The sequence below is a fragment of the Pedococcus sp. P2_D7 genome (assembly GCF_056404295.1).
In genome coordinates this window covers 112799-226275 of the sequence record NZ_JBFUEH010000006.1, presented here as the reverse complement: position 1 = coordinate 226275, position 113477 = coordinate 112799, and the positions used below count along the sequence as shown (strand labels likewise).

Annotated in this window: 104 protein-coding genes (1 of these 104 cut by a window edge); 51 read left to right on the top strand and 53 right to left on the bottom strand. The window is 71.3% G+C overall.

Going from position 1 to position 113477, the window contains the following annotated elements; genetic code table 11:
* The first annotated feature begins 24 nt into the window (after positions 1-24).
* The 5 genes from AC1DWJ_RS16080 to AC1DWJ_RS16060 are packed head-to-tail and all read left to right on the top strand — an operon-like array spanning position 25 to position 5106.
* Complete coding sequence (locus tag AC1DWJ_RS16080) at positions 25-957, top strand: oxamate carbamoyltransferase subunit AllH family protein (protein ID WP_477621323.1); 933 nt, start codon at positions 25-27, stop codon at positions 955-957.
* Positions 954-2501 carry an FdrA family protein gene (locus AC1DWJ_RS16075; protein ID WP_457252634.1) on the top strand — a complete coding sequence of 516 codons (1548 nt, stop codon included), beginning with the start codon at positions 954-956 and terminating at the stop codon, positions 2499-2501. Before AC1DWJ_RS16080 ends, AC1DWJ_RS16075 begins: the two co-directional genes overlap by 4 nt.
* A complete protein-coding gene (locus AC1DWJ_RS16070; protein ID WP_477621322.1) occupies positions 2498-3910 on the top strand; it encodes a YlbE family protein in 1413 nt (470 codons plus the stop codon). Before AC1DWJ_RS16075 ends, AC1DWJ_RS16070 begins: the two co-directional genes overlap by 4 nt.
* Before the next feature lie 49 nt (positions 3911-3959).
* Positions 3960-4832 (top strand): bifunctional methylenetetrahydrofolate dehydrogenase/methenyltetrahydrofolate cyclohydrolase, encoded by an 873-nt coding sequence (locus AC1DWJ_RS16065; protein ID WP_457252632.1) that lies wholly within the window; start codon positions 3960-3962, stop codon positions 4830-4832.
* Positions 4833-4836: 4 nt separating this feature from the next.
* Positions 4837-5106, top strand: coding sequence for a DUF3017 domain-containing protein (locus tag AC1DWJ_RS16060; RefSeq protein ID WP_457252631.1), 270 nt, complete (start codon positions 4837-4839; stop codon positions 5104-5106).
* Positions 5107-5175: 69 nt separating this feature from the next.
* Here the strand turns inward: AC1DWJ_RS16060 and AC1DWJ_RS16055 are convergent, their stop codons facing one another.
* Entirely contained in the window at positions 5176-6168 is a 993-nt protein-coding gene (locus AC1DWJ_RS16055; RefSeq protein ID WP_477621321.1) for a malate dehydrogenase, read from the bottom strand.
* A 142-nt stretch (positions 6169-6310) separates the two neighbouring features.
* On the opposite strand from AC1DWJ_RS16055, the gene AC1DWJ_RS16050 reads away from it, so the two are divergent.
* Positions 6311-7366, top strand: a complete 1056-nt coding sequence (locus AC1DWJ_RS16050; protein ID WP_477621320.1) for a GNAT family N-acetyltransferase — start codon at positions 6311-6313, stop codon at positions 7364-7366.
* Between the two features lie 24 nt (positions 7367-7390).
* Here the strand turns inward: AC1DWJ_RS16050 and AC1DWJ_RS16045 are convergent, their stop codons facing one another.
* From AC1DWJ_RS16045 to AC1DWJ_RS16030, 4 genes are all read right to left on the bottom strand, one after another.
* On the bottom strand, positions 7391-7801 hold the full coding sequence (locus tag AC1DWJ_RS16045) for a nitroreductase family deazaflavin-dependent oxidoreductase (RefSeq protein WP_477621319.1): 411 nt from the start codon (positions 7799-7801) through the stop codon (positions 7391-7393).
* Between the two features lie 113 nt (positions 7802-7914).
* Positions 7915-10128, bottom strand: coding sequence for an NADP-dependent isocitrate dehydrogenase (locus AC1DWJ_RS16040; protein ID WP_477621318.1), 2214 nt, complete (start codon positions 10126-10128; stop codon positions 7915-7917).
* Between the two features lie 330 nt (positions 10129-10458).
* Positions 10459-11250 (bottom strand): aquaporin Z, encoded by a 792-nt coding sequence (aqpZ, locus tag AC1DWJ_RS16035; protein WP_477621317.1) that lies wholly within the window; start codon positions 11248-11250, stop codon positions 10459-10461.
* A gap of 450 nt (positions 11251-11700) precedes the next feature.
* A complete protein-coding gene (locus tag AC1DWJ_RS16030; RefSeq protein WP_477621316.1) occupies positions 11701-13257 on the bottom strand; it encodes a S10 family peptidase in 1557 nt (518 codons plus the stop codon).
* Between the two features lie 50 nt (positions 13258-13307).
* Between AC1DWJ_RS16030 and AC1DWJ_RS16025 the strand changes: the two genes are divergently transcribed.
* Positions 13308-14111 (top strand): exodeoxyribonuclease III, encoded by an 804-nt coding sequence (locus AC1DWJ_RS16025; protein ID WP_477621315.1) that lies wholly within the window; start codon positions 13308-13310, stop codon positions 14109-14111.
* 49 nt (positions 14112-14160) lie between these two features.
* Here the strand turns inward: AC1DWJ_RS16025 and galK are convergent, their stop codons facing one another.
* The 4 genes from galK to AC1DWJ_RS16005 are packed head-to-tail and all read right to left on the bottom strand — an operon-like array spanning position 14161 to position 19239.
* On the bottom strand, positions 14161-15324 hold the full coding sequence (gene galK, locus AC1DWJ_RS16020) for a galactokinase (RefSeq protein ID WP_477621314.1): 1164 nt from the start codon (positions 15322-15324) through the stop codon (positions 14161-14163).
* The gene (gene galT, locus AC1DWJ_RS16015; protein WP_477621313.1) at positions 15321-16436 is read right to left on the bottom strand and encodes a galactose-1-phosphate uridylyltransferase; all 1116 of its coding nucleotides are present in this window, start codon (positions 16434-16436) and stop codon (positions 15321-15323) included. The genes galK and galT overlap by 4 nt, the downstream gene beginning before the upstream one ends.
* The gene (locus AC1DWJ_RS16010; protein WP_477621312.1) at positions 16433-17245 is read right to left on the bottom strand and encodes a DeoR/GlpR family DNA-binding transcription regulator; all 813 of its coding nucleotides are present in this window, start codon (positions 17243-17245) and stop codon (positions 16433-16435) included. The genes galT and AC1DWJ_RS16010 overlap by 4 nt, the downstream gene beginning before the upstream one ends.
* Before the next feature lie 5 nt (positions 17246-17250).
* The gene (locus tag AC1DWJ_RS16005; protein ID WP_477621311.1) at positions 17251-19239 is read right to left on the bottom strand and encodes a beta-galactosidase; all 1989 of its coding nucleotides are present in this window, start codon (positions 19237-19239) and stop codon (positions 17251-17253) included.
* 278 nt (positions 19240-19517) lie between these two features.
* Here AC1DWJ_RS16005 and AC1DWJ_RS16000 point away from each other — a divergent pair, with 278 nt between their 5' ends.
* Genes AC1DWJ_RS16000 through AC1DWJ_RS15970 form a run of 7 tightly spaced genes read left to right on the top strand, consistent with a single transcriptional unit; the run spans position 19518 to position 27608 of the window.
* A complete protein-coding gene (locus AC1DWJ_RS16000; RefSeq protein ID WP_477621310.1) occupies positions 19518-20864 on the top strand; it encodes an ABC transporter substrate-binding protein in 1347 nt (448 codons plus the stop codon).
* A 30-nt stretch (positions 20865-20894) separates the two neighbouring features.
* Entirely contained in the window at positions 20895-21836 is a 942-nt protein-coding gene (locus AC1DWJ_RS15995; protein WP_477621309.1) for a carbohydrate ABC transporter permease, read from the top strand.
* Positions 21833-22765 carry a carbohydrate ABC transporter permease gene (locus tag AC1DWJ_RS15990; protein WP_457252617.1) on the top strand — a complete coding sequence of 311 codons (933 nt, stop codon included), beginning with the start codon at positions 21833-21835 and terminating at the stop codon, positions 22763-22765. Before AC1DWJ_RS15995 ends, AC1DWJ_RS15990 begins: the two co-directional genes overlap by 4 nt.
* Entirely contained in the window at positions 22762-24915 is a 2154-nt protein-coding gene (locus AC1DWJ_RS15985; RefSeq protein WP_477621308.1) for an alpha-galactosidase, read from the top strand. Before AC1DWJ_RS15990 ends, AC1DWJ_RS15985 begins: the two co-directional genes overlap by 4 nt.
* Positions 24916-24919: 4 nt before the next feature.
* Positions 24920-25951, top strand: coding sequence for a tryptophan--tRNA ligase (gene trpS / locus AC1DWJ_RS15980; RefSeq protein WP_477621307.1), 1032 nt, complete (start codon positions 24920-24922; stop codon positions 25949-25951).
* 56 nt (positions 25952-26007) lie between these two features.
* Positions 26008-26523 (top strand): 2'-5' RNA ligase family protein, encoded by a 516-nt coding sequence (locus AC1DWJ_RS15975; RefSeq protein WP_457252614.1) that lies wholly within the window; start codon positions 26008-26010, stop codon positions 26521-26523.
* Positions 26524-26525: 2 nt separating this feature from the next.
* Positions 26526-27608: a YihY/virulence factor BrkB family protein gene (locus tag AC1DWJ_RS15970; protein ID WP_477621306.1), complete on the top strand. Its 1083-nt coding sequence runs from the start codon at positions 26526-26528 to the stop codon at positions 27606-27608.
* A gap of 57 nt (positions 27609-27665) precedes the next feature.
* Here the strand turns inward: AC1DWJ_RS15970 and AC1DWJ_RS15965 are convergent, their stop codons facing one another.
* The 6 genes from AC1DWJ_RS15965 to AC1DWJ_RS15940 form a co-directional block, all read right to left on the bottom strand.
* On the bottom strand, positions 27666-28907 hold the full coding sequence (locus AC1DWJ_RS15965) for a D-alanyl-D-alanine carboxypeptidase family protein (RefSeq protein WP_477621305.1): 1242 nt from the start codon (positions 28905-28907) through the stop codon (positions 27666-27668).
* Positions 28908-28918: 11 nt separating this feature from the next.
* Positions 28919-29695: a succinate dehydrogenase iron-sulfur subunit gene (locus AC1DWJ_RS15960; RefSeq protein ID WP_457252611.1), complete on the bottom strand. Its 777-nt coding sequence runs from the start codon at positions 29693-29695 to the stop codon at positions 28919-28921.
* Positions 29695-31470: a succinate dehydrogenase flavoprotein subunit gene (gene sdhA, locus AC1DWJ_RS15955; RefSeq protein ID WP_457252610.1), complete on the bottom strand. Its 1776-nt coding sequence runs from the start codon at positions 31468-31470 to the stop codon at positions 29695-29697. Before sdhA ends, AC1DWJ_RS15960 begins: the two co-directional genes overlap by 1 nt.
* Positions 31471-31538: 68 nt before the next feature.
* The gene (locus AC1DWJ_RS15950; RefSeq protein ID WP_457252609.1) at positions 31539-32009 is read right to left on the bottom strand and encodes a succinate dehydrogenase hydrophobic membrane anchor subunit; all 471 of its coding nucleotides are present in this window, start codon (positions 32007-32009) and stop codon (positions 31539-31541) included.
* 16 nt (positions 32010-32025) lie between these two features.
* Positions 32026-32403: a succinate dehydrogenase, cytochrome b556 subunit gene (gene sdhC, locus AC1DWJ_RS15945; protein ID WP_457252608.1), complete on the bottom strand. Its 378-nt coding sequence runs from the start codon at positions 32401-32403 to the stop codon at positions 32026-32028.
* Positions 32404-32534: 131 nt separating this feature from the next.
* On the bottom strand, positions 32535-33704 hold the full coding sequence (locus AC1DWJ_RS15940) for a glycosyltransferase family 4 protein (protein ID WP_477621304.1): 1170 nt from the start codon (positions 33702-33704) through the stop codon (positions 32535-32537).
* 100 nt (positions 33705-33804) lie between these two features.
* Here AC1DWJ_RS15940 and AC1DWJ_RS15935 point away from each other — a divergent pair, with 100 nt between their 5' ends.
* Positions 33805-34932, top strand: a complete 1128-nt coding sequence (locus AC1DWJ_RS15935) for a mannose-1-phosphate guanylyltransferase (protein ID WP_477621303.1) — start codon at positions 33805-33807, stop codon at positions 34930-34932.
* Between the two features lie 59 nt (positions 34933-34991).
* On the opposite strand, the gene AC1DWJ_RS15930 is transcribed toward AC1DWJ_RS15935, so the two are convergent.
* Entirely contained in the window at positions 34992-36620 is a 1629-nt protein-coding gene (locus AC1DWJ_RS15930) for an ABC transporter permease (RefSeq protein ID WP_477621302.1), read from the bottom strand.
* Positions 36617-37549, bottom strand: a complete 933-nt coding sequence (locus AC1DWJ_RS15925; RefSeq protein ID WP_457252604.1) for an ABC transporter ATP-binding protein — start codon at positions 37547-37549, stop codon at positions 36617-36619. Before AC1DWJ_RS15925 ends, AC1DWJ_RS15930 begins: the two co-directional genes overlap by 4 nt.
* A gap of 53 nt (positions 37550-37602) precedes the next feature.
* Between AC1DWJ_RS15925 and AC1DWJ_RS15920 the strand changes: the two genes are divergently transcribed.
* From AC1DWJ_RS15920 to AC1DWJ_RS15880, 9 genes are all read left to right on the top strand, one after another.
* The gene (locus AC1DWJ_RS15920; RefSeq protein ID WP_477621301.1) at positions 37603-38085 is read left to right on the top strand and encodes a GbsR/MarR family transcriptional regulator; all 483 of its coding nucleotides are present in this window, start codon (positions 37603-37605) and stop codon (positions 38083-38085) included.
* 105 nt (positions 38086-38190) lie between these two features.
* Positions 38191-39870: an acyl-CoA mutase large subunit family protein gene (locus tag AC1DWJ_RS15915; protein ID WP_477621300.1), complete on the top strand. Its 1680-nt coding sequence runs from the start codon at positions 38191-38193 to the stop codon at positions 39868-39870.
* Positions 39871-39964: 94 nt separating this feature from the next.
* Positions 39965-41173, top strand: coding sequence for an amidohydrolase (locus tag AC1DWJ_RS15910; protein ID WP_457252601.1), 1209 nt, complete (start codon positions 39965-39967; stop codon positions 41171-41173).
* 186 nt (positions 41174-41359) lie between these two features.
* Positions 41360-42394 carry a BMP family ABC transporter substrate-binding protein gene (locus AC1DWJ_RS15905; RefSeq protein ID WP_457252600.1) on the top strand — a complete coding sequence of 345 codons (1035 nt, stop codon included), beginning with the start codon at positions 41360-41362 and terminating at the stop codon, positions 42392-42394.
* A gap of 138 nt (positions 42395-42532) precedes the next feature.
* A complete protein-coding gene (locus AC1DWJ_RS15900; RefSeq protein ID WP_457252599.1) occupies positions 42533-43702 on the top strand; it encodes an ABC transporter permease in 1170 nt (389 codons plus the stop codon).
* 28 nt (positions 43703-43730) lie between these two features.
* Positions 43731-44693 (top strand): ABC transporter permease, encoded by a 963-nt coding sequence (locus AC1DWJ_RS15895; protein WP_477621299.1) that lies wholly within the window; start codon positions 43731-43733, stop codon positions 44691-44693.
* On the top strand, positions 44690-46210 hold the full coding sequence (locus AC1DWJ_RS15890) for an ABC transporter ATP-binding protein (RefSeq protein ID WP_477621298.1): 1521 nt from the start codon (positions 44690-44692) through the stop codon (positions 46208-46210). Before AC1DWJ_RS15895 ends, AC1DWJ_RS15890 begins: the two co-directional genes overlap by 4 nt.
* Before the next feature lie 88 nt (positions 46211-46298).
* Positions 46299-46697 (top strand): cytidine deaminase, encoded by a 399-nt coding sequence (locus tag AC1DWJ_RS15885; protein WP_477621398.1) that lies wholly within the window; start codon positions 46299-46301, stop codon positions 46695-46697.
* A gap of 76 nt (positions 46698-46773) precedes the next feature.
* Entirely contained in the window at positions 46774-48063 is a 1290-nt protein-coding gene (locus AC1DWJ_RS15880) for a thymidine phosphorylase (RefSeq protein WP_477621297.1), read from the top strand.
* Here AC1DWJ_RS15880 and AC1DWJ_RS15875 read toward each other — a convergent pair.
* Together AC1DWJ_RS15875 and AC1DWJ_RS15870 are read right to left on the bottom strand one after the other, a co-directional pair.
* Positions 48044-49048: an alpha/beta hydrolase gene (locus AC1DWJ_RS15875; protein ID WP_477621296.1), complete on the bottom strand. Its 1005-nt coding sequence runs from the start codon at positions 49046-49048 to the stop codon at positions 48044-48046. The two genes, AC1DWJ_RS15880 and AC1DWJ_RS15875, sit on opposite strands and share 20 nt — an antisense overlap.
* Positions 49049-49103: 55 nt before the next feature.
* Positions 49104-49703: a TetR/AcrR family transcriptional regulator gene (locus tag AC1DWJ_RS15870; protein ID WP_477621295.1), complete on the bottom strand. Its 600-nt coding sequence runs from the start codon at positions 49701-49703 to the stop codon at positions 49104-49106.
* Positions 49704-49804: 101 nt separating this feature from the next.
* On the opposite strand from AC1DWJ_RS15870, the gene AC1DWJ_RS15865 reads away from it, so the two are divergent.
* Positions 49805-50170, top strand: a complete 366-nt coding sequence (locus tag AC1DWJ_RS15865) for a cupin domain-containing protein (protein ID WP_477621294.1) — start codon at positions 49805-49807, stop codon at positions 50168-50170.
* Positions 50170-51342: an adenosine deaminase gene (locus AC1DWJ_RS15860; RefSeq protein ID WP_477621397.1), complete on the top strand. Its 1173-nt coding sequence runs from the start codon at positions 50170-50172 to the stop codon at positions 51340-51342. Before AC1DWJ_RS15865 ends, AC1DWJ_RS15860 begins: the two co-directional genes overlap by 1 nt.
* A gap of 11 nt (positions 51343-51353) precedes the next feature.
* Here the strand turns inward: AC1DWJ_RS15860 and AC1DWJ_RS15855 are convergent, their stop codons facing one another.
* Positions 51354-52178 carry an RDD family protein gene (locus AC1DWJ_RS15855; protein ID WP_457252592.1) on the bottom strand — a complete coding sequence of 275 codons (825 nt, stop codon included), beginning with the start codon at positions 52176-52178 and terminating at the stop codon, positions 51354-51356.
* 22 nt (positions 52179-52200) lie between these two features.
* Here AC1DWJ_RS15855 and AC1DWJ_RS15850 point away from each other — a divergent pair, with 22 nt between their 5' ends.
* Entirely contained in the window at positions 52201-53196 is a 996-nt protein-coding gene (locus AC1DWJ_RS15850) for a stage II sporulation protein M (protein WP_477621293.1), read from the top strand.
* Positions 53197-53238: 42 nt separating this feature from the next.
* Here the strand turns inward: AC1DWJ_RS15850 and AC1DWJ_RS15845 are convergent, their stop codons facing one another.
* From AC1DWJ_RS15845 to AC1DWJ_RS15800, 10 genes are all read right to left on the bottom strand, one after another.
* A complete protein-coding gene (locus AC1DWJ_RS15845; RefSeq protein WP_477621292.1) occupies positions 53239-54531 on the bottom strand; it encodes a DUF58 domain-containing protein in 1293 nt (430 codons plus the stop codon).
* The gene (locus AC1DWJ_RS15840; RefSeq protein WP_457252589.1) at positions 54531-55607 is read right to left on the bottom strand and encodes an AAA family ATPase; all 1077 of its coding nucleotides are present in this window, start codon (positions 55605-55607) and stop codon (positions 54531-54533) included. Before AC1DWJ_RS15840 ends, AC1DWJ_RS15845 begins: the two co-directional genes overlap by 1 nt.
* Positions 55604-56833: a DUF4350 domain-containing protein gene (locus AC1DWJ_RS15835; protein ID WP_477621291.1), complete on the bottom strand. Its 1230-nt coding sequence runs from the start codon at positions 56831-56833 to the stop codon at positions 55604-55606. The genes AC1DWJ_RS15840 and AC1DWJ_RS15835 overlap by 4 nt, the downstream gene beginning before the upstream one ends.
* A 17-nt stretch (positions 56834-56850) precedes the next feature.
* Entirely contained in the window at positions 56851-57498 is a 648-nt protein-coding gene (locus tag AC1DWJ_RS15830; protein WP_477621290.1) for a DUF4129 domain-containing protein, read from the bottom strand.
* Positions 57495-58646 (bottom strand): DUF7847 domain-containing protein, encoded by a 1152-nt coding sequence (locus AC1DWJ_RS15825; protein ID WP_477621289.1) that lies wholly within the window; start codon positions 58644-58646, stop codon positions 57495-57497. Before AC1DWJ_RS15825 ends, AC1DWJ_RS15830 begins: the two co-directional genes overlap by 4 nt.
* A 141-nt stretch (positions 58647-58787) precedes the next feature.
* On the bottom strand, positions 58788-59414 hold the full coding sequence (locus tag AC1DWJ_RS15820; protein ID WP_457252585.1) for a uridine kinase family protein: 627 nt from the start codon (positions 59412-59414) through the stop codon (positions 58788-58790).
* Positions 59415-59417: 3 nt separating this feature from the next.
* The gene (locus AC1DWJ_RS15815) at positions 59418-60338 is read right to left on the bottom strand and encodes an aldehyde dehydrogenase family protein (RefSeq protein WP_477621288.1); all 921 of its coding nucleotides are present in this window, start codon (positions 60336-60338) and stop codon (positions 59418-59420) included.
* Positions 60335-61783 (bottom strand): aldehyde dehydrogenase family protein, encoded by a 1449-nt coding sequence (locus tag AC1DWJ_RS15810; RefSeq protein ID WP_477621287.1) that lies wholly within the window; start codon positions 61781-61783, stop codon positions 60335-60337. The genes AC1DWJ_RS15815 and AC1DWJ_RS15810 overlap by 4 nt, the downstream gene beginning before the upstream one ends.
* Positions 61784-61846: 63 nt before the next feature.
* A complete protein-coding gene (gene deoC, locus AC1DWJ_RS15805; RefSeq protein ID WP_477621286.1) occupies positions 61847-62863 on the bottom strand; it encodes a deoxyribose-phosphate aldolase in 1017 nt (338 codons plus the stop codon).
* Between the two features lie 117 nt (positions 62864-62980).
* Positions 62981-64240, bottom strand: coding sequence for a S1C family serine protease (locus AC1DWJ_RS15800; protein ID WP_457252581.1), 1260 nt, complete (start codon positions 64238-64240; stop codon positions 62981-62983).
* Positions 64241-64508: 268 nt separating this feature from the next.
* Between AC1DWJ_RS15800 and AC1DWJ_RS15795 the strand changes: the two genes are divergently transcribed.
* On the top strand, positions 64509-65909 hold the full coding sequence (locus tag AC1DWJ_RS15795) for an HNH endonuclease signature motif containing protein (RefSeq protein WP_477621285.1): 1401 nt from the start codon (positions 64509-64511) through the stop codon (positions 65907-65909).
* A 105-nt stretch (positions 65910-66014) separates the two neighbouring features.
* Here AC1DWJ_RS15795 and AC1DWJ_RS15790 read toward each other — a convergent pair whose 3' ends face one another.
* A complete protein-coding gene (locus tag AC1DWJ_RS15790) occupies positions 66015-66392 on the bottom strand; it encodes a response regulator transcription factor (protein ID WP_457252579.1) in 378 nt (125 codons plus the stop codon).
* Between the two features lie 171 nt (positions 66393-66563).
* On the opposite strand from AC1DWJ_RS15790, the gene AC1DWJ_RS15785 reads away from it, so the two are divergent.
* A complete protein-coding gene (locus AC1DWJ_RS15785; RefSeq protein WP_457252578.1) occupies positions 66564-67034 on the top strand; it encodes a hypothetical protein in 471 nt (156 codons plus the stop codon).
* 38 nt (positions 67035-67072) lie between these two features.
* Here AC1DWJ_RS15785 and AC1DWJ_RS15780 read toward each other — a convergent pair whose 3' ends face one another.
* The 6 genes from AC1DWJ_RS15780 to AC1DWJ_RS15755 all read right to left on the bottom strand — a co-directional run bounded on the left by AC1DWJ_RS15780 (position 67073) and on the right by AC1DWJ_RS15755 (position 73727).
* Positions 67073-68791, bottom strand: a complete 1719-nt coding sequence (locus AC1DWJ_RS15780; protein ID WP_477621284.1) for a phospho-sugar mutase — start codon at positions 68789-68791, stop codon at positions 67073-67075.
* A gap of 13 nt (positions 68792-68804) precedes the next feature.
* Positions 68805-69656, bottom strand: coding sequence for a purine-nucleoside phosphorylase (locus AC1DWJ_RS15775; RefSeq protein WP_457252576.1), 852 nt, complete (start codon positions 69654-69656; stop codon positions 68805-68807).
* 100 nt (positions 69657-69756) lie between these two features.
* A complete protein-coding gene (locus AC1DWJ_RS15770) occupies positions 69757-70845 on the bottom strand; it encodes an ABC transporter ATP-binding protein (RefSeq protein ID WP_477621283.1) in 1089 nt (362 codons plus the stop codon).
* Positions 70842-71690, bottom strand: a complete 849-nt coding sequence (locus tag AC1DWJ_RS15765; RefSeq protein WP_477621282.1) for an ABC transporter permease — start codon at positions 71688-71690, stop codon at positions 70842-70844. Before AC1DWJ_RS15765 ends, AC1DWJ_RS15770 begins: the two co-directional genes overlap by 4 nt.
* Positions 71687-72598 (bottom strand): ABC transporter permease, encoded by a 912-nt coding sequence (locus AC1DWJ_RS15760; RefSeq protein WP_477621281.1) that lies wholly within the window; start codon positions 72596-72598, stop codon positions 71687-71689. The genes AC1DWJ_RS15765 and AC1DWJ_RS15760 overlap by 4 nt, the downstream gene beginning before the upstream one ends.
* Positions 72591-73727, bottom strand: a complete 1137-nt coding sequence (locus AC1DWJ_RS15755) for an ABC transporter substrate-binding protein (protein WP_477621280.1) — start codon at positions 73725-73727, stop codon at positions 72591-72593. The genes AC1DWJ_RS15760 and AC1DWJ_RS15755 overlap by 8 nt, the downstream gene beginning before the upstream one ends.
* Before the next feature lie 172 nt (positions 73728-73899).
* On the opposite strand from AC1DWJ_RS15755, the gene AC1DWJ_RS15750 reads away from it, so the two are divergent.
* The 3 genes from AC1DWJ_RS15750 to AC1DWJ_RS15740 all read left to right on the top strand — a co-directional run bounded on the left by AC1DWJ_RS15750 (position 73900) and on the right by AC1DWJ_RS15740 (position 76913).
* Positions 73900-75306 carry an NAD(P)H-quinone dehydrogenase gene (locus AC1DWJ_RS15750; RefSeq protein WP_457252571.1) on the top strand — a complete coding sequence of 469 codons (1407 nt, stop codon included), beginning with the start codon at positions 73900-73902 and terminating at the stop codon, positions 75304-75306.
* A gap of 116 nt (positions 75307-75422) precedes the next feature.
* The gene (locus AC1DWJ_RS15745; RefSeq protein ID WP_477621279.1) at positions 75423-76112 is read left to right on the top strand and encodes an antitoxin; all 690 of its coding nucleotides are present in this window, start codon (positions 75423-75425) and stop codon (positions 76110-76112) included.
* 189 nt (positions 76113-76301) lie between these two features.
* Complete coding sequence (locus AC1DWJ_RS15740; protein WP_477621278.1) at positions 76302-76913, top strand: hypothetical protein; 612 nt, start codon at positions 76302-76304, stop codon at positions 76911-76913.
* Positions 76914-77044: 131 nt separating this feature from the next.
* Here AC1DWJ_RS15740 and AC1DWJ_RS15735 read toward each other — a convergent pair whose 3' ends face one another.
* Positions 77045-78838, bottom strand: coding sequence for an acetyl/propionyl/methylcrotonyl-CoA carboxylase subunit alpha (locus tag AC1DWJ_RS15735; protein WP_477621277.1), 1794 nt, complete (start codon positions 78836-78838; stop codon positions 77045-77047).
* A gap of 146 nt (positions 78839-78984) precedes the next feature.
* Between AC1DWJ_RS15735 and AC1DWJ_RS15730 the strand changes: the two genes are divergently transcribed.
* The 4 genes from AC1DWJ_RS15730 (at position 78985) to AC1DWJ_RS15715 (ending at position 82241) form a co-directional block, all read left to right on the top strand.
* Positions 78985-79821, top strand: coding sequence for an aldo/keto reductase (locus AC1DWJ_RS15730; protein WP_477621276.1), 837 nt, complete (start codon positions 78985-78987; stop codon positions 79819-79821).
* 105 nt (positions 79822-79926) lie between these two features.
* Positions 79927-80781, top strand: coding sequence for a tryptophan 2,3-dioxygenase (gene kynA / locus AC1DWJ_RS15725; protein WP_477621275.1), 855 nt, complete (start codon positions 79927-79929; stop codon positions 80779-80781).
* 147 nt (positions 80782-80928) lie between these two features.
* A complete protein-coding gene (locus tag AC1DWJ_RS15720; protein WP_477621274.1) occupies positions 80929-81456 on the top strand; it encodes a SigE family RNA polymerase sigma factor in 528 nt (175 codons plus the stop codon).
* A complete protein-coding gene (locus tag AC1DWJ_RS15715; protein ID WP_457252564.1) occupies positions 81453-82241 on the top strand; it encodes a hypothetical protein in 789 nt (262 codons plus the stop codon). The genes AC1DWJ_RS15720 and AC1DWJ_RS15715 overlap by 4 nt, the downstream gene beginning before the upstream one ends.
* A gap of 4 nt (positions 82242-82245) precedes the next feature.
* Here AC1DWJ_RS15715 and AC1DWJ_RS15710 read toward each other — a convergent pair whose 3' ends face one another.
* Entirely contained in the window at positions 82246-83625 is a 1380-nt protein-coding gene (locus AC1DWJ_RS15710; protein ID WP_477621273.1) for a glucose-6-phosphate dehydrogenase, read from the bottom strand.
* Positions 83626-83701: 76 nt separating this feature from the next.
* Here AC1DWJ_RS15710 and AC1DWJ_RS15705 point away from each other — a divergent pair, with 76 nt between their 5' ends.
* On the top strand, positions 83702-84691 hold the full coding sequence (locus AC1DWJ_RS15705) for a PfkB family carbohydrate kinase (protein ID WP_477621272.1): 990 nt from the start codon (positions 83702-83704) through the stop codon (positions 84689-84691).
* 10 nt (positions 84692-84701) lie between these two features.
* Here the strand turns inward: AC1DWJ_RS15705 and AC1DWJ_RS15700 are convergent, their stop codons facing one another.
* From AC1DWJ_RS15700 to AC1DWJ_RS15685, 4 genes are all read right to left on the bottom strand, one after another.
* Positions 84702-85427, bottom strand: a complete 726-nt coding sequence (locus tag AC1DWJ_RS15700; protein ID WP_457252561.1) for a M50 family metallopeptidase — start codon at positions 85425-85427, stop codon at positions 84702-84704.
* Positions 85428-85469: 42 nt separating this feature from the next.
* Complete coding sequence (locus tag AC1DWJ_RS15695; protein ID WP_477621271.1) at positions 85470-86459, bottom strand: SDR family oxidoreductase; 990 nt, start codon at positions 86457-86459, stop codon at positions 85470-85472.
* Between the two features lie 226 nt (positions 86460-86685).
* A complete protein-coding gene (locus AC1DWJ_RS15690; protein ID WP_477621270.1) occupies positions 86686-87414 on the bottom strand; it encodes a hypothetical protein in 729 nt (242 codons plus the stop codon).
* Between the two features lies 1 nt (position 87415).
* Positions 87416-87874, bottom strand: a complete 459-nt coding sequence (locus AC1DWJ_RS15685; protein WP_477621269.1) for an SgcJ/EcaC family oxidoreductase — start codon at positions 87872-87874, stop codon at positions 87416-87418.
* Positions 87875-87965: 91 nt separating this feature from the next.
* On the opposite strand from AC1DWJ_RS15685, the gene AC1DWJ_RS15680 reads away from it, so the two are divergent.
* Positions 87966-88583, top strand: a complete 618-nt coding sequence (locus AC1DWJ_RS15680) for a TetR/AcrR family transcriptional regulator (RefSeq protein WP_457252557.1) — start codon at positions 87966-87968, stop codon at positions 88581-88583.
* 16 nt (positions 88584-88599) lie between these two features.
* On the opposite strand, the gene AC1DWJ_RS15675 is transcribed toward AC1DWJ_RS15680, so the two are convergent.
* Positions 88600-89049 (bottom strand): MerR family transcriptional regulator, encoded by a 450-nt coding sequence (locus AC1DWJ_RS15675; protein WP_457252556.1) that lies wholly within the window; start codon positions 89047-89049, stop codon positions 88600-88602.
* 140 nt (positions 89050-89189) lie between these two features.
* On the opposite strand from AC1DWJ_RS15675, the gene AC1DWJ_RS15670 reads away from it, so the two are divergent.
* Both AC1DWJ_RS15670 and AC1DWJ_RS15665 read left to right on the top strand, forming a co-directional pair.
* Positions 89190-90371: an acyl-CoA dehydrogenase family protein gene (locus tag AC1DWJ_RS15670; RefSeq protein WP_457252555.1), complete on the top strand. Its 1182-nt coding sequence runs from the start codon at positions 89190-89192 to the stop codon at positions 90369-90371.
* Between the two features lie 52 nt (positions 90372-90423).
* Complete coding sequence (locus AC1DWJ_RS15665; protein ID WP_477621396.1) at positions 90424-92043, top strand: acyl-CoA carboxylase subunit beta; 1620 nt, start codon at positions 90424-90426, stop codon at positions 92041-92043.
* A gap of 23 nt (positions 92044-92066) precedes the next feature.
* On the opposite strand, the gene AC1DWJ_RS15660 is transcribed toward AC1DWJ_RS15665, so the two are convergent.
* Genes AC1DWJ_RS15660 through AC1DWJ_RS15650 form a run of 3 tightly spaced genes read right to left on the bottom strand, consistent with a single transcriptional unit; the run spans position 92067 to position 96397 of the window.
* Positions 92067-92729 (bottom strand): Maf family protein, encoded by a 663-nt coding sequence (locus AC1DWJ_RS15660; RefSeq protein WP_457252553.1) that lies wholly within the window; start codon positions 92727-92729, stop codon positions 92067-92069.
* Positions 92730-92760: 31 nt separating this feature from the next.
* Positions 92761-94656 (bottom strand): Na+/H+ antiporter, encoded by a 1896-nt coding sequence (locus AC1DWJ_RS15655; protein WP_457252552.1) that lies wholly within the window; start codon positions 94654-94656, stop codon positions 92761-92763.
* Between the two features lie 28 nt (positions 94657-94684).
* Positions 94685-96397 (bottom strand): DUF885 domain-containing protein, encoded by a 1713-nt coding sequence (locus tag AC1DWJ_RS15650; protein WP_477621268.1) that lies wholly within the window; start codon positions 96395-96397, stop codon positions 94685-94687.
* 130 nt (positions 96398-96527) lie between these two features.
* On the opposite strand from AC1DWJ_RS15650, the gene AC1DWJ_RS15645 reads away from it, so the two are divergent.
* Together AC1DWJ_RS15645 and AC1DWJ_RS15640 are read left to right on the top strand one after the other, a co-directional pair.
* A complete protein-coding gene (locus AC1DWJ_RS15645) occupies positions 96528-97211 on the top strand; it encodes an MOSC domain-containing protein (protein WP_457252550.1) in 684 nt (227 codons plus the stop codon).
* Positions 97212-97311: 100 nt separating this feature from the next.
* Entirely contained in the window at positions 97312-98241 is a 930-nt protein-coding gene (locus tag AC1DWJ_RS15640) for a DUF559 domain-containing protein (RefSeq protein WP_457252549.1), read from the top strand.
* 244 nt (positions 98242-98485) lie between these two features.
* On the opposite strand, the gene AC1DWJ_RS15635 is transcribed toward AC1DWJ_RS15640, so the two are convergent.
* Both AC1DWJ_RS15635 and AC1DWJ_RS15630 read right to left on the bottom strand, forming a co-directional pair.
* Positions 98486-98731, bottom strand: coding sequence for an acyl-CoA carboxylase subunit epsilon (locus AC1DWJ_RS15635; RefSeq protein WP_477621267.1), 246 nt, complete (start codon positions 98729-98731; stop codon positions 98486-98488).
* Between the two features lie 55 nt (positions 98732-98786).
* The gene (locus tag AC1DWJ_RS15630) at positions 98787-100463 is read right to left on the bottom strand and encodes an acyl-CoA carboxylase subunit beta (protein ID WP_477621266.1); all 1677 of its coding nucleotides are present in this window, start codon (positions 100461-100463) and stop codon (positions 98787-98789) included.
* A 24-nt stretch (positions 100464-100487) separates the two neighbouring features.
* On the opposite strand from AC1DWJ_RS15630, the gene AC1DWJ_RS15625 reads away from it, so the two are divergent.
* Genes AC1DWJ_RS15625 through AC1DWJ_RS15605 form a run of 5 tightly spaced genes read left to right on the top strand, consistent with a single transcriptional unit; the run spans position 100488 to position 104908 of the window.
* Complete coding sequence (locus AC1DWJ_RS15625) at positions 100488-101279, top strand: biotin--[acetyl-CoA-carboxylase] ligase (RefSeq protein ID WP_477621265.1); 792 nt, start codon at positions 100488-100490, stop codon at positions 101277-101279.
* A 9-nt stretch (positions 101280-101288) separates the two neighbouring features.
* Positions 101289-102380: an adenylate/guanylate cyclase domain-containing protein gene (locus AC1DWJ_RS15620; protein ID WP_457252545.1), complete on the top strand. Its 1092-nt coding sequence runs from the start codon at positions 101289-101291 to the stop codon at positions 102378-102380.
* On the top strand, positions 102377-103168 hold the full coding sequence (locus AC1DWJ_RS15615) for an enoyl-CoA hydratase/isomerase family protein (RefSeq protein WP_477621264.1): 792 nt from the start codon (positions 102377-102379) through the stop codon (positions 103166-103168). The genes AC1DWJ_RS15620 and AC1DWJ_RS15615 overlap by 4 nt, the downstream gene beginning before the upstream one ends.
* A gap of 30 nt (positions 103169-103198) precedes the next feature.
* On the top strand, positions 103199-103876 hold the full coding sequence (locus tag AC1DWJ_RS15610) for a response regulator transcription factor (protein ID WP_056922896.1): 678 nt from the start codon (positions 103199-103201) through the stop codon (positions 103874-103876).
* A gap of 9 nt (positions 103877-103885) precedes the next feature.
* Positions 103886-104908, top strand: coding sequence for a sensor histidine kinase (locus AC1DWJ_RS15605; protein ID WP_457252543.1), 1023 nt, complete (start codon positions 103886-103888; stop codon positions 104906-104908).
* 111 nt (positions 104909-105019) lie between these two features.
* Here the strand turns inward: AC1DWJ_RS15605 and AC1DWJ_RS15600 are convergent, their stop codons facing one another.
* Complete coding sequence (locus tag AC1DWJ_RS15600; RefSeq protein ID WP_457252542.1) at positions 105020-105526, bottom strand: GtrA family protein; 507 nt, start codon at positions 105524-105526, stop codon at positions 105020-105022.
* 166 nt (positions 105527-105692) lie between these two features.
* Here AC1DWJ_RS15600 and AC1DWJ_RS15595 point away from each other — a divergent pair, with 166 nt between their 5' ends.
* Together AC1DWJ_RS15595 and purE are read left to right on the top strand one after the other, a co-directional pair.
* The gene (locus AC1DWJ_RS15595) at positions 105693-106889 is read left to right on the top strand and encodes a 5-(carboxyamino)imidazole ribonucleotide synthase (protein WP_477621263.1); all 1197 of its coding nucleotides are present in this window, start codon (positions 105693-105695) and stop codon (positions 106887-106889) included.
* Entirely contained in the window at positions 106886-107425 is a 540-nt protein-coding gene (gene purE, locus AC1DWJ_RS15590) for a 5-(carboxyamino)imidazole ribonucleotide mutase (protein ID WP_457252540.1), read from the top strand. Before AC1DWJ_RS15595 ends, purE begins: the two co-directional genes overlap by 4 nt.
* A 50-nt stretch (positions 107426-107475) precedes the next feature.
* On the opposite strand, the gene AC1DWJ_RS15585 is transcribed toward purE, so the two are convergent.
* Positions 107476-107931 (bottom strand): CoA-binding protein, encoded by a 456-nt coding sequence (locus tag AC1DWJ_RS15585; RefSeq protein WP_457252539.1) that lies wholly within the window; start codon positions 107929-107931, stop codon positions 107476-107478.
* A gap of 55 nt (positions 107932-107986) precedes the next feature.
* On the opposite strand from AC1DWJ_RS15585, the gene AC1DWJ_RS15580 reads away from it, so the two are divergent.
* Positions 107987-109048, top strand: coding sequence for an LLM class F420-dependent oxidoreductase (locus tag AC1DWJ_RS15580; protein ID WP_457252538.1), 1062 nt, complete (start codon positions 107987-107989; stop codon positions 109046-109048).
* 162 nt (positions 109049-109210) lie between these two features.
* Here the strand turns inward: AC1DWJ_RS15580 and AC1DWJ_RS15575 are convergent, their stop codons facing one another.
* Positions 109211-111397 (bottom strand): FG-GAP repeat domain-containing protein, encoded by a 2187-nt coding sequence (locus AC1DWJ_RS15575; protein WP_477621262.1) that lies wholly within the window; start codon positions 111395-111397, stop codon positions 109211-109213.
* 191 nt (positions 111398-111588) lie between these two features.
* Between AC1DWJ_RS15575 and AC1DWJ_RS15570 the strand changes: the two genes are divergently transcribed.
* Positions 111589-112770, top strand: a complete 1182-nt coding sequence (locus AC1DWJ_RS15570; RefSeq protein ID WP_477621261.1) for an acyl-CoA dehydrogenase family protein — start codon at positions 111589-111591, stop codon at positions 112768-112770.
* Between the two features lie 136 nt (positions 112771-112906).
* Here AC1DWJ_RS15570 and AC1DWJ_RS15565 read toward each other — a convergent pair whose 3' ends face one another.
* Positions 112907-113477: the end of an LCP family protein gene (locus AC1DWJ_RS15565; protein WP_477621260.1), read on the bottom strand. Its footprint extends 707 nt past the window's final position; the window shows 571 of its 1278 coding nt (coding positions 708-1278); the start codon falls outside the window, past its right edge; its stop codon occupies positions 112907-112909.

Below are 113477 nucleotides of genomic sequence, written 5' to 3'. Positions count from 1 at the left end.
CGAGCACGCGGGAGGAGGTCGGCGATGACCGCGTCAGCGACCTGGCCGGCCGCGGTCTCCGAGCGGTCCGCCCAGCTGGTCCACGGAGCACCTCGCCGCGCCACCGTCGTGGCGGCCTTCCCGACGGCTCTCTACCTGCACGTGGGTGGGCACGCCGACGTCCTGCCCGTGGTGACGCGCGACGGATTCCGGCTCCCCACGGCGCTCGCCGTCGCGACCGCCCTCGCGACCGTGGGATGGGGAGCCCAGCCGGGCGACGAGGTGGTGGTCGGTGACGGTGGCGTGCGGCTGCCCGGCGTCATGATCCACGCGGTGCGCACCTGGCGCCCCCAGCTGGTCTCCCGCGCCACCACGCCCGTGGTCGTCGGGCACCTCGCGACGCTGCCCCTGCCGTGGCGTGCGCCTGCTCGCGCCCTCACCGAGCTGCTCCTCGGCGGCGAGCACACGCCATACCCCTTGGCCGACCGGGTGGGCGCGCTCGTGGGGGCGGGGCCGGGACTCACCCCGAGCGGCGACGACGTGCTGTGCGGCGTGCTGCTGGGGCTGCGACTGCACCCGCGCGGCTCGGCCTCGCTCGTCGACGAGCTCTGGCGGGCGGTCGAACCCCGCCTCACCGCGACGACGAGCCTGTCGGCGTCGCTCCTGCGCGAGGCCGCCGACGGGTATGCCGCCGAGCCGGTCACGCAGCTGCTGCAGCGCCTCGCGTCGGCTGGCTCCACCAGCTCGTCCGGCTCCAGTGCGCGGGCCACAGTCACCGACGCCGTGCGCAGGGTGCTCGCGATCGGCCACACCTCGGGCGCCGACCTCCTCGGCGGCCTGGCCGGCTGCCTCGACGCCCTCGCACCAGCCGCCCCCGCACCAGCCGCTCTCGCACCAGCCGCCCTCGCACCAGCCGCCCTCGCGGGGACCGCATCGACCGCGAACTCCCTGTCCGCCACCCCGAGGAGCCTGCCGTGACCGACCACCTCGAGCTGCGCAGTGGCGCCTACCACGACTCGGTGAGCCTCATGCAGGTCTCGCGGCAGGTGGCCGGCGCGAGCGGTGTCTCGGCCGCGCAGGTCGCGATGGCCACCGAGCTCAACCTCGAGGTGATCGCCGCCATGGGGTTCACGGTGCCGCAGGGCGTCCGGCCCAACGAGCTCGTGGTCGCCATCCGGGCCGACGACACCGAGGGGGTCGGCGCCGGGCTGGCCGCCCTGGACGCTGCCCTCGCCGGTCTGCGGTCGGCCGGGTCGGGCGCGGGTGGCTTCGGGGAGGCTCCACCGCCGCGCACCCTCGGTCGTGCGGTCCGCGCCGGTGACGCCACCCTCGCGCTCGTCTCGGTGCCCGGCCAGCACGCCACCGTGGAGGCCTTCGACGCCATCTCCCAAGGAGTCTCGGTGATGGTGTTCTCCGACAACGTCCCCGTCGAGGACGAGGTCCGGCTCAAGGACGCTGCCGCCGCGCGGGATGTCCTCGTCATGGGCCCCGACTGCGGCACGGCCGTGGTGGGCGGGGTCGCGCTCGGCTTCGCCAACGTCGTCGAGCGGGGCCCGGTCGGGATCGTGGCGGCCTCCGGCACGGGTGCGCAGCAGGTGATGGCGCTGCTCGACGCTGCAGGGGTGGGGGTCAGCCACTGCCTCGGCGTCGGTGGTCGCGACCTGTCGTCAGCCGTGGGTGGCCGGTCGACCCGCCAGGCGCTCGCCGCGCTCGCGGCTGACGAGGCGACCGAGTCGATCCTCGTGGTCTCCAAGCCGCCGGCCGCCGAGGTGCTCGCCGAGCTGGAGGGGTATGCCGCGGGGCTCGGCAAGCCGGTCCACTGGGCGACGCTGGGCGCCGGGCGACCCGACCTCACGGCCGCCGTCGAGACGTTCCTCGGCTCGCTCGGCCGCGAGGTCCCATCCTGGCCGTCGTGGGGGCCGCTCCAGGTCGCTTCTTCGGAAGATCCGCAGGGTCAGGACCCGGGCGATCTTCCGAACAACGGGAGGTGGCTGCGGGGCCTGTTCTGCGGCGGCACCCTGGCGGACGAGGCGATGCTGGTCGCCGGCGAGGTGCTCGGCGGCATCCGGTCCAACATCCCGTTGTCGCCCGACCTGGCCCTCGACGCCGAACTGCGGGCCGACACCCACCTGGTCATCGACTTCGGCGACGACGAGCTGACCCGCGGGCGGGCGCACCCCATGATCGACCCGACCTTGCGGCTGGAGCGGATCGCCGCCGAGGGAGCCGACCCGGGCTGCGGTGTGCTGCTGCTCGACCTGGTCCTCGGCCACGGCGCACACCCCGACCCCGCGCCCGAGCTGGCCGATGCGATCCGCGGCGCCCGGGCCGTGGCCATGGCCGCCGGGCGTGAGCTCCCGGTGGTCGTCTCGCTCACGGGCACGCGGGGCGACCCCCAGGGACTCGACCGGAGCGGCGCCCAGCTGTCGGCGGCCGGCGCGGCCGTCCACCTCTCCAACGCCGAGGCGACGAGGCAGGCGCTCGCCCTCCTCGGCGCCGACCAGGACGGAGCGACCCGATGAGCACCCCCCTGCGCGGGCTCCTGCAGACCGACCCGGTGGTCGCCACGGCGGGCGCCTCGATGTTCGCCGATGCGCTGCGTGACCAGGCCGTCGAGGTCACCGAGACCGACTGGCAGCCGCCGCTCGAGGGCACCGCCCCCCACCTCGCCCGTGTCGCCGCAGACCCCCGCCGAGGCGAGGCGAACGAGCTCGCGTGGCACCGGATGACCGCGGCCGGCGCGGACTTCGTCGACGTGCGGCCGGCCAGCGAGGCGCTCGGGCTGGAGCGCGGGACGTTCCTGCACGCGGGCCCACCGATCGAGTGGGAGCGCGCCTCGGGCCCGCTGCGCGGAGCCCTCATCGGCGCGATGCTCTTCGAGGGCATGGCCGACACCGCCGAGGCCGCCGAGACTGCCCTCGCCCGTGGTGACGTCGAGCTCGAGCCGTGCCACCACCGCGACGCGGTCGGCCCGATGGCCGGCGTCGTCTCCCCGTCGATGTGGGTCTACGAGCTCCGTGACGAGGTGCACGACCACACGTCGTGGTGCTCGCTCAACGAGGGACTCGGCAAGGTGCTGCGTTACGGCGCCTACGGCCCCGAGGTCATCGACCGGCTGCACTGGATGAACTCGGTGCTCGGACCGTTGCTGCAGCAGGCGATTCGCGCTGCCGGCCCGATCGACGTCAAGTCGATCATCAGCCAGATGCTCCAGATGGGCGACGAGGGCCACAACCGCAACCGCGCCGGCTCCCTGATGCTGCTGCGAGAGCTGCTGCCCACCCTGATCACCGCCGACGGGTCGTCGAGCGACATCGCCGAGGCGGTGCGCTTCTCCGGCGCGAACGAGCACTTCTTCCTCAACCTCGGGATGCCGGCGTGCAAGCTCTCGACGCTGGCAGCGGAGGGCATCCCCGGGTCGACGGTCGTCACGACGATGGCCCGCAACGGCACCGACTTCGGGATCCGGACCGCGGGCACCGGTGACCAGTGGTTCACCGGGCCGGCCAACACCCCTGAAGGACTGTTCCTCGGCTCCTACGGACCCGACGACGCCAACCCTGACATCGGCGACTCGGCGATCACCGAGACGGCCGGCATCGGTGGCTTCGCGATGGCGGCGGCGCCGGCCATCGTGAAGTTCGTGGGCGGCGACGTCCCGCTGGCGCTGCGGGCCACGCGCACGATGTACGAGATCACGGTCGGCGAGCACACGGCATACCAGGTGCCCATCCTCGAGTTCCGCGGGACGCCGACCGGCATCGACGTCTCCGCGGTGGCGCGGACCGGCATCCTGCCGCAGATCAACACCGGCATGGCCGGACGGGTCGCCGGCACCGGCCAGGTGGGGGCTGGGCTCGTCACGCCGCCTGCCGAGTGCTTCACCCAGGCGATCGCCGCGCTCGCGGCGGCAGTGCCCGGGGACGGGTGACCGCACGCCCGTGCGGACCGGCCCCCGCGGCGTGGCAGGATGGGCGACCGTGACGGCACGCATCCTCGACGGCAAAGCGGTCCTGGCGACCATCAAGGACGAGCTCCGCGGGCGGGTGGACGTGTTGCGCGAGCACGGCGTGGTCCCAGGGCTCGGCACGGTGCTGGTGGGGGAGGACCCCGGAAGCCAGTGGTACGTCAACGCGAAGCACAAGGACTGCGCGGAGATCGGCATCACGAGCATCCGCCGTGACCTCCCGTCGACCGCGACCCAGACCGAGGTCGAGGACGTCATCGACGAGCTCAACGCCGACCCCGAGTGCACTGGGTTCCTCGTGCAGCAGCCGACCGGTCTCGACGAGTTCGCGCTGCTCTCGCGGGTCGACCCGACCAAGGACGTCGACGGCCTGCACCCCACGAACCTCGGCTGGCTGGTGCTCGGCAAGGCGGCACCGCTGCCGTGCACCCCGGCCGGCTGCATCGAGCTGCTCCGCCGCTTCGACGTGCCGATCGCCGGTGCCCGCGTGGCGCTGGTCGGTCGTGGCATCACCGTCGGTCGTCCGCTCGGGCTGATGCTCACCCGGCGCAGCGAGAACGCCACCGTGGTGCTGTGCCACACCGGGACCCGCGACCTCGCCGCCGAGGTGCGGCAGGCCGACATCGTCATCGCCGCCGCGGGCCAGCCCGGCCTCATCACGGCTGACATGGTCAAGCCAGGTGCGGCCGTGCTCGACGTCGGCGTGAGCCGGATCGTCGCCGAGGACGGCACGTCCAAGGTGGCCGGTGACGTCGCCGACGACGTCGCCGAGGTGGCCGGCTGGGTCAGCCCGAACCCGGGCGGCGTCGGCCCGATGACCCGCGCGATGCTGCTGTCCAACATCGTGGCGGCCGCCGAGCGTCAGCTCGCCGAGACCTCGGCCTGACCCGGTGACCGCGCCGCGCCTGGGCTGGTGGTGGTTCGCCGCCCCGGTGCTCGTGGCCGGAGTCGTCCTGTTCCTCTTCGACGAGGTGCGCCCGGCCGGCTACACGATCGCGGCGGGTCTGGGGCTGGCGGCCTTGCTACGCCTGGTGCTCCCGACCGCCCGCAGCGGTGGGCTCGCAGTCCGCTCGCGAGGCGTCGACGTGGCCACCATGGCGGTCCTCGGCGTGGCCCTCGCGTTCATCACCTCCGTCCTCGACCTGACGCCGCGCGGCTGACCCCGCACGCGCGAAAGCGGCCGCCCCCCGGTGGGGGACGGCCGCTTCGAGGTATGCCGTGCGGCTGGGTCAGCCGAGCAGCCCCAGACCGCGGACGGCGTCGCGCTCCTCCTCGAGCTCCTTGACGGAGGCGTCGATGCGGGCGCGGGAGAAGTCGTTGATCTCCAGGCCCTGGACGATCTGCCAGTCGCCGTTGCTCGTGGTGACGGGGAACGACGAGATGAGGCCCTCGGGCACGCCGTAGGAGCCGTCCGAGCGCACCGACATCGAGACCCAGTCGCCCTCGGCCGTGCCGAGCGCCCAGTCGCGGGCGTGGTCGACGGTGGCCGAGGCCGCGGAGGCCGCTGACGAGGCGCCGCGGGCGTCGATGATCGCCGCGCCGCGCTTGGCCACGGTCGGGATGTAGGTGTCTGCCAGCCACGCCTCGTCGTTGACCAGCTCGGCGGCGTTGCGGCCACCGACCTCGGCGTGGAACAGGTCGGGGTACTGGGTGGCGGAGTGGTTGCCCCAGATCGTCATGTGCGTGATCTCGGTGACCGCGGCGCCGGTCTTGGCCGCGAGCTGGCTGATCGCGCGGTTGTGGTCGAGGCGGGTCAGCGCGGAGAAGCGCTCCTGCGGGATGTCGGGGGCGTTGCTCATCGCGATGAGGGCGTTGGTGTTGGCCGGGTTGCCGGTCACTGTCACGCGGATGTCGTCGGCGGCCACGGAGTTCAGCGCCTTGCCCTGGGGGGCGAAGATGCCGCCGTTGGCCTCGAGCAGGTCACCACGCTCCATACCGGGGCCGCGCGGACGCGCGCCGACGAGGAGGGCGTGGTTGACGCCGTCGAACACCCTCTCGGCGTTGTCACCGATCTCGACCTTGGCCAGCGTCGGGAACGCGCAGTCGTCGAGCTCCATGACGACACCCTCGAGCGCCTTGAGGGCCGGGGTGATCTCGAGGAGCCGCAGCTCGACGGGGGTGTCCGGGCCGAAGAGCGAACCGCTCGCGATCCGGAAGAGGAGGCTGTAGCCGATCTGGCCGGCGGCGCCGGTGACGGCGACCTTGACGGGGGTAGTGCTCACGGTGGGCCCTTCGCGTCTTTGAGAGTGATGGCGGGACTGGTGCGACTGGTGGCCAGGGACGCTGGTCTCGATGCTGCGGTCCCTGTGGAACCGACGCTAGCAGGGCTGCGGCGACCGCATCCGAGGTGGTTAGGGTCGGGGCATGCCGACGCCCGACTTCGTCCTGGCCCTGCGTGAACGGCTGGGTCACGACCTGCTGTGGATGGCCGGGGTCACTGCCGTCGTGCGCGACGAACGCGGGCACGTGCTGCTCGGCCGGCGCGCCGACAACGGTCGCTGGGGTCTGGTCAGCGGCATCCTCGAGCCCGGTGAGCAGCCGGCCGACGGGCTCCTGCGTGAGATCGAGGAGGAGACCGGCGTCGTCGCCCGGATCGAGGCGCTCGCCGGGGTCTGGACGCAGCCCGAGCTGACCTACCCCAACGGCGACCGCGCGCAGTACCTCGACCTCTGCTTCCTCGCGCGACACGTCTCCGGGGAGGCGCGCGTCAACGACGACGAGTCGACCGAGGTCGGTTGGTTCCCCGTCGACGCCCTGCCTGAGGGGCTGGCCCCCAACTCCCGGCGCAAGCTCGCCACAGCACTCGCCTTCGACGGCAGGACGCGGTTTGAGGGTGACAGCGTGGGGGGCAGCGAGGGGGACGAGCGAGGGGACGGCCTTGGAGCTGGGTATGCCGCCGTGCCCGACGAGGGCGGGCCGGTGGCCGCGGCTGGGCCGCCGCTGGCAGTGCTGGATCCTGGTGACGTGGTGCTCCGCCGGGCCACGGCGGACGACGTGCGCGCGGTCGTCGGCCTGATCGCCGACGACCAGCTCGGGGCGACCCGCGACGACCCGCGGGACCTCACGGCATACCTGCGGGCCTTTGCGGCGATCGACGCGGACCCGGCGCAGCTCCTCGTGGTGCTCGACGACGGCGGCAGGGTCGTGGGCACGATGCAGCTGAGCTTCCTCCCGGGGCTGTCCCGTGGCGGCGCGACGCGCGGCCAGGTGGAGGCGGTGCGGGTGGCGGCGAGCCACCGCGGCCGGCGCCTCGGTGAGCAGATGGTCCGCTGGGCCGTGGACGAGTCGGCCCGCAGGGGCTGCGCGCTCGTCCAGCTCACCACCGACAAGAGCCGCGCAGATGCCCACCGGTTCTACGAACGGTTGGGGTTCACGGCGTCGCACGAGGGGTTCAAGATGTCCTTGGACGTGGCCCGCTGAGCTCAGGGCGCCGGCAGGTGGGGGTCAGGCGACCTCGCGCAGGCGCAGGACGGGGATGGTCCGGCTGGTCTTCGTCTCGTAGTCACCGAAACCAGGTCGGGCCGCGACGATCTCGGGCCACTTCGCCGCGCGCTCGGCGGGGCTCAGCTCGCTCGCCTCGACGGTGAAGGTCCGGGTGCCGACCTCGACCTCGAATCGCGGATGGGCTCGCAGGTTGTGGTACCAGTCGGGGTTGGTCGGGGCCCCGCCCTTGGAGGCCACGACGAGCATCGAGCCGTCGTCCTGCGGGAAGTAGACCACCGGGTTCACCCGGACCGTTCCGCTCCTGGCGCCGATGTGGTGCAGCAGGATCATCGGCGCGCCCTTGAAGTAGCCGCCGACGCGACCCTCGTTGGCACGAAACTCCGCAATGACTCCGTCGTTCCAGTCGCTCATGCAGGTGGCAACCCCGCCGAAGTGCGTCCCATTCCGGGTGGTTCGTTCCGTCCCACGGACGGGTATGCCGCGCGGTCACCCAGGGTGACGACGCGGCATACCCGCGGGTCGTGTCAGCGCAGGGCGGCCAGGGCCTCGTTGAAGGTCGCGGACGGACGCATCACCGCGGCCGTCTTGTCCTCGTCGGGGCGGTAGTAGCCCCCGATGTCGGCGGGATGCCCCTGCACGGCCAGCAGCTCGTCGGTGATCGTCGCCTCCTGTGCCGCGAGGGTCTCGGCCACCGTGGCGAACGACGCGGCGAGCTCCGCATCCTCGGTCTGGGTCGCGAGCTCGTGGGCCCAGAACAGCGCGAGGTAGAAGTGGCTGCCGCGGTTGTCGATCTGGCCGACCTTGCGGGCCGGGCCCTTGTTCTCGTTGAGCAGCCGCTCGGTCGCGCGGTCGAGGGCCTCCCCGAGCAGCTCGGCACGGGCGTTGTCGGTGGTGGTGGCCATGTGGCGCAGGCTCTCCGCCAGGGCGAGGAACTCGCCGAGGCTGTCCCAGCGCAGGTAGTTCTCCTGCACCAGCTGCTGGACGTGCTTGGGGGCCGAGCCGCCGGCCCCGGTCTCGAACAGCCCGCCGCCGTTCATCAGCGGCACGACGGACAGCATCTTGGCGCTGGTGCCGAGCTCGAGGATCGGGAAGAGGTCGGTGTTGTAGTCGCGCAGCACGTTGCCGGTGACCGAGATGGTGTCCTCACCCTTGCGGATCCGCTCGACCGAGAACGTCGCGGCGTCGACCGGCGACATGACCTGGAGGTCGAGACCCTCGGTGTCGTGCTCCGGGAGGTAGGCGTTGACCTTCTCGATGAGGTTGCGGTCGTGGGCGCGCGACTCGTCGAGCCAGAAGACCGCCGGGGTCCTGGAGGCCCGGGCGCGGGTGACGGCCAGCTTGACCCAGTCCCGGATCGGGGCGTCCTTGGTCTGGCAGGCGCGCCAGATGTCACCGGGCTGGACGTCGTGGGACATCAGGACGTCGCCGGCCGCGTTGACCACCTGGACGGTGCCCGCCTCGGCGATCTCGAAGGTCTTGTCGTGGCTGCCGTACTCCTCGGCCTTCTGGGCCATCAGGCCGACGTTGGGGACCGAGCCCATCGTGGTCGGGTCGTAGGCGCCATGGGTGCGGCAGTCGTCGATGACGGCCTGGTAGATCCCGGCGTAGGAGCTGTCGGGGATGACGGCGAGGGTGTCGGCCTCCGCGCCGTCCGGGCCCCACATGTGGCCGGACGTGCGGATCATGGCCGGCATCGACGCGTCGACGATGACGTCGCTCGGGACGTGCAGGTTGGTGATCCCCTTGTCGGAGTTCACCATCGCGAGCCGCGGCCCGTCGGCGAGGCCCCGGTCGATGGCAGCCTTGATCTCCGCGCCCTTGTCGCCGAGGGCGGCGAGGCCGTCGATGATCGAGCCGAGGCCGTTGTTGGGGGACAGGCCCGCCGCGGCGAGGTCGGCGCCGTACTCGGCGAACACGTCGGGGAGGAAGGCCCGCACGACGTGGCCGAAGATGATCGGGTCGGAGACCTTCATCATCGTGGCCTTGAGGTGCACCGAGAAGAGCACGTCCTCGCTCTTGGCGCGGGCGATCTGCTCGGCCAGGAAGGCGTCGAGCGCAGCGGCCCGCATGACGGTCGCGTCGACGACCTCGCCCTCGAGGACGGTCAGGCCGTCCAGGAGGACGGTCGGGCCGGCGTCGGTCACGAGCTGGATGGTGAGGGTGTCGGCGGAGGGGATCACGACGGACTGCTCGTTGGACCGGAAGTCGTTCTCGCCCATGGTCGCCACGTTGGTCTTCGAGTCGGCGCTCCAGGCGCCCATCGAGTGGGGGTGCTTGCGCGCGTAGTTCTTGACGGCGGCGGGAGCGCGTCGGTCGGAGTTTCCCTCGCGCAGCACGGGGTTCACGGCGCTGCCCTTGACGCGGTCGTACCGGGCCCGCGCGTCGCGCTGCTCGTCGGTGCTCGCCTCGTCGGGGTAGTCGGGCAGGGCGTAGCCCTTGGCCTGCAGCTCCGCGATGGCCGCCTTGAGCTGGGGAAGGGAGGCTGAGACGTTGGGCAGCTTGATGATGTTGGCCTCGGGGGTGGTGGCCAGCTCGCCGAGCTCGGCGAGGGCGTCACCGATCCGCTGGTCCTCGGGCAGCACGTCGTCGAAGGCGGCGATGATCCGGCCCGACAGGGAGATGTCGCGGGTCTCGACGTCGACCCCTGCGGTGCCGGCGAAGGCCTCGATCACCGGGAGGAAGGAGTAGGTCGCCAGCATGGGCGCCTCGTCGGTCAGCGTGTAGATGATCTTGGCCATGGAGGCGACTCTCTCCTGAGGTGGGGTCCGGGGTGTCGGGCGGCGGGGACGGTGTTCAGGCTATCGGCCCGATGGGTCGCCGTCCCGGCGCTGGCACCACAGTATCTTGATATCAAGATACCTGTGCAACCGCCCACCGGCGCGACGGCCAGGGCGGCGCTAACTCGCCTTTTGTATGAGTAAGCGACGGCCTGGGCGGCGCTAACTCGCCTTTTGCATGAGTAAGCGACGGCCAGGGCGGCGCTAACTCGCCTTTTGTATGAGTAGGCGACGGCCAGGGCGGCGCTAACTCGCCTTTTGTATGAGTAAGCGACGGAGAGGAGGGAGGGCTCAGGTGGTGGGCTTGAGGTCCTCGGGGTCGACGACACCGGTGATGTCCTCGTCCCGGCGGTCGACGCCGGTCACGAGGTGGTACGTCGCCCCGGCGATCACGGCACCGATGATCGGCGCGACCCAGAACGCCCACAGCTGGGCCGGTGCGCCGTTGCCGTTGAAGAACGCGACCGCCGTGGAGCGGGCCGGGTTCACCGACGTGTTGCTGATCGGGATCGAGATCAGGTGGACGAGGGTGAGGGCGAGGCCGATCGCAATGGGGGCGAAGCCGGTCGGGGCCCGGTCGTCGGTCGCGCCGAGGATGACGTAGAGGAAGAACGCGGTGAGGATCGCCTCGGCGCAGAGCACTGCGACCAGCGTGTAGCCGCCGGGGGAGTGGTCGCCGTAGCCGTTGGCGGCGAGGTTGCCGGTCGCGTCGAAGCCCGAGACTCCGCGGGCGATGCCCCAGAGCGCGAGGCCGGCGAGGAGGCCACCGAGGACCTGGGCGACGAGGTAGGCCGGGACGTCCTTCCAGGGGAAGCGCTTGGCCACGGCGATCCCGATGGTGACCGCGGGGTTGAAGTGCGCCCCGGAGACGTGCCCCACGGCATACGCCATCGTCAGCACGGTGAGGCCGAAGGCGAGGGCGACACCGAGGAAGCCGATGCCGAGCTGGACCGCCTGCCCGGTCACGACGTTGGGGGCCAGGTACTTCGCCGAGAAGATGGCGCTTCCGCACCCGCCGAAGACGAGCCAGAAGGTGCCGAGCGCCTCAGCGCCCAGTCGTGAGGTCAGTGCAGGTGTGCGCATGCGCAGCTCTCCTTGGGAAAGAAAGGGCCCACCCGGCCCATGCCGTGACCACTCTCCCGCACTCACGCGCTTTGCACACGTCCGACACCCTGAGCGCCCCGGCGCGCCGACCCTCCTCCGAAGGGACGAGGTCGGCCTCGTCGAATCCGTCCGAAGGCGGGCCGCAGACCGGACGCATGCCGCGAAACGGACACCGGGTTCTGGCGATCTGCCGAGGCGCCCGGCGGTGGTCACCTACCTTCAGGGCAAGGGTCACGGCTGGCCGGGTGCAGGGGCGGCCGCCGTGGTCCGAAAAGCCCGATCGGACAGACAGACGCACCGCCCCCACGGAACAACGACGTCGCGGTCTACTTCGGCAGCAGGGATGCCGAAGTCGGCGGCGGTCGCCGGACCCGATCACCCCCACCAGGACCCCGACGGCGTCGACGACGATGCCCTGCAGACTCCTCGTCAGCGGTCACGAGACCTCTCGCCACTGGACCTTTCAACAAACGACGCCAGGTCCTTGGACTGTTGGAGCCGGCTGGGCTCGTGGACGTACATCATGTGGCCGGCCTCGTAGTAGGCGTGCTCGATGTTGCCGCGCAACGACTCCGCGACCTCCAGGTGCGCCACGACGTCCTGCGCCCCGTAGTAGGGCGTCGCCCCGTCGTGGTAGCCGTAGGCGATGTGGACCTTGAGGTGGGGATTGGCGCGCATCGCCCGGGCGAGCTGGGCACTGACGTCGACCGGCTTGCCCTCGAACTCCTTGAACGACCAGTCGGTCGAGGCCAGCTCGGACAGCTGGGTGTAGGGCAGGTCGTTGCGGTAGTCGAGCTCGTCCCGCACGTAGTGGTTCCACGCGGCCGCATAGGGACCGCTGATCGCGTCCATCGACGGGTCGGCGTCCCACGTCTCGGCGTTGCCACGGGCCAGGGGTCCGGTGAAGCGCGAGTCGAGGCGACCGACGGCCAGGCCCTGGTCGCGCAGCAGCTCGGTGAAGAAGCGGACGTGCTCGATCCGCAGGTTCGCCCGGTCCACGTACTCCTCCGACAGGCCGGTCAGGGCCGCGAGGCGGGTCACGTGCTCGGCTCGCTCCGCGGCGGTCAGCCGGGACCCCCGCGACAGCGCCCACGGGTAGTCGCGCGCCGCATACTCCTCCGCCTCGGCGAGCACCGTCTTGAGTGACTTGCGTCCGTGCTTGCCGTGGTAGTGGGCGGTGGCGGCGTAGGTCGGCAGGTAGTCGACGTGGGCGCGGTCGTTGCGGAACTCGAAGTCGACGGTGGCCAGGTCGAGCACCGAGCTGATCAGCATGATGCCGTTGACGTAGAGCCCGTGGCGGGTCTGCAGGTGCTCGGCGAGCGCCGCCGCGCGGATCGTGCCGTAGGACTCACCGGCGATGAACTTCGGTGACAGCCAACGGTTGTGGCGTGTGGTCCAGAGGCGGATGAGCTCGCCCACGCTCTCGATGTCGGCCTTGAAACCGTGGTACTCCTTCGGCTTCCCACCCTCGACTGCGCGGGAGTAGCCGGTCGAGACGGGGTCGATGAAGACGAGGTCCGAGACGGCGAGCAGGGACTCGGTGTTGTCCACCAGGTCGTAGGGCGGGGGCGTGAGCCGGCCGACGTCGCCGGAGTCGACCCGTCGTGGTCCGAGCAGACCCAGGTGGAGCCAGACCGAGCTGGAGCCCGGACCGCCGTTGAACGCGAACGTCACGGGGCGACGGGAGCTCGCCGGCGCGTCGAGGACGTAGGAGGTGACGCTGAGCTCGGCCTTGGCCTTGTGCCCCTTGAAGACGCCGTGGTCGAACACCTCCGACCGCAGGACGATGCGCCCCGCCGTGGCGGTGTAGCGCAGGGTGCGCCGACCGACCTTGAGGGTATGCCGCGTGGTCACCAGGTCGTCCTTCGGCGGCACGGGCGGTGGCTCGGCGTTCGGCTTGGCCCCGGTCGCGCCGCCCGCCTGCAGCGGGGAGGACTCGGCTGGGGTCGTGGGCGCAGGGGAGGTCTGCGGGGTCTCGTCGGCCATGGTCGGCACCCTAGTGCGGGTCGTCGGGCTCCGGCACCGACAATGTGGGGGTGCGCCTGATCTCCGCGAACGTCAACGGCATTCGTGCCGCCACCCGCCGTGGCGGGATGACCTGGCTGGCGGACCAGCGGCCGGACGTGCTGTGCCTGCAGGAGGTGCGGGCCACGGACGACCAGCTCCGCGAGTGCCTGGACGTGGGTGGCTTCGGCACCTGGCACGTCGCCCACACCGAGGCGGAGTCGAGGGGGCGCGCGGGCGTGGCCGTGGTCAGCCGCCAGCCGCAGTCCCGGGTGCAGGTGGCGGTCGGACCTGTCGAGTTCGACGGCGCCGGGCGCTGGGTCGAGGCCGACCTCGAGACCCGCGCCGGGATGGTCACCGTCGCCTCCACGTACGTCCACACGGGAGATGCTGGTACCCCCCGCCAGGAGCAGAAGCTGCGGTTCCTCGATGCCATCGGGTCCCGCCTCGACGCCTGGACCTCCGCCGGGTCGCTGGCGGTCGTCACCGGCGACCTCAACGTCGCCCACCGTGAGGACGACCTCAAGAACTGGAAGGGCAACCTGCGCAAGTCGGGGTTCCTCCCCGAGGAGCGCGACCGCTTCGACCGCTGGTTCGAGGCCGGGCACTGGGTCGACGTGCACCGGGCTGCGCACGGCCCTGGCCCGGGCCCCTACACCTGGTGGTCCTGGCGGGGCCAGGCGTTCGACAACGACTCGGGCTGGCGGATCGACTACCAGCTGGCCAGCCGCCCGCTCGCGGCGCGGGCGGCCACGGCGTCGGTGGGCCGCGCGGCGGCATACGACCTGCGCTGGTCCGACCACGCGGCGGTCGTGGTCGACTACGACCTGGACTGACGGCAGGCTCTCCCGAAGAGGGGTCTGGCGCCGGGTCGGGTCGCGGGGGTCAGTGGTCGCGAGTGGCCGAGCCGGAGGCAGCGACCACGAAGCAGTCGGGCGCCCCGAAGCCCCGGTCGGAGAAGGCCTGCTCCACGGCTGCGATGGTCGCCTCTGCCGCGTCGGCACGGATCAGCGCGATGGCCGACCCTCCGAACCCTCCGCCGGTCATCCGTGCCCCCAGCGCTCCTGCGCCGAGAGCAGCCTCGACGGCCGTGTCGAGCTCGGCCACCGAGATCTCGAAGTCGTCGCGCATCGAGGCGTGGGAGGCGACGAAGAGATGGCCCACCGTCTGGAAGTCGTTGTGGCGCAATGCCTCCACCGTCTCGCGCACTCGCTCGATCTCGGTGACGATGTGTCGCGCCCGTCGTCGGAGCAGGTCCGAGGAGAGCGTGGTGAGGCGGTCGGACAGGTCGTCGACGGAGACCTCGCGGAGGCTGGTCACGTCCAGCTCCCGGGCGGCCTGCTCGCACGAGTCGCGGCGTTCGGCGTACTGGCCGTCGACGAGCGCGTGCTCGGCCCGGGTGTCCATGACGAGCAGGGCCAGCCCGTGTGCGGCGAGGTCGAACGGCACCTGCTCGGTGCTGTGGTCGCGGCAGTCGAGGAGCAGCGCCTGGCCCGCCTCGGCGAGCAGGGCGGCGGACTGGTCCATGCCGCCGGTGGGGGCCTGGGCGACCGTGTTCTCGGCCTCCACGCAGACGGCGGCGAGTGCCGAACGCCCCGACGGCGTCGCCAGCAACCGGAGGTCGTGGAGGTCGGAGACGCCGGCGGCCACGGCACACTCGAGGGCAGCCGAGCTGGAAAGCCCGGCGCCCAGCGGCACGTGGCCGTCGACGGCCACGTCGAGCCCGCCCACGGCATACCCGGCACTGCGCAGGGACCACGGCACCCCTGCGACGTACGCGGCCCAGCCGGACGGGTGCCCGGCGCCGACGTCTCCCAGCTCCACCTCGACGACGCCGTCACCCTGTGCGGAGACGATCCGCACGAGGTCGTCGTCGCGACGGCGCACGGCCGCGAAGGTGCGCTGCGGGAGTGCGATCGGCAGGCAGAGCCCGCTGTTGTAGTCGGTGTGCTCCCCGATGAGGTTGACCCGGCCGGGCGCCGACCACACACCAGTGGGCTCAGCGCCAAAGGTGGAGCGGAAGAGCCGGGCGGCGCTGTCAGCGCTCACCGGGCCACGTCTCGCAGGCGCTCCGCGATCTGCTCCGGTGGCACGTCGTTGACCCAGCCGCCCACCCCGGACTCCGACCCGGCGAGGTACTTGAGCTTCTTCGGGGAGCGCAGGACCGACATCACCTGCAGGTGCAGTCGCGACACCTCGCGGCCTCGGCTGCTGGGGGCCTGGTGCCAGCCGGAGATGTAGGGCAACCGGATCGGGCTGCCGTCCTTGGCCACGTAGTAGCGGTCGAGACGCTGCAGCAGGTCGAGGTAGACGGTCGCCAGGTCGTCGCGTTCGGACGGCGTGAGGGAGGGCAGGTCGGGCACGTCGCGCCGCGGTGCCAGGTGCACCTCGACCGGCCAGCGGGCTGCGAAGGGCACGTAGGCCACCCAGTGCTCGCTCTCGGCGACGATGCGGACCTTGGCCTCGAGCTCGGCGGCGAGGATGTCCGCTCCGAGCAGCCGTCCGGTGCGCGCGTGGTGCTCGGTCGCCTGCGCCAGGATGGCCGCGGAGCGTTGCGGCACATAGGGATACGCGTAGATCTGGCCGTGAGGGTGGTGCAGCGTGACACCGACCTGCTGGCCGCGGTTCTCGAAGCAGAAGACCTGTTCCACCTCGGGGAGGTCGCCCAGCTCGGCAGTGCGGTCGGCCCAGGCGTCGATCACGGTGCGGGTCCGGCTGGGGGACAGGTCGGCGAAGGTCGAGTCGTGGTCGCTGGTGAAGCAGACCACCTCGCAGCGCCCCAGGGCGGGGGCGGTGCGGTCCAGGTCGTCGGTCGGCTCGTCGTCCGGGTGGTGGTCCGAGACCGGCGCGAAGGAGGGGAAGCGGTTCTCGAACACCACGACGTCGTAGACCGCCTCGGGCACCTCCGAGGGCACGCTCCCGGTGCCCGTCGGGCACAGGGGGCACTCGTCCTTGGGGGGCAGGAAGGTCCGGTTCAACCGGTGACCGGCGACGGCGACCCAGTCGCCCACGAGGGCGTCGTGCCGGACCTCGCCCGAGCGGGCGCGCTCCCCGAGGGGGCGCTGGTCCTCGGCGGTGCGCACCGGTGCGTCGAAGCTGTCGTCGAAGTAGATGATCTCCCGACCGTCCGCGAGCCGACGGCTGGTGCGGGTCAGGCTCATGGGGTTCCTCGTCGGCGTCGGTCGAACCGGGTGCGGGGCTGCGTGGCGATCGTGACCTCGGCGCCGGCCTCGGTGAGGGCGGTGCGGGCGCGCGACCCGAGTCCCTCGTCGGAGACCACGAGGTCGACCGACGAGAGCGGGATGATCGTGCTGAGGCCGACGGTGCCCCACTTGGTGTGGTCGGCCAGGACGCAGACCTGTCGGGCGGTCTCGACCATGGCGCGGTTGGTCTCGGCCTCGACCAGGTTGGGGGTGGTGAGACCGGCCTGCGCGTCCATGCCGTGCACGCCGAGGAAGAGGCGGTCGACGTGGAGCATCCGCAGCGCCGTGACGGCCACCGGTCCCACGAGCGCGTCCGAGGGGGTCCGCACGCCACCGGTCAGGACGACCGTCTGCCCGGGTGCGCCGGACTCGTGCAGCAGCTGGGCGACGGGCACCGAGTTGGTGACGACGGTGAGGTCGGAGACCGCACACACGGCGCGGGCGAACTCGAAGGTGGTCGTGCCCGCGGAGATCCCGATCGCGGCACCGGGTTCGACGAGCTGGGCGGCCGCCTCGGCGATGGCGATCTTCTGCGCCTGCATGAGCCCTGACTTCGCCGTGAAGCCGGGCTCCTCGCTGCTGCGGGTGCCGACGGCGAGGGCTCCACCGTGCACCCGCTGCACCAGACCCTCGCCGGCCAGCTGCTCGATGTCGCGCCGCACGGTCATGTCGGAGACGCCGAGCTGCTCGACCAGCTCGGACACCCGAACCCCGCCAGTCTCCTCGACGAGCCCGAGGATGGTGGTGCGACGCTGGCTCGCGAGCATCTCGATCAGTCCTCCCTGACGACGGCGACGCCACCCGGCGGGAGGGTGACGGTCGGGCCCACGGGGCCATCAGCCACCACATCATGGCCGGTCGCCGGCACCTCTTGGTGCTGGTGGGTGTCGTTGACCAGGAACAGCCACGAACCCTCGGCGCCCCGGCGACGGGTGGCCTCGACGCCCGGTGGGACGTCGGCGACCGGGGAGACCCCGCCCGCCCGGGTGACCTGGGCGAGGACCGCCCCCAGCGACGAGTCGTCCGGGAGCGTGCTGAGGTACCACGCGGCGCCCTCCCCGGTGACGCGTCGGGTGAGGCTCGGTCGCCCGGTGAGGGGGCCGGCGGCATACCGGTCGAGCGCCTCGCTGTCGACGGCGGTGACGTCCTCGCTCCAGAGTCGCCCGGCGCCGCCCTCGGCGAGCGCGACCGTCTCACCGGGCATGAGGGGGAAGAACTCCTCGACGCGGACGCCGAGCAGGTCGCGGAACGCGCCGGGGTAGCCGCCGAGCCGCACGTGGTCGTCCTCGGTGGCGATGCCGGAGAAGAAGGTGACGAGCACCTGGGCGCCGGCCTCGGCGGCCGCGGCGATGGCCGCCGCGTGCTCGTCGGTCACCAGGTAGAGGGTGGGGACCACCACGACCCGGTATGCCGTGAGGTCGGCACTCGGGTGCACCACGTCGGCCGTGATGCCCTGGTCGCGCAGCACGCGGTGGATGGCGTGCGCCGTCGTGGGGTAGCGCAGCTCACTGGACGGCATGGCCGGACCGTGGGCGGCCCACTGGGCCTGGTAGTCCCACAGGATCGCGACGTCGGCCTCGACCCGCGAGCCCTTGAGTGCCCCGAGCCGCCCGGCCAGCGCGCCGAGCTCGCAGACCTCGCGGAACCGCGCGCTGTCGCGCCCCGCATGGGGGACCAGTGCGGAGTGGAACTTCTCGCTGCCCGACCGGGACTGCCGCCACTGGAAGAAGCCGATCGTGTCGGCGCCCCTCGCCACGTGGGCGATGCTGTCGCGCACGGTCTGGCCGGGGTCCTTCGCCGGGTTGACCGGCTGCCAGTTCACCGCGCTCGTCGAGTGCTCCATCAGCAGCCAGGGGGCACCGCCGGCGAGGCCGCGGGTCAGGTCGCCACTGAAGGCGAGCTCCGCCCGGGGGTGCTCGAGGGTGGCCACGACGTAGTGGTCGGTGCTCACGACGTCCTGGTCCGGCGCCCACTGGTGGTAGTCGAGGTGGTCGAAGTGTGCGAGCGTCATGAAGTTCGTCGTCACCGGCACGCCGGGGGAGAGGTCGCTGAGGACCGCCTTCTCGCTGCGGTGGAAGTCGAGCAGGGTGTCGGACTGGAAGCGCTTGTAGTCGAGCTCGTGGGTGGGGTTGGCAAAAGTCGTCGTGAGCCGCGGGGGCAGGACCTGCTCCCAGTCGGTGTAGCGCTGGCTCCAGAAGGCGGTGCCCCAGGCGTCGTTCAGGTGGTCGAGCTCGGTGTAGCGGCGCTCCAGCCAGACCCGGAACCCGGCGGCACAGGTGTCGCAGTAGCAGGGGATGTTGTGGCAGGCGTACTCGTTCGAGACGTGCCACAGGGCCAGCGCGGGGTGGTCGTGGTAGCGCTGCGCCAGCTGGGCGGTGAGGGCGAGCGCGTGGTCGCGGTAGATGCGCGAGCTCGGGCACCAGGCCTGCCGGCTGCCCGGCCACAGGGTCCGACCCTCGTGGTCGACGGGCAGGATCTCGGGGTGCGCCGCCGACAGCCACGGGGGAGGGGTGGCGGTCGCGGTCGCGAGGTCGACCGCGATGTCGTTCTCGTGGAGCAGACCCATGATGTCGTCGAGCCAGCCGAAGTCGTACTCGCCCTTGGCGGGCTCGAGCCACGACCACGAGAAGACGCCGAGCGTCACGAACGAGACTCCGGACTCCCGCATGAGCTCCATGTCCTCGGCCCACACCTCGCGGGGCCACTGCTCGGGGTTGTAGTCGCCTCCGAAGGCGATCCGATCTGTCGGCCACTGACGCATGGGCGACAGTGTTGCGCCGCTCAGGAAGTCATGTCAACAAAAATCAACATGTTGACGTCGAGATATTGGGAACCACTCCAAGAACGCGCGTCGGCAAGCGGATGCCGTTGCCGTTGAGCGGATCCAGTGAAGGATCACGATGGGAGACCGTTCCCGGGAAATGCTTGACAGCAGTCGGCCCGGCGGTCATCCTCGTTTCTTGTTGGTGGTTTTTGATCGAATCTGTCGATCTGATCGACCTCACCACGCCGGTGCAAATAGCGTTCAAAGGAGACCGCATGTCCCGCCCCGCCTCTGAGGCCGAGTACCTCGCCAGCCTCGTCCCTGCCTCCGTCCGCGGTGTGAGCCGCCGGACCCTGCTTCGCGGCGCCCTCGGCGCCGGCACCCTCCTAGCCGCCCCGACGTTGCTGGCCGCCTGTGGCGGCGGTGGCTCCGGTGGTGGCGCAGCCACGGGCACCGTGACGGTCGGCTCGAACCAGTCGGACGCCGTCCCGAAGGCTGCGATCCAGGCCGTCATGGACGCCTTCCAGAAGGCCAACGCCGGCCTGACGGCCAAGGTCAACACGATCGACCACAACTCCTTCCAGGAGAACATCAACAACTACCTCCAGGGCTCGCCCGACGACGTGTGGATGTGGTTCGCGGGCTACCGGATGCGGTTCTTCGCCTCCAAGGGCCTCGCGGGCGACGTCTCGGACATCTGGAAGGACCTGTCCGGCGCCGGGATGTCCGACGCGCTCAAGAAGGCCTCGACGGGCGACGACGGCAAGCAGTACTTCGTGCCGTCGACCTACTACCCGTGGGCGATGTTCTACCGCAAGAGCGTCTTCGAGCAGCACGGCTACACCGAGCCCAAGACGCTTGACGAGTTCAAGACCCTCGGCACCCAGATGAAGAAGGACGGCCTCGTCCCGATCGCGTTCGGCGACAAGGACGGCTGGCCCGCCATGGGCACCTTCGACCAGCTCAACCTGCGGGTCAACGGCTATGACTTCCACGTCAACCTGATGGCCGGCAAGGAAGCCTGGAACAGCGACAAGGTCAAGGCCGTCTTCGACACCTGGGCCGGACTGCTCGAGTACCACCAGCCCGACTCGCTCGGACGCACCTGGCAGGAGGCCGCCCAGACGCTCCAGCAGAAGAAGGCCGGCACCTACCTGCTCGGGTCGTTCGTGGCCCAGCAGTTCGCGAAGGGGGCGGAGCAGGAGGACCTCACGTTCTTCAACTTCCCCGAGGTCGACTCCACCATCGGCGCGGACGCCATCGAGGCACCCATCGACGGCTACATGATGGCCAAGCGGCCCAAGAACGAGGCGGGCGCCAAGAAGCTGCTCGGCTACGTGGGCTCCGCCGCGGCTCAGAACATCGTCGTCAAGGCCGACCCGAGCGTCATCGCGACGAACGACCAGGCCGACAAGGCGGCCTACACGTCGCTGCAGAAGAAGTCGGTGGAGTTCGTGTCGCAGGCCAAGTCGATCGCCCAGTTCATGGACCGCGACACCCGGCCGGACTTCGCCTCGACGGTGATGATCCCTGCCATCCAGTCCTTCCTCAAGAACCCGAAGGACATCGACGGACTCGTCAACAGCATCGAGAAGCAGAAGAAGAGCATCTTCGCGAGCTGACCACCCGCGACGACGCCTCGAGGAGTCACCGTGTCGACAACCACCACGCCCGATCGCACCACGCCGAAGCCCGCCAAGCCGAAGCGCTCGAAGTACCGGGGCATCGACCACCTGTCCCCAGTGGACCGGGTCGTCGTCTCCGTGATGATCGGCGTCCCGACGCTGCTCGTGCTGTGGCTCGTCGTCGTCCCGGCGGTCGGGTCGGTCCTGCTCTCCTTCACCAACTGGGACGGGATCGGCCCGATCTCCTCGGCCAAGGTCGTGGGGCTCCAGAACTACAAGGACGTCCTGACGATCTACCCGCCGTTCATCCCGGCACTCCAGCACAACCTGATCTGGCTGGCCGTGATGTTCTTCATCGCCACCCCGATCGGCATGTTCCTCGCCATCCTGCTCGACCGGGAGGTGCGCGGTTCGCGGGTCTACCAGACCGCGATCTACCTCCCGGTCGTGCTGTCCCTGGCCCTCGTCGGGTTCATCTGGCAGCTCATCTACAGCCGCGACCAGGGCTTCATCAACCAGATCACCGGTGGCTCGATCGACTGGTACGGCGACACGCGCTACAACCTCTGGGCAGCCCTGCTCGCGTCGAGCTGGCGACACGTCGGCTACATCATGTTGCTCTACCTGGCCGGACTGAAGGGCGTCGACCCGACGCTGCGCGAGGCGGCCAAGGTCGACGGGGCCAACGAGCGGACGACGTTCTTCAAGGTCGTCTTCCCCGTGATGTTCCCGATCAACATCATCGTGCTCGTCGTCACCGTCATCGAGTCGCTGCGAGCCTTCGACCTGGTCTGGGTCATCAACAAGGGGCGCAACGGCCTCGAGCTGATCTCGACCCTCGTGACGAGCAACATCGTGGGAGAGGCCAGCCGCATCGGCTTCGGGTCGGCGCTGGCCACCTTCATGCTCGTCATCTCCTCGATCTTCATCGTCCTGTACCTACGGATCGTCATGAGGGAGCAGCGATGACTGCCAGCAGTGAGGCGCCGCAGGTGGCGGCGCCCAGGAGCCGGAACCCGTTGAGCACCAAGCGTCCCCAGGGCGTCGGGTCCAAGAAGGGCAACCGCGGCATCCAGGTGTTCCTGGCCATCGTGGCGCTCGTCTGGATCTTCCCCGTCGCCTACGCCGTCCTCAACAGCTTCCGCGACTACGCCTACACGTCGCAGCACGGCTACCTGTCGTTCGGCGGGTTCACCCTGGCCAACTACAAGAACGCCTGGGAGCAGGCGAACTTCTCCCACACGATGCTCAACTCGGCCTACATCACGGTCCCGGCCGTGGTGTTGACGCTCTTCCTGTCGGCCTGCGTCGCCTTCGTGGTCGCGCGGTTCTCGTTCAAGTTCAACCTGGCCCTGCTCGGGTTGTTCACGGCGGCAAACCTCCTGCCGCCCCAGGCCCTGCTCATCCCGGTCTACCGGATGTTCCGCGCCATCGAGGTGCCGTTCTGGTTCAGCGACTCGGGCACGCTGCTCAACTCCTACTGGGGCCTGATCCTCGTCAACGTGGCCTTCCAGACCGGCTTCTGCACCTTCGTGCTGTCCAACTACATGAAGACGCTGCCGCGCGAGCTCTACGAGTCGGCCGTCGTCGACGGGGCCGGCGTGCTCCGCCAGTTCTTCCAGCTCACCCTCCCGCTGTGCCGTCCCCCGCTCGCCGCGCTGGCTACCCTCGAGGTGACCTGGATCTACAACGAGTTCTTCTGGGCGACGGTGCTGCTCCAGTCGGGCGACAAGTACCCCGTGACGAGCTCGATCAACAACCTGCGCGGCCAGTTCTTCACCGACAACAACCTCGTGGCGGCCGGCTCGGTGGTCATCGCGCTGCCCACCCTGATCGTCTTCTTCCTCCTGCAGAAGCAGTTCGTCGCAGGCCTGACCCTGGGAGCAACCAAGGGATGACGTCGCCGACCGCAACCCTCCGGTCCGCTGGTACCTGTCTCGTCCTCGACACCTCGGGGGGAGGGCTCCCGAGGGTGCTGCACTGGGGCGCCGACCTCCCCGACGCCGTGGTCGCCGAGCTGGCCAGCATCGTCGTCGGGCCGGTGCCCCAGAACGGCCTCGACGAGCCGTGGCCCCTCACCGTGCTGCCCACCACCGGCGACGGCTGGCTGGGCACCCCCGGGTATGCCGCGCACCGAGCCGGTGGCGCGGCCGCCCCCCGGTGGGACGTCAGCGCCGAGCTGGACGGCGAGCGCGCGCTGGTCACCACCGCGAGCGACGGTGCCGTCCAGGTCGTGCTGCGGCACTCCCTCGACGAGCACGGCGTGCTCAGGGTGTCGAGCTCGGTGACGAACACCGGCGGCGACGCTGAGAGAGCGCCCCTCGACGTCGGCGCGCTGCGGGCGCTGCTCCCGCTCCCGTCGCGGGCCACCGAGGTGCTCGACCTGACCGGCCGGTGGTGCCGCGAGCGGTCGCCGCAGCGCTCCGTCCTCCAGGACGGCACCCACCTGCGCGCCTCCCGTCGGGGGCGCACCGGCCACGACGCCACCCTGCTGCTGACCGTCGGCACCGCCGGCTTCGGCTTCCGCACCGGTGAGGTCTGGTCCGTCCACGTCGCGTGGAGCGGCAACCACGAGCACCTCACCGAACGCCTCCCCGAGGGCGCCGGCATCCACGCCGCCGTGCTCGGCGGTGGCGAGCTGCTCGAGCCGGGCGAGATCCGGCTCGCGCCGGGTGAGACCTACACGTCGCCCGACGTCGTGTTCGTCCACGCCACCGACGGCCTCGACGGGCTGTCGCGTCGGCTGCACGGCAGTCAGCGCGGCACGGCGGCCCACAGCAACGACCCGCGGCCTCTCGTGCTGAACACCTGGGAGGCGGTCTACTTCGACCACGACCTCGACCGGCTGAAGCAGCTCGCCGACACGGCGGCCGGGATCGGCGTCGAGCGGTTCGTCCTCGACGACGGGTGGTTCGGCAGCCGCCGCGACGACCGCAGGGGGCTGGGTGACTGGGTCGTGTCCGACGACGCGTGGCCCCAGGGGCTCGGAGCCCTCGTCGAGCACGTCAAGGGACGCGGCATGGAGTTCGGGCTGTGGTTCGAGCCCGAGATGGTCAACCTCGACTCAGACCTGGTGCGGGCCCACCCCGACTGGGTCATCGGACCCAAGGCGGGACGCCCGCGTCCGTCCCGGCACCAGCACGTCCTCGACCTCGCCAACCCCGACGCGTCAGCCCACGTCGAGCAGCAGATCAGCGCATTGGTCGCCGAGCTCGGCATCGACTTCATCAAGTGGGACCACAACCGCGACCTGCACGAGGCGGTGCGCACCGGCCCCGACGGGGTCGACCGGCCGGCCGTGCACGCCCAGACGACCGCCTTCTACGCCCTCCTCGACCGGCTCCGGGCGGCCCACCCCGCCCTCGAGATCGAGTCGTGCTCCAGCGGGGGCGCCCGGGTCGACCTCGGCGTCCTGGCCCGCACCGACCGGATCTGGACCAGCGACTGCAACGACGCGCTCGAGCGCGCGCAGATCCAGCGCTGGACCTCGCTGCTGGTGCCGGCTGAGCTGATGGGCACGCACATCGGCCCGGCGACGGCTCACACCACCCACCGCACCCTCGACCTGTCCTTCCGGATGCTGCTGGCGCTCCAGGGCCACGCCGGCCTGGAGTGGGACATCACCGGGTGCACCCCCGACGAGCTGACCGCCCTGACCGCCTGGTCCGGGCTCTACCGCGAGCTGCGCCCCCTGGTGCACACGGGTGACCTCGTGCGCGCCGACCTCCCCGAGGAGCAGGGGCTGCTCGTGACCGGCACCGTCGCACCGGGAGGCGAGCAGGCGGCATACACGGTCCTGCGGACCCACACGGGTCCGTCGGTGGCGCCCGGCCTCCTCACCCTCCCCGGGCTCGACCCGGAGCGGACCTACACGGTCCGGGTCCGCCCGGAGGCGGGCCTGCCTGCGGTGACCCAGGCGCGCGGACCGGGCTGGTGGGACGACGCCGTCGACGCCGGCATCCGGGTCAGCGGGGCCGCGCTTGGACAGGTCGGGCTCGCGCTGCCGGTGCTGGCCCCCGCCCAAGGTTTCCTTCTGCACCTGACCTGACAGAATGACGGGCATGCCTGAGACGTCCGCTCCCGCTGCGCTGCCCCGGACCCTGTCCGGGATGCAGCCGACCAGCGACTCCCTGCACCTCGGCAACTACCTCGGGGCACTGGTCAACTGGGTGAAGCTGCAGGACGAGTTCGACGCCTTCTACTTCGTGGCCGACCTGCACGCACTGACGGTGCCGACAGAGCCGGCGGTGCTGCGCCAGCGCACCCGCGCGACGGCGGCCCAGTTCATCGCGGGCGGGGTCGACCCCAAGACCTCCGCGGTGTTCTGCCAAAGCCACGTCACCGAGCACGCCGAGCTGGGCTGGGTGATGAACTGCCTGACCGGTGACGGCGAGGCGCGGCGGATGACCCAGTTCAAGGACAAGGTCGCCAAGGGCCAGAACGCCAACGTCGGGCTGCTCACCTACCCGATGCTCATGGCCGCCGACATCCTCATGTACGACGCCGCCTTCGTGCCGGTCGGCGAGGACCAGCGCCAGCACCTGGAGATCACCCGCGACCTGGCGGAGCGGTTCAACACCCGCTTCGGCGAGACGCTCGTGGTCCCGGACGCCTACATCGTCAAGGGCTCGGCCAAGATCATGGACCTCCAGGACCCCACGTCGAAGATGAGCAAGACGGGGTCCTCGCCCAAGGGCCTGATCGACCTGATGCAGGACCCGGCCACGATCGCCAAGAACATCCGCTCGGCCGTCACCGACACCGACGGCGAGGTGCGCTACGACCCCGAGCACAAGCCGGGCATCTCCAACCTGCTCGTCATCCACTCGGTGCTGTCCGGCACTCCCGTCGAGGAGATCGCGGCGTCCTTCGCGGGTCGTGGCTATGGCGACCTCAAGAAGGAGGTGGCCGACGTCGTGGTCGAACGCCTCACGCCGTTCCAGGAGCGGATGACCGAGCTGCTCGACGACCCGGCCGAGCTCGACCGGATCCTCGCCGACGGCGCCGACCGCGCGCGCGAGGTCGCCCAGGCCACGATGGCTCGCGTGCGCGCGGCCGCGGGACTGCTGCCCAGTGCCCGCTGACATGACACTGCTCCCACAGAGCTTCTCCGAGAACGGCGTTGGGTAGGGTCGCCGTCGTGCCCACCATCGGTGTGTCCATCGCCATCCCGTCACCCCACGCGGAGATGCTCCAGGCCAAGCGTGCCTCCTTCGGCGACCCCTTGGCCGACTCGATCCCCACCCACGTCACCCTGCTGCCGCCGACCGAGGTCGAGGGCGATGAACTGTCCGACGTGGTCGAGCACCTGGCAGACGTTGCCACCCAAGGCCATTCGTTCCCCATGGTGTTGCGGGGCACGGGCACGTTCCGGCCCATCTCCCCGGTGGTCTTCGTCCAGGTCTCCGGTGGGCTGGCCGACTGCGAGCTGCTCGAGAAGTCGGTGCGGCGCGGGCCGCTCAAGCGCAAGCTCGACTTCTACTACCACCCGCACGTCACGGTGGCCCACCACGTCTCCGACGACAACCTCGACCGCGCCTTCCGCGACCTGGCCGACTTCGAGTGCACCTTCGAGGTGACCGACTTCCACCTCTACGAGCACGGCGCCGACGGCGTGTGGCGCCCGGTCCGGTCGTTCGAGCTGGACGGGGCCTGAGGGTGCGGACCCTCAAGGCCTGGTGGGCGCGGTTCCAGGCGACCTCCGTCTGGCGGGCGTGGAAGCGCTACGGCGACCACCGCGGCAACCTCATCGCGGGTGGGGTCGGCTACTTCGCCTTCTTCTCGGTCTTCCCTGCGGTGCTGCTGGCCTTCACGGTGTTCGGGATCGTGCTCCGCAGCCAACCCCAGCTGCTCGCCGACACCAAGGACGCCATCAACAACCTGCTGCCCGGCTTCGTCAAGACGCCGACGCAGCCCAACGGGGTCATCGACGTGAGCGCACCGACCGGAGCGGCCCTGTCGGTGCAGGGCGTGGTCTCGGTCGTCGGCCTCGTGCTCGCCGGCACCGGCTGGCTGGGCGCGCTGCGCGACGGCATCCGCGCCATCTTCGGCGTGGAGGGCCAGCCGGGCAACGTCGTGGTCGCCAAGCTCCGTGACCTCGGGGTGCTGCTGCTGCTGGGCGTGGCGATCGTGCTCTCGGCGGCAGTCGGCGCCGTCGCCGGCTCCACGGCCTCGTGGGTGGCCGAACTCGTCGGGCTCGGCGGTCAGCAGTGGGTCCTCGCCATCGTCGCCTTCGTCGTCGGTGTCGCCCTCGACGGCGCGATCGTGGCGGTGATGCTGCGCATCCTGTCGGGCATCCGGCTGCCCTGGCAGGCCGTGCGCCATGGTGCGATCTTCGGTGGGGTCGGGCTGACCGTGCTGAAGACCTTCGGCGCGCTGCTCATCTCGAGCACCACCGCGAACCCGCTCTACCTCGGGTTCGCGCTCGTCGTCGGCCTGCTCGTCTGGCTCAACTTCATGTCGCGGGTCATCCTCATCTCCGCCGCCTGGGCCGCCAACGACCTCGAGACCGGCGCCGCAGCCCCCGGCCTGAGCGTTGGCCAGGTCGACAAGCTCGTCGAGGGCCCGGCCCCCGAAGCGCTCGTCACGATCCGCGAGCGCACCGATGCGGGCCTGCCCACGTTCGGGCAGCGCGCCGCGGACCGGACCAGCGTCGCCGCGGGAGCGGTGCTCGGCGCGGTCGGTGCGATCGCGCTCGGCACGATCGGCCGCGGCCTCCGGAGCCTCGTCCGCCGTCGGTGACGCTCCGCCCCGCACGACCCGTTGAGGCCGGGCTCGGCGGTGGCTCAGCCGTGTGGCTCAGCGGTGCCGCGCGGCGCGACGGGCCCGGACGACCCGCCGTCGGGCTCGGACCACCAGGGTGAGGGCCAGGAGCGCCACAGCCGTGCCGGCCAGGCCCACGGTGCCTCGCCAGCTGCTCGGCCACCGCGGACCAGCCTCCGGGACAGCGGCAGCCCTGGCCGCCGCACCGGTCGCTGCCGGGGCGGTGGGCGCCAGTGTGGGGGAGCCGCTGGGCAGCGGGTTCGGTGGTGTGGTGACGGTGCCGGGCGCGACGAGCTCGCCGACCGCCCCGGCGCGGTCACCGTACGCGAAGGCCCAGTCGTACATCGCCGCCTGCGGCCGCCACGACGAGTCCAGCCCGTACATCTCGCTGAGCAGGTAGGTCTTCCCGCCGCGCCGGACGGCCGAGATGAAGGTGCGGTTGGCCTTCTCGGTGTAGCCGTTCTTGATCCCGATGGTGCCCTCGTAGTTGTAGAGGAGCTTGTTGTGGTTCTGGATCTTGAACGTGGCGCGCTTCTTGGTCTTGGGGTCCACCCGACCGGGGAAGTCGACCTGCTTCGTCGTGACGTAGGTGCGGAAGTCCTTCAGCTCCAACGCCGCTCGCCCGATCAGGGCCAGGTCATAGGCGCTCGACGTCTGCCCGGGCACGTCCAGCCCCGACGGGTCCTTCGCGACCGTGTCGTGCGCCCCGAGGTATGCCGCGTGCTCGTTCATCGCGGTCAGCGTCGCCTCGCGTCCGCCGCCGGCCTCGGCCAGCGCGTAGGCCGCATCGTTGCCCGACGACATCAACAGCCCCTGGAAGAGCTGGCGTCCCGTGTAGGGGAGCCCGGGGACCATGCCGACCCGCGTGCCGTCCGCGTTCGCGTCCGCCTGGGTCGCGACGATCGTGCGGGTAGCCGGGACCTCCGGGATCAGGGTGAGGGCGGTGAGCGTCTTCAGGGTGCTCGCCGGCAACAGGCGGGCGTGGGCCGCCTTGGCCGCGACCACCTTCCCCGAGTCGAGGTCGGCCAGCACCCACGAGACGTCCTTGAGCTGCGGCGGGGCGGGCACTCCGGCGGGCAGGTCCGTGACGACCCCCATCGAGGCGAGCTGTGGCCCCCCGACCGACAACAGCGGCTCCACCGTCGCCTGCGGCACCGGCAGCGTCGTGGTCGTCACCGTCGGCGTCGGCTTCGGGGTGGTCGCCGCGTCGGCGCCACCCGGCGCGAGCGCGACCACCGCGACGGAGAGGGCGACGAGCGCGCGTGACGACGCTGTCACGAGTGCCAAGGTCAGAAGCGACTGGTCAGGAGTGCGCGCTTCACTTCCTGGATCGCCTTCGTCACCTCGATGCCACGAGGGCACGCGTCGGTGCAGTTGAAGGTGGTGCGGCAGCGCCACACCCCTTCCTTGTCGTTGAGGATCTCCAGGCGCTGCGTGCCGCCGTCGTCGCGGCTGTCGAAGATGAACCGGTGGGCGTTGACGATGGCCGCCGGACCGAAGTACTGGCCGTCGTTCCAGAAGACCGGGCAGCTCGTCGTGCAGGCCGCGCACAGGATGCACTTGGTCGTGTCGTCGAACCGGTCGCGGTCGGCCTGGCTCTGGATCCGCTCCCGCGTGGGCTCGTTGCCCTCGGTGATGAGGAAGGGCATGACCTCGCGGTAGGCGTCGAAGAACGGCTCCATGTCGACGATGAGGTCCTTCTCGACGGGGAGGCCCTTGATCGGCTCGACGGTGATCGGCTTGTCGGGGTTGACGTCCTTGATCAGCGTCTTGCAGGCGAGCCGGTTCTTGCCGTTGATCCGCATGGCGTCCGACCCGCAGACGCCGTGGGCGCAGGACCGGCGGAACGACAGCGAGCCGTCCTGGTCCCACTTGATCTGGTGCAGCGCGTCGAGCACGCGGTCGGTGGCGTGCGCGGTGACCTCGTAGGTCTCCCAGTGCTGCTCGCTGTCGGTCTCGGGGTCGAACCGCGAGATCTTGAGCGTGACGGTGAAGGACGGGACCGCCCCGGCCTTGGGGGCGTCCTGGCCGCCGGTCGCGGCGGTCTTCTCAGCAGTCGCGGTCATCAGTACTTGCGCTCCATCGGCTGGTAGCGGGTGACGGTCACGGGCTTGTAGTCGAGGCGGACCTCGTCCGCGAACTTCGGGCCCTGCTCGACATCGGTGACGGGCGCACGGTAGGCCATCGTGTGACGCATGAAGTTCACGTCGTCGCGGGCCTCGTAGTCCTCACGGAAGTGGCCGCCGCGGGACTCCTTGCGCGCGAGTGCACCGAGCGTGATCACCTCGGCCAGCTCGATCAAGAAGCCGAGCTCGACGGCCTCGAGCAGGTCGGTGTTGTAGCGCTTGCCCTTGTCCTGGACGACGACGGCCGCGTAGCGCTCCTTGAGCTCGTCGATGACGCCGAGGGCCTCCTTCATCGAGGCCTCGGTGCGGAACACCTGGACGTTGCGGTCCATGGTCTCCTGCAGGGCGCGGCGCAGGTCGGCGACGCGCTCGCCGCTGTCGCGGGTGCGGATGGTCTCGACCATGCCCTCGACCAGCCCGGCCGGGTTGGCGGGCAGGTCCACGAACGGTGCGTTCGCGGCATACTCCGCGGCGGCGATGCCGGCCCGGCGCCCGAAGACGTTGATGTCCAACAGGCTGTTGGTGCCGAGGCGGTTGGACCCGTGCACGGAGACGCAGGCGACCTCGCCGGCGGCGAACAGGCCGGGGACGATGTCGGTGTTGTTGCGCAGCACCTCGGTCTCGACGTTGGTCGGCACGCCACCCATCGCGTAGTGCGCGGTCGGGTAGACCGGCACCGGCTCGGTGTAGGGCTCGACGCCGAGGTAGGTCCGTGCGAACTCGGTGATGTCGGGGAGCTTGGCGTCGATGTGGGCCGGCTCGAGGTGGGTCAGGTCGAGCAGCACGTAGTCCTTGTTGGGACCGGCGCCACGTCCCTCGCGGACCTCGTTGGCCATCGACCGCGCGACGATGTCGCGGGGTGCCAGGTCCTTGATGGTGGGGGCGTAGCGCTCCATGAAGCGCTCGCCGTCGGCGTTGCGCAGGATGCCGCCCTCACCGCGGGCCGCCTCGGAGAGCAGGATGCCGAGCCCGGCCAGACCGGTCGGGTGGAACTGGAAGAACTCCATGTCCTCCAACGGGATCCCGCGTCGGAAGGCCACCCCCATGCCGTCACCGGTGAGGGTGTGGGCGTTCGAGGTCGTCTTGAAGACCTTGCCCGTGCCACCGGTCGCGAAGACGACCGACTTGGCCTGGAACACGTGCAGCTCGCCGGTGGCCAGCTCGTAGGCCACGACGCCCGCGGTGTGCTCGACGCCGTCGGGGCCGGTGTTCATCAGCAGGTCGAGGACGTAGAACTCGTTGTAGAACTCCACGCCCTGCTTCACGCAGTTCTGGTAGAGCGTCTGCAGGATCATGTGACCCGTGCGGTCGGCCGCGAAGCACGACCGGCGGACGGCGGCCTCACCGTGGTTGCGGGTGTGGCCACCGAAGCGGCGCTGGTCGATCTTGCCCTCGGGCGTGCGGTTGAACGGCAGGCCCATCTTCTCGAGGTCGATGACCGCGTCGATGGCCTCGCGGCACATGATCTCGGCAGCGTCCTGGTCGACGAGGTAGTCGCCACCCTTGACCGTGTCGAAGGTGTGCCACTCCCAGTTGTCCTCCTCGACGTTGGCGAGGGCGGCACACATGCCGCCCTGCGCCGCGCCGGTGTGGGAGCGGGTCGGGTAGAGCTTGGTCAGCACCGCCGTGCGGGTGCGGGTGCTCGACTCGAGCGCGGCGCGCATGCCTGCGCCGCCGGCCCCGACGATGACGACGTCGTACTTGTGCGTCTGCATCTAGTTGCTACTTCCTTGAATGGCGCCGGCTTGAGTCACGCCGGCTCGGCTCGCGCTGGTGGCCGGGGTCACCGTGCGCACACGGAGAGAGTGGAGGACGGGTCGAGGCACGGGTCGAAGGTGAAGATCACCAAGGTGCCGAGCACCATGACGAGCAGCGCGCTCGCCACCAGCAGGCCCTTGAGGATCCACCGCGTGCGGTCCTTCTCGGTGTAGTCGTTGATGATCGTGCGGACGCCGTTGAACCCGTGCAGCTCGGCGAGCCAGAGCATCAGCATGTCCCAGGTCTGCCAGAACGGGCTGCTCCACTTGCCGGCGACGAAGGCGAAGTCGATGCCGTGGATGCCCTCGCCCAGCATGAGGTTGACGAACAGGTGGCCGAAGACGAGGACGAGCAGCAGCACGCCGCTGGCCCGCATGAACACCCACGACCACAGCTCGAAGTTGCCCCGGCCCTTGGAGACCCGGCGGTAACGGGACTTCTTGGCGGAGACGGCGTCGGGGCCGGCGTGGTAGTTGGTCTCGGTGGTGGCGCTCATGAGTTCCCCCGGCCTCTCAGTGCGTGAACACGATGGTCAGGTGCCGGATCGCGAAGGGCGCGAAGAGCACGACGAAACCGATGACGACCGCCCAGAAGAGCTGTCGCTGGTACTTCGGGCCCTTGGACCAGAAGTCGACGGCGATGATGCGCAGGCCGTTGAGCGCGTGGAAGATCACCGCAGCGACGAGCCCGGCCTCGCCGAGCCCGACGATGGGGTTCTTGTAGGCGTCCATCACCTCGTTGTAGGCGTCGGGGGAGACCCGCACCAGCGCCGTGTCGAGCACGTGCGCGAAGAGGAAGAGGAAGAGGAGTACGCCGCTGATGCGGTGGGCCACCCACGACCACATGCCTTCGCGGCCGCGGTAGAGGGTCCCGTTGGCTGCCTGCGCCACTGCGCGTCCCTTTCGAAGCAGATGTCACGGCAGTCGTCGTCCAGCGTCGAGGGCCGTAGTACGCCCGTCAGGTTATCGGCCCGGCAGCGTGACCGTGAACGCCCCTGCTGTGAGAAACCAGACAGGTCGGGTTACCAGTCGGTATGCCGCGTGGCCGGCCCGCCGACGAGCGCCCGGGAGCGCCGGGCGTCGTCGTAGTGCCCGAGCAGCTGCTCGGTGAGGGTGGCCCAGGACCGGCTGGCCACCCGCACCCGCCCGGCCACACCCATCGCCTCGCGCTTGACCCGGTCACCGGCGAGGTGGGCCACCGCGTCCCGCAACGCCCTCGGGTGGTCGGGGTCGAAGAGCAACCCGGTGCGGGAGTGGTCGACGAGGTCGAGCGGGCCACCGCGCGCGGGCGCCACGACGGGGAGGCCGGTCGCGGCGGCCTCCTGCAAGGTCTGGCCGAAGGTCTCGCGGGTGCCGGTGTGCACGAAGAGGTCGAACGCGGCGTACGCCCGGGCGAGGTCGTCGCCCTCGCGCCGACCGAGGAAGACGGCGTCGACCCCAGCGGCGGCGAGGGCGGCGCCGTCCTGGGCGCGGGTGGGCCCGTCGCCGACCAGCACCACGCGGAGCCCGGGCAGTCCCGCGAGGGTGGTGAGTCTGAGCAGCTCCTTCTCGGGGGCCAGTCGGCCGACGTAGCCGACGAGGACCTGACCGTCGGGGGCGAGCGAGCGCCGCAGCGCGGCCGTCCCGGCGTCGAGCCGCCAGCCCGGATGGAACTGGACGGCGTCGACCCCTCTCGCCCAGAGGGTGGTGCGGGGGATGTCGTGGGCGCGGAGCTCGGCCAGCGTCGCGGAGGACGGGGCCAGCGTGAGGTCGGCCAGCTCGTGCATGCGCCGGATCCACCGCCACGCCGCCCGCGCTGCCCCGCGACCCACCGCTCCGGGACCGTGCTGGCGGATGTAGCTCGGCATGTCGGTCTGGTAGACCGCGACCGTGGGGAACCCGAGCCGGTCCGCGGCCGACAGGGCACTGGCGCCGAGGACGAACGGTGAGGCCACGTGCACCACGTCCGGGGCGAAGCCGCGGAGCAACGTCTCCACCTCGCCACCCAGCGGGAGGCCGACCGGGAACTGACGCACCGGCACGGACGCGAGGCCGTGCACGGCATACCCGGCGTAGCTCGTGGGGGCGGGCCGCGGGGCGACGACGACCACCTCGTGGCCACCGTCGCGCAGGCACTCGACCACCCGGCAGACGCTGGTCGTCACGCCGTTGAGGTAGGGGAGGAAGGACTCCGTCACGATGGCGACTCGCACGACTCCAGCGTCCGCACCCACGATGAGGGGACGGCCACGGGCAGGGGTGTGTCAGGTGAGCGGCAGGTGACCGGCTGGTGGGTGGGCTAGCGTTCCGGCCATGTCATCGGCAGCGGCGCATGAGGCTGCACCCACGAACGAGCACTTCTGGGCGGTCATCCCGGCGGGTGGAGCGGGGACGAGGCTGTGGCCCCTGTCGCGGGCCACCTCGCCGAAGTTCCTCCGTGACCTCACCGGCACCGGGCGCTCGCTGCTCCAGTCGACCTGGGACCGGTTGACCCCGTTGACGGGGTCACGGGTGCTGGTCGTGACCGGCGTCGCCCACCGGGCGGCCGTGGCGGACCAGCTGCCGGGGCTGCCCGCCGACCAGCTGCTCGCCGAGCCGGCGCCCCGCGACTCGATGGCCGCGATCGGCTGGGCCGCGGCGGTGCTCGAGGCGCGCGATCCGTCGGCCGTGCTCGGGTCGTTCGCGGCCGACCACGTCATCGCGGACGAGGACGCGTTCCGCGCCTGCGTGCGGGAGGCGGTGGCCGCCGCCGAGCAGGGGTACGTCGTGACGATCGGCATCGAGCCGACCCACCCCGCGACCGGCTTCGGCTACATCGAGCTGGGCGAGCCGCTCGGGTCGGGCTCGGCGCTGGCGTCAGGATCGGTGCACGCGGTGACCCAGTTCGTGGAGAAGCCGGACCGCGCGCGGGCGGAGGAGTACCTCGCGACCGGTCGGTTCCGCTGGAACGCCGGGATGTTCGTCGTCCGCGCGACCGTGCTGCTCGACCTCCTGGCGCAGTGGCACCCCGAGCTCGCGGCCGGGTTGCGGGCGCTCGCCGCCGATCCGTCGCGGCTGTCCGACGTCTGGCCCGGCCTGGAGAAGATCGCGATCGACCACGCGGTCGCCGAGCCGGCGGCTGCCGAGGGCCGCGTCGCCGTGGTGCCGGGTGGGTTCGGCTGGGACGACGTGGGCGACTTCAGCTCGCTGGGCGCCCTGCTCCCCGACGCCGACGGTATGCCGGGCGTGCGGGTGCTCGGCGACGCCTCCGCCGTGCGGGTGGTCGACGCCACTGGAGTCGTCGTCCCAGCGAGTGGCCGGGTGGTGGCGGTCGTCGGCCTCGACGACGTGGTGGTGGTCGACACCCCGGACGCGCTCCTGGTGATGTCGCGCGAACGCGCCCAGGACATGAAGGCAGTCGTCGACGCCCTCCGCGCGGAAGGCCGCACCGACCTGCTCTGACCCGGCCCCCCGCCGCGCCCGCCCGCAGAAGTTGGGCTGAGTGGGTGCCGGGGCAGGCTTCAGGTGGCGAGGTCGCGCCGTCGGAACGCGGTGGCACCGACTGCTGTCACGAGGGCGGCCACCACCAGCAGCCCCCCGAGCCCGGCTGCGTTCGCCGCCCCGCCGGGCAGGCTGCCGAGGTGGTCGAACGGCGACAGCCCCAGGGCCCATCCCGGCAACGACAGCAGCGCGCCGAACTCGCCGAGCACCACGAACACCGCGAGCGCCGCCCAGGCCGCTGTCGAGAGCTGCGGGAGCACCCCGAACACCAGCGCCGTGAGGCCCACGCAGACCAGGACTGCCGGTGCGGTGGCAAGCGCCGCAGGCAGCAGGTCGGCGACCCCGGTGCTGCTCACCGATCCGGCGGCGAGCCCCGCGGCCACCCCCACGACGGCGAGCAGCCACACGGACCCGGCCGCGGCGATCACCAGGTGGCTGGCGAGCCAGCGCCAGCGGCTGACCGGGGTGGCGAGGACGACCTCGGCGCGCGCGGCGTTCTCCTCCGACCGCAGTCGCAGCGCCGTCGCGATGCCGTAGGCCGCGGCCCCCACCGCGAGGAAGCGCAGCTCGGTGCCGAAGAAGGCGTCGAGCAGGGAGCCCTGCCCCCCGCTCATCTTGCGGAGCATGTCCTCGACGGCGGGGCTGTCGGCGATCTGGTCCACGGACGAGGCGATGTTGCCGATGACCAGGCCGAGCACGGCATACCCGATGGTCCACCCGAGCAGCGAGCCGCGCTGGAGGCGCCACGCGAGCCCGAACGGCGTGCCCAGCCCGGCTGCGGCTCGCGCCGGCCCCGGCCGGGCGGCCCACAACCCCGAGCCCAGGTCGCGTCGGTGCAGCAACGCGTCGGCGACGGCGAGCAGCAGGGCCGTGGCGACCACCGCCGGGGCCACGAGCCAGAGCCGGTTGTCGCCGTAGGGGCTGACCTTCTCGGCCCAGCCCAGGAACGACAGCCACGCGAGGTCCTGGCCGGCGCCGGTGGAGGTGTCGGCGGTGGCCCGGATGACGAAGGCCACCCCCAGGACGCCGATCGCGATGCCGCCGGCGCCACGCGTCGTCGAGGTGAGCTGGACGGCGACCGCCGTGACGCCGATCATGACCAGGCCCGCGACGACCTCGACCGCGCCGAGGGCGAACGACCCCACCGGGTCGACGCCGGTGGCGAGCAGGCTCACGGCGGACAGCAGTCCGGTGGCGAGGACGGTCAGGGTCGCGAGGGCGACGGCTGCGGCCAGGGGAGCGCGTCGACCGACGACCCCGGCCGCGAGGAGCTCGAGCCGGCCGTCCTCCTCCTCGCTGCGGGTGTGCCGTCGGACGAGGGCGAAGGCCAGGAACGCGGTGGCCAGGCTGCCCATCATCACGGTCTTGAGCACGCCGATCCCGGCCGCGGTCGCTGAGGGGAGCGGTCCGTAGAGCGCGGTCAGCGAGGGGTTGTCGACCATCGCCGCCGCGCCACCCGCGGCGGCGGCGTCGGTCGGGTAGAGGTCGAGGGTGGCGGCCATCGAGCCGTAGGCAGTGGCGACGAGGGCGAGCACGCTGGCCACGACGATCCACCGGTCGCGCCGCCAGGCCAGCCCCAGGAGGATGCCGGTGCCGGTGAGGCTGTCGCCGACGCCGACGCTGTCCCTCGCCCGGAGGCTGTCGCTCATGCCGGCACCTCCTCCTTGACGCCGGGGCCGGACCCGGTCAGGGCGTCGCGGTACTGCGACAGGAACAGCTCCTCCAGGGTCGGCGGCTGGCAGGTCAGCGCCTCGATGCCATGGGCGCCCAGGCGCTGGAGCACGTCGCCGACCGCGCTGGTCTCGACGGACAGCACGATCCGGTCGCGGTCCTCGCGGGCGGAGTCGACCCCCGGCCAGCCGCTCGCCTCCGACTCCGCGACCGGCCGCGCGAGGGAGGCGGTGATGCTCGTGCGGGTGAGGTGCCGCAGGTCGGTGAGCGTGCCCGAGTCGACGATCCGCCCCGCGCGCACGATGCTCACCCGGTCGGCGGCGGTCTCCACCTCCGACAGGATGTGGCTCGAGAGGAGGACCGTGCGACCCTCGGCGCGCACCCGGGCGAGGTGCTCCTGGAACACCTTCTCCATCAACGGGTCGAGGCCTGACGTGGGCTCGTCGAGGACGAGCAGCGGCACGTCGGAGGCGAACGCCGCGACGAGTGCGACCTTCTGCCGGTTGCCCTTGGAGTAGGAGCGCCCCTTCTTCGTGGGGTCGAGCTCGAAGGCGTCGAGCAGCTCCGCGCGACGGCCCTCGTCGATGCCTCCGCGCAGCCGGCCGAGCAGGTCGATGACCTCGCCGCCGGTGAGGTTCGGCCAGAGCACGACGTCGCCGGGGACATAGGCGAGCTGGCGGTGCAGCTCGGTGGCGTCCTTCCAGGGGTCGCGGCCGAGCAGGGTCACCCGGCCGCCGTCGGAGCGCAGCAGGCCGAGCAGGACCCGGATGGTGGTGGACTTCCCCGCGCCGTTGGGTCCGAGGAAGCCGTGGACCTCGCCCTCGTGCACGGTCAGGTCGAGACCGTCGAGGGCGGTCGTGGTGCCGAACTTCTTGGTGAGGCCGACGGCCTCGATGACAGGAGCCATGGCTCCGACCATACACTGTTTTCAGAAAACTCTGAATGATCTAAACTCTGCTCATGACGCCCCCTCCTGCCGCCGCAGACCCCTCGCGCTTCGTCGAGCGCTTCGGGTCCGCCCTGACCGCGGCCGGGATGCAGCGACTGCCCTCGCGGGTCTTCGCCGCGCTGCTGGCCGACGACGACGGGCGGATGACGGCGGCCGAGATCGGGGAGGTGCTCGCGGTCAGCCCGGCATCGGTGTCGGGTGCCGTGCGCTCGCTGCAGCAGATGCGGATGATCCACCGCGAGCGCGAACAGGGCAGCCGGCGCGACGTCTACGTGGTCGCCGACGACGCCTGGCACGACGTGATGATGAACTCCGCCAACATCTACGCCCCGCTCACCCAGTCGCTGCGCGAGGGCGTCGACCAGGTCGGGGGTCGGGGCACCTCGGCCGGCGACCGGCTGGCCCTCAGCGTGGCGTTCCTGGAGTTCGTGACCGAGGAGATGCAGCAGCTCTCCGACCGCTGGGACAAGCGCCGGGCCGAGCTCGGCCACTGACCCGCCGCCCCCTTTATCGGGTTGAGGGATTTTGTTGCGCTTCACCAGAGAACGCTTCCGGGGTGAAGCGCAACCTTCCTGCTAAACCCGATAAAGGGGGGCGGGGTGACCGAGCCCACGGTGAGGTGGGACACGAGCGGTGACCACACGGCATACCGGCTCACTATCGTGGGCGGCATGGCCGCCGACGTCCCCGAAGACCGCTTGCAGACCCGCACCGAGTCCGACCTGCCGATCAAGGCCGTGTATGCCGCGGGCGACCTCGACGGCTTCGACGCCGACTCCCAGCTCGGTGCGCCGGGGCAGTTCCCCTACACGCGTGGCGTCTACCCGAACATGTACACGGGGCGCCCGTGGACGATGCGGCAGTACGCCGGGTTCGGCACCGCCAAGGAGTCCAACGAGCGCTACCACGAGCTGGTGGCCAACGGCACCGGCGGCCTGTCCGTCGCCTTCGACCTCCCGACCCAGATGGGCTACGACTCCGACGAGGCCATCGCCCACGGCGAGGTCGGCAAGGTCGGGGTCGCCATCGACTCGATCGACGACATGCGGACCCTCTTCGGCGGGCTGCCCCTCGGCGAGCTCTCGACGTCGATGACGATCAACGCACCGGCCGCGACGCTGCTGCTGATGTACCAGCTGGTCGCCGAGGAGAACGGCGCCGACGCCACGAAGCTGGCGGGCACGATCCAGAACGACGTGCTCAAGGAGTACATCGCTCGCGGCACCTACATCTATCCGCCGAAGGAGTCGCTGCGGCTGATCAGCGACATCTTCGCCTACTGCCACAAGGAGCTTCCGCGCTGGAACACCATCTCCATCAGCGGCTACCACATGGCCGAGGCCGGGGCGACGCCCGCGCAGGAGATCGCGTTCACCCTCGCCAACGCCAAGGAGTACGTCCGCGCCGCGCAGGCCGCAGGCCTCGACGTCGACGACTTCGCCCCGCGGCTGTCGTTCTTCTTCGTCGCCCGCACCACGCTCCTGGAGGAGGTCGCCAAGTTCCGGGCGGCCCGCCGGATCTGGGCGCGGATCATGCGTGACGAGTTCGGGGCCAAGAACCCCAAGAGCCAGATGCTGCGGTTCCACACCCAGACCGCCGGGGTGCAGCTGACCGCCCAGCAGCCCGAGGTCAACCTCGTGCGCGTCGCCCTCCAGGGCCTCGGCGCGGTGTTCGGTGGCACCCAGTCGCTGCACACCAACTCGTTCGACGAGGCGATCGCCCTCCCGACGCAGAAGGCTGCCCGCCTCGCCCTGCGCACGCAGCAGGTGATCGCCTACGAGACCGACGTGACCAAGACCGTCGACCCGTTCGCCGGCTCCTACGTCGTCGAGTCGATGACCGACGACGTCGAGGTCGCCGCCCTCGACCTCATCCAGGCCGTCGAGGACCGTGGGGGAGCGGTCGCCGCGATCGAGCAGGGCTTCCAGAAGTCCGAGATCGAGCGCTCGGCCTACCGCATCGCCCTCGAGATCGACAGCAAGGAGCGCACTGTCGTCGGCCTCAACCGGTTCGCCCTCGACGAGGAGGAGCCCTACGAGCCCCTGCGGGTCGATCCGCAGATCGAGCACGACCAGCGCGAACGGCTCGCCGCGCTGCGGGCCGAGCGCGACAACGCCGCCGTCGAGGCGGCCCTCGAGGCAGTCCGTGAGGCGGCTCGCGGCACCGACAACCTGCTCTACCCGATGCGCGAGGCACTGAGGTTGCGGGCCACCGGGGGCGAGGTCAGCCACGCGCTGCGCGACGTCTGGGGTCTCTACGTCCCCCGCGAGACGTTCTAGCCCGGCCGGAGCGTGAGCGGCCTGGTCCGGCCGGAGCGTGAGCGGCCTGGCCCGGCTGGAGCGTGGGCGGCGCGCGAGTAGAGTGCGCGCTGACATGACCGACAACCTCCTCATGGCGCTGTGCGCCAGCATCGACGCGCTCGCCCCGGAGCTTCTCGACCTCCAGCACGACGTGCACGCCCACCCTGAGCTGTCCCGGGGGGAGGCCCGCACGACGGCGAAGGTCGCCGGCCGGCTGGCCGCGGCCGGGATCGCCCACCGCACCCTGCCGGTCAGCGGACTGGTCGCGGACCTCGGGGCCGAGCAGCCGGCCTACCGGGTGGCGCTGCGCGCCGACCTCGACGCCCTCCCGGTGGGGGAGCGCACCGGCCTGCCGTGGGCCTCGACCACCGAAGGCATCTGCCACGCCTGCGGTCACGACGTCCACGTGGCCGCCATGCTCGGCGCGGGGCTCGCCCTCAAGGAACACGAGGAGGCCCTGCGCGAGCGTGGCATCGGCGTGCGACTCCTGTTCCAGCCGGCCGAGGAGGTCATCCCCGGCGGCGCCGTCGACCTGCTGGCCGAAGGGGCGCTCGACGGGGTCGACGCCATCTTCGCCGTGCACTGCGACCCGAGCCTCGACGTCGGCAGCGTCGGCCTGCGTGAGGGTGCCATCACCGCGGCGGCCGACCGGGTCAGCGTCCACCTGAGTGGCCGCGGAGGCCACACCTCGCGCCCCCACCTCACTGAGGACCTCACGTTCGCGCTGGCCAAGGTGGTGACCGAGCTCCCCGCGGTGCTCTCCCGACGGCTCGACCCCCGCACTGCGTTCGCGCTGGTCTGGGGCGAGGTGCACGCCGGCCAGGCGGCCAACGTCATCCCGTCCAGCGGCGCCATCGCCGGCACCCTGCGGATGCTCGACGCGAAGGCCTGGACCACGATCGGACCCCTCCTCGCGGAGGCGGTCGAGCACGTGGTCGCCCCGTATGCCGTGACAGCAGTCCTCGAGCACGTCCAGGGAGTGCCGCCCGTGGTCAACGACCCCGAGGCCATCGAGGTCTTCCGGGCCGCGGCCGAGGGTGCCGGGCTGGTGGCTGTCGGCACACCCCAATCCTTGGGCGGGGAGGACTTCGCCTGGTACCTGCGCAAGGTGCCCGGGGCGATGGCGCGACTCGGCACACGCACGCCGGGCGGGACCACCTACGACCTGCACCAGGGCGACCTCGTGGTCGACGAGGGCTCGGTCGTGCAGGGCGCGCGGTTGCTTGCCGGTGCGGTGGTGGCCGGCATGGTCAAGGCGCCACGTCTGCCAGTGACCGCCTAGGACCCCCGCCCGCGCACTAGTTCTGTCCAGCGGTCGCGGATCGATAACACTTGCTGCCACTTCGCCCGAGCCACTGAGTTCTTGCGCGTTTCTGGTCTACAGTCCCTTGCCAGATGGGCCGATGACGTCGTCGGCTCCGATGGACTTAAGGAGAGCGCGTTGCGTTCAAAGACAATGCTCAATGCCGTGGCCGCGGTTGGAATGGTCGCCGTGGTCGCTGCCTGTGGCGGTTCGACCGGCAACACCTCCAGCTCGGGCTCCAACACCTCCGCGAGCGGTGACTGCTCAAGCAAGGACGTGTTCTGCGTCGGCCTGGTCACTGACGTCGGCAAGGTCGACGACAAGGGCTTCAACCAGGCGGCCTGGGAGGGTGTCGAGCAGGTCAAGGGCGAGCTGGGGGCCCAGACGAAGTACGTCGAGACCACCGACCCCAAGGACTACGCGAAGAACATCAAGCAGTTCACGGATGCCAAGTACGACGTCATCGTGACGGTCGGCTTCCTCATGGGCGATGCGACGGTTGCCGCGGGCAAGCAGTACCCCGACACCAAGTTCATCGGGTTCGACCAGTTCCAGGCTGCCGAGACCCCCAACGTCACCGGGCTCATCTTCCACGAGGACCAGGCGGGCTACGCCGCCGGCACCCTCGCTGGCCTGATGACCAAGACCAAGAAGATCGGTGTCGTGCTCGGCCAGGAGATCCCCCCGACGCAGGCCTACGCGGCCGGCTACGAGAACGGCGCCAAGGCCGTGGACCCGGCCATCAAGGTCTCGAAGGTCTACCACCCGGCCGGCAGCACCGCCTTCAACGACCCCGTGTGGGGTGCCGGCGAGGCCAAGAAGATGCTCGCGCAGGGCGCGGACTTCATCTTCGGCGCCGGTGGCAACACCGGCAACGGCGCGCTCCAGGAGACCGCGAAGACCAGTGGCGCAGGCGACAAGGTCTTCTGCGTCGGTGTCGACCTCGACCAGTGGGACACGCTCCCCGCTGCCCACCCGTGCCTGATCACCTCGGCTGAGAAGCACGAGAAGGATGGCATCGGCACGCTGCTCAAGGCGATCAAGGACGGGTCGATCAAGCCGGGCAACTTCTACGGAACGGCTGGCATCTCCGGGTTCCACGACTTCGACTCGAAGGTCCCCGCGGACGTCAAGACCAAGGTCGCGGACGTCGTGAAGAAGCTCGAGGACGGATCGCAGGCGACGGGTTACAAGCCCTGACGCTGAGGGCTGACACGCGGCCACCGAGGCCGACTACAGTCGCGTCATGACGAAACGGGCGGGCGCTCTATCCAGGGGCGCCCGTCCGTCGTCTCTCCAGACGCCCCCCGACGCACGCGAGGAGTAGCGAGGTCCGACATGGCAGACGATTCAGGCAACCAGGCCACCGCAGGGCCGTCGGAGGCGCCGGAGCCGCCAGTGCCGGTGCGCCCAGAGCGTGGAGCGCCGCCTCCGCCGACCGGGGTGCTCGGACTCCTCGTCCGAGAACAGTCGATCGTCGTCCCGCTCGTGGCCGTGGTCGCCTCGTTCGCCATCGGCGCCGTCCTGATCCGCGCCCAGGGGGTCAACCCGACCTTCGCGTACCGAAGCCTCTTCTCCTACTCGTTCGGCACCGGCGACGGTCTGCGTGGGACGTTCGAGAAGATGATCCCGCTCATCCTGTGCGGCCTCGCCGTCGTGATCCCCCTGCGGGTGGGCCTGTTCAACATCGGCGCCCAGGGACAGCTCATGGCGGGTGCCATCGCCGCGGCGGCGGCCGCCTACGCCGTCCGGTCGGCCCCCGGTGTCGTCATCGCCCTCGTCGCGATGGTCGCCGCCATCCTGGCCGGCGCCATGTGGGCATCCATCGCCGGCTTCCTGAAGTCCAGTCGTGGCGTCCACGAGGTCATCTCGACGATCATGCTGAACTCGATCGCGGCCGGACTCATCGACTGGCTCGTCAACGGTCCGCTCAAGGACCCGTCGCAGGCCTATCCCTCATCGCACTCCGCACCCGAGGCCGCTCGACTCGGCGTCTTGGGCATCTTTCCCATCGGTCTGCCCATCGCCGTGGTCCTCGCCCTGCTCACCGCCTGGATGCTGCGCCGCACGACCCTCGGCTTCGAGTTCGAGACCGTGGGACGCAACAGGCACGCTGCCTCGTACGCCGGCATCAAGCTCGGCAGCACCGTCGTGCTGGCCATGGCCATGGCGGGTGGACTGGCCGGCCTCTCGGGCTCCATCGAGTACCTCGGCATCGATCCGTACCGGTACCAGGACGGCATCGCCGGGAGCCTCGGCTTCGACGGCATCACCATTGCCCTGCTTGCTCGTTCGAACCCGCTTGGCACCATCCCCGCGGCGCTCTTGGTCGGTGCGATGCGCTCGGGGTCGACCCGGCTGATGTTCGACACGGGGATCCAGCCGGAGATCGTCGACATGCTCCTCGCGATCACCCTCCTGCTCGTGTCCCTTCCCGTCGTCGCCAAGCTCATCTACCGGCGCCACGCGGCCAAGTCGTCGACCCTCGCCACGAGCTGGGGTTCCTGAGATGACGACCTTGCGAGAAAACCGACTGGTGGCAGCAGCCATTGCCGCGGTCGTCGTCGCCTCCTTCGTGTTCTACTTCGTCAACCAGAACGTCGCGACGTCGATGTTCAAGGGCGCGTGGTTCTTCGCCGTGCCACTGGTGCTCGGCGCCCTGACGGGTGTGGTGGGTGAGCGCTCTGGCGTCGTCAACATCGGCATCGAGGGGCAGATGCTCGTCGCTGCCTTCACGGCGTTCTTCACCGCGGCGGCCACCCAGTCCCTCGTCATCGGAGTCGTCGCGGGCATGCTCGCCGGCATCGCGATGGGCGCCTTCCTCGCCCTGACGACGGTCAAGGCCCTGATGGACCAGATCATCGCCGGTGTCGTCATCAACATCGTCGCCACCGGGCTGACGTCGTTCTTCTACCGGCCGGGCAAGGTCCTGACGGCCAACATGCCCCAGTGGGACATCCCCCTGCTGTCGAAGATCCCCCTCATCGGTGACGTGTTCTTCCAGACCGGCCCGATCGCCCTGTTCGCGCTGCTCAGCGTCCCCGTCATGCACTACGCACTCTTCAGCACCCGCTGGGGACTGCGCACCCGCGCCATCGGTGAGTACCCCTCCGCCGCCGACACCGCCGGGATCGACGTCATCAGGATGCGGCTCGTCAACGTCGCCCTCGGCGGGATCTTCGCGGGCGCTGCCGGGGCCTTCCTGTCCATGGAGGCCACGGCGGGCTTCGAGCGGGGGATGACCGCAGGCCGCGGCTTCCTGGCCCTGGCGATCCTCATCTTCGGCGGCTGGCGGCCCTTGCGCGTCTTCGCCGCGGCCCTGTTCTTCGGCTTCACCAACGCACTCGCCTCCCAGCTCCAGGGAGTCGTGCACATCCCCCAGCAGTTCATCACCCTGCTGCCCTATGTGCTGACACTCATCGTGCTGGCTGTCGCCGCCGGTCGTGTTCGAGCGCCCGGTGCCGTCGGCCAGCCGTTCGTGAAGGGAGTGGAATCGTGACTCAGCCATCCGGTGAGCGTCTGCTGGAGATCTCGGGCCTGTCCAAGTCCTACGGCACGGTCCGAGCCAACCGTGACATCAGCCTGCACGTGGAGCGGGGCGAGATCGTGGCCCTGCTCGGGGAGAACGGTGCTGGCAAGTCGACGCTGGTCAAGCAGATCTTCGGCCTGGTCAAGCCCGACGAGGGGACGATCACGATCAAGGGTGACTCGAGCCCGATCAAGGATCCCAAGGACGCCATTCGCCGGGGCATCGGCATGGTCCACCAGCACTTCCAGCTCGTGCCGGTCATGACCGTGGCCGAGAACATGATCCTCGGCCACGAGACGACGAGCGGCGGCAGGCTCGACCTCGATGGGGCTCGCGCCATGGTCAAGGAGCTGTCGAAGAAGCACAAGCTCGAGGTCGACCCGGATGCCGAGGTGGAGGACCTGCCGGTCGGCACGCAGCAGCGGGTCGAGATCCTCAAGGCGCTCTCGCGCAAGGTGGACCTGCTCATCCTCGACGAGCCGACGGCAGTGCTCACGCCCCAGGAGACCGACGAGCTGCTCGGCGTCATGAAGGAGCTCGCCGCCGCCGGGACCTCGATCGTGTTCATCACCCACAAGCTGCGCGAGGTGGTCGCGGCAGCCGACCGCGTCTACGTGCTCCGTCAGGGCCAGGTGGTCGGTGAGGTGGAGACCGCCGCGACCGATGCCCGCGGCCTGGCCACGATGATGGTCGGGCGCGAGGTGGTGCTCCGGGTCGACAAGGGAGCCGCCAAGCCGGCCGACGACGTGCTGTCGATCAGCGACCTGGTCGTCCTCGATGACCGCCACCTGCGAGCTGTCGACGGGTTCACCCTCGACGTGCGGGCAGGGGAGATCGTCGGCGTCGCGGGAGTCGAGGGCAACGGCCAGCGCGAGCTCGTCGAGGCCATCGCGGGGATGCGTCCACCTCAGTCCGGTGAGATCTCCCTCTCGGGCAAGGACATCACGAAGGCCAACCCACGCGACACCCATCTCGCGGGCATCGGACACGTCCCGGAGGACCGCGAACGTCACGGTCTCGTGGCGTCGTACTCCCTGGCCGACAACCTGGTGCTCAACCGCTTCTCCGAGAAGCCGTTTGCCAACGGCTTCGTCCGCGACTTCGACGAGGTGCGCAAGAACGCCGAAGGGCTCTTCAAGCAGTTCGACATCCGTGCCGCGAGCGTCGCGGCGCTGGCCGGCTCACTGTCCGGCGGGAACAAGCAGAAGGTCGTCGTCGCCCGTGAGATGAGCTTCGGCCCGAAGCTCCTCCTGGCTGCACAGCCGACCCGCGGCGTGGACGTCGGCTCGATCGAGTTCATCCACCGGCGCATCGTGGCGGCACGGGACGAGGGCGCCGCAGTCCTCCTGGTGTCGGCCGAGCTCGACGAGGTCCTGGCTCTCGCCGACCGTATCGCCGTGATCCACCGCGGCAAGGTGGTCGCCGAGATGCCCGGCGACAAGGCCGATCGCACCGAGATCGGCCGACTCATGGCGGGCGACCACTAGCGTGTCCGTCCATCCTGGAGAGGGCTCGCAGGAGGGGTATGCCGCGGAGCTGGCTGCGCGGCATACCGCACCGCCTGCCCCGGAGGACGTGGACTGGGACGCCTTGCGCGCCAAGGCGATCGCGATCATGGGCAAGGCCTACGCGCCCTACTCGAACTTCCCTGTCGGTGTCGCCGGCATCGTCGAGGACGGCCGGGTCGTGGCGGGGTGCAACGTCGAGAACGCGGCCTACGGCGTGGGGCTGTGCGCCGAGTGCGGCATGGTCTCCGAGCTGCACGCGACCGGTGGTGGCAAGCTCGTCGCGGTCTCGTGCGTGGGTGGCAATGGCGAGCCGCTGATGCCGTGCGGACGCTGCCGCCAGCTGCTCTGGGAGAACGGCGGACCCGAGTGCCTGCTGCTCACCCCCGAGGGAGTGCTGCCGATGCGTGAGGTGCTGCCCCAGGCCTTCGGCCCTGACAACCTCACCGCGGCCCGTCACCCGGCCTGACTCACCCCGACAACCTGCCGTGTTGATGGGTGTCGGCGCGTGGTCTGCGCCGCGCGTCGTCTGACACGATGGCCCCATGAGTGAAGCCTTCGATGCCGTCGACGTCATCATCGCCAAGCGGGGCAAGGACGAGCTGTCCGATGCCCAGATCGACTGGGTCATCGACGCCTACACGCGTGGTGCCGTGGCCGACGAACAGATGTCGAGCCTGGCGATGGCGATCCTGCTCAACGGCATGAACCGGCGCGAGATCTCCCGCTGGACCGGCGCGATGATCGCCAGCGGCGAGCGGATGGACTTCTCCGGTCTTTCGCGCCCGACCGCCGACAAGCACTCCACCGGCGGGGTGGGCGACAAGATCACCCTGCCGCTGGCGCCCCTCGTCGCGGCCTGCGGCGTCGCCGTGCCGCAGCTGTCAGGGCGCGGCCTCGGCCACACCGGTGGCACCCTCGACAAGCTCGAGTCGATCCCCGGCTGGCGGGCGGCGATGAGCAACGAGGCGATGATGCAGCAGCTCGAGGACGTCGGTGCGGTCATCTGCGCGGCGGGTGACGGCCTGGCCCCGGCTGACAAGAAGCTCTACGCCCTGCGTGACGTGACCGGCACCGTCGAGGCGATCCCGCTGATCGCGTCGTCGATCATGAGCAAGAAGATCGCCGAGGGCACCGGCGCGCTGGTGCTCGACGTCAAGGTGGGCAGCGGGGCGTTCATGAAGAACGTCGACGACGCCCGCGAGCTGGCCCGCACGATGGTCGACCTCGGCACCGACGCGGGCGTGAAGACCGTGGCGATGCTGACCAACATGCAGGTGCCGCTCGGCCTCACGGCGGGCAACGCGATCGAGGTGCGCGAGTCGGTCGAGGTGCTCGCCGGCGGCGGCCCTGAAGACGTCGTCGAGCTGACCTTGGCCCTGGCCCGCGAGATGCTCGCCTGCGCCGGTCGTGGGGACGTCGACCCCGCTGATGCCCTGAAGGACGGCCGGGCCATGGACGCCTGGAAGGCGATGATCCGCGCCCAGGGCGGAGACCCCGACGCGACCCTCCCGGTGGCCAGGGAGAGCCAGGACATCCTCGCTCCGGCCGATGGCGTGCTCACCCAGCTCGACGCCCTCAAGGTCGGCGTCGCCGCGTGGCGTCTCGGGGCCGGCCGGGCCCGCAAGGAGGACCCGGTGCAGGCCGGGGCGGGCGTGGAGATGCACTACAAGCCGGGGGCCACGGTCCGCGCCGGCGAGAAGCTGCTGACCCTGCACACCGACACCCCGGAGCGGTTCGACCGGGCGATGGAGTCGCTGGATGGCGCGTTCACCATCGCCCCCGAGGGCTCGCGTCCCGACCTGCTGCCGTTGGTCATCGAGAAGATCGCCTGACGCGTTCGGCGGCTGCGGCCGCGAAGGACGCCACCCGCTCGACGACCTCGGGGCTCCACAGCACCCGATGGTGACCGCGACCCTCGGTGGCCATCAGCCGGGCGTCGTGCCAGGCGTCCGTGATGCGCACGCCGGCGGCGAACGGTGCCTCCTGGTCGCTGTGGTCATGGACGACGAGCAGGTGCGGCAAGGACGGCTGCCGGGCGGCCATGGTGAGCAGGTCGAGCTCGGCCACGGGGGTGCCCACCCGACGCTCGGCGCGGCGCACCATCGCCTGCTGGGACCGGGGGCCGACCCCGAGTGCCGCCGAGAAGACCGGCAGCATCGCCTCGACGCCGTCCGGTGGGGCGACGAGCACGAGCGAGTCGGGCTGCACCCCCAGCCCCAGGGCGTGCACCGCGGCGAGGCTTCCAGCGGAGTGCGCCACGACCAGCGTCGGACGGCCGAACTCGGCGACGACCGCCGCCAGGCCCTCGGCCATCTCGAGGAACGTCGTCGAGCGACCGCCGTGCACGCCCGGCCCGGAGTCGCCGTGGCTCGGGGCGTCGAACGCCACGACGCACAGGCAGCGGTCCAGGAGCGGCTGGACGTGGGCGCCGAGCTGCTGCCACCAGCCGCCCCAGCCGTGCACGAGGTATGCCGTGGGGTTGCCCCAGTCGCCGTAGACCCGGCCGCGCACGGTGCCGTGGGCCCACCGCACGGCGAAGGGCTCACCGCCGGGCGGCGTCCGGGCCGCGCGCACCGCTGCGGCGGGACTCGCCGGCAGCCGGAACCACAGGCGCTCGGCCAGCAGCCCACCGAGGGCCGGGGACCGACGCTCGAGCTGCGCGAACACCGTCCGCAGGGCTGGCGAGCCCGGGAGGCCGGTGGCCGGAACCGCGGCCTCGGTGGACGGCGAGGCCGCCCGCGCTGCCGGGAGGGAGGCGACCACCGGCGAGCGCGGTGGACGGTAGAAACGATCGATCGTGCTTTTTTCAACGGACATGACTGAACCTCTCTGTGGGTGGGTGGTCTGGGGTGGGTGGTCTGCGGATGGGTGGTCAGCTGCGGATGTGGTCGATCAGGCGGTCGAAGGCGTCCTGGGCCCGACGCGGGGCGGCCGGGTCGTGGAGGAGCCGGGCCGAGAAGTTGTAGCCGAGGACGATGGCGAGCAGGTCGTGGGCGAAGGCCGCCGCGTCGGTGGTCTCGCGGAACTGGCCCTCGGTCATGCCGCCGCGGACGATGGTCTCGATGGTGTCGAGCAGGTCCCTCTCGATCTGCACGACCTTGGTGCGGACCGGACCATCGGGCTCGTCGTCGTACTCGCTCGCGACCGAGATGAAGATGCACCCGCCGGGCAGCGCGTAGTCGGCGTACCCGCCCCAGCCCAGCCACCGGTCGAAGAGCGTGCGCAGGCGCGGCTCACCGCGGGGCGCCTTGAGGGCGGGGCGGATGACGAGTTGGGTGAAGGCCTCGGCGGCGTAGTCCATGACGGCGGACTGCAGCCCCTCCTTCGACCCGAAGTGCGCGAAGAGGCCGCTCTTGGACATCTCCATGGCTTCGGCGAGGCCGCCGATGGTGATGCCGCGCAGGCCCACCTGGCTCGACTGCGCCAGCGCCACGCGAAGCACCGAGTCGCGGGTCTCGTCTCCCTTGCTCACCCGACAATAAAAGCACGACCGTTCGCATCGGTCAACCAGGTAACCCGGGTCCGCACGACGGCCGCCCGGCCCGGCCAGAGGCTCAGCACTAGGCTGACCTCGTGCCTGAGCTCATTGCGACCCCCACGACCATTCCCGTCCCCGGCGGCAAGATCATCGACGAGCACGTCGGCCGGGTGAACACCGGCAGCGAGGCCGTCTCGGTGGCCCACATGAAGGCGCCGGCCGACTGGACCGAGCCGTTCCAGGCGCCGGACTTCGACGAGATCACCCTCGTGATCTCGGGCGCCGTCCTGGTCGACCACGACGGCGGCCAGCTGCGCGTCGACGCCGGCCAGAGCGTCGTCACCCGCGCCGGCGAGCGGATCCGCTACTCCACCGGGTCCGAGGGAGCCGAGTACGTCGCCGTGTGTCTCCCGGCCTTCAGCCCCGAGTCCGTCAACCGTGACGAGGAGGAGGGCGCGTGATCTTCGGTCGCAAGGGATCCAAGGACGACGCCGCCTCGGATCTGGAGGGCCAGGTCCTTCGCGCCCCGAAGGCGCTGCTGCACGACCACCTCGACGGTGGGCTGCGCCCCCAGACGATCATCGAGATCGCCGACCAGGTCGGGTATGCCGGGTTGCCGGCCTCCGATGCCGACGGCCTCGGCGCGTGGTTCCGAGACAGTGCGGACTCCGGCTCGTTGGTCCGCTACCTCGAGACCTTCGACCACACCCTCGCGGTCATGCAGACCACCGAGGGCCTGCGCCGGGTCGCTCGCGAGTGCGTGGTCGACCTCGCCGCTGACGGCGTCGTCTACGCCGAGAGCCGGTATGCCCCCGAGCAGCACATCTCCCAGGGCCTGGCGCTCGAGGACGTCGTCGAGGCCGTCAACGCCGGGTTCCGTGAGGGCGAGGAGCAGGCCGCCAAGGCGGGCACCCCCATCCGGGTGACCGCGCTGCTGACCGCCATGCGGCACGCCGCCAAGAGCACCGAGATCGCCGAGCTGGCGGTCCGCTACCGCGACCAGGGCGTCGCCGGGTTCGACATCGCCGGGGCCGAGGCGGGGTTCCCTCCCACCCGACACCTCGACGCGTTCGAGTACCTCCGTCGCGAGAACGCCCACTTCACGATCCACGCGGGTGAGGCGTTCGGGCTGCCGAGCATCTGGGAGGCGATCCAGTGGTGCGGCGCCGACCGGCTCGGCCACGGTGTCCGGATCGTCGACGACCTCACGGTCGGGGACAAGGCCTTCGGCGACGACGTCGCGGCGTCGGCCGCCGCCGACCCGGACGACGTGCACCTGGGCCGCCTCGCGGCATACGTGCGGGACACCCGCATCCCGCTCGAGATGTGCCCGAGCAGCAACGTCCAGACGGGAGCCGCGGAATCCGTTGCGCTGCACCCGATCTCGTTGCTCAAGCGACTGCGCTTCAGGGTCACGGTCAACACCGACAACCGGCTGATGAGCGGCACCTCGATGTCGCGGGAGATGGGCCTGCTCGTCCAGGACGCCGGGTGGACGATGGAGGACCTGCGCTGGGTGACCATCAACGCCATGAAGTCGGCGTTCATCCCGTTCGACGAGCGCCTCGCCATCATCGAGGGGGTCGTCAAGCCCGGCTACGCAGCCCTCGCGGCGCCGGTCCAGCAGGACTGACTGCTGCTGCGTCAGGGCGCGAACTGGTCCGGGGGCAGGAGCCGCGCGAGGCGCTGGTCCTCGCGGGCCAGCCGCGCGGCGTCGCGGCGACGACGGTCGGCGATGACGGCGGCCAGCACGTGCTCGGCGTGGAAGCCGACCGGCGGCGGGGGCGAGACGTGGGGTAGGACCGAGCGCAGCAGGGCCTGGCCGAGCTCGTGTCGCGAGGCCGGGTTCAGCCCCTGAGCGCGCCCCAGGAACTGGCGCACGGCGATCGCCAGGCCCGGCGGCAGGGCGGCCAGGTCGGCACCAGCCGCCCACTGGGCCAGGGGTGGCGGCATGACCGGCGGCGGGAGCAGTCGCAGCGACGCCCGCTGCGACACGACGTAGGTGCCGGCCGCCATGTCACCGAGGCGCTTGGCCCGCGGGCTGACCAGGGCTGAGACCAGCGCGCCGGAGCCCAGGAGCAGGTAGATCTCGGGCCAGCCGACCAGGGCGCGGGTGATCGCGTGGCGGGCGGTGATGGGTCCGCCGTCGTCGCGCACGACGCGCAGCCCGAGGGCCAGCTTGCCCAGGGTGCGCCCGCGGGTGACCGTCTCCACGACGGCGGGGAGGGCGACGGTGACCCCGACGACCAGCAGGATCGACACCGTGCGGCCCACCGCCGACGAGGTGCCGCCGAAGACGATGCCGACGAGGATCGCGCCCACCACGAGGACGACGGCCGCGACGAGCAGGTCGATGACCCCGGAGGCCGCCCGGGAGGGGACGCCGGCGATGGGCAGCTCGACGGCGACCCCCTCGCCGGTCACCATGTCGTCGCCCGCGTAGCTGCGGTAACCGGCCCCCGTGCTCATGGCCGAAGCATAGAGTGGCGCCGTGGACCTGGATGCGTATGTCGCCGCACGCAGCCGGTACTGGGGGCGTCTGGAGGAGCTGGCCACTCGACGTCGGCTGACCGGCGCGGAGGGCGACGAGCTGCTCGACCTCTACCAGCGGGTCTCGACCGACCTGTCGGTGGTGCGGTCGGCCACCCCGGACCCCTCGGTGGTTGCCTACCTGTCGATGCTGCTGACCCGCGCACGGGTCACCATGGTGGCCACGAAGACCACCACGTGGTCAGACCTCCTCGGTTTCTTCACCCGCACCTTCCCGGCGGCCCTCTACCGCACGCGGTGGTGGTGGGTGACGACGGCGCTGTCCAGCGTGCTGGTGATCGCCCTGGTCGCGGCCTGGACGCTCCAGCACCCCGAGGTCTACACCAGCCAGCTCACCCCGGCCGAGATCAACGCCTATGTCGGCACCGACTTCGAGCACTACTACAGCGAGTTCCCGCACCACGAGTTCGCCACCCTCGTGTGGGTCAACAACGCCTGGGTGGCGGCCCAGTGCATCGCGCTCGGCGTGTTGGGCCTGCCCGTGCTCTACGTGCTGTTCAGCAACGTGCAGAGCGTCGGGGTGATCGCCGCCCTGATGATGGCCAACGACCGCACCAGCCTGTTCTTCGGGCTGATCCTGCCGCACGGCCTGCTCGAGCTCACCGCCGTGTTCGTCGCCGCCGCGGTGGGTCTGCGGCTGTTCTGGTCGTGGGTCGAGCCCGGTCCGCGGACCCGGCTGCAGGCCTTCGCCGCCGAAGGGCGCACTGCGGTCGCGATCGCCATGGGGCTGGTGGCCGTCCTGCTGGTCAGCGGCACGATCGAGGGTTTCGTCACGCCGTCCGGCCTGCCGACCTGGGCCCGGATCGGGATCGGCGTGGTGGCCGAGTCGACCTTCCTCGCCTATGTGTTCGTGGTGGGGCGTCGGGCCCACCAGGCCGGCGTGACCGGGGACCTCGACGCCCGCGACGTGGGCGACCTGGAGATCGTCGCCGCCTGACCCTCCGACCGACGAGCCTGCGCCGTCGGCCCGGTCACCGGCTCAGAGCAGCCCCTGTCGCTTGAGCATGAGGTAGTGGTCGGCGAGCCGCACCGGCAAGAGCTCCGGCGGCTCGTCGAGCACATCGACCCCCAGGTTGGCGAGGGCCGCGGCAGTGCGGCGGCGCAACGCCGTCGTCCGCTCTGCGGCGGCGGCGTCGTAGACCTCGGCCACGGTCGAGCGAGCGGTGCGCATCCGTCCGACCGCCGGGTCGGCGACCGAGGCGACGACCACGCGGTGGTGGGCGCTGAGGGAGGGCAGGACCGGCACCAGCCCCTGCTCGACGGCCGAGGACTCGAGCGGGGTGAGCAGCACGACGAGGGCGCGCTGCGTGCCGAGCCGCTGGATCTCGGTCGCCAACAGCCCCCAGTCGGCCTCGATCAGCCTGGCCTCGACCGGTGCGAGCGTGCTGATCGTGTCGTGCAGCAGCTTCGCCCGGTCGGCACCGGCGACCCGCGCCTGCACCACCCGGTCACCGGCGAGCACCTGCACCCGGTCGCGGGCGTGGCCGGCCAGCGCGGTCAGGAGGAGGGCGGCGTCCATGGCGGCGTCGAGCCGCGGGGCGTCGTCGACCCGACCGGCAGACGTGCGCGACGTGTCGACGACGATGACGATCCGCCGGTGCTGCTCCGGCTGCCACGTGCGCACCACGAGGTGCTGACGGCGAGCGGTGGCGCGCCAGTCGATGCTCCGGACGTCGTCGCCCTCGACGTAGTCACGCAGGCTGTCGAACTCGGTGCCCTGTCCACGGGTGCGCAGGGCCGCCCGGCCGTCGAGCTGGCGCAGCACGGCCAGCCTGCTGGGCAGGTGCTTGCGCGCCGGGAACGGGTGCAGGGTCCGCAGCTGTCCGGGCATGTCGAAGGAGCGCTGTCGGGCCGCCAGTCCCAGCGGACCGGTCGAGCGGACCGTCACCCGGTGGGCGGCACGGTCACCCCGGCGGGTGGGGTGCATGGCGGTCGTGATCCTGGTGCGCTCGCCCGCGGCGAGGTCGAGGGTGTGCCGGGTGGCGTCGGCCCCGGCCGACGGCGGCCACGCGTCGCGGATCGCCCCACGCACCCTGCGGCGGCCGCTGTTGGCGACCAGCACCGAGGTGGCGGTGTCCTCACCGAGGCGCACCTGACCGGGCCCCTCGCGGGTCAGGGTCAGGCCGCGCGGCGAGGACGCGAGCAGGACGTCGAGCCCGATGAGCAGCAGCATGACGACCCACCACCACCGCACCGTGTCGCCGTGCGGCCACACGGCGACCGGCGCCAGCCCCAGCAGGGCCAGCGCGACGGCGCGGTAGGTCAGGGCCATCAGCGCGGAACCGGCACCGCTCCGAGTGCGCTCTCGAGCACGGCAGTCACGCTGACGCCCTCGAGCTCGGCCTCCGGCCGCAGCGACAGCCGGTGCGCGAGCGTGGCGTGGGCGAGCGCCTTGACGTCGTCAGGGGTCACGAACCCACGACCGTTGATCCACGCCCACGCGCGGGACGTCGCCATCAGCGCGGTCGCCCCACGGGGGCTCACCCCGAGGGCGAGCGACGGGGAGTGCCGGGTCGCCCGGGCGATGTCGACGATGTATGCCGTGACCTCGTCGGAGATCTCGACGGTGCGGACGGCCGCGGCGCCGGCTGCGAGGTCGGCGGCCGAGGCCACCGGACGAAGACCGGCCGAGTGCAGGTCGCGCGGGTCGAAGCCGGTGGCGTGCCGACGCAGGACGGCGATCTCGTCGTCGCGCGGCGGCAGGGGGAGGGTGACCTTGAGCAGGAACCGGTCGAGCTGCGCCTCGGGCAGCGGGTAGGTGCCTTCGTACTCGACGGGGTTCTGCGTGGCGGCGACCATGAACGGCTGTGGGAGCGGGTGGGCCCGGCCGTCGACGCTGACCTGGCGCTCCTCCATCGCCTCCAGCAGGGCGGACTGCGTCTTGGGAGGCGTACGGTTGATCTCGTCGGCCAGCAGCAGGTTGGTGAAGACGGGGCCCGGCCGGAAGGTGAAGTCACTGTTGGCGGCGTCGTAGACCAGCGAGCCGGTGAGGTCGCCGGGCATCAGGTCGGGGGTGAACTGCACCCGCTTGGTCTCGACGTCGAGGGCCGCCGCGATGCTGCGCACGAGCAGGGTCTTCGCCACGCCGGGCACTCCCTCGAGCAGGATGTGCCCCTGCGCCAGGAGGGCGACCAGCAGGCCCGCGACGGCCGCGTCCTGCCCGACGACCGCCTTGGCCACCTCGGCGCGCACGGCCAGCAGGGCGGCCCGCGCATCGGGGGCGGCGGCGGGTGGACCAGCTGCCGCCGACGGGGGCGTGACGGCGGGTGCTGGTGGCCCGCCCGCGGCGGGTGGGTCGAGGGGCTCGTGGCCCTGGGCCGGCGAGGGGAACTGGTGCTGGTCGGTCATGACGTACGGACTCTCTCCTCGAGGTCGGCCAAGGCGTTGGCCAGGGTGTGCAGCTCGACATCAGTGGTGGGCGGCGGCCCGGTGAGCAGCGCCGCGACGTGCGTCGGCGGCATACCGGAGGCTGCTGCGGCAGCAGCCTGGACCGCCGCCACGGCGTGGGGTGACAGCGCGAGCCGTCGGGCCAGCCGCTCGGTGCTGCCCAGTCGGAGCACCGCCGCGGCGCGTCCGCGGTCACGGGCTCGGCGGTAGATCCGACCGCGGCTCTCGGTGGTCTCGACCGCCCGCACGACGACCGGCAGTGGCTCGGTGACCAGGGCCCCCATGCGGCGTCCGCGCACGAACGCGAGCACGACCACGGCGGTGCCGAGGATGACGGCCGCAGGGGTGAGCCACTCGGGCCAGGCCGACGGGCCGGTGCCGCCCACGCTCGCGAGGTCGCCGATGCCCGGCTGGTACCAGACGAGGCGCGGCGAGTGACCCAGGGCCCGGACGGCCAGACCGGCGTGCGACTCCTCGCCCACGAACCGGTTGGTGAAACCACTGCCGACGCCGACGGCCACCACCTCGGGGTGTGCGGCGTCAGCGGGCACCGTGGCGAAGGCTGCCCCGAACCCGAAGTCGCTGGGTGCGGCCGCATCGTCGCCGCGGGGGTTGGGCAAGGCGAAACAGAGGGTCGCCGCAGGACCGCCACCCCGGCCGAGGGGCACGAAGCGGATGTCGACCACCGACGCCGTGTCGTCGGGGCGCGCGACCGTGGAGCGGCAGCCGGCCGTGACGGTCACCTGCGTGCCGAGGTCGCTGGAGGTGAGGGGCAGGTCGAGCGTGGCCAGCTGCTCGGCCGTCGGGGAGACCAGGACGAGCCGGTCGGCCCCGGAGGTCGCCTCGCCCAGGAGCTCGGTGCTGTCGCTGCCGAGGTAGGCGGGGTTGCCCACGACCACCGTCGTGCCAGGGCCCGGGTCGGCGTCCAGGAGCTCGTCGGCGGAGCGGACGACCTGCACCTCCACCCCGTGGTCGCGCAGCACCTCCACGAGGACGCGGCCGCCCAGGGGGCCGGCGTCGTCAGGGTCGAGGACCTGGTCGGGCGCACTGGTGGACAGGGCCATGGCCACCAGCGCCGCCACGCCGATCGCGACCACGAGGGCCCAGACCGCGCGGCGGCGCACCCGCGTGGCGAGGCCGGCGCGCGCGGGCGGCTCGGTCACCGGGTCGGTCACCGGGTCGGTCATGGGGGCAGCGGGGGCGGTCACGGGCCGACCAGCTGGCCGAGGGTCGGTCGGACCGCGCGGAGCGTGGTGTCGAGGTCGGCGGCGGCCATGGCCCGGGCCTGCGTGGTGCGCCGGTGGCCGTAGCGGACGGCGTCGAACTCCGTCGCGCTCGCGGCGAGGGACTCGGCGTGCGCGGGAAAGACCGGCGCGAGCGCGAGGGCGACCTCATGGGCGGTGCGTCCGGGCAGGTCGGTGAGCAGGGTGCGTTCCACCGCGGCGGCAGCCAGGGCGCGGTAGCTGTCGAGCAGGACGGCGTCCCAGTCGCCGCGGGCCCTCGCCTCCCCGGCGCGGGCGCGGTAGTCGGCGGCGCTGAGCCCTTCGTCGTCGACCACTGTCGTGCGAGCGCGGCCGGCGCGGGTCGACGGCTCAGTCCTGAGCAGCCGCGCCACGACCAGGGCGACGACCACCAGGACCACTGCCACGACGAGGGCAGCACCCCAGGCGGGGATCAGCCCGGCTCCCGGCTGGCCGCTGAGGAGGTGCTGCAGCCACTCGACGAACCGCTGCCACGCCGAGGGCTCGGTCGTGTACCGACCCTTCGCCAGCTCGTCGAGCACCCACTGCCGGGCCTCGGGGGAGCTCGGGTCGAGCGGTGGCCCGTCGAACACGGAGGTGGGACTCGTCATCTCGCGGCGTTGGCTCCCCGCGCCTGGCTGGCGGCGTCGGCCTGGGCGGCGGTGATCAGCTGCACGTCGAAGCCCTCGCGCCGGATACGCTGGTCGACGTAGAGCAGCGCATCGACGCCGGCCGTGAACGGGGTGGTCAGGGCGCCGGTGATCAGTCCCGTGACGCCGGCCACGATGGCCTGGAAGACGTAGAGGTTCTGCGGGTCTCCCGTCGCGATGATGCCCAGCCCACCGATGAGCCCCAGCGGGAAGGCCACGATCTGGGCGGCGAGGCCCACGATGAAGCTGGTGAGGAGCCGGATGCCGAAGACCCGCCAGAACTGGCTCCCGGACGTGAGTCGCCATGACCGCGCGACGCCCTGTCCCACGCCGACCTTCTCGAGGACCACGGCGACCCCGACGAAGGCCAGCCGGGTGGAGAGGAAGAGCACGAGGAGGATGGCCACGAGACCGGCGAGGACGGCGAAGAGGATCGCGCCGACGAGCCCGGAGTCGTCGTAGGACGTCGCCGCACTGATGACCGCGATCACCGGCAGCACGAGAATGACGGCGAGGACCAGCAGGATGGCCAGACCGGTGACGACGGTTGCCCCCACGAGGGGAAGCAGCCGACTGCGCGTGCCCTCCCAGGTCTGGCCGGCGGTGACCTTGCGCCCCATCACGGCCTGGCTGATGACGAACGCCACGAACCCCGTCAGCAGCACCGCCGACGCCGACGTGCCCAGGGACGGGACCAGTGACCCGAGCGTGCCGGCGAGCGGGAGCGGGTCTGCCGTCGACTGGGGGCCGATGTCGATGTCGAGGGACTCCTGCGACGCCAGCCAGGCGCCGAACGCGGTGGTCGGCACGAGGAAGATCAGCGTCGTGACGAAGGCCAGTCCCATGGTGGCGGCGACGTTGCCCCGGATGGCCTTGATGACGGCACCGTAGAGGTCGCCGAGGTTGAGTGGGCGCAGCGGGATGATCCCGGGCCGGAACTCCATCGCGGGGTGCGCGCCCCAGGGCTGCTGCCCCGGCGGACCCAGCGGTGGTCCAGCGGGAGGCTGGGGCGCGGGCAGGTGTGGGTATGCCGGGTGCTCACCCGGCGGGGTGGCCTGCGGTTCCGCGGGTCCACCGGTGCCGGGAGCCACCCACTGCGGGTCGGTCATGTGCGTACTTCCCCCTCGCTGACGTGCTGGCACCCTAACCGACGGAGGTGTCATCCGGGCGCCGAGCCACGAGATTGGGCGAGGCTCGGACGGGCCGCGGGCCCGCGGCATACCGGGTCGTGGAGGACCCCGGAGCGAAGGTCAGCGGGCGAGGGCCGACAGCAGGGGTTCGAGGTCCTTGGCCCGCGCGGAGACGGCTCCCAGGGACTCCTGCCGGGCCACGACGCGGGGCTCGGCACGCATCAGCGCGAGGCCACGGCGCACGAGGGTCCACGGCGGCTTGCGGTGCTCGGACAGGTCGCGCAGCAGCCGCCAGACGAACGTCACGACCCGGTGGTGGTGTACGCAGTAGGCGCCCGCGAGCAGTCCGCGCTCGCGCAGGTCGCCGATGATCTCGGCGGCGAAGATGCCCTCGGCGAGGACCAGGTCGTGGGGGTCGGCCCGCACGATCGCGGTGTCGACCGCCCTGCTGAGGGAGATGTCGTAGACCGGGGTCTGCACCTCGCCCGTCGCGACCAGGGTGCTCAGCGCCTCGACGGCCGCGTCCCGGTTCCACGAGTCGGGGTGGTCCCAGTCGACGATGCCCAGCTCCTCGCTGCGGGGCATCGCCGGGTCGTCCTCGTCGCGGTAGAAGTCGTCGAGGCGCACGATCGGCCAGCCGTGCGCTCCCTGGAGCCGGGCCGCGAGCCGGGACTTTCCGGCGCCGCTGGGACCGGCCAGGACGACCACCCGGGCGGTGGTGGTCGCGTCCGGTGAGGAGGAGGTCAAGGGTCAGCGACCCTTGGGGTGCCAGACCGTCTTGGTCTCGAGGAACGAGGTGATCCGGCCCAGGTCGGGAGTGCGCGACCAGTCGGGCTCGATCGCGTCGGACCCCTCACCCTCTGGACGGACGACGCGCTTGAGGTTCTCGGCGGCGGCCAGCTCGAGGTCGCCCCAGCTCACGCCGTCCGCGTCGGCGGCACCGGTGAGGTCGATGGCGTTGACGTCGCGGTGCGACGCGAGCCACGGCGCCACCTCAGCGGTGCGCCCGGTGATGAGGTTGATGACCCCGCCCGGGACGTCGGAGGTGGCGAGCGCCTCGGACAGCGTGATGGCCGGCAGCGGCCGCAGCTCGCTGGTGAGGACGACCGCGGTGTTGCCGGAGCAGACGACGGGAGCCAGCACCGACACGAGGCCGAGCAGCGAGGAGCGCTGCGGGGCCAGGACGGCGACGACACCGGTCGGCTCGGGTGCGGAGATGTCGAAGTACGGGCCTGCGACCGGGTTCAACCCGCCAAGGACCTGAGCGAGCTTGTCGGTCCACCCGGCATACCAGACCCAGCGGTCGATGGCCTGCGAGACGATCGTCTCGGCACGACGCTCGGCCACGCCCTCGCTGGCGCGCACCTCCGCGACGAACTGGGCCCGACGGCCCTCCATCACCTCGGCGACGCGATAGAGGACCTGACCGCGGTTGTATGCCGTGGCGCCGGCCCAGCCGGCGAAGGCACCTCGGGCGGCGACGACCGCGTCACGGGCGTCCTTGCGCGAGCCCTGGGCGGCGTTGGCGAGGAACCTGCCCCGGCCGTCGACGACCTCGTAGGAGCGGCCCGACTCGGAGCGGGGGAACTTGCCGCCGATGTAGAGCTTGTAGGTCTTGCGCACGTCGACGCGTGCGTCGCTGTTCGTCGACCTCGTGGCGGTGGGGCTCACTTGCTGTCTCCCGTCGTGACGTAGGCGGCGAGGCCGTGGCGGCCACCTTCGCGGCCGTAGCCGGACTCCTTGTAGCCACCGAAGGGGCTGGTCGGGTCGAACTTGTTGAAGGTGTTGGCCCACACGACACCGGCGCGGAGCTGGTCGGCCATCCAGAGGATCCGCGAACCCTTCTCGGTCCAGATGCCCGCGGACAGCCCGTAGGGCGTGTTGTTGGCCTTGGCGACGGCCTCGTGCGGGGTCCGGAAGGTCAGCACCGACAGGACCGGTCCGAAGATCTCCTCCTGCGCGATCCGGTGGGTCTGGCTGACGCCGGTGAAGACCGTCGGCCGGAACCAGAAGCCCTTGCTCGGCAGCTCGCAGCCGTTGTCCCAGCGCTCGGCACCCTCGGCCTCGCCGGCAGCGGTGAGGTCGACGATGCGCTGCAGCTGGGCCTTGGAGTTGATCGCGCCCACGTCGGTGTTCTTGTCGAGCGGGTCGCCCACGCGCAGCGTCTCGAGGCGGCGCTTGAGCCGCTTCTCGACGTCGGCCGCGATGTTCTCCTGGACCAGCAGACGCGACCCGGCGCAGCAGACGTGGCCCTGGTTGAAGAAGATGCCGTTGACGATGCCCTCGACGGCCTGGTCGAGCGGCGCGTCGTCGAACACGATGTTGGCGGCCTTGCCCCCGAGCTCGAGGGTGGCCTTCTTGCGGGTGCCGGCGATCGAGCGGGCGATCATCTTGCCGACGCCGGTCGAGCCGGTGAAGGCCAGCTTGTCGATGTCGGGGTGGTCGACGATCGCCTGTCCGGTGGCGCCGGCGCCGGTGATGATGTTGACGACGCCGGGCGGCAGGTCGGCCTGCTGCACGACCTCCGCGAACAGGAGCGCGGTCAGCGGCGTGGTCTCGGCCGGCTTGATGACGACGGTGTTGCCGGTGGCCAGTGCGGGCGCGATCTTCCACGCCAGCATGAGGATCGGGAAGTTCCAGGGGATGACCTGGCCCACGACCCCGTGGGGCCGGGGGTTGGTGCCGAGGCCCGCGTAGTCGAGCTTGTCGGCCCAGCCCGCGTGGTAGAAGAAGTGCGCGGCGGCCAGGGGCACGTCGACGTCGCGGCTCTCCTTGATCGGCTTGCCGTTGTCGAGGCTCTCCAGGACAGCGAACTCGCGGGCGCGCTCCTGGAGGATGCGGGCGATGCGGAAGAGGTACTTGCCGCGGTCGGCGCCGGACATCCGGCCCCAGGCACCGTTGTAGGCCCGGCGGGCGGCGGCCACGGCGCGGTCGACGTCGGCTTCGCTGGCCGAGGTCACCTCGGCGAGGACCTCCTCGGTGGCGGGGCTGATCGTCTTGAAGGCGGAACCACCCTGCGACTCGGTGAACTCACCGTTGATGAACAACCCGTAGGAGGGCTTGATGTCGACGACGGCGCGGGACTCCGGTGCCGGTGCGTACTCGAACTTGGCCATGGCTTGGGGTTCCTCAGGATCCGTCGGGTGCGGGGGGCTGCTGGAGGGTGGGGGCTCGCACGGTCAGTACAGGCTGGGCGAGTCGTCGGTGACGTAGTCGGCGCCGGAGTAGGCGCCGATCGCCATCCGCTGGCGTTGCAGGAGGAGGTCGTTGAGCAGGCTGGAGGCGCCGAAGCGGAACCAGTACGGGTCGAGCCAGTCGTCGCCGGCGATCTCGCTGACCGTGACCAGGAACTTGAGCGCGTCCTTGCTGGTGCGGATGCCACCGGCCGGCTTGACGCCCACCATCTCGCCGGTGAGGTCCCGCCAGTCGCGGACCGCCTCGAGCATGACCAGCGTGACCGGCAGGGTGGCCGCAGGGGAGATCTTGCCGGTGGAGGTCTTGATGAAGTCGCCGCCGGCCAGCATCGAGAGCCACGACGCGCGTCGGACGTTGTCGTAGGTGACCAGCTCGCCGGTCTCCATGATGACCTTCAGCCGGGCGCGGGAGCCGTCCTTGCGGACACAGGCCTCGGCGACCTCGGCGATCTCGCGGAACACCGTGAGGTAGTCGCCGGAGAGGAACGCGCCGCGGTCGATGACCATGTCGATCTCGTCCGCCCCGGCCGCCACGGCGTCACGGGTGTCGGCCAGCTTGATCGGCATGAGCGCCCGACCGCTCGGGAAGGCGGTGGCGACCGCGGCGACCTTGACGCCGCTCTGCCCCAAGGCCTCCTTGGCGGTGGGGACCATGTCGCCGTAGACGCAGATCGCGGCGGGACGAGGCGTCGCCAGATCGGTCGGGTCGGGGGTGATGGCCTTCGCGCACAGGCCGCGCACCTTGCCCGGGGTGTCGGCGCCCTCGAGCGTCGTGAGGTCGATCATCGAGATCGCGAGGTCGATGCCCCACGCCTTCGACGTGGTCTTGATCGACCGCGTGCCCAGCCCGGCAGCACGCGCCTCGCACCCCACCTGGTCGACGCCCGGGAGGCCGTGCAACCAGCTCGTCAGGGCCGCGTTGGTGAGGCGGGAGACGCCGAGAAGGTCGCGCGCCCTGGTCGTCGCGTCGACGGAGGGGGCCGCAGCTGTGGGGGTGCTCACCGACCAATCCTAGCCGTGTCCCACCCTGTGGTCAGATCGCGCCGGTTCGAGGTGACCCCCACCTCCTCCGGCTGGTGACGCACCTTCAACGGACGACCGCGGGTCAGTGCACGGCGCTCAGTCAGCCGGGCCGGACCCCAGGGTGACGGTCGCGGTGTGGTCGGCTCCCGAGGCGTCGGTCCAGGCGACCAAGACGCGGCCGCCGGGGTCGTGGGTGGCCAGCGCTGCGGTCAGGTCGGACGGGCTGGCGACCGCGTCGCCGCCCACCGCGGTGATGGTCGAACCGGCCGTGATGCCGGCCTTCGCGGCGGCCGACCCGGCGACGACTCCGCTGACGGGGGCCCCCGCGAAGGTGCTTCCTGGCGTGCTTCCGGGCCCGCCCAAGCCGGTGCTCGGCTGGCCGAAGCCGTTCGTGGGATCCTGCGCGGTCTGGATGCCCAGGAAGGCCGGCAGGCCCTGGTGGATCGTCTCGTTGTCGACCCCGGACGTGATCTGCTCGGCCACCGCCAGGGCCGTGTCGACGGGGATGGCGTAGCCGGCCACGGTCGGTCCGCTGCCCCCACTGGTCTGCGCGGCGGTGTCGATGCCGACCACCTGGCCCTGTGCGTCGTAGAGGGGACCGCCCGAGTCGCCGGCCTCGATGGCTGCGCTCGTGACGATGAGCCCGGTGAGCTCCTCGCTGTCGGTCCCGGAACCGTCGCTCGCGGTGATGTCCCGGTCGAGGGCCGTCACCTCACCGGTCGCCGCCGACGTCCCTGTCTCGTTGCCGGCGTTCCCGACCCCGGTGACCGCGTCGCCGACCTGCAGCGACGAGGAGTCGCCGAGGTCGACCGTGGCCAGCCCGCTCGCACCCGTCAGCTCCAGGACGGCGACGTCGTTCGTCGGGCTCGTGCCGACGACCGTCGCCGCATAGGTGCGGCCGGTCGACAGGACGGTGACCTCGATGCTGGTCGCACCGTCGACGACGTGGTTGTTGGTCAGCACCTCACCCGACGAGGTCAGGACCATGCCCGTCCCGGCGGCTTCGCCCTGGTCGTAGTTCACCGTCGTGACGATGTCGACCACGCCGACGAGCTGGCTCGCGGTGGCTTCCGTGGTCGTGCCGGTGGTGGTCCCGTCCGTGGTGGAGGGAGTGGCGCCTGACGAGTCGGTCGAGCCGGTGTCTCCCGAGTCGGGGACCAGCTCCCAGGTGCGGCCGCCCCGCGTGCCGTACGCACCGGCATACGGGGTGGTCACCTGGGCGACGTTGGTGCTGGCCGACGAGCCGGCCGCAGTGTCGCCGGCCGAGATCTGGGCGCCGCCGATGGCGATCGCGGCGGCGGAGGCGATGCCCGCAACTCCGAGGAGGAGGGGGAGCGGTCGTCGGGTCGGTTTCATGGGGCTCACCTTCGAGGTGCTGTCGGTCGTGGGTTGTGGCCATGGCGTGGTCGCGGTGTCACTGCCCACGACACGCCCTCGAGGTGGTGACGCGCTGTGTCACGCCTCGGTGTTTCCTGTGGACGTCGGGGACGGGACGTCTCGCCTGTGGACAGCGGGTGCCGTATCGACGCCGCATCTGCGCCCCTCACGAGAAATCGAATCAGACTGTGCTGCAACGGTTTTCGGTGTCGTGGGGTTGTCAGACGCGGCCGGTAGGTTCGTTGGCATGGATCGGGGGAGCACGTTCGAGCAGCGCCGCGCAGCGGTGCAGGCCGCGTGCGCCGCCCTGACCGGCATCGACGAAGCCTTGTGGGCCGCTCCCGGTGGCGCGCTGGGCGACCTCGCGGCACTGTTGGACGAGGTGGCTCTGCGGGTGGACGCGGCCCGGGTCGAGGTGCTGCGGGAGGCGACCGACCGCGGTGAGGCCGGGGCCGGCCGGGCCGGTGCGCACGCGTGGCTGCTCGACCACAGTCCGGCGCTGCGGGCCGGTGGGTCGGCGCGGGTCGTGAAGGTGGCGGAGGTGGGGTGCGATGACCGGTATGCCGCGCTCGTGGCCGCGGTGCGTGACGCGCGGGTGCCGCTGGTGACGGCCGCGACCGTGGTCGAGGAGCTCGACCGGCTCGCCCCGCGCCTGGCCGAGGGCGCAGAGGGTCCGGTGCTGGCCGGGCTGGTGCACGTCGCGTCGTGGGGGCGGCCGAAGGACGTGCGCGGCATCCGGGAGCGCCTCGTGGCGAAGTACGGGGCGGTGGGGGAGTTCCAGGTCGAGCAGGACCGGTTGCGTGAGCTGCGGTCGCTGTCGCAGCCGTTCGCCGACGGGGCCGGGCTGTTCGAGTACACGATGCTCCTCGACGCCGAAGCCAAGACCGTGATCGAGGCCGCCGTCCAGGCCCTGTCCGCGCCGAGGCCGGCGCGGGGGGAGCCGGACCGGCGCCCGTCCGGGCAACGGCGGATGGACGCCCTGCTCGAGGTCGTCCGCCGGGGCGTCGCCTCCGCTGACGGGGTGGCCACCACCCCCAAGGCCGAGCTGTTCGTCACCGTCTCCCTCGACGACCTGGTCGCCCGGGCGAACGCGGCGACCGTGGTCGGGTCCAGCGAAGCCGGGACCCTGCTCGCCCCGGAGACCGCCCGGCGGGTCGCGTGCGATGCCGGGATCATCCCGGTCGTGCTCGGCAAGGACGGGCAGGTCCTCGACCTCGGCCGACGGTTCCGACTGTTCACCTCCGCCCAGCTCCGGGCGTTGTGGCTGCGCGACGGCGGGTGCACCTTCCCCGACTGTTCGGTGCCGGCAGCCTGGTGCGACGGACACCAGCTGTGGCACTGGGTCGACGGCGGCCCCACCGACCTGACCAACGCCGCTCTGTTGTGCGGGCGGCACCACACGATCGTCCACAAGAAGGGCTACCACGCCGAGCTCACCGACGGCCACGTCTCGTGGGACCTGACCCCCGGCGCCTACGACCACTGGCTCACCCGCCACCCCGGCCCACGCCCAGGCACCGACACTGGTTCGGACCCACGCGAGGGGTCCGGCTTCGGGACGCCGCCGCCGACCAGGACCTACCACGTGTGGGGCGAGCTCGAGACCGGTGCCGCAGGTTCGGCGCCCGTTCCGTCCTGGCCGCCCTGATCCAGCTGGCGGCCCACGGCCCCACGGCCGCACGCGCGGCCAGCCGGCCGGGCGGCTCTGGTGGTCGGTGGGTCGAGCGGATCCTTCCCGCTCAGCCGCCGGCGATCAGTGGGGGGTGACGTCCTTGGTGGTCAGCGCCCGGACCCGGCTGACCAGCTCGCGGCCCCGAAACGGCTTGACCATGTAGTCATCGGCTCCGGCGGTGAAGGCCTGGTCGATGTCGCCCTCCTGGGCTTTGGACGTGAGCATCAGCACGGCGATGTCCTTCGCCCGAGGGTCCGCTCGCATGCCCCGGCACACGTCGACCCCGCTCAGGCCCGGCATCATCCAGTCCAGGATCACCAGGTCAAACTCCTGGGACACGGCGGCAGTCAGTCCAGCATCGCCGTTGTCCTCGACGACGACGTCGTAGCCGACCCGACTCAGCAGGGCGACCACGAGGTCCTGGATGTCGACGTCGTCCTCGACCACGAGAACCTTCATCGGTGATCCCTCCCGAGCGGAGCGTCGCGGCCGCAGGTGATCTGTCGGCACGTTTCACCCCGCACCCTACGGTGAGCTCACTCGAACGACGAGCCCCCGCGCGGGGTGGTGGGAGGCGCGCGGCGCGGCCCCGGATTGCCGATTCGACTCGCGTGGGACAGTCTCACCCGCATGGACCGCGTGGAATTCGTGCAGCTCAGGGAGGCGACGACGGCCAACCTCCCGCCGGCCTCCGGCGCGCTGACCGCCGATGCTGCGTCCAAGCTGCGACAACGCCTGGCGTCGAGCGTCATGTTCGCCCAGGTCGAGGTCGAGGTGACGGACGATCCCGACCGCCTGCTGATCGCCATGGTCCGCTTCCGGCCGGGCACGCCGGAGCGTCAGGTGTCCAGCTTCCTCGAGGCGGTGTGGATCACCGAGCTGCGCCTCTCCGGTCTGGACGTCTTCAACTTCCTCGTCGAGGACGGACACGTCGAGTTCGAGGCGGTCACGGGGGACCAGGACTCCGGCTACTTCCTCAGCCTGCAGCTGATCGCGATCGAGGGTCAGGCCCAGGACTTCGAGGGCCGCCCAGACCCGCCGACCCCACCTCCTGTCGACACCGACGCCCCGCGCACCACGAAGCGGTTCTGGAGGAAGTAGTCCGCCCGGCTGGGCTTCCATCCAGCCAGTCCACCCAGTCAGACCTGGGTGAGTGCCTCCATGGCAGTGCGGATCCCGGCGAGCCTCGTGGCGGCGGTCTTCCGGGCGGTCTTCAGGTCGGCCGACACCGGTTCGATGACCTCGAGGTAGACCTTGAGCTTGGGCTCGGTGCCTGACGGTCGCACGATGATTCGTGAGTTGTCGGCCAGGAAGTAGCGCAGCCCGTCGGTGGGCGGCAGTGCCTCGGTTCCTTCAGCCAGGTCGTCGGTGCGCACGACCGCTGTACCGGCCACTTCCTGCGGCGGGTGCTGGCGAAGTCGCGCCATCACCGTGTCGATGAGCGAGAGGTCAGCCACGCGCACGGACAGGGCATCGGTCGCATGGACGCCGTGCTCGACGGCGAGGTCGTCGAGCAGGTCGGTGAGCGAACGCCCCTCGGCCTTGAGGCTCGCCGTCATCTCCGCGACCACCAGGGCAGCGCTGACGCCGTCCTTGTCGCGCACGTGCGGTGGGTCGACGCAGTAGCCGAGCGCCTCCTCGTAGCCGTACCGCAGGCCCTTGACGCGGGAGATCCACTTGAATCCGGTCAGGGTCTCCTCGTGCGGGACGCCGGCGGCCTTCGCCATCGCCGCGAGCAAGCGGGACGACACGATCGAGTTGGCGAAGACGTCGCCGTTGCCCACGCCGCGAGCGAGGATGTGCGCGCCCAGCAGGGCCCCCACCTCGTCGCCGCGGAGCATCCGCCATCCACCGGGGCCGGGCACCGCGACAGCGCAGCGGTCGGCATCGGGGTCGTTGGCGATGACCACGTCGGGCCCGGTCTGCTCGGCCAGCTCGAGGGCGGCGTCCATCGCCCCGGGCTCCTCGGGGTTGGGGAAGTGCACGGTCGGGAACGCCGGGTCGGGCTGGGCCTGGCTCTCGACCGGGATCGGCGCGGCATACCCCGCGCGGACGAACGCCTTGGCCACGGTCTCGGAGCCCACCCCGTGCAGGGCGGTGTGGACCACCGTCACCTCGCGCGGGGTGTCCTTGGCCACGACGGTGACGGCGTCGTCGAGGTACGCCTCGAGCACGTCGTCACCGAGCGTCTCCCAGCCGTCGTCGGCGAGCGGCACGTCGGCCACGGCCGCGACCCGCGCGATCTGCGTCGCGATGTCGGCGTCGGACGGCGGCACGATCTGCGAGCCGTCGCCGAGGTAGACCTTGTAGCCGTTGTCCTCAGGCGGGTTGTGGCTCGCGGTCACCATCACGCCGGCGTCGGCGCCGAGGTAGCGGATCGCATACGCGAGCACGGGAGTCGGCAGCGGCGACGGCAGGATCGCGGCTCGACCGCCAGCACCCACCACGACCGCTGCGGTGTCCCGGGCGAACACGTCGGAGTTGCGCCGCGCGTCGAAGCCCACCACCACGAACGGCTCGGGCTTGCTCGCCTGCAGGTATGCCGTGAGGCCGGCCGCCGCTCGGATCACGACCGAGCGGTTCATCCGGTTGGGACCCGCGCCGATGGCGCCGCGCAGGCCGGCGGTTCCGAACTCGAGCATCCCCGAGAACCGGTCAGCGAGGTCGCCGATGGCAGCTTGGTCGCCGGTCTTGGCCTTCGCGAGCAGGTCGCCGAGCTCCACCCGGGTCTCGTGGTCGGGGTCGTCGTCCACCCAGGCCTGAGCGGCATCGACCAGCTCCTGGGCGTGTTGGGCGGCCCACGCCTCCGTGCTGGCAGGCGAGTCGGCTCCGCGGCCGTGCCGCGCGGCATACGTCATGGCTGGGCTCCTGTCAGATGGTGGCGACGACCGCGGCGAGGAGCTTCCCGCACCGTTCGGCGGCCGCTTGGCCGGCCTCGATGACCTCCTCGTGGGAGAGCGGCTGGTCGCTGATCCCGGCGGCGAGGTTGGTGACGAGCGAGATGCCGAGGACCTCGAGGCCGGCCTGACGAGCCGCGATCGCCTCGAGCGTGGTCGACATGCCCACGAGGTCACCACCGAGCACCTTGGCCATCCGCACCTCGGCGGGAGTCTCGTAGTGGGGCCCGCGGAACTGCACGTAGACCCCCTCGTCGAGACCGGGGTCGACCTGCCTGGCCAGGTCGCGCAGCCGCGGGGAGTAGAGGTCGGTGAGGTCGACGAAGTTGGCGCCCTCGATGGGGGAGGCAGCCGTGAGGTTGAGGTGGTCGCTGATCAGCACCGGGGTGCCGGGGCTCCACGCGGGGTTGAGGCCGCCGCAGCCGTTGGTGAGCACGATGGTCTTGCAGCCCGCTGCGGCGGCGGTGCGCACGGCGTGGACGACCGCCCGGACGCCCTTGCCCTCGTAGAAGTGGGTGCGGGTGCCGTAGACGAGGGCCCGACGGCCGGTGTCGGCGATCGCCACGGAGCGCATCGTGCCGCTGTGTCCGGCGACGGCAGCCTTCGCGAAGCCGGGGACGTCCGCGTTGTCGATCGTGGCCAGCGTCTCGCCGATGAGGTCGCCGGTCTGGCCCCACCCGGAGCCGAGCACCAGGGCCACGTCGTGCCGGTCGGCGCCACTGCGGTCGGCGATCACCGCTGCGGCGGCCTTGGCCACCTCGAACGGGTCGGTCGCGGGGTCGGACAGGTCGGGGACGCCCGGGGACGGGCTGCTCTGCTCGCTCACTCCCGAAGACTACCGAGGCCCGGACCGAGCGGCGACGGCGACGGAGCGGACGGTACCGATCGTCGGGATCGTCCCCTGTGTGCTGCGCGCGACCGCCGACTCAGTCGCGCGCGGACACGGCCAGGGCCGGTTCGCCGGTGGGGCGAACGGTCACCCGCGAGCCGGGGGAGTAGCCGCCGACGGAGCTGCTGGGCACCTGGACGATGGCCTGACCGCCGTCGGCGAGGGCGACCACGACCCGACCGTGCGCCCCCAGGAAGCTCACGCTCGTCACTGTGTGCGCACCGCTCGGGTCGGCCTGGACGGCAAGGTGTTCGGGACGCACGAGCACCGTGACGGCTCCCGAGGTCGCCGAGCCGTCGAGCAGCGGCACGGGGTGGCCGAGGACCATCGCCGACGTCGAACCTGCCTCTCCCGCAAGGCGATTGGTGACCCCGACGAAGTCCGCCACGAAATCGTTGACGGGTCGCGAGTAGAGCTCCTCGGGGGCCGCGATCTGCTCGAGGCGACCGCTGCGCATGACCCCGACCCGGTCGGCGACGGCCAGCGCCTCCTCCTGGTCGTGGGTGACGAAGAGGGTCGTGGTGCCGACCTCCAGCTGGATGCGGCGGATCTCGTCGCGCAGCTGCACCCGGACCTTCGCGTCGAGGGCGGACAGCGGCTCGTCGAGGAGGAGCACCTGTGGCTCGATGGCCAGCGCGCGGGCCAGGGCGACGCGCTGCTGCTGGCCTCCGGACATCTGGTGCGCGAACCGGTCTGCCTGCGTGGACAGCCCGACGAGGTCGAGCATCTCGGCGGCCCGGGTCCGCCGCTGCTGGCCGGACTGGCGGCGCAGCTGCAGGCCGAACTCGACGTTCTGCCGGGCCGTCATGTGCGGGAAGAGGCTGTATGCCTGGAAGACCATCCCCAGGTCGCGCTTGTTGGTGGGCACCCGGGTCAGGTCCTTGCCGTCGACCTCGATCCGCCCCTCGTCGGGGTCTTCCAGGCCGGCGAGACAACGCAGCGCCGTGGTCTTGCCGCAGCCCGAGGGGCCGAGCAGGGCCACCAGCTCGCCGGGCGCCAGCCGCAGGGTGAGGTCGTCGAGGGCCTGCACGGGGCCGTAGCTGCGCTTCAGGCCGGTCAGCTCGACCGCCACGCCTCGGGGGCCACTGGCGGCGGTCGAGCTGACGGTCGTGGGGGCGGCGGTCATGTGAGCTCCTTGCGGGGACGGCGCAGTCGGGCCAGCGGGGACGTCGCGCTCCGGGCGCCGCCGACGAAGGACATCGCGAACAGGATCAGGAAGGCGAACACGAGGGAGGCCAGGCCAACCGCGATCGAGATCTGCGAGTCGGACTTGCCGATGAGGTACATCGCCACCTGGAGGTTGGTGCGGCTGAACAGGTTGGCGATGGTGAACTCACCCAGGGTCAACGCCACGGCGAGGAACGACGCCGAGAGGACCGCGGTGCGCAGGTTGGGCAGGATCACCCGGAGCATGACGGTGGTCCAGCTGGCCCCCAGAGATCGGGCGGCCTCGCTGAGCGTCCTGACGTCGATGGCCCGCAGCCCGGCGTCGAGCGCGCGGTAGGCGTAGGGCAGGACGAGCACGACGTAGGCGAACGCCAGCCAGATCGCATTGCCGCCGAGGAAGTAGGTGACCCACGCGTAGACCGGGGTCAGGCCGACCACGAGCACGATGGCGGGGACCGTCAGGGGTAGCAGGCAGAGGAACTCGACGGTGCGCCCGAGACCCGGCAGCCGCAGCCGCACCCACGTCATCGTCGGCACGAGCAGGAGCAGCATGATCACCACGGTGAGGACGGCCAGCCCCATCGAGGCGATGAACCCGGCCCGCAGGTCGGGATAGCGGGTCGAGATCGCCCCCACGTCGAGCAGCTGGGACCAGGTCGCCCCGGTGCGCTGGCCCGTCACGTCGCGGGTCGTGAACTCGAGCATGGCGAACAACGGCAGGCCGAAGAACACCAGGGTCAGCGTGACCACCACCCAGCGGAACACGTTCTGCCGGCGCCGCATCGCGGCGCGCTGGCCGCTCATCGGACCAGCCACTTCGACGCGCGACGGTCCAGCACGGCATACCCGGTCATGACGATGGCGACCACGACCACCATGGCGAGCGCCATCGCCTTGCCGACGCCTTGCTGACCCAGCACGACCTCGGAGGTGAACGTGCCACCGATCTGCAGCGGCAGCAGGGGCGCGCCCTGCGAGACGAGGGCGGCCGCGGTGGCGTAGGCGGAGAACGCGTTGGTGAAGAGCAGCAGGAGCGCGCCGATGAAGGACGGCATGAGGATCGGACCGGCGACCTTGCGCCAGTAGAGGAACGTGCTGCCGCCGAGGGTCTCGGTCGCCTCGCGCCACTGGGGCCGCAGCCCTTCGACGGCGGGCAGGAAGACGATGAGCATGAGGGGCACCTGGAAGTACAGGTAGACCAGCATCAGGCCCTTGTCCCACTCGTACAGCCATAGACCGCTGCTCGTGCCGAGGACCCTGGTGAGGAAGCCCTGTGCGGAGAAGGTCGCGAGGAACGCGAAGGCGAGCGCCACCCCGCCGAACTGCGCCAGCACGCCGCACAGCGAGGTGACGAACCGCTTGAGCACGCCGTTCGGCGAGGCCGTCGACACGGCATACGCGAGCACGGCGCCGAGCACGGCACCCGCGACCGCGGTCACGGCCGACAGCACCACCGAGTGCCACAGGGCCGAGGTGACCGCGGGCTCGCCCAGCGCGCGCAGGTTGCCCAGGGTCGGTCGACCACCGCTGAAGAACGCCCCGATCACCACGACCAGGGCCGGGATGACGAGGAAGACCGTGACGTAGGCGAAGAACGGGACGACGCCGAGCAGGGCGCCCGATGGCCGGAAGCCACCGGGCGCCCTGACGCGGCGGGCGCCGGGCACCGAGGTGTCAGCTGCCGTTCCGCCGGCTGCAGCGGCGTCAGCCAACGGCGTTGGCCCATTCCTTGGCGAGGTAGGCCGTGGCGGTGTCGGCGTCGGCCTTGCTCGGGACGACCGGCGTGCCGGTCACGGCGGGCAGGGCTGCGGAGGCCGTGGCGTCGAGCGTGCCGGCCTTCTTCATGTCGTCGAACCGGACCGGGCGGGCCCCACCCTTGAGCCAGAGGTTCTGACCCTCGTCGGAGTAGAGGAACTCCTGCCAGAGGCGCGCGGCGGCCGGGTGCGGGGCGGCCTTGTTGATCGCCTGGACGTAGTAGCCGGCCACGACCGCGTTGTCGGGGACGAAGACCTTCCAGGTCGGGACCTTCGCGGTCTGCGCGGCGTTGAGGTAGTCCCAGTCGATGACGACGGGGGTCTGGCCCGATGCGATGGTCGCAGGGGTGGGGTCGACCGGGATGAAGTTCCCGGCGGCCTTGAGCTGCTTGAAGAAGGCGACACCCTTGGTCCCGTCGCCGGCGGTGCCACCGTTGGCGAGCGAGGCCATCTGGACTCCGGCGAACGCCGCTCCGGCCTTGGTCGGGTCACCGTTGAGGGCGACCTTGCCCTTGTAGGCCGGCTTGAGCAGGTCGGCCAGCGACGTGGGGGCCGGGACCTTGGAGGAGTCGTAGCCCACGGACATGTAGCCGCCGTAGTCGTTGACCCAGGTGCCGTTCGCGTCCTTGAGGTCGGCCGGGACCGAGTCGAAGGTGGCGACCTTGTAGGGAGCGAACATCGTGGTGTTCGCGGCCGCGACCGCGGCCCCGACGTCGAAGACGTCGGGGGCGCTGCCCTGGCCCTTGAGCCGGTTGGCCGCCGAGATCTCGTCGGCGCTGCTCGCGTCGGGCTGGGCGCTGGTGACCTTGATGCCGTACTTCGTGCCGAAGGCGCTGATGATCGCGCCGTAGTTCGCCCAGTCCGGGGGCAGCGCGATGACGTTGAGGGTGCCTTCCTTCTTCGCTGCCGCAACGAGGGCGTCCATGCCCCCGAGGTCGGCGGCCGAGGTGGCGGTCTTGGCCTTGTCGGCTCCGCTGCCCGAGCTTCCGGTGTCGTTGTCGGCGGGTGGCGAGCAGGCGGCGACCGCGAGGGAGGTGGCTGCTGCGACGACGGCGAGGAGGGCCGTGTGGCGGGGACGAACTGTCATGTGTTCCATCCTGACTGTGAGCCCGTCCAGCGGGCGGCGAGGTGCTCTGTGCATAGTGGTGCCGTCGCGGAACGTAGTGTCTGTCCTTGGACCATAGGGCCCACAGCGCCTGTCGGGAAGGCGAAGAGCACGTGGCGAGTGGGCGTCGACCTCGGGGTGGTTGGATGGTCGCGTGAATGCGTCCCAGTCGTCAGTGGTGATCCTCGGTGGCGGTCCAGGGGGCTACGAGGCCGCCCTGGTGGCCGCCCACCTGGGTGCCAGCGTGACGGTGGTCGACCGTGACGGAGTCGGTGGAGCGGCGGTGCTGACCGACTGCGTGCCGTCCAAGACGCTGATCTCGACGGCCGACTTCATGAGCCAGTTCGAGACAGCGTCCGACCTCGGCGTGCACCTCGAGGACCACGAGGGCGACGAGGTGTCCGACTCGGTCGCCGAGCTCACGGCGGTGAACCGCCGCATCCTGGCGCTCGCCGCGGCGCAGTCCCGCGACATCGGCGCCCGGCTGGCGGCCGACGGCGTGCAGGTGCTGGCCGGCACCGGTCGGCTGCTCACCCCCGGGACCGTCGAGGCGACCCTCGCCGACGGCACCACCCAGACCCTCCCCGCCGACGTCGTCCTCATCGCCACCGGCGCCACGCCCCGGGTCGTGCCGACCGCCCAGCCCGATGGTGAGCGCATCCTCACCTGGCAGCAGATCTACTCCCTCGCCGAGCTCCCCGAGCACCTGGTCGTCGTCGGCTCGGGTGTCACGGGTGCCGAGCTGGCACAGGCCTACCTCGGTCTCGGCTCCCGCGTGACGCTCGTGTCGTCGCGTGACCGTGTGCTCCCCGGCGAGGACGCCGACGCCGCCACGGTCATCGAGGACGTCTTCCGCAAGCGCGGCATGGATGTGCTCGGGCGCTCGCGGATGGCCTCGGTGTCACGCACCGAGTCGGGCGTCGTGGTCCGGCTCGAGGACGGTCGCGAGGTCGAGGGCAGTCACGCGCTCCTCGCCGTCGGCTCCGTCCCCCAGACCTCGGGCATCGGCCTCGAGGACATCGGGGTGGCCGTGAGCGAGTCCGGGCACATCGTCGTCGACAAGGTCTCGCGCACCTCCGTGCGCGGTGTGTATGCCGCGGGCGACTGCACCGGCGTCCTTCCCCTCGCGTCCGTGGCCGCGATGCAGGGGCGGATCGCGATGGCGCACTCCCTGGGCGACGCCGTGGCCCCGCTCAACCTGAGGGCCGTCTCGGCCAACATCTTCACCGACCCCGAGATCGCGACGGTCGGGTTCTCCCAGAAGGACCTCGACGAGGGCACGGTCGACGCGACCTCGGTGATGTTGCCGCTGTCCACCAACCCGCGCGCCAAGATGCAGGGCATCACCGACGGGTTCGTGAAGCTGTTCGCGCGCAAGGGTGGTGGCACCGTCGTCGGCGGGGTCGTCGTGGCGCCGCGGGCTTCCGAGCTGATCTACCCGGTGACGTTGGCGGTGCAGCATGCACTCACCGTCGACCAGCTGGCCGGGACCTTCACGGTCTACCCCTCCCTCTCCGGCTCGGTGGCCGAGGCCGCCCGCCAGCTCCACCAGCGCGACTGACCTGTCGTAGGGCGGTCCGCCGGTATTTCCCCCGGGTTGGTGGGTAATGTCCACAGTGAGCGTGCTGTGGCGCGGACTCCGATTCCCGAGAAGGTTCCCTAGGAAGGGCAAATCAAATGGCTGGCTCCTGGCTGGACAAGGTGAAGGACTACGTCAAGGGCAACCCGCAGCAAGCGGACTCGGCTCTCGACAAGGTCGAGGACGTCATCGACAAGCAGACCGGGGGCAAGTACTCCGAGCAGATCGACCAGGGCGCCGACGCCCTCCGCGACAAGCTGGGTCTGCCCGAAGAGCAGCCAGCACCTGCGCCGGCCCCTGAGCCTGCTCCCGAGCCCGAGCCCGAGCCCGAGCCTGCCCCGGCTCCTGAGCCCGAGCCTGCCCCGGCACCAGCCCCCCAGCCTGCCCCGGCCCCTGAGCCCGAGCCAGACCCTGCCCCGGCACCTGAGCCCGAACCCGCTCCCGAGCCTGCACCGGCACCAGCCCCCGCCCCCGAGCCCTTCCCGGCCCCGGGTGACCCGGTGCCGTCCGACCCCACCCCAGACCCCGTGCCCTCCGAGCCGGCCCCCGACCGCCCGAGTTGGGACGAGCCGGCCCCCACGACGCCCGAGCCCACCCCGGCCCCCAACCCCTCGCCGTCGACCGGAGACCCCCAGCCGGGCTCCTCAGACGGGCCGCTCACCCCGGGTGAGCCCCAGCAGCCCGGTCAGCCGGGCGGGCCGCTCGACCCTGCCCAGCGGCCCGACGCGGGGGCCGAGTCGGAGCCCGGCGACGAGGGGACCAAGGAGCTGCCCCCGTTCGGTCGCTGAGCGCCAGGCACACGGCATACGTCCGCGGCGTCGTCTCCCGGCTGGGAGGCGGCGCCGTCGGCGTGTCCGGTGAGGGTGCGCAGGGCAGGCCCGGGTGACGTAGGCACTTTGTCGGTGGGCAGCGACCCGGCTCGGCGTGACGATCGGTTCAGCAGGGATCACATCCACCAGCCGCACCTGGGAGGTCCCATGTTCCGCCACCTCACGTCAACCCACACCGTGGTCCGTCCACTGCTCGCAGCACTCAGCGCGGTGGCGCTGAGCGTCATGCTCGCGCCGTTCGCCGCAGCCTCCAGCAACGTGGTCTTCCGGTCGCACGAGACGTTGAAGGACACCCACATCGAGCAGGAGGAGCACGACGACTTCTGTGACGTCCCGTTCCTCGTCCGCTGGGAGGGCAGGGTCACCATCACCGAGACGGGCATCGCCCGCGGAGGTGGGGACCTCGAGTACTTCTCGATCCACGTCTCGGCGGAGGACACCTTCTCCAACGTGGAGACTGGCGCCTCGTTCCGGTCCGTCGACACCTTCAACGGCCGTGACCAGAAGCTGACCCTGAACGCCGACGGCACCCTCACCGTCGACTTCATGGACCGGTTCTCGTCCAAGCTGTTCGGGAGCGACGGCAAGCTGCTCGGCCTCGACGCCGGCACCGTCGCGGGCACCCTGGTCATCGACCTCAACGACCCCCAGGATCCGGAGGACGACACCGTCCTCAGCGAGACGATCATCAGGGACCACGGGACCCGCACCTTCGGCGAGCGGGACTTCTGCCAGGACGTCCTCGACTTCCTCGGCTGACCCACCGCCCACCGGGCTGGCTCCACCGAGCTGACCTTCCACACCACGGCGCCGCCTCCCGGCTGGGAGGCGGCGCCCGTCATGCTCGACGTGGTGCAGGGCATGACGTGGTGCGAGGTATGCCGCGCGCGTCAGTCCTTGATCTCGGCGATCACGGCGCCGTTGGTCACGGTCTGGCCCACCTCGGCCACGAGTCCGGTGATGGTCCCGGCCTTGTGGGCGTTGATCGGCTGCTCCATCTTCATCGCCTCGAGGACGACGACCAGCTCGCCGGCGGCGACCTCCTGGCCTTCCTCGACGGCGATCTTGACGATGGTGCCCTGCATCGGGGCGGTGAGGGAGTCGCCCGAGGCGGCCGCACCGGCCTTGGAGCCACCGGAGCGTCGCGGCGCCTTCTTCTTCGCGGCGCTGGAGCCACCACCGAGCGAGAGCCCGCCGGGGAGCACGACCTCGAGGCGCTTGCCGCCGACCTCGACGACCACGCTCTGGCGTTCGCCGGTCTCCTCGGGCGCCTCGGCCACGACACCCGAGTAGGGCGCGATCTGGTTGTCGAACTCGGTCTCGATCCAGCGGGTGTGCACCGAGAACGGCTTGTCGCCCTCGGGCGCGAAGGCAGGGTCGGACACGATGACGCGGTGGAACGGCAGGACGGTCGGCATGCCGTCGACGACGAACTCCGCGAGCGCGCGCCGCGAGCGCTCGAGCGCCTGGTGCCGGTCGCTGCCGGTGACGATGAGCTTGGCGAGCATCGAGTCGAACGCGCCACCGATGACGTCGCCGGCGACGACACCGGAGTCGAGGCGGACCCCCGGACCGGACGGTGGCTCGAACACGGCCACGACACCGGGGGCGGGCAGGAAGCCGCGGCCGGCGTCCTCGCCGTTGATGCGGAACTCGAAGGAGTGGCCGACCGGGGCGGGGTCGTCGTAGCCGAGGGCCTCACCGTTGGCGATGCGGAACTGCTCGCGCACCAGGTCGATGCCGGTGACCTCCTCGGTCACCGGGTGCTCGACCTGGAGGCGGGTGTTGACCTCGAGGAACGAGATCGTGCCGTCCTGGCCGACGAGGAACTCGCAGGTGCCGGCGCCGGTGTAGCCGGCCTCGGTGAGGATGGCCTTGGACGCCCGGCGCAGCTCGGCGTTCTGCTCGTCGGACAGGAACGGCGCGGGGGCCTCCTCGACCAGCTTCTGGTGGCGGCGCTGCAGCGAGCAGTCCCGGGTGGAGACGACGACGACGGTGCCGTGGGTGTCGGCCAGGCACTGGGTCTCGACGTGCCGCGGCTTGTCCAGGTAGCGCTCGACGAAGCACTCGCCGCGACCGAACGCCGCGACCGCCTCACGGGTGGCCGAGTCGAACAGCTCGGGGATCTCCTCGATGGTGCGCGCGACCTTGAGGCCGCGACCGCCGCCACCGAAGGCCGCCTTGATGGCCACGGGCAGCCCGTGCTCCTGGGCGAACGCGATGATCTCGTCGGCGTCGGCCACCGGGTCGGCGGTGCCGGGCACCAGGGGGGCGTTGGCGCGGGCGGCGATGTGGCGGGCCTTGACCTTGTCGCCGAGGGAGTCGATGGCGTCGGGGGAGGGGCCGATCCAGGTCAGCCCGGCGTCGAGGACCGCTTGGGCGAAGGAGGCGTTCTCGGCGAGGAAGCCGTAGCCGGGGTGGACGGCGTCGGCCCCGGACTTGCGGGCGACCTCGAGCAGCTTCTCCTGCACGAGGTAGGAGTCGCCGGGGGTCGCGCCACCGAGCGCGTAGGCCTCGTCGGCGACCTTGACGTGCAGGGCGTCGCGGTCCGGATCGGCATACACGGCAACGGAGCCGATGCCGCTGTCCGCGCACGCCCGCGCGATGCGGACGGCGATCTCGCCCCGGTTGGCAATGAGGACCTTGGAGATCGGCTTCGTCGTCGTCTCGGAGATGGGCGCCATGCGCCGGAGCCTAGCCCGTTTCCGTGACGTCACCCCCACCCACCCGGTGTGGCCTCGGTGACACTCGGACGGCCCGGGTGGTACCTCCCCGTGCTGACCGGTGACCCGTCAGGAAACCGTTGCGGGCGCGGCATACAGTCGAGTCCATGACCTCAGTCCCGAACCTCCAGCTCTCCACCGGCGCCGACCCGATCGACATCCCCCAGCTGGGGTTCGGGGTGTGGCAGGTGCCGGACGCCGAGGTCGACGCGGCCATCGCGACCGCCCTCGAGGTCGGCTACCGCAGCATCGACACCGCGCGGCTCTACGGCAACGAGGAGGGCGTCGGGCGGGCCATCGAGGCGACCGAGCTGTCCCGCGACGACCTGTTCGTCACCACCAAGGTGTGGAACGACGACCACGGGTTCGAGCGCACGCTCGCGGCCTTCGACGCCTCACTCGGTCGCCTCGGCCTCGACGTCCTCGACCTCTACCTCATCCACTGGCCCACGCCGGCCAAGGACAACTACGTCGACACCTGGAAGGCGCTGCTCAAGCTCCGTGACGACGGCCGGGTCCGGGCCGTCGGGGTCTGCAACTTCGAGATCGACCACCTGCAGCGGCTCGCCGACGAGACCGGCGAGCTCCCCGCCATCAACCAGGTGGAGCTGCACCCCTACCTCCAGCAGGCGGCCCTGCGCGAGTTCCACGCGGACCACGGGATCCTCACCGAGGCCTGGAGCCCGCTCGCGTCCGGCGGCTCCGTCCTCGACGACCGGGTGGTCCGTGACATCGCGCAGAAGCACGGGGTGACGCCGGCGCAGGCGATCCTGCGCTGGCACCTGCAGATCGGCAACGTCGTCATCCCCAAGTCCGTCACCCCGAGCCGGATCGCCGAGAACTTCGACGTCTTCGGGTTCGAGCTCGACGACGAGGACCTGGCCGCGTTCACGCCCCTGGACCGTACGGAGCGCACCGGCCCGGACCCGGTCGCCTTCAACTGAGACAGACACCGCTGTATGCCGCGTGGGCGCCCTCCGACCGGGGCGCCCCACGGCCGGTGGTGGCCAGGTCCGGGCGGCCCCGGCCCGGGCCCTAGGGTGGGCGCCATGAGCGGTGACGACGCGCGGTCGGTGCGTGAGATCGAAGAGGGCGTGCAGCGGGACTTCTCCGCGGCGATGTCCTACGGCGACTACCTGGGGCTGGACCAGCTGCTGTCGGCACAGCACCCGCGCAGCCAGCCCGCGCAGCACGACGAGCTGCTGTTCATCATCCAGCACCAGACCTCCGAGCTCTGGCTCAAGCTGATGCTGCACGAGCTGCGGTCGGCCCGGGCGCTGCTCACCACCGACCAGCTCGCCCCGGCGCTGAAGCGGCTGGCGCGGGTCAAGCGGATCCAGGAGGTCCTCACCGACCAGTGGTCGGTGCTCGCGACCCTCACCCCGAGTGAGTACGCGGAGATCCGGCCCTTCCTCGCGACCAGCTCGGGCTTCCAGTCCTGGCAGTACCGCGCCGTGGAGTTCCTGCTCGGCAACAAGAACGCCGACATGGTGAAGGTCTTCGAGCACGACGAGGCGGCCCGCTCGATGCTCGCCCAGCTGCTCGAGGAGCCCAGCCTCTACGACGAGTTCCTGCACTACCTCTCCCGTCGCGGCTACGCGATCCCGGCCGAGCTGCTGGAGCGCGACGTCACGCAGCCCTACCGGGAGAACGACGCGCTGGTCGACACCTTCGCGGCCGTCTACGCCCGCCCGACCGAGCACTGGGGCGTCTACGAGACCTGCGAGGAGCTCGTCGACCTCGAGGACAACTTCCAGCAGTGGCGGTTCCGTCACCTGCAGGTCGTCACCCGCACCATCGGGCACAAGAAGGGGACCGGCGGCTCGTCCGGCGTCGACTTCCTGCGCCGGGCCCTCGACCTGACCTTCTTCCCCGAGCTCTACACGGTGCGCACCCGCGTCTGATGGTGCGACCCTGAGGACGGCAGCGCGCCCCGAGCGTGGGTGCCCGTCCCCCGGTCACCGGTGGTCGCACGACTGAACCTGACGGCTTCCTCGCGGCGTTGAGGGGGTAGAGGGTCCACTCAGCTGGTCCTTCCTCGAGGAGGGGTGATGCGGCAGAGCGACGAGGACCGGTTCGCCGACTTCGTGCGCGTGCACAGCGCGACGTTGTTCCGCACCGCGTACCTGATGACCGGTGACCACCAGCGCTCCGAGGACCTCATGCAGACGACCCTCGTGCGGGTCTACCAGCGGTGGCCGAAGGTCGACGCCATGGAGCGCCCGGTGGCCTACGCACGCAAGGTCCTGGTCAACCAGGCCGTCTCCTGGTGGCGGCTGCGCTCGTCCCGCGAGGCGCCCCTGGTGTCCGTGGCCGAGCCCTCGTGGGGTGACCGCGTGGACGAGCTGGCTGAGCACGATCGGGTCTGGCGCGCCGTGCTGAGCCTGCCACCTCGCCAGCGGGCGGTGATGGTGCTCCGCTACTACGAGGACCTGACCGAGGCCGACATCGCCGAGACGCTCGCGATGGCACCCGGCACGGTGAAGAGCCACAGCCACGCCGCAGCGAGGAGGCTGGCCGAGCTGCTGGCCGAGCCCGTCGGCCACCGCGCCCTACCCGCCACGGAGGCAACGTCATGAGCATCGACCAGCGGCTGGCCCGGGCGATGCGTCGTGTCGCGGACGAGGTGCTCGTGCCACAGGTCGACCTGACCGCGGTGCGCTCGGCCGCCCGCGCGCACCGGATCCGCAGGGCATCCGTGGTCGCCACGGCCGCCGCCGCGGTGGTGCTGGTGGCCGCGACCTCCCTGGTGGGTGGACGCGGCACCAGCGCGCCGCAGCCGGCCACGACCCCCGACCCGCAGTCGTCCACATCGTCGTCCAGGCAGCCGTCCCTCCTGACCTACCGGTCGAGTCAGTACGACCTCACCCTCCAGTACCCCAAGGACTGGACACCGAACGCGGCGATCCGCGCCTGGAGCTGGACCACCGACGTCAAGGACTGGCGGAGCCCTGCGCACGACTGGTTCAAGGCGCCCGAGGACTCTCCCACCGGCGACGTCAGGGTCAGTGTCTGGAACGCCCCGCTCGACCCGGACACGCGCCAGGAGACCTACGCCTACCTCCTGGCGTGGGTCGAGGACTACTGCGTGAAGTCGGGCGACTCCCCCTGCACGGGGATCGACAACCGAGCGATCCAGCTGTGCCTCGAGCCGAGGGACTGCCACCCAGGCCTGCTGGTGCCGTTCGACCATGACGTTCTGGCGTTCTTCGGCGGAGGTGACTCGCAGCGTGATGCCATGACCATCGTCGCGGTATGGCGCCCCGAGTGGGACGACTCCGTGCGGCCCTATGGCGGCGCTCGAAAGCTCCTCGAGGCGTTCCTCGCGACCATGGACGTCCGCCCGAACACCCGACCGTCGTGACGGCCTACGGCGTGAGCCAGCCCTCAGGCCCGTCGGACCCGGCGGCATACGTCTCCAACGGCACCCGCCCGTCGGCCCACGCCTTGATGACCGGCTCCATCACCCGCCAGCACTCCTCGGCGGCGTCGCCGCGAACGGTCAGCAGCTGGCTGCCGTCGAAGATCTGCGCCAACACCTCGCCGTAGGGCTGCATGCGGGGAGCCGCCAGCAGGGCCGTGAGGGTCTTCTGCTCGAGGTCGACGGGGTCGCCCTCGGCGTTCATCGTCAGCGTGAGCGACACCTCCCCCGGCTTGAGGTCGATGGTGAGCCGGTCGCCGTCGGACCCGCCGACGAAGCCGGTCGGCAGGTGCGGCACGTCGCGGAAGTGGGCCACGATCTGCTTGCGCGGCGCACCCAGGGCCTTGCCGCTGCGGACGACGAACGGCACCCCTGCCCAGCGGCTGTTGGCCACCTCCAGGGTGACCTGGGCGAGCGTCTCGGTGGACCGCTTCGGGTCGACCCCCTGCTCCTTCGCGTAGTCCGGCACCTTCCGCCGGCCGATCGTGCCGGCCGTGTAGCGGGCCCGCCGCGACGACCGCTTGGGGGAGCCGCCCCAGACCTTCGTGGCCCGGAGCACCTGCGCCTTCTGGTCCTGCAGCTCGCGGGCGTCGAGGGTGGCGATCGACTCCATCGCGAAGAGCGCGAGCACCTGGAGCAGGTGGCTCTGCAGCATGTCCTTGAGCGCCCCGGCCCCGTCGTAGTAACCCGCGCGTCCTTCGAGCGCGAGGTCCTCGTCGTAGACGATCTCGACGCGCTCGATGTGCTCCGCGCTCCAGATCGGGGCCAGCATGCGGTTGGCGAACCGAAGGCCCACGAGGTTGAAAACCGTTGCCACGCCAAGGAAGTGGTCGATGCGGAAGATGTCCTCCTCAGCCACCACCTTGTGCAGCAGGGCGTTGAACGCGACCGCCGATGCGTGGTCGGTGCCGAACGGCTTCTCCAGCGCGAGCCGGGTCGTGTCCGGCAGGTCGACGTGCTGGAGCAGGTCGCAGACCTTCATGCTCACCTGCGGCGGCAGGGCGAAGAAGATCACGAGGGGCCCGTCGCCGCACCCCGCGACGAGCGCGCGCAGAGCCTCCTCGTCGAGCAGGTCAGTGCGGAGGTATGCCGTGTGCCGAGTCACCGCGGCAGTCACCTTCGCGGCCGGCTTGGCCGCGGCGAACGAGTCCTTGACGCGCGCCTTCCAGTCCGCGGTCGAGAGGTCGACCCGGTCGGCACCCACGACGCGGACCGACCGCGCCGGCTCGACGGCGAGCAGGCTGGCCAGCCCCGGCAGCAGCAGCCGGTGGGTGAGGTCACCTCCCGCGCCGAGGATCAGCAGGGTGGTCTCGGGAGGGGTCGCCATGTCTGGCAGCATTACACGGCCACCCGGGCGGCGCGTGGGCAGCGTGGTCGGTGACCACGCGGCATACTCCCTCAGCATGACCACGCACGAGCGGCAGTCGCGCGGCCCCCGAGTCATCCACACCGCGCAGGCGCTGGTCGACGAGGTGGTGGAGGTCGACGCGCTGCCGGTGCGTGGGGGCAACGCCGTCGCGCAGTCCCACGCGCGGTACGCCGGCGGCGCGGTGAACATCCTCGTCGCGGCTGCCCGGTCGGGCGCGGACGCGGTCCTCGCGGGGGCCGTCGGCACCGGCGCGAACGGCGACCTGGTGCGTGCCGCCCTGGCCGCCGAGGGGGTGTCCGTGAGCAGCCCGCCGGTTCCTGACCTCGACACCGGTATCTGCTTCGTGATGATCGAGCCCAGCGCCGAGCGCACCTTCGTGACGACCCAGGGTGCCGAGCGACGGATCACCGTGGAGTCGCTCGCCACTGCGGCTCCGGTGGGGGGCGACCTCGTGTGCGTCAGTGGTTTCTCGCTCGTCGGGCTGACCCGCGACCCGCTGCTGGCCTGGCTCGACGGGCTGGACCGCGGGGTGGTGGTGGTCCTCGACCCCGGCGCGGCCTTCGCCGACCTCACCGACGACCTGCGGGAGCGGGTGCTGGCCCGCACCGGGGTGTGGACCAGCAACTCCGACGAGGCCGCTGCGCTGACCGGGCGGTCCGACCCGGCCGCAGCGACCGGGGCCGTGGCCGACCGGCTGCCGGCCGGTGCGGTGGCCATCGTCCGCGACGGCCCCAAGGGCTGCTGGGTGCGCGAGGTCGAGGTCGTGGGCGAGCCGACCCACCTGCCGGGCTTCCCGCAGGAGCCGGTCGACACCAACGGCGCGGGCGACACCCACACCGGCGTGCTCGTCGCGTGCCGGGCGGCGGGTGCCGACTGGGAGACCGCGGCCCGGCGGGCCAATGCGGCCGGCGCGATCAAGGTGACCCGGCGTGGCCCGGCGACCGCGCCGACGGCGACCGAGATCGACTTGTTCCTTCACCAGCAGGGCCTCGACGAACAGGGACTCGCGCTGTCGGGCGCTTAGGGCGGCGGCGCTACCCCCAGGCGACGGCGAGCTGGAGGGCGGCAAGGACGGTGGCGACGGCGCAGACGACGACGAAGCTGGCGTTCCAGACCACCCGTGGCACGTGCGTGAGGGAGGCGAGCACGCCCGGGTCGCTGCCCGCGGTGCGTGACGCCATGGCCGCACCGAGGTGCCGCCAACCCCCGACGATGAGCACGATCCCGGTTGCGACCAGCACCTGAGCCTGCAGACCGTCGTCGCGCCACCACCACACCGCCGCGGTCGCGGCCAGGGCGACCACCATGACCGCCGCGGTGAGCAGCGACCGCACCCGCACCAGGGCGAGCAGGCAGATGCCGAGCACCACGGTGAGCACCGGTGCCGCCCACCCGCGACCGGCCGCCCAGACCAGGGCGGCGCCGACGACCGCCGGCGCCGGGTAGCCGGCCCAGGTCGAGACCACCCGGCCCACACCACGCGCGGGGCCGACGGTGACGGCGTGGCCGGACATGTCGCCGCGCAGCACGAACCCGGTGAAGCGGCGACCCACGGCCAGGCCCACGAGCGCGTGGCCGAGCTCGTGGACGAGGGTCACGACGAGCCGCAGCACCTGCCAGACCGGTGGCACCGCGACCACGAGGAGCGCGGCGACCACCGCCACCGTCAGGGCAGGGGCGCCCATCGCCACGTCGCCGGAGGCGGTGACGATCCGGGTGCGCAGCTCGTCCCAGTCCACGGCGGCGAACCTAGCCGACATCGCTGTGACCTGCATGAACGGCTCGCTGAGGCCCGGGGGCGATCAGACCCGGTGCGCGGCGATGAGCCGGTCGTAGAGCGCGTCGAGGTCGGCGTCCACGACCCGTCGGGCCGAGTCGGCGGCGTGCCAGTCGACGATCTCCTGCGCTCCCTGGCGGAAGGGCACGACCGCCTGCCAGCCGGGGACCAGACCCTTGATCTTGCTGTTGTCGAAGACCATCGTGTGGGCCTTGTCGCCCAGGAGGCTCGCCCCGAACTCCTCGTCGACCGCGGCCACCGCGTCCGACGGCACGTGCACCAGCCGGGGCTCGACGCCCGCGGCCTCGGCGATGTCGGTGTAGATGCGGTTCCAGCTCGGGGCCTCGTCGCCGGTGATGTGGAAGGCCTCGCCAATCGCCTCACGACGCCCGAGCAGGCCGACGAAGGCCCGCGCGAAGTCGGTGTGGTGGGTGATCGTCCACAGGGAGGTGCCGTCGCCGTGGACCAGCACCTCCTTGCCCTGACGCATCCGCTCGATGGTGGTCCAGCGCCCCTCGAAGGGCGGCAGCGTGTGGTCGTAGGTGTGCGAGGGGCGCACGATCGTCATGGGGAGCTCGTCGTCCCGGTAGGCCCGGACGAGCAGGTCCTCGCAGGCGATCTTGTCGCGGGAGTACTGCCAGAACGGGTTGCGCAGGGGCGTCGACTCGGTGACCGGCAGACGCGTCGGGGGAGTCTGGTAGGCCGAGGCCGAGCTGATGAAGACGTACTGCCCCGTGTGGGTGGCGAACTGGTCGAGCTGCTGCTGCACCTGGTCGGGCGTGAACGACAGGAAGTCCACGACGACGTCGAACTCGCGGTCGCCGACGGCGTCGCGCACAGCCACCGCATCACGCACGTCAGCCGTGAGCGCCTCGGCGTCGGGATGGGCAGGGTGCGTGGTGCTGGTGCCTCGGTTGAGGATCGCGACGTCCCAGCCCTTGGCGACCGACTCGGCGACGCACGCCGAGCTGATCACGCCGGTGCCGCCGATGAACAGAACGCTCTGACTGGCCATGTCGCGAGCCTAGGACCACGGATGCGGGCCTGCCCCTCGCGTCCGTGGTCCTAGGCTCGCATCGCGGCGACACTGCCGGGGTGCGTCGCCACCGCGACGCTGGCTGTGGCTATGCACTGCCCCCGGATGTGGGGCAGTGCATAGCGTCTCGCTCGCGTCCACCGGCGGTGCGGCAGGAACGCCGGGCAGCGGTGACCGGACGGTCAGGCGGTCGACCTCGAGGGCGTCAGACGGCCCCGAGCGGTGAGCGCGGCTGCCCCGACGAGCCACAGGGCCAGACCGGCCTGCAGGGGGACAACCCCGCCACGCCGACGTCGTGCGTGAGGTTGATCAACGGTCCGGCGACGGCATACCCGAGGCCGCCCACCACGGCGGGAACGGCGAGCACCCAGGCGGACCGGGTGCGGACGGCCAGGGCCACGACCACCGCGAGTGCGGCGCCGGTCAGCCCGAGCAGGGGAGTCGCGCCGATCTGGAGCATGGCGTGCAGGTCGAGCACCGGGGTCTCGTGGTGGTGCGTGAGCCCGTCGAGGTCGCGGTCGGCGAGCAGGTGCGGGACGCCCTCCAGGCCGCCGAGGACCCACCCGACGGCGGCGATCCGGGCCCACCGGCGGACCGCGGCGGAGGCCGCGTTGCGGGACAGCACCAGGACCGCCACCGCGGCCAGCAGAGTGCCGGCCAGCAGCAGGAGGTGCGCGATCGGCCAGGTCGGGGCGCCGAGCATGGAGGCCAGGTAGTCGTCGACGGTCTCGCCGTGGCCGTGCGGGTGCAGGTTGCCCCCGGCGCCGAGCAGCACACCGGCGGCGCCGAGCAGGGCGGCCGTGCGCCAGCGGGAGCGCGGGGCGACTGATGGCGTGGCGATGCCGGACGGGGCCGCCGTCGCGGTGCCGGACGGGGTTGCTGTGGCGGCGGACGGGGTTGCTGTCGCGGCGGACGGGCTGGTCGCGGTCACCATGTCAGCGCCCGATCAGGGTGTTGTGGGTGGCCGCGACGCTCCAGCCGCCGTCGGGGTCGCGGACCACGACGCTGGTGGACATCGCCTGGTGGGTGCCGGCCAGCGGTCCGGCCGGGACTCGGAGGGTGTTGCGCGAGACCGCGAGGACGACTCCGTCGGCGAGCTCGCGGGCGGAGACGAGCTCCATGCTGTTGACGCTCCCGGCGTAGATGGTGGCGAAGATCCCGGCGTGCCCGCCCGCGATCGCCTCCGCGTCCTGGGCGTGCTGGCCCTGGACGGTCACGAAGGACGCGTCGGGACGGTAGACCGCGCCGAAGGCGGCGCCGTCGGTGGCGTTCCAGGCACCCTCGAGCCGGCGCAGCACCTCGGTGGCGATGTCGCCGGGGGTGCGGTCGGTGGCGGAGCCGGTGACGGAGCCGGTCACGGAGGCGGTGACGGGGGCGGTGGTGATGGTGCTCATGATGATCGTCCTTTGGTTGAGTGTCTGCCTATTGATTAGAGCATTGCTCAGTGAATATAGACCCGCTCAGTCAACCTGTACAGTGGTCTGCGTGACCAGTTCCAGGACGTACCGTTCCGAGCTGCGTGAGCAGCAGGCCGAGCGCACCCGCCTGCTGATCGCCCGCTCGGCCCGCGAGCGCTTCCTGGAAAAGGGGTGGTCGGGCACGAGCGTCCGATCGGTGGCCAGCGGCGCCGGCGTCTCCGAGGCAACCGTCTACCACGTCTACGGCAGCAAGGCCGGACTCGCGGCGTCCCTGATCGATGCAGCCGAGGAGAGCGCCGACGTCGCACGCGTGGTTGCCGAGATGGCCTCGTTCGTGGGGGACCCGTCCGCCCAGCTGCGCGCCTTCGTGGGCTTCGACCGGCGCCTGTTCGAGCGTGGCGGTGACGTCCTGCGCGTCGTCGCGGAGGCCCGCCGCCAGGAGTCCGACCTCGCCGCTGCCTACGAGGTGGGGCGCGGACGGGGAGAGGCGCAGCGTCGTCGGCTCTTCGAGTCGTGGCCGGCCAAGGCCTGGGCCAAGGGCGTCGACGTGCAGACCGCCCTCGACACCTACGCCATGGTGGTCTCGCTCGAGGCCTACGACATCGCGGTGCGCGAACGCGGCTGGAGCCCCGATGCGGTCGAGCAGTGGTGGCACCGCCTGCTCGCCGAGCTCCTCCTGCGCTGAGGCGCGGCGCCCCGGGTCAGCCCAGCCGGTCGAGGTCGGCCCGGCAGCGGCGCTCGAACTCGGCGAGCTCGGTCAGCGCGTCCTCGAGGTCTCGCCGGCGCTGCTCGAGGTCGGTGCGGCGTTCGTCGATCTGCCCGAGCACGTACTCGAGCTGGCTCGCCTTGCCGCGCGGCCGGTCGTAGAGGTCGATGATCGTGCGGATCTCTTCCAGCGGGAACCCGAGCCGCTTGCCCCGCAGGATCAGGGCCAGGCGGGTGCGGTCGCGGCGGTGGTAGACCCGGGTGGTGCCGCGCCGCTCGGGGGTGATCAGACCGAGCTCCTCGTAGTGCCGCACCGTGCGGTGGGTCACCGCGAACTCGTCCGCGATCTCCCGGATCGTCCACGACCGGTCGGCCGAGTGGTCGACCTTCTCGACGACCGTCTCGACGACCGTCTCGTCGACCTCGGTGGCGGCTGGGGCTGGCATACCCGTGAGTATTGCTTTACGTTTACGTCAACGTCAAGCACATCACCCCCGTCAAGCACCACCACACCCACGGTATGCCGCGTGGCCGGGAGCGGGTCTTCGATCAAGTCCGTCCCGGCGCGCACCACGAAGGAGAACCGATGTTCGAGCTGAGCAAGGAGCACGAGGACTTCCGCAAGGTCGTCCGGGAGTTCGCCGAGGCCGAGGTCGAGCCCCACATCGCCAAGTGGGACAAGGACCACCACTTCCCGAGCGACCTGGTGCCGAAGATGGGCGAGCTGGGCCTGTTCGGCCTCGTGGTGCCCGAGGAGTTCGGCGGGATGGGCGACGACGGCGACTTCACCTCGCTCTGCGTCGCCATCGAGGAGCTCGGTCGGGTCGACCAGTCCATCGGCATCACGCTGTCGGCCGGGGTGGGCCTGGGCATCAACCCGATCCTGACCTACGGCTCGCAGGAGCAGAAGGAGCGCTTCCTGCCCGACCTGGTGGCCGGTCGCGCGCTCGCCGGGTTCGGCCTGACCGAGCCCGACGCCGGCTCCGACGCCGGTGCCACGCGCACCAAGGCGGTCCGCGACGGCGACGAGTGGGTCGTCAACGGCTCCAAGGCGTTCATCACCAACTCCGGCACCGACATCACCTCCGTCGTCACCGTCACGGCCCGGACGGGCACGAACGATGACGGCTCGGCCCAGCTCAGCGCGATCATGATCCCTTCCGGCACACCGGGATTCACCGTCGAGCCCGCCTACGACAAGCTCGGCTGGCACGCCTCCGACACCCACGGGCTGACCTTCGAGGACTGCCGCGTCCCGGCCGGGAACCTCCTCGGCAACGAGGGCGAGGGCTTCAAGCAGTTCCTCAAGACCCTCGACGACGGTCGCATCGCGATCTCGGCGCTCGCCGTCGGCATGAGCCAGCGGATGCTCGAGGAGACCACCGAGTACGCCAAGACCCGCAAGGCGTTCGGCAAGCCGATCGGCGTCAACCAGGGCGTCTCGTTCCAGATCGCCGACCTCGCCGTGATGGTCGAGGCGTCCCGCCAGCTGACCTACAAGGCCGCCTGGCTCAAGGACGAGCTGGAGCACGGCCGCCGCTCGGTCAAGGAGGTCAAGCAGGCCGCCGCGATCTGCAAGCTCTACTCCACCGAGGCCGCCGTCACCGCGACCCGCATCGCCACCCAGGTCTTCGGCGGCAACGGCTTCATGGAGGAGTACCCCGTGGCCCGCTTCTACCGCGACGCCAAGATCCTCGAGATCGGGGAGGGCACCTCCGAGGTGCAGCGCATGGTCATCGCCCGCCACCTCGGCCTGCCGACCGCCTGATCCCGTGGCAACCGTCCCAGACGCAGCAACTCCCGAGGCAGTGCGAGAGGGTATGCCGGTGACCTCCACCCCCGCGTCCGTCCCGTCAGAGCCCGCCGGCCAGCCCCCGTTCGCCGTCGGCGACGACAGTGGGTCCGACCCCAAGGTGACCGACGTCCGCGACCGGCTCGCCGCGGCATACCTCGCCTCCGCGACTGCGCCGGCGAAGGCGCAGGCGAAGCTCGACGACCAGGGCAAGCTCTATGTGCGCGACCGGATCGCGCTGCTCTTCGACGAGGGGAGCTTCGTCGAGGACGCGCGCTACGCGAACGCCACGGCGACCGGCCTCCCGGCGGACGGCGTGGTCACCGGACGGGGGACCGTCGACGGCCGGCCCGCGATCGTCATCGCCAACGACCCCACTGTCAAGGCCGGGTCGTGGGGTGCGCGCACGGTCGAGAAGATCGTGCGGGCCACCGAGATGGCGCTGCGTGAGGAGCTGCCGGTCTTCTGGTTCGTCGACTCCGCGGGTGCCCGCATCACCGACCAGGTCGAGATGTTCCCGGGCCGACGCGGCGCGGGGCGCATCTTCCACAACCAGGTCGCGCTCTCGGGCAAGGTCCCGCAGATCTGCTGCCTGTTCGGTCCGAGCGCTGCGGGCGGGGCGTACATCCCGTCGTTCACCGACCTGATCATCATGGTCGAGGGCAACGCCTCGATGTACCTCGGCAGCCCGCGCATGGCGGAGATGGTGGTGGGTGAGAAGGTCTCGCTCGAGGACATGGGCGGAGCACGGATGCACTGCACCGTCTCCGGCGTCGGCGACCTGCTCGTCGGCGACGACACCGAGGCCATCGAGATGGCGCGCCTCTACTTCTCCTACCTGCCGTCCAGCTGGCGCACCGACCTGCCGAGCTACGCGCCGGAGGAGCCGTCGGTGCCGCTGACCCGACACACGGTGCCCGAGCGCGAGAGCCAGCCGTTCGACATCCACGAGGTCATCGACGGCCTCGTCGACGACGAGTCGTTCTTCGAGATCAAGCCGCTCTTCGCGCCCGAGCTCGTCATCGGGTTCGGGCGGATGTCCGGCGAGACGGTCGGCATCGTGGCCAACAACTCGATGGTCAAGGGCGGCGTGCTCTTCACCGACAGCGCCGACAAGGCGGCCCGGTTCATCTGGTTGTGCGACGCCTACTCGATCCCGCTCATCTACCTCGCCGACGTGCCGGGCTTCATGATCGGCTCCGAGGTCGAGCGCGGCGGCATCATCCGCCACGGCGCCAAGATGGTCTCGGCCGTCTCCTCGGCCACCGTGCCGCAGTTCTGCGTGATCGTGCGCAAGGCCTACGGCGCCGGGCTCTACGCGATGGGTGGGCCGGGCTTCGGTCCCGACGCGACGATCGCCCTGCCGACCGCCCGCATCGCGGTGATGGGGCCGGAGGCCGCCGTCAACGCGGTCTACGCCAACAAGATCGCCGCGATCGAGGACCCCGCCGAGCGAGAGCAGTTCGTGCAGGACATGCGGCGGGAGTACGAGGAGGACGTCGACCTCGAGCGGCTCGCCGCCGACCTGGTGCTCGACCAGATCATCGAGGCCGACGCGCTCCGGGCCGAGCTGCTGCTGCGGCTGCGCTACGCCAAGACGCGCGAGCGTCACTTCGCGACCAAGCGCCGCGACATCCCGCCCGTCTGACCGGGCCCGGCCCGGTCAGGGGCTCAGCCGCGCTCGCCCTGGGCGCCGCGGTGTGCGGAGCTGAGCAGCTCGTGCCACGGGAGCCCCAGCTCGAGGAGGAGCTCGCGCAGCAGCGGCAACGACAGACCCACGACGTTGCTGGGGTCGCCCTCGATGCCGGTGACGAAGGGACCGCCGAGCCCGTCGATCGTGAAGGCCCCGGCGACCCGGAGCGGCTCGCCGGTGGCGACGTAGGCCTCGATCTCGTCGTCGGTGAGCTTGGCGAAGTGCACGGTGGTCGAGGCGGTCGCGCCGAGCGTGGCGCCGGTGCCGCCGTCGGCCTCATCGCGGGTGTCGACCACCCAGTGACCGGTGTGCAGGATGCCGGAGCGGCCCCGCATCTGGCGCCACCGCGCGATGGCCACGGCGGGTGACGAGGGCTTGCCGTGGATCTCGCCGTCGAGGTCGAGCACGGAGTCGCACCCGATGACGACCGCGTCGTCGATCTGGTCGGCGACGTCCTCGGCCTTGGCCCGGGCGAGCACCAGGGCGACGTCCTCGGCGACGAGCTCGCCGTAGGTCTCCCGGGCCGCCGCCGTGACGGCGTCCTCGTCGACCGAGCTCACGACGATGCTGGGCTCGAGTCCGGCGGCGGCGAGCAGCTTGCGGCGGGCGGGGGAGGCGGAGGCGAGGACGAGGGTGGTCACGAGGTGAGGCTACCGACCCCCGGGCATGGACTCAGCCGAGCTGGTCGTCGACGAAGCACCAGCGCCAGGACTCCCCGGGCTCGAAGCTGCGCATGACCGGGTGCTCGGTCTCGCGGAAGTGGGCGGACGCGTGCTTGTGGGGTGAGGAGTCGCAGCAGCCGACGTGACCGCAGTCGAGGCACAGCCGCAGGTGCACCCAGGTCGTGCCGTCGCGCAGGCACTCCTCGCACCCGTGCGGGCTGGTCGGCGCCACGAAGCGGTCGTGGTGGGCGGCCAGGTGCTCGCACTCGTCCTCGGCCCGCTCCGGCGGCAGCAACGGGTCCTCGCGCAGCTCGTCGGAGCGCTCCTCGATCCGGTCGAGCATCGACTCCTCGATGTCGAGCTGGGCGAAGACGTGGCCGAGGACCTCCTGGTCGACGGTGCCACCGTCGCGGATCCGCAGGAGCTCGGCGCGTTCGGCGTCGAGCATGATCATCCGCACCCGGCGGTAGGTCGCGCTCGGCGTCTCCACCGCGTCGGCCCGCCCCTGGCCGAGCCGCTCCCACACGATGTTGGTGCGGGTCTCGGCGCGTCCGCGGAGGGTCTCGATGATGTCGCCGTCGACGTCGTCGTGCTCCTCCAGCGCCTTGAGGCCGGCGGCCACCGACGACTGCAGGATCGTCGCCTCCTGGAGGGCGTCCTCGCGGGGGTCCGGACCCCGCACGCCGAGGGCCTTGGCCAGCCAGGGGAGCGAGAGTCCTTGCAGGAGCAGGGTCGCGACCGTGACGGCCATGGCGGCCAGCACCAGCGTCGAGCGCTGCGGGGTGTTGGGTGGCAGGGCGAACGCGGCGGCGAGCGTGACCACGCCGCGCATGCCGGCCCACGAGATGACGGCGGCGGCCTTGGGGTGGAACTTGCCCTCACCCTCCATGAACTTGTGCTGCACCCACTTGAACGGGAAGACCCAGATCGGCCGGATGATGATCACGGTCGCCAGCACGGCCAGGCAGGTCGCCACGATCGTCCCCCACCCGGGGCCGGTGTCGTTCGCGTCGGAGACCAGCCGCCGCATCTGCATGCCGAGCATGAGGAAGACGACGTTCTCGAGGATGAACTGGATCGTGGACCAGTTGATCCGTTCGCTGACCCGCGACGACGCGTTCTGCACGATGGGCGACTTGTGCCCGAGCAACAGCCCCGCGACGACCACCGCGAGCACGCCGGACCCGTGCAGCTGCTCGGCCGGGAGGTAGGCGAGGTAGGGGACGATGAACGAGATCGAGGTGTCGATGGCCGACTCGGTGACCTTGCGTCGCACGTACGCGATCACGACGCCGACCAGCACCCCGAAGCCCACCCCGAGCACCACGGCACGGGTGAAGTCGAACGCCACCGACCCCGTCGAGACCTCCGAGGCGTGCTCGCCCGCGACGGCGGCAGCGAGGGGGAACGCCGCGATGGCGGTGCGCAGCGACACCAGGGCGGTGGCGTCGTTCACCAGCGACTCGCCCTCGAGGATCGTCACGATCCGCCTGGGCAGGCCGATCCGCCGGGCCACGGCGGTGGCCGCGACGGCGTCTGGTGGCGCGACGATCGCGCCGAGGGCGAACGCCACCGCGAAGGGCACGCCCAGGAGCCAGTACACGACCAACCCGACCCCCGCCGCCGTGAACAGCACCAGGCCCACGGAGAGCCCGAGGATCGGGGCCCAGTTGGCGCGGAAGTCCACGAGCGACGTGCGGATCGCCGCGGCATACAGCAGGGGCGGGAGGAGGCCGACGAGGACGACCTCTGAGCTCAGCTCGGGCTCGGGGATGAACGGCACGTAGCTGACCGCCACCCCCACCACGAGCAGCACGAGGGGCGCGGCCACCCGCAGCCGCTGGGCGAACCCGGCGACGAGGATGACGGTGCCGATGATGGCGACGATCGCGCCGGCGGTTCTCACCCGCTCATCCTTGCAGGCGGGCCGTCGGTCAGGTCAGCTCGCCCAGCACCGCCTCGCGCAGGGTGTCGAGCCCCACGCCACCGAGGTCGAGCGTGCGACGGTGGAAGTCCTTGAGGGAGAAGGAGTCTCCCTCGAGCTGCGCGACCTGGTCGCGCAGCTGCATCCAGAGCCGCTCGCCGATCTTGTAGGACGGAGCCTGCCCCGGCCAGCCGAGGTAGCGGTCGAGCTCGAACCGCAGCCACGCCTCGCCCTGGTTGGCGTGGTCGTTGAGGTACTGCCACGCCTTGTCGTAGGTCCACTCGCCGCCACCGACCTCCGCCGGCGCCTCGAACCCGCAGTGCACGCCGATGTCGATGACGACGCGGGCGGCCCGCAGGGACTGGCTGTCGAGCAACCCCATCTTGTTGCCGGGGTCGTCCATGAAGCCGAGCTCCTCCATGAGCCGCTCGGCATACAGGGCCCAGCCCTCGCCGTGACCGGAGGTCCAGGCCGACATCCGGCGCCACTTGTTGAGCCGCTCGGAGCGGAACACGGTCTGCGCGACCTGGAGGTGATGGCCCGGGACGCCCTCGTGGTAGACGGTGGTGAGCTCCTTCCAGGTGCCGAACTCGGTCACGCCCTTCGGCACCGACCACCACATCCGACCCGGCCGGGAGAAGTCCTCGGACGGGCCCGTGTAGTAGATGCCGCCGGTGTGGGTCGGGGCGATCAGGCACTCGATGGTGCGCACCGGGTCGGGGATGTCGAAGTGGGTGCCGGCCAGCTCGGCGATGGCCTCGTCGGCGCGCTTCTGCATCCACGCCCGCAGCTCGTCGGTGCCGTGCAGCTGGTAGGCCGGGTCGGCGTCGAGGGCGGCGATCGCCTCCTTGACCGTGCTCCCGGGCTTGATCTGCTCCGCGACCTGCTCCATCTCGGCCGTGATCCGCGCGACCTCCTGCTGGCCCCAGGCGTAGGTCTCGGCGAGGTCGACTTTGGCGCCGAGGAAGTAACGGGACAGCAGGGCGTAGCGCTCCTCGCCGCAGGCGTCCTCGAGGGGCGCATCGTCGAGCAGGTGGTCCTTGAGCCAGGTGCCGAGCTCGGCGTAGGCCGCCGACGCGCTCTCGGCGGCGCTGGTCAGGGACTCCTTCGTGGAGTCGGCGAGCTCGCCGGGGCCGGCGCCCCGGCTCAGGCGGGCGTCGGCCACGAGCGTGGCGAAGTAGCCGTCGTCGGCGACCAGGTCGGCACACTGCTGGATGCACGCCTCGACCTGCCGGCGCGGGGAGATGTTGCCCTTCGCCGAGGCGCTGAGCAGGCTCACCCGCCAGCCGGCGAGGGCGTCCGGGACAGCTTCGAGGCGGCGGCTGATGACGCCCCAGTCCTCGTCGGTGGCGGTGGGCATGAGGTCGAAGCAGCCCCGGATCGACTGCAGCGGCGAGGCGAGGACGTTGAGCGCCATCTCGTCGAGCCCCCCGCGGTGGATCTCCTCGGCCAGCCCGAGGCGCTCGCGCAGCGCGGCGAGGGTGACGCGGTCGACGTCGTCGACGGGGGTGGCCCGGTCGAGCTCGGCAAGGATCTCGGCCCGCAGCGCGGCGTGCGCCTCGTGGCCAGCCGGGGAGTAGTCGTCGAGCTCCTCGTCGTGACCGGCGATGCCGAGGAAGGTCGCGGTGATGGGGCTGAGCTGCACCTCCCGCGCCAGGTAGTCGTCGGCGATGCGGTCGATGTCTGTCGCGGGGCGCGCCGCGGAGGTCGTCTCAGTGCTCACGCGAGCGAACGTACCCCAGCGTCCTGACGGCGGCCCGCCAACATCCCGTCGCGGGGATCGGTCCCCGACGCCGGGCTGCGGCGCGGTTCTGCGAGAGATATCCCGTTGCCGGCGTCCCTAGGCTGGTCCCATGGCTGCCCACCTCCTGTCCCTCAACGTCGGCCGCTCCGAGCCCAGCACCGCCAAGAACGTCGGGGTGACCGGCATCGCCAAGCGTCCGGTGGACTCGGCCGTGCTGCGTGCCCCGGGGCCCAAGCACGGGGGCCTCGGCAGCGGGGTCGAGGGCGACTTCCTGGGCGACACCCGCCACCACGGGGGCGACTACCAAGCCGTCTACGCGTTCGCGCGGGAGGAGCTCGACTGGTGGGGTGACCAGCTGGGTCGCGAGCTCCCCCACGGCATGTTCGGCGAGAACCTCACGACCAGCGGGCTCGACGTCGACGGGGCGCTGGTGGGTGAGCGCTGGGCGGTCGGCGACGAGGTGGTGCTCGAGGTCTGTGGCCCGCGCATCCCGTGTGCCACGTTCGCGGCCCGGATGGGGGAGCGGGCCTGGGTCAAGCGGTTCAGCGACGTGGGGCGCACCGGCGCCTACCTCTCCGTCGTGACCGGTGGCACGGTGCGACCGGGTGACGCCATCGAGGTGGTGTCCCGGCCCACCCACGACATCACCGTGCCCGACACCTTCCGCGCGTTCATGGGTGACCTCGACACGGCGGAGCGGGTGCTGGCGGCCGACTGCCTGGTCGAGGTCGAGGCGGCCGAGCTGCGCGAGACCATCGCGCGGCGCCGCAGCTCCGGTGCCGAGCTCGCCTGAGCGGCGCTACCTCATGCAAAAGGCGAGTTAGCGCCGCCCGGTCCGCATTGCTGTGGATAAGGGGCGGGCAGCGGCTCGGTGCGAGGGCACAGTGACGAGGATGCACACGCCACTCGACACCTCCCAACCGTTCACCCACGCGGAGGCGCGCGCCGCGGCGATCAGCGACCGCGCCCTGCGCGGACCGGCATACCGAAGGATCTTTCCCAACGTCTACGTGGCCTCGACGATCCCGGACACGCTCGTGGTCACCTGCCGCGCCGCGCTGCGGATCTTGCCTTCGGATGCCGTGTTCAGCCACCACACCGCTGCCAGGCTGTGGGGAGGTGCCGTCCCCGACGATCCCAACGTCCACGTCGCCTTCACGCGCGCTGTCTCGTGCACGCTGCCGGGGATCAAGGTGCATCGCTTCATCCACGAGTTCGCGAAGGATGCGCGGAGGCACGGTTTGCCTGTCACCACTCCCGAGCAGACGGTGCTTCACCTCGCCCGTCCCCTCGACCTCGTGGAGCTCACCGCGTGCGCAGACCAGCTGCTCCGTCGGCGGGTTACCACCCAGCCAGATCTCGTCACCGCGGCGAGTCGCTACCCCGGTCAAGGTCGCCGACTCGCACGGCATGCGGGAATGCTGTGCCGGGAGAGGGTGGACTCGAGCCCCGAGACCCGAGTGCGGCTACTCCTCGTGCTCGCGGGTTTGCCGGAGCCCGTGGTGAACCATGCCCTGCTTCGACCGGACGGCACGGTGGAGTACCAGCTCGACCTCTCATTCCCTGATCAGAAGCTGGCCATCGAGTACGACGGGCGATGGCACGACCGTCCGGAGCAGCGGATTCTCGACGAAGCCCGGCGGGCAGACCTCGTCAGTCGAGGATGGACGGTGGTGGTCCTCCGCGCCGAGGACCTTTTCGAGACACCCGACCAAACCCTGACGATGGTCTACGAGGAGTTGACGTCGCACGGCGTAGCAGTGCCGGCTGTCCTCGACGACACGTGGCGGCGTCACTTCCCCCAGCGCGGACTCGTGGCTTGAGTGGATCGGTCGCGAAGCCGGGGGCGGGGCGGCGCTAACTCGCCTTTTGCATGGGTCAGCGACGGGTGTCGGGTCAGGACGTGCAGCTGAGGCGGCGCTAACTCGCCTTTTGCATGGGTCAGCGACGGGTGTCGGGTCGGGACGTGCAGTTGAGGCGGCGCTAACTCGCCTTTTGCATGGGTGAGCGACGGGTGTCGGGTCGGGACGTGCAGTTGAGGCGGCGCTAACTCGCCTTTTGCATCGGTTAGCGCCAGGCCGAGGCGCGCCAGGCGCCTGGCCCGGGGGCCAGGGGGTGCCTGTGCGCCTGCGCGCGCGACGCCCACCGCGAGGTATGCCGCGGGGCCGGCTCGGGTGCCTCCACGGACACCCCGGACACCGCGGACAGCACGGCCATGACGGCGGCGACCTCTTCGGGCGTCGCCTCGCCGCGGACCAGCCGCAGCGGCGGTCGGTCGCGGTCCCCGTCGGTGGGGTCGGTCGGGTCGGCCATCAGAGGGCCGGGCCCCGTGAGCCGGGAGCCTGCACTGTGCCGGTCTTTGGGGTGGTCATAGGGGAATGTTCCCGTGCTTCTTGGGCGGCAGCGTCTCGCGCTTGGTGCGCAGCGCTCGGAGCGCCTTGGTGACGTTCATCCGGGTGTTGCTCGGCGTGATGACGGTGTCGATGTAGCCGCGCTCGGCCGCGATGTAGGGGTTGGCGAGGGTGTCCTCGTACTCGGCGATGAACCGGGCGCGGGTCTCGTCGACGTTCTCCCCGGCCTCGGCCGCCGCGGCGAGCTGCTTGCGGTAGAGGATGTTGACCGCACCCTGCGCGCCCATCACGGCGATCTGCGCGGTGGGCCAGGCGAGGTTGATGTCGGCACCAAGGTGCTTGGACCCCATCACGTCGTACGCCCCGCCGTACGCCTTGCGGGTGATCACGGTGACCAGCGGCACGGTCGCCTCGGCATAGGCGTAGATGAGCTTGGCGCCACGGCGGATGATGCCGTCCCACTCCTGGTCGGTGCCGGGCAGGAAGCCGGGCACGTCGACGAAGGTGAGCACGGGGACGTTGAACGCGTCGCAGGTGCGGACGAACCGGGCGGCCTTCTCGGAGGCGTCGATGTCGAGGGTGCCGGCGAACTGCATCGGCTGGTTGGCGACGACCCCGACCGAGCGGCCCTCGATGCGGCCGTAGCCGACGAGGATGTTGGGCGCGAACAGCGGCTGCACTTCCAGGAAGTCAGCCTCGCCGTCGGCTGTGGTGTCAACGACGTGCTCGATGACGACCTTCATGTCGTAGGGCTGGTTCGCGCTGTCGGGGATCAGCGTGTCGAGCTCGCGGTCCTCGTCGGTCACCTCGAGCGACGGCAGCTCACCGTCGTCGGCGAACGACGGCGGCTCCTCGAGGTTGTTCGACGGCAGGTACGAGAGCAGCTCCTTGACGTACTCGATCGCATCCTCCTCGTCGGTGCCCATGTAGTGCGCGACACCGGACTTGGTGTTGTGCGCCCGGGCGCCGCCGAGGTCCTCGAACGAGACGTCCTCACCGGTCACGGTCTTGATGACCTCGGGGCCGGTGATGAACATGTGCGAGGTCTGGTCGACCATGACGGTGAAGTCGGTGACCGCGGGGGAGTAGACCGCCCCGCCGGCACACGGCCCCATGATCAGCGAGATCTGCGGGATGACCCCCGACGCGTGCACGTTGCGGCGGAAGATCTCGCCGTAGAGCCCGAGCGAGACCACGCCCTCCTGGATGCGGGCGCCACCGGAGTCGTTGAGACCCACGACCGGGCAGCCGACCTTCATCGCGAAGTCCATGACCTTGCAGATCTTCTCGCCGAACACCTCGCCCAGGGACCCGCCGAAGACGGTGAAGTCCTGCGCGAAGACCGCCACGGTGCGACCGTCGACCGTGCCGTAGCCAGTGACCACGCCGTCGCCGTAGGGACGGTTCTGCTCCTGCCCGAAGGCGGTGCTGCGGTGGCGGGCGTACTTGTCCATCTCGATGAACGACCCCTCGTCGAGCAGCAGCTCGAGGCGCTCGCGGGCGGTCTTCTTGCCCCGCCCATGCTGCTTCTCGATGGCGCGCTCGGACCCGGCGTGCGCGACCTCGGCGACCCGACGCTTGAGGTCGGCCAGCTTGCCCGCGGTGGAGTGGATGTCGATGCCCGACTCGGGGTCGGGGACGTCGGTGCCACCCACGGAGAGCGGATCAGCGACGGAATCGGTGGTCTGCGCCATGTCGGCGAGCCTAGCCTTGCCTGCATGCGCGAATCGCTCGACCGTGAGGCATTGCACGAGGCGTTGGTCACGCCGGGTCAGCCGTGGACGGGAGTCGACGTCCACCCGGAGCTCGGCTCCACCAACCTCGAGGCCGCCCGCCTCGCCGAACCGTGGCGGGTGGTCGTGACCGACCACCAGGTGGCCGGGCGGGGGCGGCTCGGCCGGGCCTGGGACACCCCCGCCCGCACCTCGGTCACGCTCTCGGTGCTGGTGCCCGCGCCGGAGCAGGGCCGGGGCTGGGTGCCCCTCGCGACCGGGCTGGCGGTGCGCGACGCCCTGGCGGAGGTCGCGGGCGTCGACGGCGGGCTCAAGTGGCCCAACGACGTGCTGCTGGCCGCCGACGGGGAGCGCAAGGTCTGCGGGATCCTGTGCGAGCTGCAGCCGGCGGGGATCGTGGTGGGGCTCGGGATCAACGTCGACCAGGACCGCGCGGAGCTGCCCGTCGACACGGCCACCTCACTGCGGCTGGCCGGCGCCACCGACGTGAGCCGCGAGAGCCTGGTGGTGTCGGTGCTCACCCACCTCGCCCGCTGGCACGGCGCCCTCAGCGGCGGAGCGCAGGAGCGCGCCGGCGTCCACACGGCATACCGGAAGGCCTGTCTGACGATCGGCCGCGAGGTGGAGCTGCACGTGGCCGACGGCGAGGTGCGCAGGGTGCGCGCCGTCGGCGTGGACGACGAGGGACGGCTCGTGGTCGCCAGCGCCGGCACGGAGTATGCCGTGGCCGCCGGTGACGTGGTCCACGTGCGTTCCGGCGCTGCCGACACGCCCTAGGGTGACGGCATGACCGAGGTTGGCCGGCACCGTGTGGTGCGCCCGGAGGACTTCGCGGCGCTGCGCCCGGACGACCTCGAGGCCCGCCTGCTCGGCAAGCCGGCCACCATGGCTCGGCGCGACGTCTCCCGCGGCGCCGAGGTCTCGCTGCTGTCGGCCCGGAAGTTCTGGCACGCCCTGGGTTTCCCGAACGTCGAGGACGACGACGCGATGTTCACCGAGGCCGACCAGATGGCCCTGATGGCCGTCGCCCGCCTCGTGCGCGAGCAGGAGCTCGACGAGACGACGGCGCTCGCGATGACCCGGGCGTTCGCCCGCACCACCGACCGGCTCGCCGTCTGGCAGACGCAGCTGATGGCCGAGGCGCTGGCGGCGCCCGGTCTGGAGGCCGCCCTCGACGAGGCCGACGCGCGGGCCGTGCCCGACCTCGCCGCCGCGGAGGCCGCTGCCCGCAAGCTGACCGACATGGCAGACGAGCTCGAGCCGCTCCTCATCTACGCCTGGCGGCGCCACCTCACCGCCGCGATCTCGCGCATGCTCGCGGATGCCGACCCGGAGCAGTCCGACCAAGGGGTGCGACGGGTGGTCGGGTTCGCCGACCTCGTCAACTTCACCTCGCTCGTGCGCCGGATGACGGAGCGACAGCTCGCCGTGATGGTGCAACGGTTCGAGGCGCTCGCGACCGACATCGTCACCGCCCACGGCGGCCGGGTGATCAAGACCGTGGGCGACGAGATCCTCTTCGTCACGATCGGCGCCGCTCCCGCCGCTGCGGTGGCCCTCGACCTCGTCGAGACGATGGCCGAGGACGACCTGCTCCCCGATGTGCGGGTCGGCATGGCCGTCGGTCCGGTGCTGTCGCGGCTCGGTGACGTGTTCGGCACGACGGTCAACCGGGCCTCGCGGCTCACCAGCGTCGCGCCGGCGGGAGGGGTGCTCGTCGACGACGCGCTCGCGACGTCACTGGCCGCGTTGTCCGGTTTCGAGACGACCGCGCTGCGCCGCCGCACGCTGCGTGGCATCGGGCAGGTCACCCCGAGCGAGCTCCGCCGCTCCGCCGGTGGTCGCAAAGCCATCCCCGACAGAAGGGCCTCCTCATGAGCTCAGACCTCGTCCGCATCGAGCGCCACGGGGAGGGCGGGCACGTCGCCGAGCTGGTGCTCGACCGGCCCGAGGCCATGAACGCCGTCTCCACGGACCTGGCGCGGGCGCTGGCCGCCGCCGCGACCGAGCTCGCGCAGGACGCTGAGGTCCGGGCCGTGGTGGTCTCGTCAAGCCACCCGAAGGCGTTCTGCGTCGGGGCCGACCTCAAGGAGCGGAACTCCTTCACCGACGACGACCTGCGCGCCCAGCGCCCCCTGGCGCAGGCGGCATACCGCGGCGTCCTGGACCTCCCGGTGCCCGCGATTGCCGCCGTCGACGGCTTCGCCCTGGGCGGCGGCTTCGAGATCGCGCTGTCGTGCGACCTCGTGATCTGTGGCGAGGACGCCCTGGTCGGGCTCCCCGAGGTGAGCGTGGGCGTCATCCCTGGTGGCGGCGGCACCCAGCTGCTGACCCGGCGGGTGGGCTGGTCGCGGGCAGCCCAGATGATCTTCACCGCCCGGCGCTACACCGCGGAGGACGCCTGTCGGCTCGGTGCGGTCGACGAGGTGGTGCCGGCCGGGTCCGCCCGGGACCGGGCCCTCGAGCTGGCGGCCACGATCGCCGGTCATTCCCCGGTCGGCGTGCGCAACGCGAAGGCCGCGATGCGGCAGGGTTTCGACACCGATCTGGCCTCGGGACTGCGCATCGAGGACGAGCACTGGGCCGCCACCGCCTTCTCCGCGGACCGCGCGGAGGGCGTCGCCGCGTTCAACGAAAAACGCCGACCGGTGTGGCCCGGTCGCTAGTCGGGCTCCAAAGTACATAGCATCACCCCCATGACCCGTGTGCTCCTCGCTGAGGACGACCCTGCCATCTCCGAGCCGCTGGCCCGCGCACTGCGGCGTGAGGGGTACGACGTCGACGTGCGCGCCGACGGGCGGGCGGCTCTCGAGGCGTCTGCGGAGAACCCCGACCTGGTCGTCCTCGACCTCGGTCTCCCCTACGTCGACGGGCTCGAGGTGTGTCGCCGGATCCGCGCCGAGGGCCGCACCGTGCCCGTGCTGATCCTGACCGCCCGCGCCGACGAGGTGGACACCGTCGTCGGCCTCGACGCCGGCGCCGACGACTACGTCACCAAGCCGTTCCGGCTGGCCGAGCTGCTGGCGCGGGTGCGGGCGCTGCTGCGCCGCAACCCCACCGACGCCCCTTCCGCCCACGAGCTCGTGCGCATCGACCCCGAGGGGCGTCGCGCCTGGTTCAAGGAGGAGGAGCTGCAGCTCACCGCCAAGGAGTTCGACCTCCTGCGGGTGCTGGTGCGCGAGCAGGGCAAGGTCGTCTCGCGCGAGCAGCTGATGCGGGAGATCTGGGAGACCGCGTGGTTCGGGTCGACCAAGACGCTCGACATGCACATCTCCGTCCTGCGCCGGAAGCTCGGCGACGACGCCGCGCAGCCGCGCTACATCGCCACCGTCCGGGGGGTCGGGTTCCGGTTCGAGCGCGGCGACGAGATCTGACCGCTGACCATGCGGCAACAGCTGATCCGCTCCACCGTGCTCGCGGTGGGTCTGGCCATCGTGATCACGATGGCCCCAGTGGTGTTCGCGATCTGGAACTCCAGCGTCAAGGGCCGGGGTGTGGTCGCCGACTGGATCGACGAGGGCACGCCGACCGCCACGACCCTCCGGTTGTTCCTCATCGTGGTCGGGCTGGCCGTGCTGGCTCTCGCCGCGGGGGTCTTCGTGGCGACCCGGCAGGCGCGGCGGATGGCTCTCCCCATGACCCAGCTCGCCGACCGGGCCGAGCGCCTCGGCGCGGGTGAGTCCCGGATCCAGCCCCTGCACTCCGGCATCGCCGAGCTCGACCAGGTGTCGGAGGTGCTGGCGCGCAGCGCCCAGCGGTTGACCAAGTCACTCGCCTCCGAGCGCGACTTCGCCGCCGACGCGTCCCACCAGCTCCGCACCCCACTGACCGCCCTGCTGATGCGGTTGGAGGAGATCGCCGCCACCGACGAGCTCGAGGTCGCGCAGGAGGAGGCCAGCATCGCCATGGACCAGGTCGAGCGGCTGACCAAGGTGGTCGACGACCTGATGTCCCGCACCCGCCGGGGTGGCGACGAGTCCAAGGCGACCGTGTCGCTCGACTCCGTCATCGCCGCCCTCCAGCGCGAGTGGCAGCCGGCCTTCGAGCAGGCCCGACGCAGCGTGCGCGTGCACGGTGAGCGGGGGCTGGTCGTCCAGGCCAAGCCGGTCGACCTCTCCCAGGTCCTCTCGACCCTCCTCGAGAACGCGCTCGCCCACGGCCGTGGCACGGTCGACGTCCACGCCCGACGCAGCGGCCCCTCCGTGGTCGTCGAGGTCAGCGACCAGGGCGAAGGCGTGCCCGCCTCCATCGCCCCCCACATCTTCGAGCGGTCGGTGACCACGACCGGCACCGGACTCGGACTGGCCCTGGCCCGCGACCTGGCCGAGTCCAACGGTGGGCGGCTCGAGCTGATCCAGGCCCAGCCGGCGATCTTCGCGCTCTTCCTCAGCGAGTCCGACGGCTGACTCTGCGGCTCGTCGCACCTTTATCGGGTGACCCGATAAAGGTGTGCTTGACCCGGAAACGGTTCCCGGGTGAAGGCCACCCTTGTCGGGTGAGGCCGGCCCGACCGGGGGTCAGCGCTGGGTCTCGGCGAGGGGCGAGGTGTCGGTCAGGGGCTCGTGGCTGAAGACGAACCTGCGGTAGGCCCAGAAGCGGAACAACGTGCCGAGGCCGATGCCGACGAGCTTGGCGACGTTCTCGGCCACGAGGCTCTCCTGGCCGAGGAAGTGGTGCGAGAACCCGACGCAGCCGGCCTGGATGAGCAGGGCCACGCCGTTGGTGAGGGCGAACAGAAGGGCCTCGTGGTGCACGGGACGGTTGCGCCGGTGCCGGAAGGTCCACGCCCGGTTGCCGACCCACGCCACGCAGGTGGCCACGGCCGCGGAGATGATCGTCGCGATGACCGCGCGCGACAGGGGACCGTTGCCGTACCCCGACAGCACGGTGGCCCTCAGGATGTTGAACAGGCCGAGGTCGATCACGAAGGCGACCGCGCCGACGATGCCGAACTTGATCATCTCGCGGTAGAGGACGTCGACGGTGCCACGCAGGCGGGCGACGAGGGAGGGGCTGTCGGACACCCGAGGAGCCTATCTGCGGCTGCCGTGGGACGCGGGCGAACCGGTGCGTAGCTCTCTGGGAGAGCCGGAGCCGGAGTCGGAGTCGGAGCCGGAGCCGGAGCCGGCGGCGAGGCGGTGCGGCGGACGCGCGGGTCCGGTCCGAGGACGTGGCCGATATCCTCGCCGCGTGACGTCACCGCAGCGCGCCCCCGGAGGCTTCCCGGTCGTCGGCATCGTCGGGGGAGGACAGCTCGCCCGGATGTGTGCCGCCCCGGCCGCCGAGCTCGCGATCACGCTGAGCGTCCTGGCCGAGGCGCCGGACGCCGCCGCCGCCCAGGTCATCCCCTCAGCGCCGGTGGGGGACCACACCGACGTCGCGACCGTGCTGGCCTTCGCCCGGGAGTGTGACGTCGTCACCTTCGACCACGAGCACGTGCCCGCGAAGGTGCTGGAAGCCCTTGTGGCGGAAGGCATCCCGGTGCACCCGACGCCCGAGGCGCTGCGGTTCGCGCAGGACAAGCTGGCGATGCGCGAGCGGCTCACCGAGATCGGCGTGGCCTGCCCGGCATGGGCGAGGGCTCGCACCGCCGACGACGTCGAGGCCTTCGCGGCGCGGGTCGGTTGGCCGATCGTGGCCAAGACGCCTCGTGGCGGCTACGACGGCAAGGGGGTCCGCGTCATCCACGCGACCGACGAGGTGCGCGACTGGCTCGAGGCCGTGGGCAGCGAGGGCGCGCTGGTCGACGGGGTCCTGCTCGAGGAGAAGGTCGAGTTCGTCCGCGAGCTCGCCGTCCTGATCGCCCGCAGCCCCTCCAACCAGGCGGCGGCCTGGCCGGTGGTCGAGACCGTCCAGACCGACAGCATCTGCACCGAGGTCCTGGCGCCCGCGCCCGACCTCGACCCCACCCTGGCCGCGGTCGCCACCGAGGCCGGGCTGCGGATCGCCGAGCAGCTCGGCGTCACGGGCGTGTTCGCCGTCGAGATGTTCGAGGTGCGCGACCCGGGGACCGGCGCCGCGGCATACGTCGTCAACGAGCTGGCCATGCGCCCGCACAACAGTGGGCACTGGTCGATGGACGGCGCGGTCACCGGCCAGTTCGAGCAGCACCTGCGTGCGGTGCTCGACCTGCCGCTGGGAGCCCCCACGCCTCGCGAGCCGCACACCGTCATGGCCAACGTCCTCGGCGGCGACTACCCCGAGCTCTACCCCGCCTACCGGCACATCATGGCGCGCGACCCCGGTCTCAAGGTGCACCTCTACGGCAAGGGCGTCCGCCCCGGCCGCAAGATCGGCCACGTCAACGTCTCCGGCACCGACCTCGCGCAGCTGCGTGAGCGCGCCGGTCACGCAGCCGACTACCTCGCAGGAGTGATCACCGAATGAGCGACCAGCAACCCCTCGTCGGGCTCGTGATGGGCAGCGACAGCGACTGGCCCGTCATGGAGCTGGCCGCGCAGGCCCTGGACGAGTTCGGCATCCCCTACGAGGCCGATGTCGTCTCCGCCCACCGGATGCCGGAGGAGATGATCGCCTACGGGCAGAACGCTTCTGGCCGCGGACTGCGGGTGCTCGTCGCCGGGGCCGGCGGTGCCGCGCACCTGCCCGGGATGCTCGCGTCGGTGACGCCGCTGCCGGTCATCGGGGTGCCGGTGCCCCTCGCGTACCTCGACGGCATGGACTCGCTGCTCTCGATCGTCCAGATGCCCGCCGGGGTGCCGGTCGCCACCGTCTCGATCGGCGGGGCCAGGAACGCCGGCCTGCTCGCCGCCCGCATCCTCGCCGCGGGCGAAGGTCAGTATGCCGCGGGGCTGCGTGAGCGGATGACCGCCTTCCAGGCGGACCTGAGGGACCAGGCCCACGCCAAGGGCGCAGCGCTGCGCGAGCGACGCGGCGACCGGGCCAAACCCCCAGCGGGCTAACTCCCAGCGGGTCAACTCCTAGCGGGCCTAACCCCTAGCGGGCCTAACCCCTAGCGGGCCATCCCCGCCGAGCGGACGCCGCGCCACTCGATGCGCGGGCAGGTGTCCATGACGACGTCGAGCCCGACCGCACGGGCCCGGTCGCCCGCTGCCTCGTCGACCACGCCCAGCTGCATCCAGATGGCGTCGATCTGGAGCCGGTCCTTGTTGGCGATGGCTTCGTCGACCACCGCGCCGACGTGCTCGGAGTTGACGAAGCAGTCGACGACCTTGATGTCGGTGCCGTCGGGGATGTCCGACAGCGTTGCGTAGCCCTGCTCCCCGTGCACCGTCTCCGCCTTGGGGTGCACCGGGATCAGTCCCTTGCCGAGCTCGACCTTGAGCCAGCGGGAGACGCCGAACGCCTCCCGATCCTGGTTGTTCGAGAGGCCGACGACGACCCAGATGCCCGGGTCGATGAGGAGCTCGCGAATGAGGTCGGGATCGTTCTGGTGACGAAAGCTCATGGCCTCAGCATCACACGCATCGGCTGCCTTGGGCAGAGGCAGTAACGTCGGCGACATGAAGTTCGGACTCTTCGTGCCACAGGGTTGGCGCATGGACCTCGTCGGGATCGACCCCAGCCAGCACTGGGGGGTGATGGCTGGCCTCGCGCGCCGCGCCGACGCCAACGAGGACTGGTCCTCGATCTGGGTGTTCGACCACTTCCACACCGTGCCGATCCCCAGCGAGGAGGCGACGCACGAGGCGTGGACGCTGATGGCAGCGTTCGCCGCGGTGACGGGACGCGTGCGGCTGGGCCAGATGTGCACCTGCATGGCCTACCGCAACCCGGCCTACCTGGCCAAGGTCGCGGCGACGGTCGACATCATCTCCGAGGGTCGGGTCGAGATGGGCATCGGCGCCGGCTGGTACGAGCACGAGTGGCGGGCCTACGGCTACGGCTTCCCCCGGGCGGGTGAGCGCCTGAGCGCGCTCGACGAGGGAGTGCAGATCTTCCGGCAGATGTGGACCACCGGCTCGGCAACCCTGGAGGGCAAGCACTTCCAGGTCGATGGCGCCCGCTGCTACCCGCAGCCCCTTCAGGGCACGGCCGTCCCCGGGTCCAAGCACAACGGCATACCGATGTGGATCGCCGGCGGCGGCGAGAAGAAGACCCTGCGCATCGCCGCGAAGTATGCCGACTACACCAACTTCGACCCGACGCCGGCGGTGTTCGCGGCCAAGAGCGAGATCCTCAAGGGCCACTGCGACGACGTGGGTCGCGACTTCGGCGAGATCGTGCGCAGCAGCAACCTCAACGTCTTCATCGGCAGCACCGAGCGGGAGGTCGAGGACCGCTTCGCCACGCTGCGCGACCGGCTGCTGTCGGTGGGCTCACCCGAGGCGCGGGTCGACCACCTGTTCGCCGACTACCGCAAGCAGGCCACGGTGGGCACCCCCGAGCAGGTCGTCGAGAAGCTCAAGGCCCTCGAAGGGCTCGGCATGACCTACGCGATCCTCAACTTCCCCGAAGGGGCCTACGACACGACCGGCATGGCGCTGTTCGAGCGCGACGTGATGCCTGAGCTCCTCGACCGCGAGGAGCACGGCCACCTCTGGCACCTCCCGCGCCGCCGCTGACCAGCGGGGGAGCAACGGGCCCGGGAGACGCAGCGAGCGCGAGGACGGGCGGTGTGCAGCGTGGTGACCACGCTGCACACCCCCGTCGGTGTCTCGGTTCTCGCTGTCCGGGTTGTCGGTGTCCGGGTTGTCGGTGTGCCCGGGTTGTCGGTGTGCCCGGGTTCAGGACGTGAACGAGTACGGACCCCAGCCGGTGCCGGCCAGGTAGACCTCGGTGCCGTCGAACCGGCCGTCACCCACGACGAGGTAGGCGAGCAGCTTGCCGTCGCCGGTCTTGGCGTAGACGAACGGGTTCGTGCCCAGGAGCTCCGGACCGGCGATCCCCTTGAAGGTGTTCCAGCCACTGCCCACCAGGCGCCGGGCGCTGAAGCCGCCGGTGCCGTTGCCCGGGTAGAGCCAGAGCTTGGACGTCGAGGCCTCGCGGGCGACGAGGTCCGCATCGTTGTCGAGGTCGAAGTCCCCGACGCCGACGATGCTGCTCATGCCCTGCCAGCCGGTCCCGAGCCGGGTCCGGGTCGCGAAGGTGCCGAGCCCGGTGCCCGGGTAGAGCCAGAGCTCACCGGTGTACGACCGCGCGATGAGGTCGGCCCGGCCGTCGCCGTTAAAGTCGCCCGGGGCGAGGGGGAGGTAGCCGCCCCAGCCCGCGCCGACCTGGACGCGACCAGCGACCTTGCCGGCGCCCTTGCCGTCGTAGCGCCAGAGCTTGCCGCTCGTGTCCCGCGCCAGGATGTCGGCCCGGTTGTCGCCGTTGAGGTCGCCGGCGGCGAGGAACGCGTTGTAGATGTTCCAGCCGCTGCCGATCTTGACCCGCGTGCCGGCGATCTTGTCGGGGGTGCTCGGGTAGGCCCAGAGGTTGCCGCTGGCGTCACGGGCCAGGATGTCCGGGCCCGCGTTGCCGACGAAGTCGGACGTGCCCTTGGACTTCGGCTGGCGCACGTCGTAGCCGAAGAACCCGTCGGGGCCGTCCGCCCGGCGCGCGCCGATGGCGGTCGGCTCCGGGGTGCCCGTCCCGTTCGTCGACGACATCACGGTGAACTCGTTGTCGGTCGGGTCGTTGAGGACCTTGAGGTCGACGTCGAGGTAGAACAGCGTGCCGTCGGGCGAGACCCGCGGGCGCTCGAAGTTGTGGGTGGTGCTGGTCTGCAGCGGGGTGATCGCGCCGGTGGTGGAGAGCACCTTCAGCGCGAAGGTGGTGCCGTCGCCGGTCGCGAAGTAGGTCTTGCCGTTCGGCGCGACCTCCGGGAACCCGGCGTTGGAGGTCCCCGCCACGGGGGCCTTCGTCCCGCCGGCTGCGGCGAGGGTGAACAGGCCCTCGCCCGCGGCACCGCCCGCCGCGATGAGGGTGGTGGCGGACCGCCAGTCGGCCTGGACGAGTCCGGTCGACCCGCTCACCGCGGTGTCGACCCCGCTGGCCACGTCGATCATCCGCAGCTGCGAGCCGGTGACGTCGCCGGTGACTGCGTCGACGGTGTAGCGCGTGTAGACCACGCGCCGGCCGTCAGGTGACCAGGCGGGCTCGGCGGCAAGGGTCCCCGCGGGCTGGCTGTTGCTGCGGTAGTCGCCCTCGATCCCCCTGGGGCTGACCTCGCTGAGCTCGAGGGTCCAGCTGGTCCCGTTGGTGCTCTCCGCGGCGGCCAGCAGCCGGCCGTCCGGGGAGTACGCGGGGTCCATCCCGATCATCGTGCTGGGCATGGCGTAGGAGTAGGTGTCCTGCATCAGGAGGGCGCCCGTGGCGTCGCCGGCGCCCACGGTGCCGAAGACGGCATCCGGCACGCCCCAGCCGTCGTTGGTCGCCATGGTCACCCACGCGCCGAGGTCACAGCTGAGGTTGTCGGCCTCGAGCCGGTAGGTCGACAGCCCGCGCGGGTTGACGGTCCGGTCGACGAACGAGCTCTGGCCGGCTCCCACGGAGGCGAGCTGCTTCCAGGCGCCCCCGTCGCGCTGGCGCAGGATGGTGTAGCTGGACAGGCCGAGGTCCTTCCAGTGGATCCAGACCCGGTCGTTGGTCGGGGTCCAGTCGAGCTGGAGGTCGTCGCAGGTGGCCGCGGCGGCGACGTCGTCGGGCGCCGCCAGGGTCCGGGTGGCCGGCAGCTGGGGGTCGGGCGCCTGGTCGACGGCGGCGGCCTTGCGGGCCGCCGAGGAGGCGACCAGCCGGCTGGTGTCGCCGGACGCCGTGGCGCGGCGGGCGGAGACCGCGTGGACCATCGCGTTGACGGCGCGGACCTTGAAGGCAGCGCCGTCCCGCGTGGCCGACGAGCTGGCGGCCTGGGTGGCCGGGACTGCGCTGACGGCGAGGGCCGTGGTCAGGGCAACGGTGAGTCCCGCGCGGACGCGGGCAGGGCTGGTCATGTGGTGGGTCCCCCCGAGGAAGTGGGCTGACCGGGCCCGGAGCGTGGGTCGGGAGTTTCCTATCAGTTCGCGGGGACGGTGGCGGAGCGACCGACCGAACCGGGTCCGATCTGTCGGCGATCCGCAGGTGTCGGCAAGCCCACACGCGCGGCCCCTCACAGACGGCATACCAGCGGGTAACCTGAGGGACTGTGAGCACTGGTAACCCCGCCTTCGACCTGTTCAAGATCTCCGAGGACCACGAGGCCCTCCGTGGGGCGGTGCGTGCCGTCGCCGAGGACAAGATCGCCCCGTATGCCGCGGCCGTGGACGAGGAGGCGCGCTACCCCCAGGAGGCGCACGACGCCCTGGTCGCCTCGGACTTCTTCGCCCCGCACATCCCCGAGGAGTACGGCGGTGTTGGTGCTGACGCGCTCGCCACGTGCATCGTCATCGAGGAGGTCGCCCGGGTCGACGCCTCCGCCTCGCTGATCCCGGCGGTCAACAAGCTCGGCACCATGCCGCTGATCCTCGCGGCGAACGACGACGTGAAGAAGCGCTACCTCACCCCGCTGGCGGAGGGGCGGACGACGTTCTCCTACGGCCTGTCCGAGCGCGAGGCCGGGTCCGACACCGCAGCCATGAAGACGCGCGCCACGCGCGACGGCGACGACTGGGTCGTCAACGGCCAGAAGTCGTGGATCACCAACGCCGGCATCTCGGAGTACTACACCGTCCTCGCGGTCACCGACCCCGACGGCAAGCGCGGCAGCAACGTCACCGCCTTCGTCCTCGAGAAGTCCGACGAGGGCTTCACCTTCGGGGAGAAGGAGCGCAAGCTCGGCATCAAGGGCTCGCCGACCCGCGAGCTGCACTTCGACCACGTGCGCATCCCCGGCGACCGGGTCGTCGGGGAGGTCGGCGACGGCCTCAAGATCGCGCTGCGCACCCTCGACCACACCCGCGTCACCATCGGGGCGCAGGCCGTCGGGATCGCCCAGGGGGCGCTCGACTTCGCCGTGTCGTACGTCAAGGAGCGCAAGCAGTTCGGCAAGGCAGTGGCCGAGTTCCAGGGCATCCAGTTCATGCTCGCCGACATGGCCATGGCCGTCGAGACCGCGCGGCAGATGGTCTACGTCGCCGCGGCCAAGTCCGAGCGGGGCGACAAGGACCTGCCGTTCTTCGGCGCCGCCGCCAAGTGCTACGCCTCCGACGTCGCGATGCAGGTGACCACCGACGCCGTGCAGCTGCTCGGTGGCGCGGGCTATGTCCGCGACTTCCCGGTCGAGCGGATGATGCGCGACGCGAAGATCACCCAGATCTACGAAGGCACCAACCAGATCCAGCGCATGGTGATGGGCCGTCACCTCCTGGCCTCCACGGCGCGCAAGTAGCCAGGCCGTCAGACTCGGTGGTGGGAGGCGAGGTATGCCGCGTGGACGGCATACCTCGCTGGAGAAAGGTGCGCTTCACCCGAGAACGGTTCCAGGGTGAAGCGCACCTTTGTCCCTAGACCCGATAATGGTGAGGTCAGTTGCCGGAGGGCTTGCCGTCGGTGCCCTCCGGGGGCGCCTCGAGCGGGGTGTCGTTGCGCAGCAACGTGAAGAGCGCCTTCGCGCGGGCGGTGTCCCACTTCACCGAGCTGCCGGCGCTGGTCTGGTAGTTGAGGCTGGACAGCGGCACGACCAGGCTCAGGCCCTTGTCGTTGGAGACCGCCCGCATCGCGAGCAGGACCCGGCTGGCGTCGCGCATCGAGGTGTCCTCGCCGACGATGAGCCCCTGGGCCGACGCGTGGGAGAACGACCAGTAGCGCGTCGGGATCAGCACTGTCGAGGGGGTCAGGGCCTTCTTCATGATCGCGGCGAGGAACTGGCGCTGGCGCTCCGCCCGACCGATGTCGCCCCGCGGGTCGGAGTAGCGGGCGCGGACGTAGCCGAGGGCGTTCTTGCCGTCGAGGAGCTGGCAGCCCTTCTTGAGGTTGATGCCGGCCTTCTTGTCGTTCATGGCGAATGGGACGCAGATGTTCACGCCGCCGACGCTGTTGACGACGGAGGCGAAGCCGGCGAACCCGATCTCGACGTAGCCGTCGACGTGCAGGTCG

Bases quoted from the DNA above. Each gene is read 5' to 3' on its own strand.
- AC1DWJ_RS15695 (WP_477621271.1), bottom strand. From the start codon at position 86,459: ATGGCCAGTCAGAGCGTTCTGTTCATCGGCGGCACCGGCGTGATCAGC.
- AC1DWJ_RS15715 (WP_457252564.1), top strand. From the start codon at position 81,453: ATGAGCATCGACCAGCGGCTGGCCCGGGCGATGCGTCGTGTCGCGGAC.
- AC1DWJ_RS15795 (WP_477621285.1), top strand. From the start codon at position 64,509: ATGGATCGGGGGAGCACGTTCGAGCAGCGCCGCGCAGCGGTGCAGGCC.
- AC1DWJ_RS15990 (WP_457252617.1), top strand. From the start codon at position 21,833: ATGACTGCCAGCAGTGAGGCGCCGCAGGTGGCGGCGCCCAGGAGCCGG.
- AC1DWJ_RS15675 (WP_457252556.1), bottom strand. From the start codon at position 89,049: ATGCCAGCCCCAGCCGCCACCGAGGTCGACGAGACGGTCGTCGAGACG.
- AC1DWJ_RS15875 (WP_477621296.1), bottom strand. From the start codon at position 49,048: ATGTCCGTTGAAAAAAGCACGATCGATCGTTTCTACCGTCCACCGCGC.
- AC1DWJ_RS16000 (WP_477621310.1), top strand. From the start codon at position 19,518: ATGTCCCGCCCCGCCTCTGAGGCCGAGTACCTCGCCAGCCTCGTCCCT.
- AC1DWJ_RS16005 (WP_477621311.1), bottom strand. From the start codon at position 19,239: ATGCGTCAGTGGCCGACAGATCGGATCGCCTTCGGAGGCGACTACAAC.
- AC1DWJ_RS15640 (WP_457252549.1), top strand. From the start codon at position 97,312: ATGCACACGCCACTCGACACCTCCCAACCGTTCACCCACGCGGAGGCG.
- AC1DWJ_RS15630 (WP_477621266.1), bottom strand. From the start codon at position 100,463: ATGGCGCAGACCACCGATTCCGTCGCTGATCCGCTCTCCGTGGGTGGC.
- AC1DWJ_RS16010 (WP_477621312.1), bottom strand. From the start codon at position 17,245: ATGCTCGCGAGCCAGCGTCGCACCACCATCCTCGGGCTCGTCGAGGAG.
- AC1DWJ_RS15620 (WP_457252545.1), top strand. From the start codon at position 101,289: ATGACCGAGGTTGGCCGGCACCGTGTGGTGCGCCCGGAGGACTTCGCG.
- AC1DWJ_RS16050 (WP_477621320.1), top strand. From the start codon at position 6,311: ATGCCGACGCCCGACTTCGTCCTGGCCCTGCGTGAACGGCTGGGTCAC.
- AC1DWJ_RS15880 (WP_477621297.1), top strand. From the start codon at position 46,774: ATGAGTGAAGCCTTCGATGCCGTCGACGTCATCATCGCCAAGCGGGGC.
- AC1DWJ_RS16070 (WP_477621322.1), top strand. From the start codon at position 2,498: ATGAGCACCCCCCTGCGCGGGCTCCTGCAGACCGACCCGGTGGTCGCC.
- AC1DWJ_RS15615 (WP_477621264.1), top strand. From the start codon at position 102,377: ATGAGCTCAGACCTCGTCCGCATCGAGCGCCACGGGGAGGGCGGGCAC.
- AC1DWJ_RS16040 (WP_477621318.1), bottom strand. From the start codon at position 10,128: ATGGCCAAGATCATCTACACGCTGACCGACGAGGCGCCCATGCTGGCG.
- AC1DWJ_RS15635 (WP_477621267.1), bottom strand. From the start codon at position 98,731: ATGGCCGACCCGACCGACCCCACCGACGGGGACCGCGACCGACCGCCG.
- AC1DWJ_RS15920 (WP_477621301.1), top strand. From the start codon at position 37,603: ATGACGCCCCCTCCTGCCGCCGCAGACCCCTCGCGCTTCGTCGAGCGC.
- AC1DWJ_RS15745 (WP_477621279.1), top strand. From the start codon at position 75,423: ATGGCTGGCTCCTGGCTGGACAAGGTGAAGGACTACGTCAAGGGCAAC.
- AC1DWJ_RS15705 (WP_477621272.1), top strand. From the start codon at position 83,702: ATGACCACGCACGAGCGGCAGTCGCGCGGCCCCCGAGTCATCCACACC.
- AC1DWJ_RS16030 (WP_477621316.1), bottom strand. From the start codon at position 13,257: ATGGCCGACGAGACCCCGCAGACCTCCCCTGCGCCCACGACCCCAGCC.
- AC1DWJ_RS15900 (WP_457252599.1), top strand. From the start codon at position 42,533: ATGGCAGACGATTCAGGCAACCAGGCCACCGCAGGGCCGTCGGAGGCG.
- AC1DWJ_RS15730 (WP_477621276.1), top strand. From the start codon at position 78,985: ATGACCTCAGTCCCGAACCTCCAGCTCTCCACCGGCGCCGACCCGATC.
- AC1DWJ_RS15830 (WP_477621290.1), bottom strand. From the start codon at position 57,498: ATGACGAGTCCCACCTCCGTGTTCGACGGGCCACCGCTCGACCCGAGC.
- AC1DWJ_RS15960 (WP_457252611.1), bottom strand. From the start codon at position 29,695: ATGACCGCGACTGCTGAGAAGACCGCCGCGACCGGCGGCCAGGACGCC.
- AC1DWJ_RS15770 (WP_477621283.1), bottom strand. From the start codon at position 70,845: ATGACCGCCGCCCCCACGACCGTCAGCTCGACCGCCGCCAGTGGCCCC.
- AC1DWJ_RS15710 (WP_477621273.1), bottom strand. From the start codon at position 83,625: ATGGCGACCCCTCCCGAGACCACCCTGCTGATCCTCGGCGCGGGAGGT.
- AC1DWJ_RS15585 (WP_457252539.1), bottom strand. From the start codon at position 107,931: ATGAGCTTTCGTCACCAGAACGATCCCGACCTCATTCGCGAGCTCCTC.
- AC1DWJ_RS15780 (WP_477621284.1), bottom strand. From the start codon at position 68,791: ATGACGTATGCCGCGCGGCACGGCCGCGGAGCCGACTCGCCTGCCAGC.
- AC1DWJ_RS15580 (WP_457252538.1), top strand. From the start codon at position 107,987: ATGAAGTTCGGACTCTTCGTGCCACAGGGTTGGCGCATGGACCTCGTC.
- AC1DWJ_RS15700 (WP_457252561.1), bottom strand. From the start codon at position 85,427: ATGTCGGCTAGGTTCGCCGCCGTGGACTGGGACGAGCTGCGCACCCGG.
- AC1DWJ_RS15790 (WP_457252579.1), bottom strand. From the start codon at position 66,392: ATGAAGGTTCTCGTGGTCGAGGACGACGTCGACATCCAGGACCTCGTG.
- purE (WP_457252540.1), top strand. From the start codon at position 106,886: ATGAGCGACCAGCAACCCCTCGTCGGGCTCGTGATGGGCAGCGACAGC.
- trpS (WP_477621307.1), top strand. From the start codon at position 24,920: ATGACGGGCATGCCTGAGACGTCCGCTCCCGCTGCGCTGCCCCGGACC.
- AC1DWJ_RS15935 (WP_477621303.1), top strand. From the start codon at position 33,805: ATGTCATCGGCAGCGGCGCATGAGGCTGCACCCACGAACGAGCACTTC.
- galT (WP_477621313.1), bottom strand. From the start codon at position 16,436: ATGAGCCTGACCCGCACCAGCCGTCGGCTCGCGGACGGTCGGGAGATC.
- AC1DWJ_RS15690 (WP_477621270.1), bottom strand. From the start codon at position 87,414: ATGGTGACCGCGACCAGCCCGTCCGCCGCGACAGCAACCCCGTCCGCC.
- AC1DWJ_RS15930 (WP_477621302.1), bottom strand. From the start codon at position 36,620: ATGAGCGACAGCCTCCGGGCGAGGGACAGCGTCGGCGTCGGCGACAGC.
- AC1DWJ_RS15835 (WP_477621291.1), bottom strand. From the start codon at position 56,833: ATGACCGACCCGGTGACCGACCCGGTGACCGAGCCGCCCGCGCGCGCC.
- AC1DWJ_RS15785 (WP_457252578.1), top strand. From the start codon at position 66,564: ATGGACCGCGTGGAATTCGTGCAGCTCAGGGAGGCGACGACGGCCAAC.
- AC1DWJ_RS15910 (WP_457252601.1), top strand. From the start codon at position 39,965: ATGACCGACAACCTCCTCATGGCGCTGTGCGCCAGCATCGACGCGCTC.
- AC1DWJ_RS15740 (WP_477621278.1), top strand. From the start codon at position 76,302: ATGTTCCGCCACCTCACGTCAACCCACACCGTGGTCCGTCCACTGCTC.
- AC1DWJ_RS15925 (WP_457252604.1), bottom strand. From the start codon at position 37,549: ATGGCTCCTGTCATCGAGGCCGTCGGCCTCACCAAGAAGTTCGGCACC.
- AC1DWJ_RS15735 (WP_477621277.1), bottom strand. From the start codon at position 78,838: ATGGCGCCCATCTCCGAGACGACGACGAAGCCGATCTCCAAGGTCCTC.
- AC1DWJ_RS15825 (WP_477621289.1), bottom strand. From the start codon at position 58,646: ATGACCGACCCGCAGTGGGTGGCTCCCGGCACCGGTGGACCCGCGGAA.
- sdhA (WP_457252610.1), bottom strand. From the start codon at position 31,470: ATGCAGACGCACAAGTACGACGTCGTCATCGTCGGGGCCGGCGGCGCA.
- AC1DWJ_RS15645 (WP_457252550.1), top strand. From the start codon at position 96,528: ATGGCTGCCCACCTCCTGTCCCTCAACGTCGGCCGCTCCGAGCCCAGC.
- AC1DWJ_RS15685 (WP_477621269.1), bottom strand. From the start codon at position 87,874: ATGAGCACCATCACCACCGCCCCCGTCACCGCCTCCGTGACCGGCTCC.
- kynA (WP_477621275.1), top strand. From the start codon at position 79,927: ATGAGCGGTGACGACGCGCGGTCGGTGCGTGAGATCGAAGAGGGCGTG.
- AC1DWJ_RS15720 (WP_477621274.1), top strand. From the start codon at position 80,929: ATGCGGCAGAGCGACGAGGACCGGTTCGCCGACTTCGTGCGCGTGCAC.
- AC1DWJ_RS15670 (WP_457252555.1), top strand. From the start codon at position 89,190: ATGTTCGAGCTGAGCAAGGAGCACGAGGACTTCCGCAAGGTCGTCCGG.
- AC1DWJ_RS15605 (WP_457252543.1), top strand. From the start codon at position 103,886: ATGCGGCAACAGCTGATCCGCTCCACCGTGCTCGCGGTGGGTCTGGCC.
- AC1DWJ_RS15765 (WP_477621282.1), bottom strand. From the start codon at position 71,690: ATGAGCGGCCAGCGCGCCGCGATGCGGCGCCGGCAGAACGTGTTCCGC.
- AC1DWJ_RS15625 (WP_477621265.1), top strand. From the start codon at position 100,488: ATGCGCGAATCGCTCGACCGTGAGGCATTGCACGAGGCGTTGGTCACG.
- AC1DWJ_RS15855 (WP_457252592.1), bottom strand. From the start codon at position 52,178: ATGAGCACGGGGGCCGGTTACCGCAGCTACGCGGGCGACGACATGGTG.
- AC1DWJ_RS16080 (WP_477621323.1), top strand. From the start codon at position 25: ATGACCGCGTCAGCGACCTGGCCGGCCGCGGTCTCCGAGCGGTCCGCC.
- AC1DWJ_RS15665 (WP_477621396.1), top strand. From the start codon at position 90,424: ATGCCGGTGACCTCCACCCCCGCGTCCGTCCCGTCAGAGCCCGCCGGC.
- aqpZ (WP_477621317.1), bottom strand. From the start codon at position 11,250: ATGCGCACACCTGCACTGACCTCACGACTGGGCGCTGAGGCGCTCGGC.
- AC1DWJ_RS15610 (WP_056922896.1), top strand. From the start codon at position 103,199: ATGACCCGTGTGCTCCTCGCTGAGGACGACCCTGCCATCTCCGAGCCG.
- AC1DWJ_RS15845 (WP_477621292.1), bottom strand. From the start codon at position 54,531: ATGGCCCTGACCTACCGCGCCGTCGCGCTGGCCCTGCTGGGGCTGGCG.
- AC1DWJ_RS15810 (WP_477621287.1), bottom strand. From the start codon at position 61,783: ATGGCCAAGTTCGAGTACGCACCGGCACCGGAGTCCCGCGCCGTCGTC.
- AC1DWJ_RS16045 (WP_477621319.1), bottom strand. From the start codon at position 7,801: ATGAGCGACTGGAACGACGGAGTCATTGCGGAGTTTCGTGCCAACGAG.
- AC1DWJ_RS15985 (WP_477621308.1), top strand. From the start codon at position 22,762: ATGACGTCGCCGACCGCAACCCTCCGGTCCGCTGGTACCTGTCTCGTC.
- AC1DWJ_RS15800 (WP_457252581.1), bottom strand. From the start codon at position 64,240: ATGAAACCGACCCGACGACCGCTCCCCCTCCTCCTCGGAGTTGCGGGC.
- AC1DWJ_RS15755 (WP_477621280.1), bottom strand. From the start codon at position 73,727: ATGACAGTTCGTCCCCGCCACACGGCCCTCCTCGCCGTCGTCGCAGCA.
- AC1DWJ_RS15840 (WP_457252589.1), bottom strand. From the start codon at position 55,607: ATGACCGACCAGCACCAGTTCCCCTCGCCGGCCCAGGGCCACGAGCCC.
- AC1DWJ_RS15575 (WP_477621262.1), bottom strand. From the start codon at position 111,397: ATGACCAGCCCTGCCCGCGTCCGCGCGGGACTCACCGTTGCCCTGACC.
- AC1DWJ_RS15950 (WP_457252609.1), bottom strand. From the start codon at position 32,009: ATGAGCGCCACCACCGAGACCAACTACCACGCCGGCCCCGACGCCGTC.